Genomic DNA, 115,343 nt, shown 5'->3' with positions numbered 1-115,343 from the left:
AATATGAACATAATAGACGACATAAAAAACGAAACATCTTCCTATCCGGCTAATTTGCCCGCGATAGCGATAAGAGACGTGGTAATGTTTCCCGGAATGTCGCTGCCGATATCGGTGGACAGACAAAAATCCGTAATGGCCATAGAATTGGCCTTGGGTACCAGCGGGAAATATATCATAGCCGTATCACAAAAAGCGGCAGAAATAGACGAGCCGACCGCCGACGATATTTACAAATTCGGCGTATTGGCGGAGATTACGCAATCGCTTAAAATGCCCGACGGCAGCATGAAAGTGTTTCTGCAAGGCATAGCGCGCGCAAAAATTAACGACTTGCAGTTTAATCCCGTCGCAAAATGCTGGTACGCCAATGTAGAGTATCCCGTCGACAACACCCAGCCCGACGCCGAGCTTAAAGCCCTTATGCGCCAAACGCTCGACCAATTTGAAGAATACGCAATGGTTACAAGACGCATCGCAATTGAGGGCGTATCCTTTTTAAGACAAATTGAGGAACCCTCTAAATTGGCCGATACCATCGCCTCCAACATTATAGTCAAAACTCAGGACAGGCAAGACATCTTGGAAACCGTCGCCGTAAAGCCCAGATTGGAAAAACTTTTGAAACTGCTCGCCAGCGAGGTGGAAATCATCACTTTGGAAGAGAAAATACATTCCAAAGTAAGAAGCCAAATAGAAAAATCGCAAAAGGAATATTATCTTAACGAGCAGATGAAAGCCATTCAAAAGGAATTGCGCCAGAAAGACGACTTCCAAAAGGATATTGATGACCTTAAAGCCAAAATAAAGAAGAATAATCTGCCCAAATACGCGGCAGATGTGGCGGAAAAAGAAATTGAGCGCCTTTCCAAAATGGCGCCGTTCTCGCCTGAATCGACCGTATCGAGAACTTTTTTGGACTGGCTGGTAAATATGCCCTGGGCTATATCGACCGAGGATATTTTAGACATAAACAAGGCCAAAGAACTTTTGGATAAAGACCATTACGGGCTTGAGAAAGTAAAAGAGAGAATTTTGGAATATTTGGCCGTAAGACAGCTTACCAAAAGCCTTAAAGGCCCCGTTCTCTGCTTTGTAGGGCCTCCGGGAACGGGCAAGACTTCTATCGCCAAATCCATAGCGCAGGCGATAGGGCGCAAATTCGTAAGAATGTCCTTGGGCGGAGTGCGCGACGAAAGCGAAATCCGCGGACACAGACGCACCTATATCGGCTCCATGCCGGGCAGAATAATACAGGGCATAAGCAAAGTAAAAAGCAATAACCCCGTATTTTTGCTCGACGAAATAGACAAAATGGGTTCCGATTGGCGCGGCGATCCCGCGGCGGCTTTGCTGGAGCTTTTAGACCCGGAACAAAACAAAGACTTTGTGGACCATTACCTTGACGTCCCGTTCGACGTATCCAAAGTAATGTTCATAACGACGGCAAATTCCTTAAGTTCCATACCGGTAACCTTAAGAGACCGCTTGGAAATTATAGAATTCTCCGGATATACCCACTACGAAAAACGGGAAATAGCGCAAAGGTATCTCCTGCCCAGGCAGATGAAAGAACACGGCCTGCCGGAAGGGAGCCTCAAAGTAGAAGTGCCCGCACTGGACCTTATTATGAGGGAATATGTCCGCGAAGGCGGCGTACGCAATTTTGAGCGTGAAATCGGCACGATATGCCGCAAAGCCGCAAAGCAATATCTGGAAAATAAAAAGCCGATAAAAGTTACCCCAAAGAATTTGCATAAGTTTTTGGGCATACCCAGATACGCCAATACCTTCGCGGAGGAAAACGGCGTCGGCATAGCCACGGGCTTGGCTTGGACTTCCGTCGGGGGCGAAACTTTGGCCATAGAGGCCACTTCCTTTCACGGCAAAGGCCAGCTGATACTTACGGGCAAACTCGGCGACGTGATGAAAGAAAGCGTCCGCGCGGCTTTAAGCTTCATAAGAAGCAAAGGCTACGGCAAGAAGTTCAACTTCGACAAGACGGACTTTCACCTGCACTTCCCCGAAGGCGCCGTACCCAAGGACGGCCCCTCGGCCGGCACCGCGATATGTACGGCCCTGCTAAGCGTTATCACCAATAAACCCGTAAAGAAAGGCGTAGCGATGACGGGCGAAATCACGATAACGGGGCGCGTACTGCCAGTAGGCGGAATAAAGGAAAAATTCCTCGCCGCTTACAGGGAGAACATAAAAACCATTCTCTATCCCAAGGAAAACGAGAAAGACGTTTCCGAAATACCGGAACAGATAAGAAAAGAACTTAAACTTATCCCCGTTACCAGAATGGAAGAAGTGATAAAAGTGGTATTCGGCAAGTTATAATTGCTAAAATATACTCAACAAAAAACACCCCTTTTCAAAGGGGTGTTTTGATTAAAGGAGAATAAATATGACGGCTTATATAAAAGGTCTTTTTAAGGATTTTAAAAACTTCGCCGTAAAAGGCAATATGGTAGATATGGCGGTAGGTATTATTTTGGGCGCCGCGTTTAACGGGGTAATAAACTCTTTGGTTAAAGATTTGATAATGCCCCCGATAAATATACTTTCTTCAAAGATAAATTTCAGCGGATTGTTTTTTACGCTTAAAAACGGCGCCGAAGCAACAGGGCCGTACCCCTCGGCCGAAGCGGCCCAGAGTGCGGGCGCCGTAATTTTGAATTTGGGATCATTTCTTAATACAGCAGTCAGCTTTCTTATAACGGCATGGGCCGTTTTTATGATGGTAAAAGTAATAAGTAAAATCAGGAGAGAACAGCCCGCCGCCGCTACAAAAGAATGTCCATTCTGCAAATCGGCCATAAACATAAAAGCCGTAAGATGCCCAAACTGTACTTCCCAACTGCAGTAAGTTTTTGAATAAAGCGGATAAAACGGATTTAGATAACTCAAAAGGCGACAAAAAATCGCAAAAGAGCGTTTTATCCGCTTCGCTTTTAAAGTTGTACAATATAAGTATGATAAACGAGAACGAAATTTTTGACAATCTATCTAAAACCCAAAAAGCTGACAAGCAACAGATTTTAGACATTCTTACACAGGCGCGCGAGCTTAAAGGCATTTCCTTCGAGCAAACCGCCGCCCTGCTTAACCTTACCGACAAAGATTTGCTGGAAGAATTATACAAAACCGCAAAATACATAAAGACGGAAATATACGGAAATCGTTTGGTTCTTTTCGCGCCTTTATATATTTCAAACGTATGTTTTAACGAATGCCTCTACTGCGCGTTTAGAGCATCAAACAAAGACTTGCACAGAAAAGCTTTAAACCAAGACGAGGTTAAAAACGAAACTTCAGCCCTTCTTAAACAAGGCCATAAAAGAATACTTATGGTAGCCGGCGAATCTTATACCGGCGCGGGCCTGAAATACGTCTTTGATTCAATAGATTCCATCTATTCCGTAAGAGAAGGCAAAAATAATATAAGACGCGTAAACGTCAATATCGCGCCTTTAACCTTGGAAGAATTTAAAGAACTTAAAAAACACAATATCGGCACCTTCCAACTGTTCCAGGAAACCTACCATAAAGACACCTATCACAAAATGCACGTGGCAGGGAAAAAAGCCGACTATGAGTTCCGCCTTATGGGCATGCACAGAGCTTTAGAGGCGGGCTTGAATGATGTTGGAATTGGCGCACTGCTTGGCCTTTACGACTATAAATTTGAGGTACTGGCAATGCTTCAGCACATCAAAGATTTGGAAGATAAGTTCGGCATTGGCCCGCACACCATTTCCGTGCCCAGAATAGAGCCCGCCTGCGGCTCTCCGTTAAGCGAGCACCCCCCCTACGCCGTAAACGACGAGGACTTTAAAAAGATTATAGCCGTCTTGAGAATCGCCGTTCCTTATACCGGCATAATACTAAGCACGCGGGAAAACGCTCAGATGCGCCGCGACGCCTTCGAACTAGGCATATCCCAAATATCTGGCGGCAGCAAAACCAATCCCGGCGGATACGAGGACGATAACGCCGATGAGCAATTTACCCGCGGCGACCATAGATCTTTGGAAGCCGTAATATCCGATATAGTAGACCACGGCTATATCCCCTCTTTCTGCACGGGCTGTTATAGACTGGGGCGCGTCGGCAAAGACTTTATGGACCTAGCCAAACCGGGTTTGATAAAGGCACATTGTCTGCCTAACGCTATGTTTACTTTTGCGGAATATCTCTATGATTTCGCCTCGCCGGAACTTAAAGCGAAAGGACTTGCTCTCATAGATAAAATGATGAAGGATCTTCCCCCTTCAAGAGCGGCCCAAACCAAAGCCAATCTTGAGAAAGTGGCCCAAGGCGAAAGAGATATCTACTTTTAAGCCGAAGGCATAGCAAACATAACCCCGCCGAATAAACGGCGGGTTTTTAACGTTTCAATATATTAATAAAAAAGGCCTCGGCGCAAAATGCCGAGGTCTTTTCCGTCATCAAATTATATATTTTATGCCGCGAAGTAAGGCTAAACTCCGCCGCATACTCTGTAATATACGGTTGCGTCGTCTTCTCCGTCTTGGCAAATGTAACCGCCCACGTTAACAGTGGCATTTCTACAAGCAGCGTAGGAGGAGCTGGTAATACTATAAGATTGCGCGCAAGCCAAAGAAGCCGTATAAGAAGCGGCATTGCCGTAAATCAAGCAGCCTCTCTTGGAAGGATTTTCCCTGCACCAGAATGTGGCTTCATAATCAGTGGAGAAAGAGCAATATTCCGCGGCTGTGTAATATCCGTTTAGCGTCATATTTTTAGGTCCGTCGTGCTGGCGGCAAACAAAACTAACGTTTGCGTCCGTGCACTTTGTACTGCCGCTATAACAATACTGGCTTAAACTTTTCCCCATACCGCAATTAAACCTTGTGGGTATTTGGGAATATACGGCCTCCCTTAATTTTACGCACGGCCTGTCGGAGGCGCCGCAGGCAGAAGTTTGTATGCAGCCCTGTCTTCGGGAACTGCCGCAAGTATCTATCATATCCGTAGTAGCCATAATCCACGGGCCAAACTCACATTCGGGCAAATCTGGCGCTTTTTCGCAACCGGTATCGCCGCTGCCGCTGCATGTCAAATAGTATTTACATTCTTCGCTTCCTTTAAGGCGCAAGGCTTTCCAAGAAGGTACGCTGTCCCCGCAATTAGGCAGGTCGGAAAGGCTCTTGCCGTCAAATATAGAAGAATAATTAACATTCGCGGTATCGGCCACATAGGCGTTCGTTATCACATTATCAAGATTTTCTAAGGAAGTATCAGGCCCCGTAATATACGCATCGCCGTAAATAGTACCGGTATCGACGTCACCCGATCTAATGCCGGAACCTACAAAAACTTGTGTACCGCTTGGTACATCCAACAAAACCGTACCTTCAAATGTCGGCGAGGTCGGCACCGCAAGTTTCCCCGCTATAACACTCTCCCCCTGATCTCGCCCGCTTATTATGGCATTATCGGTTACATTTAGTCTTTGATGGCTGCCGTAGGGCACCGGGTAAAATGTTACATATTTTACCATTCGCTGCGCGTTTAACGGTACAAAAAATAATACAAATAAAAACAATACGAGAAGTCTATACATAAAAATATTCGCTTTCCCTTTTACGAGTTATATTTTCCCCTATTATCTAATATAACAATAATTTATATTTTGAACAACACCGTTTTAAGATTTTACATCTGGGATTCTGATATTATAAATTATATCAATTAAAACACGTCTTACGAAATTACATCGACACCGAAAAAAGGCGGCATACATCCCTTAAACTTTTACAAAGGAAATTATGCCGCCAAGCTGCTTACCTAAAAAAGGAAGATTCTTGCAAATTGAGCCAAGGCCAAACCTCAAGAGAATTACGGACATTTCCTTTAAAGGGAAGATCTCTCGGCCTACGCCCAATTTTTACAGTATCGCTTTCGCAAATTTATTTATTCTCTTCCTCCATATGCGTTATCGCTATGCCAAGTTCGTCCAACTGCTTCTGGTCGACTATATTAGGCGATTCCGTAAGCGGGCAGGACGCCGCGGTCGTCTTGGGGAACGCTATAACTTCCTTAATGGAATCTTCCCCGCAGATTAAAGCCGTTAGCCTGTCAAAACCGAGCCCCATTCCGCCGTGCGGAGGAGTGCCGCGTTCCAAAGCGTTCAAAAGCATACCAAATCTTCTGGCCGCTTCCTCTTTGGAATGCTTCATCAAAGCCAAAATCTTCTCTTGAATGTCGCGCCTGTGGTTCCTTATAGAACCGGACGCCAATTCCATTCCGTTTAGCACCATATCAAACTGATAGGACCTTACTTTCAAAGGATCGCTGTCCAAAAGCGGTATATCTTCCGTCACGGGCGCGGTAAACGGATTATGCGCCGCGTCATAGCGGTCTTCTTCGGGAATATATTCCAACAGCGGGAAGTTCACCACCCATAAAGGCGCCCATTTTACTTTGGGTTTAAGTTCCAAAATCTTGATAAGCTCCTTCCTTAAAGCACCCATAAACAAAGCGCAGGTATCGGCTTTTGCGTCGCTGCCGATAAAGACCGTATCGCCTTGCTCGGGCTTAAAATGATCGGACAAAGCCTTAAGTTCTTCTTCTTTAAAGAATTTGGCCGAAGGCCCTTCAAATTTGCCGTCCTTAAATTTGAGCCATACAAGGCCTTTCCCGCCGTTCTTTTTGACCAATTCGGTAAGTTTGTCAATGACGCCGCGGCTGAGTTTATCCGCGCTCAAATCGGCTTTTAAAGCCCTTATCGCGCCGCCGTCTTTTATTACGGCTTCAAAAACTTTGAATGCGGTCGCTTTGAATATTTCAGTTATATCCGATATTTCCATATCAAAGCGCATATCGGGTTTATCGCTGCCAAAACGCAAAAGAGCCTCTTTGTAAGGCAGTCGGATAAACGGGGCTTTTATTTCCTCGCCGACCGCTTTAAACGCCGTTTGCATCATACCTTCCGCTATTTCAAAAATATCGTCAAGTTCCACGAAGGACATTTCTATATCCACTTGGGTGTGTTCGGGTTGTCTGTCTGCGCGCAGATCCTCGTCGCGGAACGCTCTGGCGAGCTGGAAGTATCTGTCTATGCCGCTGGCCATCAAAGTCTGCTTGAACATTTGCGGGCTTTGCGGCAAAGCGTAAAACTTGCCGTTATGAACCCTGGAAGGCACCAAATAATCGCGTGCGCCTTCTGGCGTGGAGCGAGTTAGGATTGGCGTTTCCACTTCCAAAAAGCCGTGCTCGTCAAAATAACGCCTTATTACCTGCGCCAAGCGGTGGCGTGTTGTCAAATTGCGCACCATTCTGGCGTTCCTCAAATCCAAGTAGCGGTATTTAAGGCGAATGTCTTCCGATATATTCTTGTCGGTATCGATATCAAAAGGCAAAGGCACGCAGGTGTTTAAAGTTTCTATTTTATCTACTATTATCTCTACTTCGCCGGTGGTAATATTTTTGTTTACGTAGCCCTCTTTGCGCCGCGCTACCACGCCCTGCGCGCGGACGACGTATTCGTTCCTTAAAGAAGAAGCTTCTTCAAAAGCCTCTTTGTTCTCGGGCCCTACCACCAACTGTACAAAACCCGTCCTGTCCCTTAAATCTATAAACAAAACGCCGCCGTGGTTGCGGTAGCCGTGCACCCAGCCGCAGAGCGTTTGCTTTGTCCCTTCAAGCGCGGCGGTTATCTCGCCGCAGTAATTTGTTCTTTTCATAATCCACCAAGTCTATTTTATGTTTTTAATCGCGGCGGCGAGCTCGCTTATCAAATATTCCTTCTGCTCGCCGCTTGTCAAATCCTTAAGTTCGGCCGTGCCGCGTTCCTTTTCCGTACCGCCGACTATCACCGCCAAGGAAGCTTTTGTCCTGTCGGCCTGCTTCATCTGGCCTTTGATATTCTTATCAAAAAGGCCGCCTTCCGTTATGATGCCCGCATCTCTCAAAGTCTGCATTATATTAAAAGCGTATTCGTTGCAGTCCTTTTCTAAACTGACTACATATACCTTCTTTTCCCCGTAATCGGGCAGAGCGCCCAAAGCCGCGCAAGTGCGTTCCGCGCCCATAGCCCAGCCTACCGCCGGTATATCCGCCCCGCCCATTGATTTTATAAGCGTGTCATACCTGCCGCCCGCCGCTATCGCGTTTTGGGAGCTTTCCCCCGCTTGAAATTCAAACACCGTTCTCGTGTAGTAATCCAAACCCCGCACAAGACAAGGATCTACTATGTAGTCTATCTTGCCGTCCAAAAGCTTCTTTACCTGAGAGAAATGTTCCTCACATTCCGGGCACAGAGCCATTTTAGGTGCGCTTTCCTTAAATTTGGGGCCGTCGATTTTGCAGTCCAATACTCTAAGGGGATTGCGTTCCAAACGGTCCTTGCACAAGTCGCAAAGATCGTCTTTTGAAGAGGATAAATATTCTATAAGAGCCTGACGGTATAAAGGACGGCACTTTTCGCAGCCTAAGGAATTTATCTTTACGCTGTAATGCTTTACGCCGAAGTCCTTCATAATATCTTTTAACAGCAATATTGCCTGAGCATCGGCCGCAGGGGCCGGATTGCCCAAAAATTCCGCGCCGATTTGCTCAAACTCGCGGTAACGCCCCGCCTGAGGACGCTCCGCCCTGAACATATTGCCTATATAAAAAAACTGCTGGACGGGCGAGCCCTGCGCGAAGTTATTCTCTATATACGCGCGCGCCACGCCGGGTGTTCCCTCCGGCCTAAGCGCCAAGAGGCGGTGCCCCGCGTCCTCAAAACTGTACATTTCCTTTTGAACTATGTCGGTAGTGGTACCCGTCGCTTTTACGAATAGCTCCTTCTGCTCTACGGTCGGTATGCGAAGTTCGCTGACGCCGTAAAGTTTAAATACCTTGCGCGCCGAAGCTTCCAGCGCGGTCAATGCGGCCGCTTCCGGGCCGAAAATATCTCTAAATCCTCTTACCAATTTTGCCATATATTATATTCTATCATTTTAAATTATAAATATTTATCGCTTGCGGGCCTATTCTTATCAAAGGCCTTGACGATAAAAAACCCGGCGCGAGGCCGGGTTCAAATTTGCGACTATAACCTTGATTACGGTTTAAGCCTGTCCATAAGCCTCGGGAACGGTATCGTTTCCCTAACGTGCGGAAGGCCGCATATCCACGCTACCGCCCTCTCTATGCCCATACCGAAGCCGCTATGCGGTACGCTGCCGTATTTGCGCAAATCAAGGTACCAGTCAAACGCGCTTTCGTCAAGGCCTTGTTCGTGTATGCGCTTGACCAATACGTCGTAATCTTCCTCCCTTTGGCTGCCGCCGATAATCTCGCCGTAGCCTTCTGGCCCGATTACGTCAACGGCAAGGGCGAGTTTTTCGTCCTTAGGGTCGCGCTTCATATAGAAAGCTTTTATCGCCGCGGGATAGCGGTGTATCATTACGGGCCTGTCGAAACTTTTGGATATTATAGTTTCCTCGTCGCCGCCGATATCGCCGCCCCATTGCGTCGGATTGCCGTTCTTGTTTAATATCTCTATCGCTTCGGTATAGGATATGCGCGGGAACGGCTTTTTGATATTCTCAAGTTTGCTGATGTCGCGGCCCAATACTTCAAGCTCGGCGCGGCAATTCTTTAAAACTTTCTCGACAATGTAGCAGATAAAATCTTCCGCCAAGTCCATATTGTCGTCCAAATCGTTAAAGGCGACTTCCGGCTCAACCATCCAAAATTCGGTAAGGTGGCGGCGCGTCTTGGATTTTTCCGCCCTGAATGTCGGCCCAAAGCAATATATTTTGCCCAAAGCCATAGCCGAAGCTTCGCCGTAAAGCTGCCCGCTTTGCGAAAGCAATGCCTTTTGGCCGAAGTAATCCGTTTCAAACAAAGTGCTGGTGCCCTCGCACGCCGCGGGCGTCAATATCGGGGAATCCACCAAAACAAACCCGTTGTTTTTGAAATATTCCCTTATCGAGAATATTATCTCGTCCCTAATTTTAAGTATCGCCACCTGCCTGCTGGACCTAAGCCATAAATGGCGGTTGTCCATCAAAAAGGCCGTGCCGTGCTCCTTGGGCGAAATCGGATAATCCTTTGCCATCTGCAGAACTTTTATATCTTTTACGCCAAGTTCAAAGCCCAAAGGCGAACGCTTATCCTCACGCACAGTGCCAGTAACCTCTATGGAAGATTCCTGCGTTATTTTATCGGCAAGTTCAAAAACCTCCGGCGTTACGTCGCCCTTGAAAACTACGCATTGGATTATCCCGCTGCCGTCCCTTAATTGCAAAAAATGTAATTTCCCGCTTGAACGCTTATTGTAGAGCCACCCCTTTAAAGTAATCTCTTGTCCTACGTGGCCGCCCACGTCCTTAACGCGAATTTTGTTTAACATAATGTTTACCTCTGTCAACCGCCTGTTTTTATATATTCTATCAAAATATCCTTTGGCGGGTTTGACTTATATCCTATATAACAAAAAAACCGATTAGCTGGTAACCGGTTTATCAAATCGTATGGTGGACGTGATGGGAGTCGAACCCACGACCTCCTCGTTGCGAACGAGGCGCTCTCCCAACTGAGCTACACGCCCTTGAACTTTTATTTATTATATCATTTTCGCAAAACTATTTAAAGAGTATTTGTACTTTGCCCGATTTTTTTTTGCGCTCTAAAAGTTTTATACCGTAAAATCGGGCTATTTCTTAAAAATCAGCATAGCCGCCATTATCAGCAGCAGGAACCCCGCATAATGGTTCCACCGTAAATTCTCCTTAAGATACACTATGCTGAACACCGCAAATACGGCTAGGGTTATTACCTCCTGCATTCCCTTTAGCTGAGCGGCGGAAAAAAATTCGTGCCCAATCCTGTTTGCCGGGACCTGAAAACAATACTCCACAAAAGCTATCAGCCAGCTTACCAATATTACCAGCCACAAGGCTTTGTCCTTAAAGCGAAGATGCCCGTACCACGCGAAAGTCATAAATATGTTCGATATCACAAGCAGTATTATAGGTTTATACATATATTATATTTTACCTCTTTTAAAAAATATTCGGCAATTTCGTTTACAAAAAGTTACCATAAAAAGGTTACTTTGTTTAAAAACTTTACATTAAATGATATAATTACATTAACCGCGGCAGCATAAAATAAATTTCGCAATCGTCAACTTAGTGAAAGGAGGTTTGAAATGTCGATAATTTTATCAAAGGCCGGCGCGGCCGAGTTTGACGTTATTTATGAAGATATGAAAAAGCAATTTCCTTATGTGGAAATAAAAGCAAAAAATACCTTCCTGGAAATAGCAAAAACTTCTTCTTACGACATATGGCTGGCGCAAAGCCATATTAAAGGCAAAACCAATGATATAGGATATATGCTTGTATGGCAGGATAAAGAAATGAACTTTATCTGGCTGGAATACATTGCCGTATCGCAAAAATATCACGGGAAAGGATACGGAAGCAAAATGTTAAAAGCGCTTAAGGCAAAATATCTTGGCGCAAGGGGTTGCTTTTTAGAAGTTGAAAAGACCTCCACCCTAAACAAAAACAGCGAAAGACGAATAAGATTCTATACGGAAAAAGGTGCTTATAAGTTGGATTTCCGTTACTACTTCCCGATGGCAACAAAAGATTTGGAGTTGGATTTGTACTTCTTGCCGTTCAAACGGGATATAAAACAAATTCCGAATGCCGACATCTTAAAATCAATAATAAATATCTATGCGGTTATACACCGGGATTTGCCTTCGGCCCTAAAGACTTTAAGCAAAATAAGGCCACTGAACTTTAACAGATATTGAAAGGCCCCCCGTTTTTAACGGGGGTTTTTTATATCCGCTTGCAAAATCCGCCAATAACCTTATAATAAAATCAGGGGTAAAACCCGCTTGTCTAAGCGGAGGTAAATTATGAAATATACTGCCGCGGCGGCTTTGGGGGCCTTGATTGCCGCCTTATTGATTTTTGGCTTCAAAATACACGATAGAAAAGAGAGTTCACGTTATATGCAGAAAAATGAAACAAAAATAAACAAAAATTTAAAAACAATATACCTTGCAGGCGGCTGTTTTTGGGGTATGCAAAAACTTATGGACAGCCTAAACGGTGTAGTCAACACGACGGTAGGATATGCAAACGGCAATAAAGACATTATCCCAGATTACAAATTGGTATGCGCCGGAAATACCGGTTATAAAGAAACGGTAAAAGTGGAGTATGATCCGCAGGTAATCTCCTTGGAAAATATATTAAAAGCCTACTTCTACGTTATAGACCCTTCCGTAGAGAATAAACAAGGCAACGACAGCGGCACCCAATATCAGACGGGCGTATTTTACACAGATGAAGCCGAGCTGCCCGCAATTAACGCCGCGGCGGACGAGGTTAAACTATCCCAGCCCGTTTTTAAAGTGCTGATAGAACCCCTTACCGTCTTTTACCCCGCGGAAGAATACCATCAAAAATACTTACAGAAAAACCCCGGCGGATACTGCCATATCTCCGGCGGAGAAATATCGATATGCGCCGCCAAATTCGGCGGCGACGGCAAAAGCGACGCACAATATTCAAAACCCTCGCAGGAACATCTTAAAAAGAAACTTACAAAACAACAATACGAGGTTACCCAAAACGCCGCTACGGAGCCGCCTTTCAAAAATGAATATTGGAATTTAGACAAAAAAGGAATTTACGTAGATATTGTTACGGGAGAACCTTTGTTTTCGTCGGAACAGAAATATAAAAGTTCTTCGGGCTGGCCCAGCTTCGGCGCGCCGATAAGCAACTCTTCTTTGGTATTTAAGGCTGATAACTCGCACGGTATGCAAAGAACAGAAGTGCGCAGCAAAGCGGGCGATTCCCATCTGGGCCACATATTCGAGGGAGATGCCTCCTCCCCCACGGGCACAAGATACTGCATAAACAGCGCCGCCTTGCGCTTTATACCCTATGAGGATTTGGAAAAAGAAGGTTACGGCGAACTGAAAAAAGAATTTAAAAATTAAGTTTATACCGTAATATTATCACCGTAAAAGCTAAATAACAAAACAGCATTTAGGCTTTAATGCCCCTAAGCACCTTTACGCGCTCCGCTATCGGAGGATGAGTGGAAAACAAACCCGCCAAAGACATCTCGGAAGATACGTCCGCCTTTTCTATGCATGAGGCCGACACCAAAGAATTGTTCTTTAGGCTTTCCACCACGCTGTTGCCGCTTATCTTCTCCAAGGCGCGGGCAAGCGCTTCGGGGTTTCTGGTAAGATACGCCGACGTCGCGTCCGCCTGGAACTCCCTGCGCCTTGAAAGCGCAAACATTATTACAGGCGCCAAAAAGCTGCCGTATATCAATAAAATTATACCGACGATATTTAAAACCAAGGCGCCCTGCCCGTTCTTGCCGCGCCCGCGCACCCTGATAAGAATTTGCCCCAAAAGCGTCAACACCCCTATACCCGTACTAACCAACATCATAAGGCGGATATCACGATTGATAATATGCCCCATTTCGTGCGCGATTACACCCTCAAGCTCGGGCCTGTCTAGTTTTTCTATTATCCCTATCGTCAAGGCTATCGCCGCGTGTTCGGGATCGCGACCAGTCGCAAAAGCGTTTAAAGCCTTAGTGTTCATTATAAACACCCTCGGTACCGGCAAGCCCGCCGTTGCCGCGACATTCTGCACAAGGCTGTAAATCTCAGGTGCGGATTCGCGGTTTATTTCCCTAGCGCCGGCTGCGCGCATCATCATATCGCCGCCGGTATAATAACTTATTACCATCCACAATATCGATAATACGCTTATTATGGGCAATATCATACCCGCCCAATAATGGACCTCAACATATAAAGGCCTGGGCGATTGCGGTGTATGGCCAAAAGACAAAACAAGCCATAAAGAAGCGTAAATCAAAGCGCCAAGAACAAGCGGGAACAATAGTATTATCAAAACGCTTTTTATTTTATTGGCTTTTATCTCTTCGTGGATATTCATTTAAAGTCTACCTCGGCAGGATTTTGCGCCGCGGCGGATTCTTCGTGCGGAAGCTCAAAAAAGCCTGCCTGCTTAAACTTGAAATACTTGGCTATAAAATTGCAGGGGAATTGCTCTATCCTAGTATTAAACGCCATTACATTGGTATTGTAAAAACGGCGGGAGGCTTTTATTCTGTCTTCTATATCGGTAAGTTCAAACTGCAGTTTTAAAAAATTCTCGCTGGCTTTCAAATCGGGATAATTTTCCGATACGGCTATAAGCGTTCTTAAAGATTTCGTCAAATTCTTCTCCGCGGAGGAATGTACCTCCGCCCCGCCTTTGGCTTCCATCGCCGCGCTGCGCGCTTTCATCACGTTCTCCAGAACCGAAGACTCATGCGAAGCGTACCCCTTTACCGTATGTACCAAATTGGGCACCAAATCATAACGCCTCTTTATCTGAGTTTCTACATCACTCCACGCCGCGTTTACCATATTTTTTGAATTTATCAGCATATTATAAGATACCGCTACGTAAACCGATATGATTATTATCGCTATGCCTAAAACCAATAAAATGCTCATACTACCTCCAATCAACTGTTGTATATTTCGTACTTTTCCATGCCGGCTTTGCCGCAATAGTCCTGCAAGTCCTCTTCTTTCGAACCTATAATAAGCAGCTTGTCGCCGACTTCCAATCCGGTATTGCCGTTGGGTATGAAAAATTTTCCCCCGCGCTTTATCATCATTATCATCACGCCTTCGCCGACGCCCATATCACCTACGGTATTATAGGTTTCTTTAAATTTTTCGTCGACTTTAAACTCCGCGGTTACGGCTATGTCTTCCGGCATCTCTACGGAAAAATCTTTGGTAAATTCCGGTTCGCTCAGCAAACCCAGCAGCTTCGCGCTATACGGCACCGTAGTGCCTTGCACCACTAAAGATATTATAGTTATAAAAAACACTATGTTAAATATCTCCCGAGCATGAGGCACCCCCTGGACAAAAGGATAAGTCGCAAATATTATCGGAACAGCACCCCTAAGTCCTACCCACGATACGAACCATTTAGCGTTGCGCGTCATCTTTTTGAACGGCCACAGACATATAAAAACGCTTATGGGCCTGGCCGCTATTATCATAAATATGCCTATCGCCACCGCCGGCGCCCATACAAAAAATAGCTCGCTCGGGTTTACCAATAAACCTAATATCAGGAACATTGTTATTTGAAACAGCCACGTAAGCCCGTCAAAAAACGTTATCACGCTCTTCTTGTATATCATCTTATTGTTGCCAACCACCAAACCTGCTATATATACCGCCAAATATCCGTTGCCTCCCAACAAATCCGTAAAGGAAAATATAAAAAATACAAACGAGAGCAACAATATCGCATATAACGCCGAATAGTTCAGATTTATTATATTCATCACAAATACCGCCAAACGCCCAAGCAAGTATCCGAACACTATCCCCAGCACAAATTGTATTACCAAAGTCCACAGCATAACGTCTATGCTCGCACTGCTTGAAAGTACAACCTGTATAAATACTATCGTAAGCATATACGCCATAGGATCGTTAGAACCGCTTTCAAGCTCCAGCAGAGGACGCATATTTTGCGCCAAATGTAGATTTTTGGATCTTAAAATAGAGAAAACCGAAGCCGAATCCGTTGACGACATTACCGACGCCAATAACATACAGCCGCCGAAACTAAGTGATAAATACTTAGGGAACAATCCTACCATCGCGTATATAAACAGGCCGGTTATAACCGCTGTGAGAAGTACTCCTACCGTAGACAGAATTATACCTTCCGCCACGACGGGTTTGATATCTGAGGCTTTCGTTTCCATACCGCCCGAAAACAATATGACGCTCAATGCCGCCATACCCACAAACTGAGCCTGTTTGAAACTGGAAAACTGAAGGCCTAAACCCTCGCTGCCGAATATCATTCCCACTACCAAAAACAAAAGCAGCGCCGGCACGCCGAAACGATAGCCCGTCTTCCCCGCTATTATGCTTACAAACAGCAGGATTGACGCTATCAACAAAAAATTTTCGGCGCTTATTATCATCGCTCCCCCATAAAAACAAATAAAAATCCGTCCGCAGCTGTATATTACTTATTGTGATAGGTTATGTATTTGGCGGCTTCATACAATCCTTGCGCCAAAGTCTTCATTCTCTCGCACTTTTGCGGATACTGCCCGCAATAGTCCTTTTCCCCGTCGTCTGATCGATATTTGAACATTCCCTGCTTGGAAGGCCATATCGTATAGTAGAAATCGTCCTCCACAAAACCTATCCGCAAAGGCGCGCCCGAAGAGGCTAAAATGAAAGCCCCGCGTTTAATGTTGTCGTCAAACAAGTTGCGGCCCAAAGCAGTTTCCCTGTATGGCTTGCCCAGCAGGCCAGACATCGTCGCCGTTATATCCACTTGGCTTGCCGGCTTTTCGTCTATTGAAGGTTCTATGCCGGGGCCCACCACTATCAACGGAGTATTGTTCGTGGTAAGTTCCAAATCTATTATGCCTTTAGGAGTATTGCGCGACTGCCACGTGGTAAGGCTGTGATCACCGTATATCAAAAAGTATGTGTCTTTATAGAAAGGTTCGTTCTCTATCAATCTAAAGAACTCACCCATCGCATAATCCTGAAAACGCATTGAATTGTATTCTTCATTACCGCTGAAACCGTATTCTTTAAGCAAATCTTCGTCTTGGTGTATTTCCTCAAAGTCGCCCCTATCTTCTGGGATCGTATACGGACGGTGAAAACCCGAGGTCTGTATCATAGCGAAAAACGGTTCCTTGGTTTCCGAAAGAGTTTTCGCCGCATAGCGGAACATATCCAAATCGGATAGGCCCCAAACGTCATTACGTTCCACATTCTCGTAAGTACCTTCTTCGTAAATTTTAAGGCCTTCAATATTGTACTGCAATAGCCCGCGGATATTGCCCCAGCTGGTGCTGCCGCCTATAAAATAAAACTTATTGTAGCCCTTAAGATCGTTTATCAAAGTGTGCTGGCTGACTATCATAGGATTGCGAGAAGAAGTCTTAACGGTGGAGGTATCCGGCAAACCCGTTATCGAAGTAAATACGCCCTTAGCCGTCCCAGCAGTAGGCGTAAAGAACCGCGTAAACAAACGGCCTTTGCGCGCCAAAGCCTCCATTTGGGGCGTAGTCTGAAGTTCGGGATTGTTAAACGAGGATTTGTCAAAAGAAAAAGACTCCGTAAGTATCAACACCACATTGTAGTCCTTATCCTTGGGAGCGGGCGTTACGATACGTTCAAAATTTAGCTTTTCCGCATCCTTTTCTTTAACGCCAAGATAGTCGGCGACGACGTCATAATATTCCCTTGTTTTATTCTCGTCGAAGCTCACCCCGCCTTTTGCGAATTTATAAGTATCAAATAAATTCTGCAAAGGATTTAGCGCCAAAGCAGATATAAAAGCGTTCTTGCTGAAATAGGCATTGCTCCACCTTAACGGATACTGCGAAAACCGCCCGTGCACAAAAGCCGCCGCTATCAAAAGACCGATAAGCGCAAACCAATAATCTCTCTTGCGAGCAGCAGTTCCGCCGTAGGCGAAATTAAGCAAAACCCTGAACAAAAACCAAAAAGCCGCCATTAAGACAAAAAACCCCAACGCCAAAGTTACTACAGGGTAACTCTGCCAGACCATCTCGGCCGAAGTTACCGTATTTGCCGCCAATTCAAAGATATAGGCGTTCAGCCTTTCCGTCAAATAGGCAAAATATCCGAAATCGACAAAATACACCAACATTATCGCGCCAAAGGCACAAGTGTAAAGAGTCAGAAGCGTATTTTTCAACCATTTTCTATACGGAAAAAGAAAAGCTATACCCAAAGGCAGGGCAAAAAGAAACGCTATTCTCAAATCAAATCTGGAGCCTATAAAAAAAGCGCGTTCAAGCAAGGAGGACGACAAATCCTCCTGCGGTTTATTGGCAAAATAAAATATGGCTCTAAGCAAACCGAAAAAAACGGCATTACAAAAAGCGAATATCAAAAAAGCGACGAATCGACGCGGTATTCTAAGATTTCTCATATTTTATATTTTACATTATCCTATAACTATTTACCATAATGGTTATATTCGAGCGCGTAATGTAGAAAGCACTTTTACTTAACCTTGAATTATCCGCCTGCAATCGCTTGCGAGGTGATTATCTCAGGATAATTTTATAGAATTGTTATATTGTAATTTTAACGGGATAGATTATGACTGCCGCAAAAAAACTTCTTCTGATTATATCTTTGGTTCTGCTTTGTGCGTGCACGCAACGCAATATAGCGGGGCAATACTTTGGCATTATTCCTTTGCCCGACGGCTCCAAAATGGAAATAGAACTTACCTTAAATCCCGATTATACCTTTTCCATCCAGACAATATATCAGGAGAATTTGGCCGCTTCCTTCAAAGACAGCGGCACTTACGGAATAGCCGACAAAAAATATATCACCCTAAGATACCCCGGCGACAGTATAAAATTCCTTAAAAAAGACGAAGACGGCTCCCTAAATATTCTTACCGTAGAGGGAAAGGAAATAAAAGGCCCTCTAAAAAATTCTTTTAAATTACGCAAGAAGACCAACCTCCTCTTTTGACCCTCGCCGATATTTAAGCCTCTATAAGCAGGGCTTAGAAATCCGCCGATATATTTATCGCGCAAACAAAAAAAGTAAAATTTTAGGCAATAAAAAAGCGGATTTCGTTTAATCGGCAAAACCGATGTTTGACAATCGCCTCGAACGAAATCCGCTTGGTATTTTACTTTATCAAATTGACGAAACTTATCGCCTCTATGGCGGCCTTTGCGCCGCTGCCCGCAGCTACTATGGCCTGCTTGTAGAATTCGTCGGCGCAGTCGCCCGCCGCGAAAATCCCTTTGACGGAGGTAGACATCTTCTCGTCCGTTTTTACGTATCCGCCGTCGCTAAGGTTTACCCCGCTGTCTTTCAAAAATCCCGTCTGCGGGATAGAGCCCACCGCAATAAACACGCCGTTTACTTTTATCTCTTTTAACGATCCGTCCTTAACATTCTTAAACACGGCGCAGGTTACCATGCCGTTCTCGCCTTTTATTTCCTCGGCAACATAAGGGATAAGGATTTCTATTTTAGGGTTGCTTTTCGCTTTCTCTACGGTAAGTTTATCTGCTCTAAATCCGTCGCGCCTGTGCACCAAATACACTTTTGAGCAGAAATTTGTCAAGAATAATGCGTCTTCAAAAGCCGTATTGCCCCCGCCGATCACGGCCACTTCCTTGCCTTTAAAGAAAAATCCGTCGCAAGTCGCGCAAGCCGATACGCCCTTGCCTTTATACTCGCCTTCGCCTTTGACGCCCAACCAACGCGCAGCCGCGCCCGTGGCTATTATCACGCTTAAGGCCTCGTACTGCTCCCCACTTTCCGCCGATATCCTAAAAGGGCTTTCCGCCCCTTCTATTTTTATTACCGTTTCCCCCAATATCTCAGCGCCCAAGCGTTTGCACTGTTTGTGCATTTTGTCCATTATCTCAAAGCCGGATATCGGGTCTATAAAGCCGGGATAATTTTCTATATCGTTGGTCTGCAAAAGCTGCCCGCCCAAATTGGCACCGCCGAGCATTATCGTCTTTAAACCCGCCCTTAAAGTATATACCGCCGCCGCGCATGCAGCCGGGCCGGCGCCTATAATCAAAATATCGGTCTTAATCATTTTCAAACTCCTTTATCATCTCCAGAAAAAGCTCGGAAGGAAAGCCCACCACATTGTCCGCAGAACCTTCAAATCTCTCTATAAACATATCGTCTTTGTCCTGCATGGCGTAAGCGCCCGCCTTATCCAAATGCTTGCCCGCAAGGCCTTTTAGGACGTCCTCGCCAAGTTTGCGAGCTTTGCATCTGGTAACGTCGTAGCCTCTAAATATCTTATTCTTTTCCTTACAGATTATCGCCAAGCCGCTGTATACACTCTGCCAGCTGCCGTTTTCTTTATGCAATAATCTCAGCGCGTCTTTTTCGTCCTTCGGCTTGCCCAATACCTCGCCTTTGCAATAGACTATCGTATCCCCGCCTATCACCACGGCGGTAGGATACAAAGCCGCTACGCTGAAGGCTTTTTTTAAAGCTATGTCCATAACGCGGGCATGGGGCATCTTTTTGTCCGTACTTTCCTCTATGTTTGAGGACATTACGTCAAATTTATACCCCAGTCTTTTAAGTATTTCCCTGCGCCTGGGCGAGGAGGACGCTAATATAAGACGCATTTTATTTCTTCATCAAATAGCTTACTATCAGATAAGACAATATCAAACCTATTATCCCGCATACGTTAAAATTGAACGACAATGCATGCACCCCGATGTCAAACACCCTTACCAGGCTGCCGACAGCGTCGGAAGGCAGTATCGCCACCACAACTTTTTCCAGGCCGTAGCCTATAAGGCCCGCTAAAATAAAAAATATTACAACAAATATTACGCTTCTAATGCCTCTCATATTTACCTCAGTTGTACCTCAGTTAATTTATCTCTATAAAATTATGCGTATTTAATCCTACGCGCTCCGCTCTTAGCCGTTATGTATATTCAACATCTCTTTAGCGGTATCAAAGACTTCGTCTACCGTTATGTCTTTCATACATTTAAAATGGCCAAGCGGACATTTCTTCCCGCCGTGCAAAGCGCACGGGCGGCAGGGCAAGCCTTTAACTTCCACCACTCTGTTGCCCTCGCCGTACGGGAAAAAGCCGAGCTCCTTCGTCGTCGGCCCGAAAATCGCCAAAGTCGGTACGCCAAAGGCCGTAGCTATGTGCATAGGCCCCGAATCGTTCGTAACAAACAATCTGAAATGCTTCATAAGCGCCATAAGCTCCGTCAAAGTGGTCTTGGTGGCGAAATTTACGGGGTGCGCGTCCGATAAACGGCAGACTTGTTCGCTCAAGTCCAAATCCGCCTTACCGCCTACTATTACCGAAGTTACGCCAAGTTCCTTTTCCATTCTGGTTATAAGTTTGGCGTAATTCTCAAGCGGCCAGCATTTCGTAGGCCAGACGGAACCCGGGTGCACGCCTACCAAAGTTTTGCCTTCCAAGCCCGCCTCTTTTATCATTTCTCTGACGCTGTCCTCGGCGTTGGCGCCCGCGCCCTGCATATTCAAATTGGCCGATTTGAAATTCTCGTTCACTATACCCTGCAAAAGATACAAATTGCGTTCCGCGTCGTGTATCATCCAAGTAAACGGGACCGTTTTCGTAAACAAAAAGCGGCCTTCGCTGTTAGTAAAACCGATGCGTACTTTAACACCGCTCAGCTTAGCTATCAAGGCACTCCTGAAACTTCTGTGCGGAACTAAAATAACGTCGATATTGCACTTCTTGATATTTTTTGCGGTTTTAAATACGCCAAATATCTTGCCCAAGCCTCTTTTATCATCGATAATAACTTGATGGACTTCTTTTAAATTCTGGAAAATTTCCACGTTCGCCGGACGCGTTACCACAAAAATCTTGGCCTGAGGGAACATCTTTGCCGTCTTTTGGATAAGCGGCGTCGTTAATACAGAATCGCCCAAAAACGAAGTTTGGAAAATACAAATATTCTGAACTTCCTTCTTTGACAAATCTACCGCCTGAAATTTCCAATCGTTCAAATCGGGCGTTTTGTATTTTATCGGTATATCCCAAGGCTTGAGCGCTTCAAGATACTTTTCAAGAGTATGTTTTTCCAAGGCGGGGCTGGGCATTTTAAATTTGACGTATAATCTCCTCGCCAAAGAATTTTTGTTGTAGCGCTGTTTGTTGGGGATACCGGAAAACAAAGAAAGCAACATCGTCCTAAGAGTAGAGTGTAAGTCAAGCAGGTGGGTAAAATGCGCGGCTCTTATTTCTCTCAAAGTAGGTATAAAGCCTTTAAACACCATTATTTCGTCTATATCCGGGTGCCCCGCCAAAGCCTGCGCGAACTGCTCTTTTACCAATAAGGTAATTTTGCTGTCGGGCCATTTCGCCTTTATATTCTTAAACACCGGCGAGAGCAACACTATATCGCCCAAAGAAGATAATCTCAAAACCAACACTTTATTGTTTTTATTTTCCATATTTTTCAACTACCTTTAAAGTCCTGTCGGTAGCTCCTTTAAAAGATAAAGAACATTCTCCGGCCGCGGCGCCGCTGGCGGCGAGCAAAGCCTTGTCATCAAACAAATTCTTCAGTTTCGCGGCGAAATCCTTCTCCCCCGCCAATATCCCGCCTCCGCTCTTAAGCAGAGCTTCCGCCACGTCAGGCGTATTATAATAATATTGCCCGAATATTACAGGCTTGGCAAATACTGCCGCTTCCAAAAAATTGTGCCCCCCGCATCTGCTTATGCTGCCACCTACAAAACATACTGTGCCTTTTTTATAAAAAGCGCCAAGCCAGCCCATGGCGTCGGCCAGTAATATTTGGCAGTCTTTTAAATCGCCTTCGCGCTTGTAAGAACTAAGAGAGGCATATCTCAGTCCGCTGTCTTTTAAAGCACGCAATATCTGTTTCTTGCGCTCAAGATGGCGCGGCGCTATAACAAATTTTATCTCCTTTAATTCCTTGGCGGCCGATATTATTATTTGCTCCTCTTCCTCGTGGGTGCTGCCGCAGACCGTTATAAAAGCATTCTCCCAGCCCAGCGCGCGGAATACTTCTTCCACTTCTTCAATTTTTGAAGGGCTGTCATTAAGCAAATCGTACTTTATATTGCCGCAAGAGTAGACCTTATCGGCCGCCGCACCGGAAGATATGTACCTTTGCGCTATTTCCTCCGTCTGCGCACAGATAAACGTCATCTTTTTAAACAGCATTTTTGTCAAAGGCGAGATAAGTTTATATCTTCTAGCGCTCCGTTCCGAAAGACGACCGTTCACAATAGATACTTTTACCCCATTATTGGCGCAGGCCGATATCATATTGGGCCACAAATCCGATTCCACTATAAACAAATATTTGGGATTATAGAATTTTATAAATCTCTTTATTAAAGGATAACAATCCACCGGCATAAGCAAGGCTTTGTCGAACAAGGGTTCCTTCAATGCCGTATTCTGCCCCGCCGCGGTAGATGTCGTTATTATAAGCTCGCAGCCGTAATATTCCTTTAAAAGTTTCGCCAACTTTATAACGGAACGCACTTCCCCCACACTGGCGGCGTGTATCCATAAACTTTTTTTGATTTTTTGGCCTTGCCGTCTGAGAACAAAACGCTGGCTTAGTTCATAGCGCAAATTCCTTAAAAGTTTGCGGCGCGGCGAAATAAGGAAAAATATTACTACGCCCAAAGCGGCAAATGGCGTGCATAAATTGAGAATTAACAAAATTACGTATCCCATTAAGATACCGCCTTTACCGCTTCTGCGGTAGCTTCGTTGAGATATTCCGTAAGTTTTATACGGCATTCTTCTATGCTGTCGTCCTCTCCGACCCAAAGCGGACGGCCGTAAATTATCGCGCATTTTCCAAAGGGTAACGGTATCTGGAACTTATCCCAAGAGTTTACCGAAAATTTATGGCTGCTCGCCACGCCCGCCGGTATTATCGGCAGCTGCGTCTTTTGCGCCAAATATATAATGCCCGAATGAGCTTTGTATATCGGCCCTCTGGGCCCATCGGGCGTTATTGCGGGATTATAGCCCGCCTGCGATATATCCATAAGCCCCCTAAGCGCGGAATATCCGCCGCGCGTGGTGGAGCCGCGCATGGCCTTCATCTTAAATTTGGGCAAAGCTCTGGCTATATATTCCCCGTCTTTGCTCATGCTTACAAGTACGCATATTTTGCCTTGTTTTCTATAAGGGTATAAAAGAAAAGTCTGCTGATTGTGCCAAAAGGCGTATATCACCCGTTGGCGTTTATCTATTTCTATGGCGTTTTTGTCGCCGCCGCGTATGTATTTTGTAAAAAAACCGCACAGACGAACGTAAAATGAAATAAAATTCGCCACAATAGCATATTTAAGTTGACTGGTCTTGCTTCTGATAATCTTAGGCATCTATTTTTTACCTTTCTTCTTATACCACGGCATTATAAAAACTATCGTCGCCTTGGGTTTTATTTGTCCGTCTTCAATCGTTACGTTTATTTTGGAGGCGTTTAATCTTTCAAAAACCGCCGGCAAGGCCGCTTTCGCCTTCTCCGGCTCCACTTTGGAGGCTTCCCTCAAAAATTTAGGCAAGGGCCCGTAGGAAAAGGCCGGCGCGTACAACAACTCATACCCCTGCGTTACGCAATCCTCCTTTTCGGCGTCTTCTTTAATCAAATCCGCTATAAAACTGACTGCCGTGCGCAGGAAATCGTATATAACTATATTTGCCGTCGCCGCAGCCTGCATATTATCAATGGCGGCCGCTTTTTCTATCTCGCCGCCCAAAGTTATTACACACAAAGAAAACCGCTCTTCCTGCTTTATCCCCGCGGAAGATAGTTCCAAACACTGTCCTTCTACAAATTCATAAACGACACCCGGCCGCAAAGCCTCGTGCAAAGAGGCTATAAATACCGCCAGATCGCTTTCAAGGGGAAACCCCGCCGCGGCCATATCTATATTGGCTAATTTTACGCGGCGGAGTATCTCCTTTAAATGTATAGCTACTTTAAACTTCTTAATTTTCCTCATCGGCTTTTATTTACCGGCTTTGGATTTCCTTTTATAAGAAGATTTCTTTTTTACTTCGTTTTTCTTAGGTTCTACGGCTGGCGCTTTCACGTCTGAAGGCGCTCCTACGCTGTAATTCCCGCCTTTCGTCCACTGATACACCAACCCCGGCACCAATACCATCGTGGAGTAAGTACCGGAGATCAGCCCGATAAGTATCGCGAAAGAGAAGTTGTTAAGCACTTCGCCGCCCATAAAATATAGTATGGCCGCGGCCGCTATTACCGTAAGAGAAGTGATTACCGTTCTGGAAAGCGTGTCATTTACGCTGACGTTAAGCAATTCTTTTATGCTCCATTTGGGGTGAAGACCGATATTTTCCCTCACTCTGTCAAAGATGACTATGGTATCATTGACGGAGAAACCCGCAATGGTCAGCAAAGCTGCCACAATTACCAAGTCAACCTCCAACTGAAGTATGGAAAATACGCCCACTGTTAAAAGCACATCGTGGAACAAGGCCACAACCGCCATGGCGCCCCATATGATATTCTGGAAGCGGAAACCTATGTATATCACCATAGCCGCCATCGCCAGAATTAAAGCCATTATCGCTTTCTTGGCCAAGTGATTGCCCACTGTCGGCCCGACGAAATCCTTCTGTTCAACCACGAAAGGCGTATTAAGCATGTTCAAAGCCGCCTCTATGTTGTTTGATACGGCGTTGACGTCTTCCTGACTGCCTTTTACTTTAATGGAGAAGGCGTTCCTGTCGACGAACGTTTGTATGTCGGCTTTGATGCCTTTTTCGGTTAAGGCCGCGCGCAGATCTTTAATGTCCACGCTCTTTTCAAATCCCACCTGCATAACCGTTCCGCCGGTGAAATCTATACCGTAGTTAAGGCCTTTAAATATTACCGAAAGCAGACACGCCGCCATCAGCAAACCCGAAATTACGAAGAATATCTTCCTTATTCCGACGAAGTCTATATTTGTTTTTGGAAGCATTTTAAAATATTTCATATACTAATCTCCTTCGGGTTGGCCGTAAGCAGCAACTCGTAGATGGCTCTCGTCACGAATACCGAGGTAAACACACCGACGAATAAACCCAAGGTCAGCGTCAAAGCGAAACCTTTTACCGGGCCGGTGCCGAATTGGAACAACAATATAGACGCGATCCAGGTGGTAAGGTTGGAGTCGAAAATAGCGCTCCAAGCCTTTTCGTAACCTTCCTTAATGATAATCGGCAAAGGTTCGCCTTTGTCTTTTTCCTCTCTCATACGTTCAAGAATAAGAACGTTCGCGTCTACGGCCATAGCCAGCGAGAGTATGATACCCGCTATGCCGGGCAAGGTCAAAGTGGCGGAGAAATACGCCATCAACGCCAACAAGAATAGCAAGTTCAAGAACAATGCTATGCTTGAAATGATACCCGAGAACCTGTAATAAATGCTCATGAACAACACGATAAATATAAAACCCACCAAAGACGCTTTTATACCGCTCTTAATGGAGTCTTCGCCCAAGCTGGGGCCGATGGTGCGTTTTTCTATGATGTTCACCGGTGCGGGAAGCGCGCCAGCCCTAAGCACGATGGCAAGCTGTCTGGCTTCTTCCATAGTGAATTGGCCCGTTATTTGCCCGTCTCTAGTGATTCTAGCCTTTATCGACGGCGCAGACTGTACCGTATTATCCAAGATTATGGCCAAATTTTTGTTTAAGTTCGCGCCCGTAAGATTGCCGAACTTCTTCGCGCCTTCGCCGTTAAACTGGAAGCTTACCGCAGGATAACCGTATTCACCGGTGGTTACTCTGGCGTCTTCAAGGTCGGCGCCGGTAACTGCGGCGGTATCGGTCAAAGCTACCAAGAAGCCCTGCTTGTCGCGCATTACCGAAATACCGGCGGGAACGAGCTTCGCGGCTTCTTCCGTCAAAGTACCGTCGGGATTGAAAGGCTCGTCAAGCTCGTTTAACTTGTTTATCGCCTCCTGCGCGGCGGCGTCGTCTTTGACTATCCTAAACTCCAACATCGCCGTCTTGCCTATTAAAGCCTCGGCCTGTTCGGGGTTGGCTATACCGGGCAGCTGGACGGAAATCCATTTCTCGCCTTGGCGGGTTATTGGTATTTCCCCTACGCCGTACTGGTCAATCCTGTTGCGTACGATTTCTATGGCGCGCTGCATCGCTTCGTTGAGGCTTTCTTTACCGCTTAACTTTGATACGTCAAGCTCCAACAGAAGCGAGGATCCGCCCCTCAAATCAAGACCAAGATTAAGTATTCTTTTTGGCCTGTCGCCGCTGGCTTCGAGCTTTTCCCTTTCCTGAGGGGTTTTGGAATACCACTCATAGCTGGGCCAAAGCAAAGCCACGGCGCCAAATAATGCTGCTAATATTATTGTCCATTTAATGGCAAGCTTGTTCATTTAGATTTGGCTCCGTTGTCAAGAGGTTGGTTCTTAAAAATAGAAACTATACCGCTTGGTAAGACGGAAAATTTAACGTTTTCCGCCACTTTTACTTCTATAATTTGGTCGTTAAAGCCGGCCACCGTGCCGACTATACCGCCCATTAAAATCACTTTATCGCCCTTTTCCAGGCTGCTGATAGCCTTTTTCTGTTCTTCTTCACGTTTCTTTTGGCTTCTGCTCGTCAAGAACATGAATACGACGAAAAACACTATTATTATCAAGAACATGCCGTTAAAGCCCATGCCCTGCCCCGCTGCTGCGGTTGTGGCTGCGGCCGCTGTTGTAGGTTCCATTGCTCCTCCATAAATGTTATATATATACTGATTTTAGCATATTATAAAGGCATTTTATATACACATTTCGCCCCTCCACAGCCTAAGAAATGGCAATGAGTATTAAAACTTTTTTCTGATCCGCACAGAAAAACCGTACGAAAACTAATCGTACGGTTAAAACTGTTTTATAAAAGCAAAGAGATAAAGCTCAAACAAGTTTTAAATTGACTTCCTTGAAGTACTTTTCCCTTAAAATCTTTACGATACCCTCAAGTACGGAACGCCTCAAAACAAACTGATTGGGGAAGTTCGGATCCTGATAAGCGTCGTTTATTCTGGTACCGGCCACAATATCGATATAGTCGTTCTCAAGCAAGGTATAATACAATTTATAGGCCCCGCTCTCGCTTTGCGGCGCTTTGTGGCTTTGCAAAGCCAAAAGCACTTGGCTTAAAGTCAAAACGCCTTCCGTCACCAAGTCTATGCCTTCGAGCAGGCTTGTCGGCGGGCCGAAACGGGAAGAAGAATTCAAATCGGGCCTTACTTCCAGCCCCAATTCCCTGGCCACTATCTTTGCCGTAGTGCCGCCGCAAATTACCTTCTGCCCGTCAAAAGCGGCAAGTTCCTTGGCGTATTTGCCGTCCAAACTCTTATTAAACGGCGGCCCCGAAAATACCATCACGCGCCTTGGCGTTCTTAGATAGACCGCCGCGCAGGTAACGTCGTCTTTTGGGTTTATCGGGCCGTCTTTTATGCGCGCTTCGCGGATAATCGTTTCGCAAATTTTCAGGCTTGATACCTGCGGGTTCCTGCCTATAACTTTTAAGGCCAAATCCGCCGCGCCCGAACGCCCCCACCCGTTGGGATAATCGGGCGTACCGGTGCCCGCTTGGCTGATTCCGTCCGAGAAAAATATTATTCTATCCTCTCTCATCAGGTCAAGCGTGGTTGTGCTTATAGGCAGATTATGGTATTCTTCCGATACTCTTCTCGCGTCAGGTTCTATCAGGCGGCCGTTTCTTATAAAGAGAAAAGAAGGATTGCCCTGTTCAAAAATACGAACCTGCCCTTCGGGCGACAAATCCAAAATGGTGAAGGTGGAATAATTAAGCCCGCGCTCCTTGCATATCGGCAATACGCTGGAAATTACCTCGCAGTATTTTTTTACGTCCCAATTGGCGTCAACGAATTTTAAGGCCATTTTCGCCGTCATCGTAGAAAGAATATTGGCCTTTACCCCGCTGCCAAGCCCGTCGGAAAGAACCGCTATTATCCTGCCGTCGGCGCCGCGCGCGGTCATAAAAGTATCGCCGCAGACGTGCTGCCCGTTCTTAAACACTTGATAGTAATCTATATCAAAAGCGAATGGCGGCATAATTATTTCTTCTCCGGGCCAAAGCCTTCGGTAATATAATTCAAGATTATTTCGGTCTCGGCTATGTTCTCGCCCAGCCTGCCCGCAACTTCTTGAACGGCCAAAATATTCTTGCGCAGAACTTCCTGCGCCTTTTGAGCGATAATTTCCCTATGCAGCTCACTCTTGGTTACGTCCTGCACTATAAGCCCCGCAGTTTGCCCTTCCTCTATCGGAAATATCGTCATATCCAACAGCTTTTTGCCAAACGGGATACGTTCTTTATGTATCTCTTTGCCGTCTTTAAAGATGCGTTTGAATATCATCTCAAAAGGCAGTATTTTGCCCAAAGCCGCACCTTTAAGGCCGGGGATTTGCTCAAAAAGTTCTTCAATGTCGGCGCCCGCTATTTTGGCAAAGGGCTGATTGGATTCTATAATTTCCAAATTATTATCGAATATAACCACGCCCGAAGGTATGCACCTTAAAATGGCATTGGCTTTGCGGCTGGCTCGCTTGCGCATATAAGATACGCACATCGCCGGTTCGGCCTTGCCCTCCAATAGAGCGTGCGCGAAATTGCGGCAGGTATTGTAACCGCAACCGTCGCAGTTTATCTCGTCGTCGGCCGTAAACTTGCCGACTTTGGCCAAAGCAGATAAAATTTCCTCTTCCGTAAATTTCTTTTCCGGCGCAACTGCCCCGCCGAAAACAAGCGGCACTTTATACTTGGCCTGCTTGACGGGCGGGATACTTTCGTCAAATTGCTTTTCCACACCCAAGAAAGCGTTAAGCGTTGATACCTCCCCGCCCGGGCAAGGCCCTTTTATGCAGCCACCCTCGCAGGCCAGACATTCCACAAAACAGACTCTGTCTATATTCTGCTCTTTGAGAGCTTGCAAAGTCTTGCAGAAATTCTTTAAGCCCGTTACCGTAATTAGCTTTACGCCCTCTTTAAGGCCGTTGCGCCTTATGGAGCGGAGCATGCCACCTTCAAGAGGATAGACCGCGCCGTCAGACGATTTTTCAGGCACAAAGCCCTCACTGCTTTGCGGCGAATTAAGCAAATCAATGCCTTCCTCAAAAAGCCATTTTTTAAGTTCCTCGAAAGTTATCGCCGCGGCTATCAAATCTTCTTGCGTGTCCGATTCGTTCTTCTTGGCTATGCAAGGGCCTATAAATACGACTTTTATATCTTCGCCAAAAGTCTTTTTCAAGAGTTCGGCATGCGTCAATGCGGGCGAAGAATAAGGCACTATGTATTTTTTAAGCTCCGGCGTATAGCGGCTGATATAGTCCACGCAGACTGGGCAGGCCGAAGAAAAATATACCCCCGGCTCGGCTTGATTTAAAAACTCGGCCGTCACCGCAGATACTTGCTGTGCGCCCAAAGCCGTTTCGCTCACCCCGGCAAAGCCCAGCTTCTTTAACATTCCCACCAATCTGCTGACGCTGCAATCCAATATTCCCGCCCAGCTCGGCGCCACCGAGGCATATACCTTAGCGCCAGAGCCTATCAAACTCTTGGCTTTCTCTATATCGCTCCTTACGTGTTTGGCGTGCGTCGGACAGACGGTATAGCACATGCCGCAGGCGACGCAATTTTCCGCTATTACCGCCGCGTGACCTTCTTCCACCCGTATAGCCTTAACGGGGCAGGCCCGTACGCATTTATAACAATCCTGACATTCCTGTTTTATCGTATAAATCGGATAATTCTTTTTCATTTCCAAACCCGCCGTAAATAAATTTTTAAAGCATTTGCAGGCTTATGGCCATTATCATCATTCCGCCGACTACGCCCCAAATAACCTTATGCGGCTCGCCATACTCGTGTGCCGTGGGCAGAAGCTCGTCTAAGGAAATATATACCATTATACCCGCTATCAGCGCAAACAGCACGCCGAAGGCCGCCTCATGAAGCAAAGCCCTCAAAAATATAAATCCCACCATCGCGCCCAAAGGCTCCGCCATACCGGAAAGAGTAGAATACCAAAACGCCCTCTTTCTGCTGCCCGTGGCGTGGTATACCGGCAAAGCCACCGCTATGCCTTCGGGAATATTGTGTACCGCCACCGCTATCGCTATCGATATGCCCAAAGCGGGGCCTTCCATCGCCGCCATAAACGTGGCCAGACCCTCGGGGAAATTATGCAAAGCCAAGGCCAAAGCCGTAAAAATGCCCAAATGCTTAAGTTTGTTTTCCTTCGACAGGGAATTGTTGTCCAAATGATGATCCGGCAGGCAGGTGTCTATCAAAGAGGCTATCACTATCCCGCAAAAAAACGCGCCTATCGCCGCCCAGCCCGCAGCCTTGTATCCCACAACGCCCGTAAGAGAAATCTGTGCTTGGGGGAGTATCTCCATAAAGGAAACGTAAATCATTACGCCCGCGGAAAAACCCAAGCCCAGCGCCAAAAACTTGAAATTGTCTTTCTTGACAAAAAAAGCCAAAAGCGCGCCGATACTCGTCGCCGCGCCCGCAAAAAAACTTAATCCCAAAGCCGATAATATATTGCCGTTCATACTAATATAATAGCAAATTGATATAATTTTATATGCCCGTATCAAACGAAAATCATATCATTGACGATACCTTTATAAAAACCTTTAACGCCTTAAACGACCCTAAGGAAAGCTGTATTTTCCTCACCGGGCGCGCGGGTACGGGCAAAACTACGCTCTTAAAATACTTTGCGGAACATACCGCCGCGCGCTGCGTGCTTTGCGCGCCTACGGGCATAGCCGCGCTTAACCTCGGCGGGCAGACTATACACTCCTTCTTCAGAATAAAACCGAATGATCTTCTTGACCCGCAACTGCTGAAAAAACTGCCCGCAAAAACGGCCAATGCTTTCGATATCCTTATTATCGACGAAGCATCAATGCTCAGGGCTGACCTATTGGACGCAATAGATTTAATCCTTAAAAAATCTACGGACAATCCCCGCCCTTTCGGCGGTAAAAAAATAATACTCTGCGGCGACCTCTGCCAACTGCCGCCCGTACTTGAAGAGCAGGACCCTAATTTCTTAAATTATTTCAATATGCTGTACAAAAGCCCCTATTTTTTCGACGCGCTTTGCTTTGGGCAAACCGCTCTGAAAGTTCTGGAACTAAAACATAATTTCCGCCAAAGCCAAGATGAAGACTTCGCCGAGCTGCTCAACAAAATACGCGCCGGAACTATAACGCAAAGCGAACTGGACGAAAAACTAAATACCACGCATGCGCTTCGCGCTCCGCAAAGCCAAGCCGCCATCACTCTCACCGCCACCAATTATACCGCCCAACACAGAAACGCACTAATGCTGGCGCAATTATCTGGAGAAAGTTTTTCGTATCAAGCGGAAATAAGCGAAAATTTCAATAAAAAAACTATCCCCGCCGAACCGCTCCTTACCTTAAAAAAAGGCGCCAAAATTATGATGCTCGCCAACGATAAATATTGGGTAAACGGCGATATCGGCACAGTGGAAGATTTGGGGCCCTCTTATATCCGCGTCAACATAAGAGGCGCGCTATACTCCGTAGAGCCCCATACCTGGCAGGAAATAAAATACGAACCTCTCCCCGCAGGCAATAAACTGATACCCGTAGTAAAAGGAACTTTCACTCAATATCCCTTAAAATTGGCTTGGGCCATTACCATACACAAAAGCCAAGGCCTTACCTTCGATTCAATTTGCCTGGATATCGGAAGAGGCGCTTTCGCCGCGGGGCAGACTTATGTCGCCCTTAGCAGAGCCAGAACCCTTGGCGGCGTATATCTAAAAAAACCGCTGAGCATAAGCGATATTAAAACCGATAAACGGGTGTTATCCTTTTTTAATCAAAATTATAGCGCCTTATAACGCTTCAAAAATCTTTGTTTTTCCCCTTATCTCGTCAAAATAAAATACCCCGCTTTAAAACGGGGCATTTTGGCATATCGATTTCTCATTTATCCTTAATTTACGGAGATTGCGACTCATAATAAAAACAGCAAATTATGATCGCGAACTGTCGGTTTTACTATATAACAATAAATCTGAAATACGACTTTTATCATAAAAGCAAAATATCTATCCATATGGCAATATACCAAAAAATGGATATGATGTTTAGTCTATTTCTTATTTTCTTCGGAACCGAATCTCAAAAAGTATTCTTCTCCAGCTTCGTACAGGAAAGCGTCGTATGCGTCATCATCGGGACACTGATCCGCACTGCCGTACTCCTCTCTCATGCGCGCATCGGCATACTCTCTACACCAAGTCATAAAGTCTTTTTCCATAACAGTTTCTCCTCGGAGATTTACGGCGGAAACCATTACTGTCAATAAGCCTTCCGCCGGTAAATTCCATTTTTGTTTACAAGTTTACAAAAAGCCGCGCTTTTTTCCAACGCGGCTTTTTAAATCATAACGATACGATTTTTTATTTGCTCAATTGTTTAATCGGCAAATTACATCATACCGCCCATTCCGCCCATTCCCATAGGGGGCATAGCGCCGCCCTTTTCCTTCTCGGGCAGGTCTGCAACCAAGGCTTCGGTCAACAGAACCGTAGCCGCGATGGACGCCGCATTCTCCAAAGCCGTTCTTACAACTTTGGCCGGGTCTACTACACCAGCTTTAAGCAGGTCTTCGTAAGTATCCGTCTCGGCGTTAAAGCCTTCGGTACCGCTCATTCCTCTTACTTTTTCGACAACTACCGAGCCGTCCAATCCAGAGTTTTCGGCGATTTGTCTTAAAGGAGCGGTAAGCGCCTTCTTAACGATATTGATACCGGTCTGTTCGTCCTCATTATCGGCTTTTAAGCCTTCAAGTGCTTTTTCGCATCTTACCAAAGCTACGCCGCCGCCAGGCACCAAACCTTCTTCAACGCCCGCCCTGGTAGCGTTTTTGGCGTCTTCAACTTTGGCTTTCTTGGCTTTAAGTTCCGTTTCCGTCGCCGCACCGACATTGATTACAGCTACGCCGCCGCTTAATTTGGCTAAGCGTTCCTGCAGTTTTTCCTTGTCGTATTCGGAGGTGGAAAGCTCTATCTGCTTTCTGATTTGCGCGGCTCTGTCGGCTACGGCTTTTTTGTCGCCGGATCCGTTGACGATAGTCGTGCTTTCTTTGTCTATGATTATCCTCTTGGCCGAACCGAGCATATCGGGCGTCGCGTTTTCCAATTTGAAACCGCGCTCTTCGCTGATTACTATGCCGCCGGTAAGCACCGCGATGTCTTCCAACATTTCTTTGCGTCTGTCGCCAAAGCCCGGCGCTTTTACCGCGCAGCCCTTAAGCGTACCGCGCAAGCGGTTTACCACTAAGGTCGCCAAAGCTTCGCCGTCTACGTCTTCCGCTATGATAAGGAAGTTCCTTCCGCCTTGTACGATCTTCTCGAGCAACGGCAAAAGCTCGTTCATCGTTGATACTTTCTTGTCCGTAATAATTACGGCACAGTTCTCCAAAACGCATTCCATTCTCTCGGAATCCGTGATAAAGTACGGAGAAATATAACCCCTGTCAAACTGCATACCTTCCACTACGTCCAACGTAGTATCGGCGGTCTTGCCTTCCTCTACCGTGATTACGCCTTCAAAACCTACTTTATCCATAGCTTCAGCTATTAAATCGCCGATAACTTTATCATTGGCGGAAATAGTAGCTATCTGCGCTTTTTCCTGCTTCGTTTTTACAGGTTTCTGCATCTTTTTAAGTTCGGCTTTTACCGCGTCAACAGCTTTCTCTATACCCTTCTTTACCAAGGTGGGGTTCGCGCCAGCGGTTATATTCTTAATACCCTCGCCCAAAAGCGCGTTGGCCAATACAGTAGCGGTCGTAGTACCGTCACCGGCTATATCATTGGTCTTGGACGCAACCTCCCTTATCAACTGAGCGCCCATATTCTCGAATTTGTCTTCAAGCTCGATATCCTTAGCTATCGTTACGCCGTCATCAATTATCAAAGGCGAACCGAATTTCTTTTCCAAAACTACGCTTCTGCCCTTGGGGCCTAAAGTCACTTTTACCGCATCAGCTACTTTGCTAATGCCCGCTTTCATTTTACTTCTAGCGTCTTCCGAAAATATTATCTGTTTTGCCATATTAAACTCTTTCCCCCAATATTACTCTATAACGCCAAGAATTTCTTCTTGATGCATAATTATGTATTTTTCGTCTTCCAGTTTGATTTCCGTACCGGAATACTTGCCGTATAATACCGTGTCGCCTTCTTTTACGTCCATCGGTAATCTTTCACCCTTCTTGTTTACCGCGCCGGGGCCCGCGGCTACCACTTTGCCCTGCATCGGTTTTTCTTTCGCGCTGTCAGGGATTATTATCCCCCCTTTTACAACCTCTTTGGGCTCTATGGGGCTGATTATTACTCTGTCCCCGAGCGGTTTTATTTTTATTGACATTCTCTGCCTCCTAAAAAATTTTTAAATTCTTCGCGTCTGAACTTGCGGCCTTTTTTGGCAGCCGCAACCCTACACTGCTAAATTTAGCATTATTTTTTATTTTTGTCAATCCCCCTTTGGGATTGCTAATTATTTTTAAGAAAACCCGTCAGCTTTTTAAATATGGATTTTTCCTTTTTGGGAAGCATTTTGAATACAACGCACGATACATTGTCTTTACCGTCGTTGTGTGCGGAAAACTTGACAATTTCTTGGCATAAACGGCCCGCGCTGAGAGGCTTTTTTAATATCGCTTCTATCTCGCTGTCTTTTATGCCCTTGTTTACCCCGTCGGAGCAAAGCATATATACGTCGCCCGGCTGAGGGTTAAGTTTGATGACGTCGCAGCGCATATCTTTCTTAAGGCCCAAGGCTTTTGTCAGAATGTTCTGTATTCTGGATTTCTCCGCCTGTTCCTTGCTGATAAGCCCTCGCGCCACTTGTTCCTGTACGTAAGAGTGGTCTTTAGAAATCTGTTTTAATACGCCGTCCCTAAGACGGTATATCCTACTGTCGCCTATGTGTACGGCCGCGCTGGCGTTCGGCTCTATATATACAGCGCTTAAAGTCGTACCCATGCCGCGGCGGCGGTAATTTTCGGAAGACAAAGTGTATATCCTTAAATTGGCCAAGCCCGAAGCGTATAATAACTTCCTGGCTATGGGGTCGAGCTTTGGTTCGAAATCCTGCGGTATGCTTATCTTTTTGGACTTTAAATCGGATAAGGTCTGCCTCAATATCGATACTGCTAAATTGCTCGCCACTTCGCCCGCATTGTGCCCGCCCATACCGTCGGCCACCGCGCCAAGGCACAATTCCGGCGCTATCAATACGCTGTCTTCGTTCTTTTCCCTTATCTTGCCTATGTCGGTGTATGAGGCCAACTCTATATCAAATTCCATCTGTCTTCCCCCGCAGCAAACACGTCAACTATAAAACCCGCTATCGCATAGACTGCCAATACATACAGTATTAACAGCGGAATATTGTCTTCACTCCAAGTATATTTTACTTTTTCATACGGTCCTTTCAGAGCAAATATCCATATATACTGCTCCACCGCTTCTTGGTTTGCCGCCGTATTTAATTTAACTATCGAATTTATAAACGTTTCCCTGATCTGAGCTGGAGAAACCCTCTCTTCAGCCCTTGCCGCTTTATCACCTTTCGGCAAAGCCTTTTCCGCTGACGCTTGCGCCGCGGGGGTATTCCTCTCCGCAGAGATGTCGTTCAAATCCGAAGCGTAATATTCAGGCTCGCTCTCCAAATCCGCATAGCTGTGCATTAGCTCCACTATCTTGTGCGGCACGGCCGCATAATCGGCAGGCTGTTCCGCCGTTTTCGCCTGAGTCTTGGCTCTAACTTCATCATATAGAGCATAAGCTTCTCCGCCAGATTGATACAGCCATATCCCGCCAAATGACGCGACAAAAAGCAACAGCGTCAACATTCTGTATATAAACCCGTACCTAAATAAAGTCATAATACACGTAACCGCAGAGGCCCCAAAAGCCGTATATCGCAAAGTTTTCATCAATTCGCCTTCAGCAGAAATGTCCGGCCGCACAAATTGATAGAACAGATAGAATGAAAAGACAAACAATACTATTGATACTACCCTATAATAAAAAGGCAAATCCTCAATATTGTCTATCTTCAGGGCCAATCCACCGACTATTACCGAATATATCAGTAAATAGCTGTTTGTCGAAAGCGGCTGCAATATCGAATCGGGTTGGACAAATCCATAAAACGCGAATATGTACGAAAGCACCGCTATTACCAATATACATGGCACCGCCTTCTTTATCAAATCAAAGAAGAACAACGCAAATATTACGAGCAGGAATACAAAACATACCGCCCCCAATATCATCTGGCCTTCCGCGTAAGAACCGGAAATCCAAGGCTTGATCAATGCCGAAATTACGGAGGTAGCGCCGGTATTGTAAGCCGAACACAAAAAGCCCAGCTTCAAAAATAAAGACATCGCCATAAACGCGGCGGCCGCTGTTATCAGAGTCCAGCCGAATCCTTTCAGCATAAATTTCTTCTTGGCCGCGGAGAACGTTGAATAAGGATTCTTGCTTGCCGCCAAACGCTTTTTGCGTTCTTCCATTATTTTTTGAGTCTTGGCGACTTCTTTCGTAACGGAATCCAAGGTATCCATCTGGAATTTTTTATCCGGCACCGCCTGCTGTTTTGCAGGTTCTCCATCGTCACCTAATGCTATTACAGGGATATCCGCCGCCCTAAAAGAATTATTAGACGCAGCCGGCATGCTCTGCCTTATTTGGCTGCCGCTTGCCGTAACATGGCGCTCCGTATCTTTGCCTACGACAGGCGAAGCATTCATATCCGAACTTCTAACCCTTAATCCCACTTCGTCGGTTATGTTCAAACCTTGATTTAATTTCAGTTGATCGTCCGCGCGCTGCTTTTGGAAGAACATTAAAGTATCCGTCGCGCTTTGGAACCTGTCGTCCGGGCGCTTGCTCATCAACTTGCTTACCGCCAAAGACAGCCACGGCGGAACGCCCTTCCTATATTTAGAAACATCCGGCACAGGCTCGTTTATGTGCTTTTGAATTATGTCCATCGAGTTCTTGCCGGTAAACGGGTACTTGCCAGTTAATACGTAAAACAAACTGGCGCCAACAGAATACAAATCAGCCCTTATGTCTATCGGTCTGCCCAAAGCCTGTTCCGGCGATAAAAAGTACGCAGTGCCAGCCAATTCCGTCGTCTTTGTGCAACCTTTTTCCTTATCCACCTTCTTGGCGATACCAAAGTCCACTATTTTCGCTTCAAGTTTCTTATTGATAAGTATGTTCGACGGCTTTATATCGCGGTGTATTATACCCTTTTGATGGGCCGCTTCAAGGCCTTTAAGTATGCCGATAAAAGTGTCTATCACAAAAGAAATCGGCAAATTGGGGCGCTTTCTTACTATGGAAGATAAACTCTCGCCCTCTATAAACGTCATGACGATAAAATAAAATCCCTTTTCCTTGCCTACATTGTATACCGATACAATGTTGGGGTGGTCTATCTCCGCGATGGCGCGCGCTTCCGTCAAGAACAGTCCCACTGCCTTTTTGTCGTTTGCCAATGCGGGGCTCAATATCTTTACGCAGACTATCCTGTCCAGAGCCTTGTGCTTGGCTCTGAACACCGTACCCATACCGCCTTCGCTGACCTTTTCAAGTATCACGCAGCCGGATATCTCCTGCCCTATAAGTTCCATCTCCGGTCTTTGATGAGGCTGATTCTTCGCTTGCACGGAAGATGGCACCTGCGACGCCTTAGCAGCCGCCGTAGGAGGTATCTCTTCCTGCTTTAAAGGATTTTTTTTGTTATCTTCTGACATAAATACACCGGCCTTCCCTTTTTATTTATTCTCTTCAAAATACTTTGCCGTCTTGGCAAACAGATCCTTTACCTCTTTTAACTTCTCTATCGGAAGCCTTATTCCCTTCTTGGTCCAGCCCGTATAACTTTCGTCTTCCTGCCACTGCCTTAAATCTATACCCTTGCTCCCCATATAAGAACTTATCCTAAGGACTATAGACAAACCTTGCTTCTTGGCGTATTTGCCAAGTTCTCCGTCCTCTATTGTTTTATAATCTTCAGGCAAAGCGGCCAAAGCGTCGCTTATCTTGCCCACTATCTCGGGCGAAAGCGTTATCCCCGCCTTGGTGGGGCCGCTGTATGTTTCCGATTTAAGATATTTTCTTATTGATACGTATTTGTACCCTTTATAAGAGTCTATCGAGAATTTTATCTCGCTGCCGTCTTCCGAGGTCAAAGCCCCGATTAAACTAATTACCGAAAAGGTTGATTCCGCCATATAAATCCTCCGATTTTACTTCTTTTTAAATAAATTTTTTATACCGCTAGTCACGTCTTTTACGGTGTTCTTAACATTGTCCACCGCTTGTTTTGCCGTCTCTTTCTGATCCGAGTTTAAAAGGGAACTTACGGTCGAGGCAACGTCCAACTTGAAAGACGGATCCTCTATGCTGCCCCCAACTTTGATATTGGCCGAACCGCTCGCGTTCTTGCCCAAGCCGACCTTTACCGTCATATCAAGCTGCTGCGTTACAAAATTGATGCTCCCGCTGGTATTTACCGTAGCTAAATCCGAATTTAAATCCGATTTGTTTATCGTCGCCTTTCCGCCGCCCAGTCTGTAATCGCCGATTATGCTTTTATAACTTACGCTGTCGGTATTGATTTCCGCGCCGGATATTATCTGCGTCGCTTTTAAAGCTTTCTGCGCTATTTTTACAGTCGTCAGCGCCACTTTCAAAAATACGGAGCTGTTTATCAGCTTATCCAAATCCCGTATTTCGCCCGCGGAAGACGAAAAATATACCGTCCCGCTTGCCTTTTTCATCGTCAAATCCAGATCCTTTACATCGGCTTTAAAAGTTAAATCGTCCGTAGAAAAGACATTATTTTCAACCCTTTTTATTATTATATCAGCTTTAACATCCATAGGGGCCATCTGCAAATTGGAAGCCCCGCCGGAAGTCGCAGACTCTGGCGATGCCTCCACATCTTCAGATCCGCTCTTGGCAGATGCAAGAAGTTCATCAAAGTCTATGTCTTCTAAAGTAAATTTGTCCATATTGAACATAAAATCGACCGACATTTTTCTATTATTCTTATACGCCAAAGACGTCTTAAAGTCAGATCCGTCAAACACGCCTTTTATCGTGTTGGTTTTAATATCGTCAAGCGAATTTATCTTTATCTCACCGTTAAGAGCGGACAATATCTTCCCCATCACCGCCGCACCTATATCCTTCAAAACCACCGAACCCGTTACCAAAGGTTTATCGGATCCCGCCGATACCGCTTTTATGTCACCCGTAATACTCCCTTTCAGCTTAAACGCCGCCAAAAGTTCTTTTGATATGTCGGAAACTTCAGAAAGGTTTACGTTCAGGGAGGTGCTTTCCGCATAAGATATTTCCGGCTTGGAAAAATCGACCGCAGCCGTATTCTTAATGTAAGATTTACCCAAACTGACGTCAAATTTGCTTACCTCGGCTTTGGAATTTTCCAAATCGGCCGAAGCCTTGGCTTCCAAGTTTATTACGGGAAGAGCAAAAGCCGGAATATCGCCGGAAACAAACTCTGAAGCCAATTTGTCGTCTATCCCGCTTATCTCCCCTTTAAGGGACAAATCCGGTATTTGCAAATTGGATATTCCGCCAGTCATATTAACTTTGAAGCCTTTGTATTCTACGGCAAAATCCGTTATTTCCGCAGAGGCCTTTTCTAATTCCAGCCCGGCGATGTTTACAACGCCTTTGGCCAAAATCTTGACCGGGCTTATCTTTATATCGCCCGTATCAATCGATGTGTTGAATGAAAGTTCAAAAGAAAACGGATTATTGTAATCGAAATCCTTTATCTCAAAATTGACGTCTTCTACCGCGAAATCCATTCCGCTCTGCAAGTCTTTATACGTTATGTCCGAATTTCTGATATATATGTCTTTGGCCGTCAAATCCATCGCCAACGGCGTGGAAGAAAGTTGTTCCTCTTCCGGCTGAGGCGAGACCTCATCTGCGGAAGCAGGTATCAAATTATCAAAATTAAACTTGCCGTCGGTATTCTTTATAACATTTAGCTCAACGCCGTCAAAACCTATCGTTCTTATTTTTATCTGCTTCTTGAAAAGCGGCATCAATTCCACTTTGACTACCGCGCTGTCGGCCGATATAAAATTACCCGCCTCAAAACCGCCTTCGTCGGATAATTTAAACGACTCTATCGTCACCCCGATAAGGTTTAGCGATACATCGCTGAAATCTATATCCCTGTTATAGTTCTGCGCCACATATTCCTGCGCCATAGATTTTAATTTCGCCAAGGGAAACATCAGCTTCAGCGCTACTGCCGCGCCGCCAAGCAAGACTATCGCTATGACGATTAAAATCACAAGTACCTTAATAAGTTTCTTCATTATTTATCTTCCCCCTCTTACCATCTCTAAAAGCGCGGTATCTGTCTATATCAGGCCGCATTTTATTTATTACAAAAACCAAAAACAATAAATCATCGCTAAAGCCCAACATTAAAAACAATGCTTCGGGTATCATATCCAGCGGCAAAGCCAAATAAAGCAAAAACAATCCGCCCCATATTACGCTTCGCCACGGCATAGGGTAACGTCTTCTTATAACCGCCCAAAACATTCCGCCCGCATCTTTTATATCCCTAAACAAAACCGCGGGATTAACGGTAAAATCTGGCTTTTGTTCGGCCATTGTTGCTCCTTCTCTCTTACTTCTTGCCCCCGACGGAAGCATTCCTGCCTTCTTTGAGCATCTTATCTCTTACGCCGGTAGTCGTTTCCACTATATTAAGGGCATAATCACCTATCTTTTCAAAGCTGGTAAGTATATCCGTATACAAAGTTATCGCCACAGGCGAAAGCTGCTGCTGAGTAAAATCGCGCGACGTTTTATCGTCTCTGAAAGAATGGCGCATTTCGTTAAGTTCGCGTTCTCTTTCCAAAGCCAACTGCATTACGCGTTCTTTATCCATATCGTAGTTAAGTATGGTAGCGCGAGTATCCTTTAAAATCTTCTTCACTCGCAATCCTATGGTTTCCAGCTTATCATAGTCCTGCTGCTCAAAAGCGTTTATCGAGCGAGCCTTGTTCAATAATATCGCTATTTTATCGCCGTGATCCGCCATCTTTTCCAAATAGTTTGTCAAATCGAACATCGCCATAACGTCGGTTATCATATCGCGTGAAAGCTGGTCGTGCGTCAAGTTCTTTAAGAAATCGTTTATCTTATATTCCAAAACGTCGCTGGCTTTCTCCTTGGCGTGCACGTCTTCCACGGAGCGTTCAAATAACTTGGGCGAATCCGTCTTTATCGCGTGCAAATCCTTGCTTATTATTGATTCCACCAGCCCCGCCATTCTGTCGACTTCCCTTCTAGCCGCCTCAATAAACAATTCCGGCGTAGCAGTAACGCCCGCTTTTAAATAGACCAAATCAGTTTGTTCTTCTTCGCTGCGTTTTAAGGGCATAATCATCATTATAAGCTTCTCGAACTGTTTGATGAATACCAGCATCACGCAAGTGTTGATTATATTAAACGTGGTGTGGAAAGCCGAAAGGTGATAGGGTATACTTACCAACAGTACTTCAGAGCCGGTGCCCTCCGTAGTGCCCGGCACAATCCAATCCACCAAAGAGAGCAGCGGGTGAAATAATGCGATGGCCCATATCACGCCCAAAATATTGAACATCATATGCCCCAAAGCCGCGCGTTTGGCTGCCCTGGGCGCGCCGATCGCCGCGATATTGGCGGTAATCGTGGTGCCGATATTTTCGCCCAATACCAAAGCACACGCCGTAGGATAATCTATCAAACCTTTTGCCGCACAGGTAAGGGTAACCGCCATAACCGCACTGGAAGATTGAAATATAACCGTCAACCCCGTGCCTACCCCAACTACGGCCAAAAGCGACCAAAGCGTATCGGGGCGGAATTTGGTAATCCACTCTATCGTTGCGGAAGAAGACTGCACATCAGGTATAGCGGATTTTATTAAGGATAAGCCCAAAAACAACAAACCAAAACCCAACATAGCCTCGCCTATACGGCGCACTATCGGCCATTTGCTTACAAATTGCGAAAAGAAGCCTAAGCCTATCATCGGCATAGCAAACAAGGCGATGTCCACCTTAAAGCCGAGTAAGCTGATAATCCAAGCGGTAGTAGTAGTACCGATGTTCGCGCCGAATATTACACCCAAAGACTGCGTCAAAGTCAAAAGGCCCGCGCTCACGAAACCGACTACCATTACCGTCGTAGCGGAAGAAGACTGTATTATGGAAGTTACCAATATTCCCGAAAATGTGGCGGTAAACCTGTTGCCGGTAGCACCAGATATTATTTTTCTCAGACGATTACCCGCGGCTTTCTGCAAACCGTCGCTCATCATCTTAATACCAAGAAGAAATACTCCCAATCCGCCAAGCAAGTTAAAGAAAAGCAATATACCTTCCATCAATCCTCCGCACTATCGTTATAAATATTGTTAATATCATTATATAATATAATCATATATTTGGATAACAATGTTTTTGGAGAAACCACAATGGAATTCATAAATGATATTCTAAAATGCGCAGCGCAAAACGGTAAAAAAGCATTAAATGAAGCCGATTGCTATAAAATCCTCGATTATTTAGGGATAAATACCCCTAAAACGGCAATTTTAAGAAAAACAGACGACATATCTTCAGTTCTGACACAATTCCCGGGCGAAAAAGCCGTGCTAAAAATCCTTTCGGAAGAAACTCTCCATAAAACCGATAAAGGCGGGGTAAGAATTTTCAAAAAAAGCGAAGGCGGAGATGTATTCGGACAAATGATTAAAGATTTCCCCGAAGTCGAAAATTTTATGTTGGTTCAGTTTGTAGACTGCCCACCTTTTACCCTAGGACGGGAAATACTGCTCGGCGCGCGCTTTGACAGCGCCTTCGGCCCGATAATAACCATGGGCTTTGGCGGCACTGACGCGGAATACTTCGCCCAAAACATAAAAGAGGAAAACAGAACTGCTTTAACAACAGCTTTAAACGCGGATTTCGACGCCTTTGTCGAAAATTCACTCATCTGGCGCTATTGCGGCGGTAAAGCAAGAGGATCAAAAGCGCAAGTTTCAAAAGAACTTCTGGTATCCGCAGCAAAGAAGCTCGCCGAGTTAATGATAGAGTTCAGCCCACTAAACGAAAAAACGGAATTCTTTATTGAGGAATTTGAAATAAACCCGCTCTGTGCAGGCGGCGGAGCGATTACCGCGCTGGACGGCGTACTCCGTTTTAAAAGAGCCGCTTTTAAACCCGCACGGCCCAATGTTTCCAAAGAAGGCCTGGAAAGCCTGTTAAACCCCAAAAGCGCGGCTGTTATAGGCGTAAGTGCAAAAAAGATAAATATGGGGCGCATAATCCTAAACAACATAATACAGGCCGGTTTTGACAGAAGCAATTTATTTGTAATCAAAGAGGGCGAGGACGAAATAGACGGTGTAAAATGCGTAGCTGATTTTGAAAGTCTGCCACGTAAAATAGATGCTTTGGTTCTATCGGTGCCGGCCGATTCCGCGGCTCAAACCTTGTCAAAATGCGCCAAAAGCGGAAAGGTGAACGGAGTAGTCTTAATAACCGGCGGCATTGGCGAAAAGGAAGGCTCGGCCGATTTAAGCTGCCAAGTGGAAAACGTAATAAAAGAAGGCAAAAGCCTTAATCCGGGCTTTACTCTTAACGGAAGCAACTCCCTTGGGTTAGTATCCAATCCGTCAAATTTCAACAGCCTTTTTATACCGAAAGAAAAATTTACGCCCCCCTTGGGTTTAAACCCCAATCTCGCGCCTTCGGCATTCATAAGCCAAAGCGGCGCTTTTATGCTTGCTTCTTTGGGCAAAATGGAACATTTAAAACCGCTATACTGCGTTATGACGGGTAATCAGCAGGATGCGACCGTAACGGATTACGCCAGATATTTGATTGAGGAAGACAAAGTAAAGCTCTTAATGCTCTATATAGAAGGACTGAAGGAATACGAAGGCCAAATCCTGCGCCAAAGCCTGATTAAAGCCAAGCAAAAAGGAATAAAAACCGTCATTTATATGGCGGGGCGTACGCCAAGCGGCCAAAAAGCGGTAATGGGGCATACGGCTTCGATAGCTGGGAATTATCTTACGGCGAAAAAGATTTTGCAAGACGCTGGCGCATTTATGGCCGACAGCTTTGAAGAGTTTGAAGACCTATGCCAAACTTTAAGTTCCTGCGCCTGCAAACGGATAAAAAACAATAAGGTATTTATGCTAAGCAACGGCGGATTTGAAACCAGCGGTATGGCGGATAATATCAAGCCAGGCTCCCCTATTGATGCAGAAGTGCCTCAGGGCGTTCTAAAAAAAGAGCTTTGTTCAATACTCGACAAGTACGGTTTAAGCGGCATAGTTGACGTTCGCAATCCCTTTGACGTTACGCCTATGTGCCCCGACGCCGCCGCCTATGAGATTATAGAAAGCGTACTTAAAAGCGGGCTTTACGGCAGTGTATTATTTTCCACTATACCGGTAAGCCCCGCGATAAAAACTTTGAAAGAGGAAAAAGCGGACTTCTTGATAAAATTGGCCGAACTATCTACTAAATACGACACACCGATATTCGCAAGCGTATCGGCAGGCGGCAGGTTTGACTATTACCGCACAAGCGGGCAAGAAAATGGCCTGGCTGTTTTTGACCATGCCGATAAAGCTGTCAGAATAATAGAAAAAATACTGCAAAACAAATAAGAACATCTTCAACTCTACAAAACGAGGATAAAATTTATCCTCGTTTTTTTTGATGAGAACTATCCCAATTTCCAATAATCATGCTGATAAAGATAAAACCTGTTATATAAAACTCAAAGCTAAACTACCCGCAATATCTTCTAGATTTTACCCAATAAAAAACCCCGCCGTTTTAGCGGCGGGGCGGTTAGTTTAGAGACTAATGCCTTAACGGCACCATCTATATTGCATATTTTCCATAATGCAAAATCTATTAATCCCCCCCACTCCTTCAGAATATCGCATATATAATATCGGTGTGGCGCCGCCAGTCTGCACACCGTATTTAGTATTTGAAGATGTGCAATTATACGGAGTACCGCTTGTAACATAGCTGTGTACCCTCAAATAACAATTTACGTCATTATCGGAAGTACACTGTCTATAACTGGAAGAGTTTGTTATAGACAAAGCCTTATTCCAACATTCCATACAATTTCTGACCGTAAAAGTCGGTGATTCGCCCCGAATGCAGTTCTCACATGAACCGTTTACGTAGCTATAACCGCTGTTGCACTTGCACGTGCTGTCCTTATAAGTCCACCCGGTCCCGGTGTTACAAGTATAAGTACGAGTACATGTCCCGTTAGAACAACTGCACTGCTGGGTAGGCTTGCTTACACACGACGAACCGTTCCAACATTGGTTTGAAGAACAATTGGTTGAGGGATCGCACTCTTTGCCCCATTCCGAAAAAAAACCGTTTTTGCAACAAGTTCTTTTCAAAGTATCACACTCGCCAGAAGCTTTATATTGGTTAGTACCGACCTCGCACTCTTGGTCGCCGCAGTTATCTCCGCCGCCGCCAAGCCAATATGGGTCATTATAATCCTTACAATAGTACGCCATACATCTTCCGTCATGAACAGCGTAATGTACGCTATTGTCCTTTCCGCTTTCACAGTATGAAAATAATGGCAGACTTGCCGTAGAAACAAAAAAGACAAAAAGAAAACTCCTTAAAACCGCTTTAATTTTAAATTTCTTCATTTTTTGCCTCACAAAATACAAATTTAGTTATTTATCGGAAATACGCGAATTTTGAAGAAGCAAACACGAATAAAAATATTCCCTCCAATAACATACAGAAATTTATCAAAAAAAAAAAAACAGTCAAGCGTTTTTTGATTTTTAGGATAACCTCTACGTACGACCTAATTGTTACCCAAAACAATAAAAAACCCCGCCGTTTTAGCGGCGGGGCGGTTAGTTTAGAGAGGTTTAAATGCCCTCTTAGAAAGTATTCAATTTTAGATTTTTCAACATGGCCGAGGTCCGGGACAAGTAACTTTATACCAATTGCTCTCACCATAAGCAGCTTGGCCAAATTGAACACAAGAAGAAAACGTAGAAGGCAATTTATATATATACCCGGCAGAGCCTCTCCTGCAACATGTACTAAACAGAGGATCGGAGGAATCCACTCCCGTAGAAAAATCCATACAATTACACGCCCCGGTTACGAACTGACATACGCCGTTATGATACAAACTGCAGGACGCAAAACAACATTCGCATTGATCGCTGTTATATTTCTGTCTTCTGTATGAACCGGAAGAACAACTCTCCAAACAGCTTGCATGCACGCATTGCCCCGTATAAGGGCTTTTCTTATATCCTGTTTTACACGTGCAAACCTCTTTTTTCTGCCACCCTGTACCTATCTTGCAGGTATAGCTAACTTGGAAGGCATTACTCATCTTCCAACTCTGTTTTAAAGCGACTTTTAACTATAAAAACACTCAATTTATGTCCTTGCGCAGAAATGGCGACCAATATTTGTTGGACTTAAGGAAAGCCCCACTGCACTTGCGAACGCTGAACAACTACTGTAAGCCGTAGGCAGTCTATATTCATCACCATTAGTCATAGTACAACATTCGTTCATCATAGGCAAAGTTGATGTTGCACAATTACAATAGGGGCGATTGGTTCCACCGGAAAACCAATAACATCCGTATGAGCAACATTGACAGGAACTCTCCTCAAAAACTTGTCCGCCGGAGCAAGTCTTATTGCACTTACAAGTACCCCAAGCACCAACGTCCCACTCCCAAGTACTTGTATTACAAGTTACGGTTCTAGTTTGAGTTCCTTCGACGCCATTTTTCAATTTACAAGTTTGGCTCGTACTTGGTTTAGGCAAAGGACATGAGGTTGGCGTATACTCTTCACATTCTTCTCCCCATTCGCTCCAAAAGCCCAACAGGCCACTTCCGCCACAGCATTTTCTGCTAGTCGTATCGCAACTCCCCTCAGGCTTATACTCCACAGTTCCAGGCGTACATGTCTGAATTGGTTTTAATTCTAAAGCAGAAATATTTACGCTTACGAGAAAGAATAAAAATGATACAAAAAGCATTTGTACATTTTTCATCGCTTACCTCCTTTTTTTTGCTAACCTTAAAATAAAAGCAAATAAAGCAATCCTTAAAGAAACTATGCCTCTTTGCGAATTTGCTGCCAACTTACAGGGAAAATTTATCAAAAAAAAAAAAACAGTCAAGCGCTTTTTAATTTTTGGGTTAACTTATACGTACGACAAAACTCTCAAGAGGCATTTACAAGCAAAAAAATAAAAAGCAACGAACAAAAATGTCTTTAAAGTAATGGCGCAAGAATAGCCGGGAAAAAATCTGCGCTATAAAATAAGCGTACTTTTTATCCGATTTTTAAAAATAATTAATGGCAGAGTTTAGTAAATGTAAACATTCTATTCTTTAAGACAAAAAAAACCCGCCGTTTTAGCGGCGGGGAAAGTAAAAAAAACATCAACAAAATTATTTACATTGAACAGTATCGACAGTGCATTCAAGTTCACGTACTTGGCACTTATATAAACTAGTGCGGCAATAGGCATTGCCGTCACCCAAAACCGAACCGTCGTAGTTCATACACCAGCAATTCCCAACTACTTTACAATTTGCCGGTTCTACCGTTGTACCTTCAGGGGTTCCTGTCATCGAGGCCACTTGAATTGAACAGGCTTTTAAAGCGTCGCTTCCGCCTCCATAGACATAATCCTTGACTTTAGTACTGCACGTGGTTTTAGGTTTCGAATGGGAAGACTGAACATCACCCCAAACTAGCCATTTACCGCCTTGTTTGCGTTTTTTTTCATATCTTCTGTCAGATTCATTGCAGAACCAGCCTCTATTTGCTTTACACTGCCAGTTTGAACAAGTATAGTAGCATGTACCGTTATAGCCCTTCGTACTTTTATTTTGGCAGAAAGATCCCGTCCAACATTGATCGGAAGTGCAACATTCCGCGCCCTCACACGGTTTTGGACAATCTTTATTTGCCTCACTCCAAGAGCCGTCGGCGCAGCAGGTGAAAGTATCATAAGAGCATTCCCCGGAAACATTATATTTAATGGACCCCTCCTTACATTGCTCTATCCCGCAATAAGTCGACCTCACCGACCCCAATTGACGAATGATTCCATCGTCACAGTAGTAAGCATAGCAAGTACCATTTATTGTACCGTAATGTGTTTGACTGTCTGTAACGCCATTACAGGAGGCAACAGCAGCAAAAACATATGTAGATGAAGAAATCAACAGCACACATAAAAAAAGTGTTTTATTAAACATTTTTCTTAATAATGCCCAACACATAAAAGCCCTCCCTATCAATAAAAATATAAAGGTATTACTATAAGTATAGCTTAACTTTAAACAAATTTAAACCTTTGAAAAACACTAAAGGCATTACTCATCTTCCAACTCTGTTTTAAAGCGACTTTTAACTATAAAAACACTCAATTTATATCCTTGCGCAGGCATGGCGAGCAATATTTGTTGGACTTAAGGAAAGCCCCATAGCGCTGGCAAAAGAGGAACACGAACTATAAGCGGAAGGCAACCGATATTCATCTCCATTGGACATAGTACAACACTCTGACCAAGAGGCAAATGAAAGTTCATTAGCAACACAGTTGCAATATGGGACATTGGAACCACCGGAAAACCAATAACATCCGTATGAGCAACATTGACAGGAACTCTCCTCAAAAACTTGTCCGCCGGAGCAAGTCTTATTGCACTTACAAGTACCCCAAGCACCAACGTCCCACTCCCAAGTACTTGTATTACAAGTTACGGTTCTAGTTTGAGTTCCTTCGACGCCATTTTTCAATTTACAAGTTTGGCTCGTACTTGGTTTAGGCAAAGGACATGAGGTTGGCGTATACTCTTCACATTCTTCTCCCCATTCGCTCCAAATTTTTATACCGCCTTGGTCACAACATGTTCTAGCTATGGTATCGCAAGAACCGTCCGTTTTATACTGTTCGGCCCCAACATTCTCACACGTATCAAATTTTACAGGGATAAAACCGCTGCTTCTTTCAGTACATACATAGCATTCTCTGCCGTCAAAAAAGTTGCCTTTCATACAAGTTTTACAGTTTGACTCAAGACACATACTCGGCAAGACCTCCGTATCGGCATTCATACACTTCACCTGTTCGACACTGCCGTCAAAATCTCCCACAATAGCATAGGAAAGTCCAACACCTATAAATGTGGAAAACAGAAAACATGCAATAATCGTCTTGATATATTTCATTGTTTCTCTCCTCTCTTACTAACCTTAATTCTTAAAAAACTAATATATCCCGACTTATTTATCTATGGGATATAGTATATTCACAGATAAATTATATATGGAATTTACAAAAAAAACAAATATAGGTCAACTGGTATTTTACTCTTTCATCATATACATTAGATATAAAGACATTCTATTTGAGAATAAAGAAATATCTATGAACACTTTTTTAGATATAAAGTATCATAATTACACTATATAAAACAACAGAACCCCAACGCTAAAACGCGACGGAGTTCTGTTCAAAATATTTTTAATTTTTCTAAAGTCCCGTAAGCGCACACATGTGTTTGTTTACCGCATTATTTAAAGAAAGACCTACATCGCTTGCAAACTCAGAACAACTACTGTAAACAGCCGGTAATCTATATTCCTCACCGTTACGCATCGTGCAACATTCATTCATTATAGGAAAAATACCTGAAAAACAATTACAATAGGGGCGATTGGTTCCACCGGAAAACCAATAACATCCATAACTGCAACAAGTACACGCGCCCTCTTCAAGAACCTCTCCACCTGAACAGGTTTTATTGCATTTGCAAGTAGTCCAAGGCCCTGTCGTCCATGTACCTGTACTGGTATTACAGGTTACCGTTCTTGTTTGGGTACCAGATCCACCGTTGGAGAGTCTACACGACTGGCTCGTTGCCGGTTTTGTCGAAGAGGAACAGGAAATTGACCCGCCGCCACCGCTTGTACACGCTTTTCCCCAATCACTCCATGAGTTGCGCAAAGTTCCCTCGCAACATGTCCTGGTTATTGATTTACAGTCATCATCTGGGTCTTGTTTATACTCTTTCACACCAGCTGGACTGCATGATTCTATTGGAACAAAGGTGTATGATGTACATTTATAACAAACGGAACCTGTAGAAGTCGTTCCCTTTTTACACGTAGCACACCCTGTTCCACATAAGCTGGCGGGAAGAACCGTATTGTTAGCGTTTAAACACGCTAAACTTGTACCCGAATTAGCAATAGGCCCTAAGGCAATAAACAAAAGTGTTATTGCTAGCCAAACCGTAATTCTCCTTTTAATATTCATAGAACATCTCTCCTCTGCAAAACTAACCTTTTTATAATTTTAGCAATATAACTATAATAAAGAGATAAACGCCTTCAAAAACAGCATATATCCCTTTACTTTTATATTAGCAAACAAATTGCCTTCTATACAATAATGATTAAGATTTAATATCTAACACTTTGCTTTGACAAGGAACCCTCATACAACGTCATACAAATATATATATTAATAGCAACGGATTTTAAGATATAGTTTTATTTGTAATACTATATTTTTTCCGCGGGTTTAAAGTTTTTTCTTTGATAAACTTCCCCATAATACAAGCGCCCCGTAAGAGATAATTTGATTTTTACCCGATATACACTTATAAATAAAAAAGCCTCCCGCTTTTAAACGGGAGGCTTTAATAAAACAAACTGCCTTTATTTACTTTTTAAGTTCCTTCGCGCTGGCTTGGGCAGCAGCCAATCTTGCTATTGGCACGCGGAAAGGAGAGCAGGAAACATAGTCAAAACCTTCCCTGTGGCAGAATTCCACGCTGGAAGGTTCGCCGCCGTGCTCACCGCAGATACCAATTTTCAAGTTGGGCTTTACTCCGCGGCCCGCTTTTACCGCATGGCGAATCAAGAAGCCGACTCCGTGCTGATCCAATATTTGGAACGGATCGTTCTTCAAGATACCCTTGCCGATATAATCGGGCACGAAAGCGCCGATGTCGTCGCGGGAAAACCCGAAAGTCATCTGCGTAAGGTCGTTGGTGCCAAACGAATAGAAATCCGCTACCTGCGCAATGTCGGCTGAGGTTATCGCCGCCCTGGGGATTTCTATCATCGTACCAACTGTGTAGGCAAGTTTCTTGCCGAACTTAGCGCAAACTTCTTTGTGCACTTTCTCTATGATAGGTTTCTGATTGACGATTTCTTTCTCGTCGCACACTACCGGTATCATAATCTCGGGAGTAATCTTCATGCCTTCTTTGACCAGCTCGGAAGCGGCCTCAAATATCGCTCTGGCCTGCATTTCCGTTATCTCGGGATAGGTTACGCCCAAGCGGATACCGCGGTGGCCCATCATCGGGTTGCTTTCCTTAAGAGCGTCCGCGCGCTTCTCAAACTGCTCGGCGGTAATATTTAAAGCTTTGCAAATAGCTTCCACCGCGTCCTTGCTGTGCGGAATAAACTCATGCAACGGCGGATCCATAAGACGGATCGTAACGGGGAAACCGGCCATCGCTTTTAAAGTAGCTTTAATATCTTTCTTCATATACGGGAAGATTTCATCTAAAGCCTTTACGCGTTCTTCGGTCGTGCCCGAAAGTATCATCTTTCTTAAAGCGAACAAAGGTTTTTCGGAGTTGGCACCGTAGAACATATGCTCTATGCGGAACAATCCGATGCCCTGCGCGCCGAAAGCTCTCGCTTTTTCCGCGTCGGCGGCGGTATCGGCGTTGGCACGTACTTTAAGGCGTTTCACCGCGTCACAGACCTTTAAGAAGTTGATTAAATTGGCGTTCTTTTCGCCGGCGTCCAACATCGCCAGTTTGCCTTCATAGACAATGCCGCGCGTACCGTTAAGCGTAAGGAAATCGCCCTCTTTAAACTTCTTGCCGTTTACCGTCATTACCTTATTGGCCGTATCTACCGTAATTTCGCTGCAGCCAACTATACAGCATTTGCCCCAGCCGCGGGCTACCAAAGCGGCGTGGGAAGTCATACCGCCGCGAGCGGTCAAAATGGCCTGAGCAGCACGCATACCTTCCACGTCTTCGGGGTTGGTTTCTTCGCGAACTATTATACATTCTTTACCGGCTTTTCTCGCTTCTATCGCCGCGGCGGAATCAAATACTATAAAACCGCACGCGCCGCCCGGCCCCGCGGGAAGACCTTTAGCCAAAGGTTTAGCCGCGGCTTCCGCTTTAGGATCTACTATCGGGTGCAAAAGTTCGTCAAGCTGGGAAGGCGAAACGCGGAGCACCGCTTCGACTTTGTTGATAAGTTTTTCTTTCAACATATCCAAAGCTATCTGTACCGCCGCTATGCCGTTGCGTTTTCCTACGCGGCACTGCAAAAGCCAAAGCCTGCCGTTTTCTATCGTAAACTCGATATCCAACATATCTTTGTAATGCTTTTCCAGGCGTTTCTGTATGCTGTCCAATTCCTTATAGGCTTTGGGCATTACTTTCTTTAAAGATTCGCTGTCGTTGCCGTGGCCGGAAGTAGACCATTCGTTTATCGGGCACGGAGTTCTGATACCCGCGACGACGTCTTCTCCCTGCGCATTTACCAAATACTCGCCGTAAAAATGGCTGTCACCGTTGCCGGGGTTCCTAGTGAAGGCTACACCCGTCGCGCTGGTATTGCCCATATTGCCAAATACCATCGACTGTACGTTTACCGCTGTACCCCAATCGTGCGGGATCTTTTCGATATTTCTGTAAGCTACCGCTCTCTTGCCGTTCCAAGAAGCAAACACCGCGCCTATCGCGCCCCAAAGCTGCTGCATGGGGTCATCGGGGAAATCGCTGCCCAAAACTTTTTTTACGGTCTTTTTAAAATCTTCACACAAGGCTTTTAATTCCTCGGCAGTAAGTTCCGTGTCGGATTTATAGCCTCTTTGCTCTTTCACGTCGCAAAGTTTCTCGTCCAAAATTTTGCGTATACCTTTATCGTCCTTAGGCTCTATGCCGGCCGCTTTTTCCATAACGACGTCGGAATACATCATAATAAGCCTGCGGTAAGCGTCATAAACAAATCTTTCGTCACCGGTCATCTTTATCATACCGGGAATGGTCTTTAAAGTAAGACCGACGTTCAATATCGTTTCCATCATACCGGGCATGGAGCTCCTGGCGCCAGATCTTACCGACACCAACAAAGGATTCTCTACCGAGCCGAATACTTTGCCCGTTTCTTTTTCCACTTTTTTAAGATTTGTTTCAACTTCCGCTTTCAAAGTTTTGGGATAGGTTCTTTTATTGTTCCAGTAGTAGGTGCATACTTCCGTGGTGATTGTAAAGCCGGGAGGTACGGGCAATTTGAGTTTTGGATGTCCCGCCATTTCCGCCAAGTTGGCGCCCTTTCCGCCAAGAAGCTCTTTCATCGCTCCGTTCCCATCGGCTTTGCCGGCGCCGAAATGGTATACAAATCCTTTTTTGTTTGTTTTTGTAGTCTTCTTGCAAGCCGCTTTGGCACAAACCTTCTTAGCGGCTTTTACAATCTTTTTAGCTGCCATAGAATTCTCCATAAACGAAATAACGCGCGGAAATATTTTAATTCCCGCGTCGCGCGAATCTTTATATTACATTGATATTCTATTAAATTGCCCCAAATAAAGCAACAAAACGCAGGCAATCGCTATTTTGCCTTTCATCTGGGCCTTTTTTCAAAAGATAATAGGCCTTTTGTACCTTGCGGAGCAGTAAGCAATATATCATAATTTATATATGAAGAAAGCGATGATACTGCTGTTTTTAATTTTTACCCCGTTTTACGCATTCTGCTCAACTTGGGGGCTGGCACAAACGGCGGTGCATTCTTCTTACGCAAAAAAATTCCTGATGGAAAAGTTCTTATTCTCAGAGGAAATTTCCTACTGCACCTACGGCGTGGAGCCGATGACGGAAGATAATTATCTGTCGCTTTTCTTTGAGGCATCTTTCCGTTATTGGACTTTGGGCTCCGCCCAATGGCTGGAACAATCCTCCCGCAAAGAGGAGTTTGAAGATATAATCCAAACCTTGAAAAAGCCGTTTAAACTCAATTATCTAGGCCGCTGCGGCAAAAAAGGAGCAGGCAAAGCGGACATTGAAATAATATCCGACGAAGATTTTTGCGATTCTTACGACGGGCATTCCTATTTTTCGCACGATAAAACGGCTTTTAAAAGCGGGCTGTCCATCTGCCTGAGCAAGAAGCAAAAAGATATGCGAACCAATATATCGGCGGATTTGCTCGGTTTTGAAATACCGCTCTCAAAGATAAGCAAAAGGCGTTTTGCCAAAGGATTAAAATATTTGGAGAATTTAAAACAAGAAAATATTTCCCCTCTATCCCCAAATATCGACAATGTCCCTTTCCCCTTTTGCATCGTTCTGCACGAAACGGGCCACGCTTTGGGGCTCGCAGACGAATATTCCGCAGAGAATAATCACAGCCGCGAATATTCCTCTCCATACAGAGGCGACGGCATAATGAACAACTGGTGCGATATACTGCCCGATGATATTACCGGCCTTATAGTTCTAATGGACAAAGCCAAAGGCAAGCAGCGAACTTTCCGTCCTTTGGATAATTTGCCAGGTATCATAAAAAACGGACGTTTTATTCCGCCGCAAGGTACTTCAAAAATGTCTGAAGAGGATTTTGCCAAACTGAAAAAAGACTTTAGAATAGGAAAAACGGAGTATATTCGCCTAATGGAAAAATATGGCTTAGATTTAAATTTCTAAGCAAGAAACCAAACGACGGGCAGCAAACAATGCGGAACAAACGGGTACCAAAGGCCTAAAAAGATCTAGGCCCAAAAAACGATAGCAATTAGGACCTTTGACCCTTTCCCAAAGCCAAGACAAAAAGATAAAGTATAAATAGAAAAAGACGAAAAAACATAATTTACCCTCCAAGGCAGCCTTTACCCCTAGGCTGCCTTTCCCTTTATAAAAACAACAAATCATAAAATTTAGTATCATAAACCTTTAGCACATAATAGACATATATGGAGGACAGATGACCCAAAACGACAGTGAAACAAAAAAAGGCCATCCGGCGGGATTATACCTGCTTTTCGCCACGGAGATGTGGGAACGTTTCAGTTTCTATTCTTTAAAAGCATTATTCGTTTTATATTTGACGGGCGTGCTGATGTTGGACAAACAACAAGCCAGCGCGCATTTCGGCACTTTAATGAGCTTGATTTTCTTGTCGCCTTTAATCGGCGGATACATAGCCGACCGATGGATAGGCCAGAGAGCCGCTATAATATTAGGCGGCATACTTATGGCCGCGGGACAGTTTGCCATGGGCGGCGGCAGTATGACCTATGTTTTTATCGCCATGGGGCTTATAGTGGCGGGCAACGGTTTTTTCAAGCCAAACATATCCAGCATAGTCGGCGAACTATACGAGAAAAATGACCCTCGCCGCGACGGCGGTTTTACGATATTTTACATGGGTATCAATTTAGGTTCTTTAATGGCGGGCTTTATAGCTGGCACTCTGGCCGAAAAGGTAGGCTGGGGCTGGGGCTTCGCTTCCGCGGGCATAGGTATGATAATAGGCCTGCTGATATTTATTTGGGGGCAAAACAAATATCTGCAAGGCAAAGGCCTCGCGCCTAAAAGATACGCCGCCGATAAAGGGGCCGAGAAACAAAAAAACGACGAGCCTCTAACCAAAGACGAAAAACAGCGCATAGCCGTAATATTTATTATGGCGTTTTTCTCGATATTCTTTTGGACGGTATTTGAACAAAAGGGCGCGGCGCTCAACCTAATCGCGAAAGAAAACTTGGACAGAGTCATAACGATTTTCGGGCATAACTTCGAAATACCGGCTACTTGGTTCCAATCCGTAAACCCGTTTTTCATAATACTTTTGGCGCCGTTGTTTTCCAAGATATGGGTAATGCTTGGCAGAATAGGCAAAGACCCAAGCATACCGGCCAAATTTATGATAGCGTTTTGGTTTATAGCTTTGGGCTACGGACTTATGCTTATAGCCTCGATAGGATTAAGCGGGGCCGATAAAATAGGCATGTTATGGCTGATAGGGGCTTACCTGCTGTTTACGATGGGCGAATTATGTCTTTCGCCGGTAGGGCTTTCAATGGTGACAAAACTATCTCCGCCGAAATTTATATCATTGTTGATGGGCGCCTGGTTCTTGGCAAACGCGGCGGCGGGCAAATTGGCGGGTTTCTACTCCGGCCTTTTGGAGAAAATGACTTTAAGCCAATTCTTCACTTGGCCGACGCTTATGCCGATTGCGGCCTCTTTGCTTTTGCTGCTACTCATCAAACCGATAAACAGGTGGATGCACGGCGTAAAATAAATTTTTCGGACAAAGGGTTTAAAAAAGCGGCACTCAGTTAAGAGCGCCGCTTTTTAATTATCGGATTATGCGGGAAAGCGTTTTCATCTAGCGCGTCTTTACAGAATAAAAACAAAACAGGAAAACAAAGGCAGCCAAATATATTCCCAATCGTGCTGGGAGAAGAACTTCTGCCAAGGCAAATCGACGCGGCGGCTTTTAAAGCTCGGCTCTATATGATATAATATATGCGTATCTGTAAAGATATAATAAAAAAAAGGAGAAGATTAGACTCTGGCTTGGTACGGGCTTAAAGCAAGACAACAGGCAAAGCAACGCGGGCCCGCACTCGGTATGAAGTCGTTAATCTAAGTGTACAAAATAATGGCATTAACAGTAAAAGACAGAAAAGATATCATTTCCAAATTCCAGCAGAGCGCGAACGATACCGGCAGCGCGTCGGTACAAATAGCGTTGATAACCGAAAGGATACAGTATCTTACCAACCACCTCAAAGCCAATCCGAAGGATTTCGCCGGTGAAAGAGGCTTGGTAAAACTCGTAGGCCAAAGGAAAAGACTTTTAGCCTATCTCAAGAAGAAAGATTTCGCCAAATATCAACAGTTGACCAAAGAATTGAAAATAAGGAAATAATAGATGACCAATACAACAAAAACCAGCCTGAGCGTTGAAATAGGCGGCAAGACCATTACGTTCGAAACCGGTCTTATCGCGAAACAATCCGACGGCTCCGTAGTGGCGAGGCTTGGCGACACGATGGTGCTCGCCGCCGCGGTTTCCGACAAGAATCAGAAACCCGGTCTTCAGGATTTCGTACCGCTTACGGTAAACTATAAAGAAAGAACTTACGCGGCCGGCAAAATACCGGGCGGGTTCTTCAAGAGGGAATCAAGGCCGAGCAAGAAAGAGACTTTGTCCTCCCGCTTGATAGACCGCTCCATGAGGCCGCTTTTCCCCGAAGGCTTCGCCTGCGAGGTAAACATAACGGCGATGGTAATTTCGGCCGACGGGATAAACGACAGCGACGTACTCAGCATAGCCGCTTCCAGCGCGGCGACGGTAATATCTTCCATACCGTTCACAACCCCGGTAGCGGGCGTCAGGGTAGACAGGATTAACGGGCAATACGTAATCAACCCGACGATAGAAGAGCGCAAAACCGCCGATATGGACCTTGTAATAGCCGGCACTTTAGACGGCATTATGATGGTAGAAGGCGGCGCGCACGAAGTTGAAGAAGAAGCGCTTGTAAAGGCGATAGAAATCGCCCAGCCCGAAATCAAGAAACTCTGCCAAGCGCAGCTTGATTTGAGAGAAAAAGTGGGCAAACCCAAGTTTGAGTTCGCGGCCGAAACCTTACCGCAGGACGTTCTTGATACGGCCAACAATAAATACAGAGCCGAAGTAAAGAACATCTTGCACGGTTTCTACGACAAGCAGACCAGAGATACGAAAATCGCCCAGCTCAAAGAAGCCTTTAAAAACGAACTTTTGGAAGCCTATCCGGAACAGGGGCAGGCTTATGCCGACTTCGCTATGGAAATGCTCGCTTACGAGGAATCCAGAGCGATGGTGCTTAACGAAGGCGTCCGCGTAGACGGCAGAAAGACCGAAGAAATCAGGCCTTTAAGCTCCATGGTGGGCTTGCTTCCCTGCGCGCACGGCTCTGCTTTGTTTACCAGAGGACAGACGCAATCCTTGGCGGTAGCCACTTTAGGTACTGCCGATGATGCCCAAATGATAGAAGGCCTGGAAGAAACCTATGACGAGAAGTTTATGCTTCACTATAACTTCCCTGGGTTTGCCACGGGCGAATGCAAACCCGACAGATCGCCCGGCCGCAGAGAAATCGGCCACGGCGAACTTGCCAGAAGGGCTTTAATGCCGCTTTTACCCAGCGAGGAAGAATTCCCTTACACGATAAGGGTGGTATCCGATATTATGGAATCAAACGGATCCTCCTCCATGGCGAGCGTATGCGGCGGCTCCTTGGCGTTGTTCGATGCGGGCGTCCCGATGAAAGGCACCTGCTCGGGCATAGCGATGGGTTTGATCACGCAAGGCGACAAATACGCCGTCCTTTCCGATATTATGGGCCTTGAAGACCACCTCGGCGATATGGACTTTAAACTTACCGGTTCCAGAAAAGGTATCACCGCTTTCCAGATGGACCTCAAATTGGCCAGCGGCATATCCTTGGACATATTGAGAAAGGCTATCGCGCAGGCGACTCGCGGCAGGCTTTTCATTATGGACCATATGGAATCTACGCTTAAAGAACCCAGACCGAATATATCCAAGAACGCGCCGGTAATCTATACGATGACGATACCGCAGGATAAAATCGGCGCTTTAATCGGCCCGGGCGGCAAGAACATCAAGAGAATCACCGAAGCTACCGACACCAAAATCGACATCGACGACGACGGCAAAGTAATGATAGCCGCCGCCAATGACGCCAAATTGCAGCAGGCTAAGGCTGAAATAGAACTCTTGACAAAAGACGTGGAAGTCAATCAGATCTATAAAGGCAAAGTAGTATCGATACAGCCCTTCGGCGCTTTCGTCGAGCTCTTGCCCGGTAAAGACGGATTGCTGCACATTTCCGAAATTGACAAGAAGAGAATCAACAAAGTGGAAGATGTGCTCGCTTTAGGCGATATTGTCGAAGTAAAAGTAGTAGAAATCGACAATAACGGCAAAGTAAGACTTTCAAGAAAGGCCTTGCTTAAATAACCTAAACAAATGCTTTAAAGCCCGCTCCAAAAGAGCGGGCTTTTTTATTATCCTTTAGCATAAACAAAAACAAAGAGTTTCCCCCATTCTGGCAATTACTGCCATAAGGCCCCAAGAATATATCCCCACTGAAATGTCTAGCCAACAATTTATTTGCAAGAGTGGTATATAGTTAAAATAAAAAAGAGGCGGAGGGCTTACTCTCCGCCTCAACTGAGGAACTTACAAGGAGAAATTTTTATCTACCTTATAATATATCTGTTTATATAATCGCCAACCTTCTTCGCGGAAGAATAGCCGCCGTCATTTATGTGCTTAATCATACGCCTAAGGGATATATAAAATTTAATCTTTAAATCTTTATTTAAAGAGGAAAAACGTTTCTCGTATCCGTAAAAATCTTTCTTTAGTCCATTTAATATTGCTCGTTTGGCTTTAATTTCGGATTCGGCTTTGCGTGAAGTCTCAAACCAGCGCCTTACTTTTATGCCGGCCAATTTGCCGCCCCCTATCGTCTTGGGCAAAGGCGCTACTTCCGTATCGGCTTTAACAGTTTTAATAGCTTCTTCAAAATCCACCGACTTTAATTCCTTGATTATTCTTCCGTTCAGTTCCTCAGCTCTCAAAGATGCCAATTCTGAATATTCCGAAGAATTAACATAATCGGAAGCATAATATAGATTATTAAGTTTATCCATAAAGTTAGCTGAGGCTAACTCACTGCCAAAAAAATTTTCTTCGCCCTTCAAAGAGGCTGAAGCCTTTTTATATAATGCCGCCATATCCGCGCAATAAGCCGCACCCGCCGCAGCTAAACAGCATAGCGCTACAAAAAACGTCTTTACTTTCATTGAAACCTCCAAACAGTTTATAATCTGATTTAAAAGTTAGCTAAAGCTAACATAATTTATTATAGCATAAAAAGGCAAAAGCAACAAATTTTTAATATATCGACGATATTTTTTGTTCTACGAAAATTTTTATCTATTAAAAAAGCTAAAACTTGGTTAAAAAATAGTTTGTCAATCCTAAAAAAACAGCGATATAGCAATAGTTATTTTTAAAAAGCACCGGGCTTTAAAAGAGCTTTTAGGGTTTTAGCGGCAAACAAGCAGGAGAAAGGCAAATTTACTATAATTGTATATATGAATTTCCAAGATATAATACATGAACTTCAGACCTATTGGAAGAAGCAAGGCTGTATAGTCGTACAACCTTATGATGTTGAAAAGGGCGCCGGCACTTTTAACCCCGCGACCTTTTTCGGCTCGCTTACGAGCAAGCCGACTAAAGCTTGTTACGTGGAACCGTGCAGAAGGCCGGCCGACGGCAGATACGGCGAAAATCCGAACAGGCTGGGCAAATATTATCAATTTCAGGTAATTTTAAAACCCGCGCCGGAAAATGTACAGGAATTATATTTAAATTCCCTTAAAGTCCTCGGCCTTGACCCAAAACTGCACGACGTACGCTGGATAGAGGACGATTGGCAGTCCCCCACTTTGGGTGCCAGCGGCGTCGGCTGGGAGATATGGCTTGACGGTATGGAAATTACTCAATTTACCTATTTCCAAATTATGGCGGGCTACACTTTAAAACCCATCACAGCGGAAATAACCTATGGTCTTGAGCGTATCGCAATGTACTGCCAGAAAAAGAATACCATATTCGACATTATGTGGAACGACGACACCACCTACGGCGAATTGGTAAAAGAGAGCGAAAGGCAGTTCTCCCACTACAATTTTGAGGAAGCGGACGTAGAAAATTTAAGGCGTTATGTCTTGGAAAACGAAGAAGAATGTAAAAAACTCTGCAAAAAGGGATTATACCTGCCCGCATATGACTGCGCGATGAAGGTATCGCATTATTTTAATACTTTGGAAGCGCGCGGAGCGATTTCTGTTTCGGACAGGACTAACATTATCGCCAAAATCAGAGGTTTGGCCAAACTCTGCGCGGCGCAATACATAAAAGCCGCAGAAGGGAAGGAAGAAAATTTATGAACAATGCACTTTTAGAAATAGGAACGGAACATCTGCCGGCGCGCTTTCTGTTGCCGACTTTGGAACAGTTAAAGAACAATGCCGCGGCCATTTTACGGGAACATCGCCTCAAATATGTATCCTTGAGGACTTTCGGAACCTATCGTAAACTTGTATTGGAAATTACCGATTTGGCTTCCGTTGCCGAAGATATACAAAAAGAAGTCAAAGGGCCGCCCGCGAAGTTGCTTAAAGACGAAAGCGGCAATTATACCCCCCAAGCGGCGGGATTCGCGGCCAAGAACGGCTTAAAGCCCTCCCAACTCGTAACAGTAGAGACGGATAAGGGGCCTTTCATTTTCGCAAAGGTGAAAATAAAAGGCGAGAAAACCCAAAAACTTTTGCCTGCGGTATTCACGGAAATAATAAAGAGCCTAAACTTCCCCAAGAATATGGTTTGGGAGGAGAGCGGATTTCATTTCGCAAGACCGATAAGGAGCCTCTTGGCTTTATACGGCGATAAAGTGGTAAAGTTCGAGCTGGCGGGCGTCAAATCCGGAAGAAACACCTATCCTTTAATATCTTTCGGCAGAAAACCCATTCGCATAAACACCCCGCAAGACTATACGGAAACTTTGAAAAATCAGCCCCAGCCGATATTGGCCGATATAGAAGAACGCAGACACGCTTTGATAAAAACCGTCGAGGCCTGCGCGGCGGCTTTGGGCTATAAGGCGGATTTGGACGAGTCTTTAATTACCGAAACGCTTTCTTTTACGGAACACCCCGTAGCTTTAAGCGGCGATATGGATATACGCTTTTTAACCTTGCCGCGCGAATTGATTACCACCGTATTAAAGACGCAGTTAAGAATGTTCCCCGTGGTAAACGAGGACGGTGAACTGCAACCGCATTTTATCGCGGTGCGCGACGGAGTAAGCGACAATCAGAACGAGGTCAGAACTGGTTTTAAGAACGTAATGACTGCCAGATTTACCGATGCAGTATTCTTTTACGAGAATGACCTCAAAACCGGGCTTGACGCCATGCGCAATAAACTTGCCGGCGTCAACTTTATAGACGGTATGGGCAATATGCTCGAAAAGAGCGAACGGGTGGAAAAACTGGCCTGCAAAATAGCCGATAAGTTAAACCTCAAGCAGGAAGAGAAAGCCGCCATAAAGGAAGCGGCCCATTACGCCTATGCCGATTTGACCGGCGGCGTCGTTTACGAATTTAGCGAACTGCAAGGATATATGGGCGGCGTATACGCCGAAAAAACGGGTAAGAACAAGCACTCTGCCAAAGCGATGGGAGAGTTCTACTATCCGCTGACGGCTTCCTCTGCCTTGCCCTTTACGATAGAAGGCTCCGTGGTATCTTTGGCGGGTAAGATGGATTCTTTGGCGGCTAATTTCGCCATGGGACAAATACCGAGCGGAAGCGAGGATCCTTACGCCTTAAGAAGACAAGCCATGGGTGCGGTAAGGATAATAGCGGAAAATAATTTTGATATTTCCATTAAGGAAATAGTGGCTATGGCCGACGAACTTCTCCCCCGCGCCAACGAACACGCGGCGGAGTTGGAAGATTTCCTATGGCAGCGTTTGGCCAATATACTTGAGGCGCAAGGCTCCACACAAGACGAAATAGCGGCATTGCGCAATACGGACAAATCGCCCACAAGCCTTTTGGCGGCCGCGGAAGCGTTAAAGCAATACCGCAACAGTGAAAGTCTGGCAAGCGTCGGACAATCGGCCAAAAGAGTTGGAAATATCCTAAAGAAAGGGCAGTTGGCGCAAACGGGCGAAATAGACGCATCCATTTTTGAATGCGAGGAGGAAAAAAATCTATTTAAGGCCTTAACTGAAATAGAAGCGCAAATAGCCCCCAAATTGGGCTTGGATACCACTGAAGGCTATTGCGCCATATTAAAGGCTTTGGCCGCGTTCGAGTTGCCTTTAAACAGCTTCTTTGATAAAGTTATGGTAAACGCGGAAGATGAAAAAATCAGACATAACAGAATAAATATGCTTGGCAGGATAAACGGGATATTGACTGGAACCGTAGCCGATATAAGCAAATTGCAAAAGAGAGGGTAATATGAAAAAATTGAACAAAAAAGGAATGTCGCTTTTGGAAGTGATGGTCGTAGTTCTATTGATAGCGGGTTTAGCGGCGATGGCGTATCCGTCGTATTTAACCTCCGTGGAAAAGGGAAAAGCGCTGGAAGCGATAAGGATAATATCCAATACGGTAGCCGCACAGCAACAGTATTATGAAAATAATGGTTCTTATGCTACTTCGTTTACAGATTTGGACTTTGATATTTCCGGCAGAAACGTAAACGTAAGCGGCGCGGCGGCAACTACGGATAACTTCTCTTATGCTTTAGGAGAGTCCTCCGTATCCGCGACGCATACTTCGGGTTCATCCTACACATATACAATATCCGGCAATTATACCGAAGACCACATTCTATGCACCATAGGCACAGACGCCAAAAACGACAAGAAGATATGTTCCACCTTGGGCAAACAAAATACCGACAGCATATATATCGTGGAATAAACTTCTTGAAGAATTTAAGAAAAAACAAAAAAACCCGTCTTAAACAGACGGGTTTTTATTTTATCGATATCGTTTTATCTACATTCCTCATACAAAGATGCCGCTCTGAAAGAACTCCTTACCAACGGGCCAGCCATAACACCCTTGAATCCTATTGAAAGGCAATAATCTTTCATAGCGTCGTACCAAGATTGCTCCGGATAGGTTTGTACGGGATAATGCTCCGCGCTTGGGGCAAGATACTGCCCCAAAGTCAACAAATCTACACCGACGCCGCGCAAGTCTTTAAAAACTCTTTTCAGTTCTTCGTCGCTTTCGCCGAGGCCGACCATAAGGCCGCTTTTCGTTATCAAGGAGGGTTTAATCTCTTTCGCTTTTTTAAGCAAAGCCAAAGACCTTTCGTAAGAAGCCCCCGGCCGAACCTCTTTAAATAGAGATGGAACTGTTTCAATATTATGCCCCAAAACGTCCAAACCGCTTTCTATTATCACGGGCAGGAACTCAAACTTCCCCCCCAAATCCGAGATAAGCGGCTCCACCAGGCAAAGTGGATTTTGTTTTTTTATTTCTCCGACTACGGAGGCTATATGCTGCGCCCCGCCATCGGGCAAATCGTCGCGGGTAGGCATAGTGAGAACCAAATATTTAATTTTCTGCATTTTTACAAGTTCCGCCGCACGCAAAGGCTCTTCTTTCGAAGGCGGCAGCGGCTTTGCTTTGCTTACAGCGCAATATTTACATGCACGAGTGCATAAACTGCCCAGTATCATTATGGTAGCCTCGCCATGGCAGAAACATTCCCCCCTGTTCGGGCAACGCGCTTCTTGGCAGACGGTTGGCAGTAAATTCAAGTTTAAACTTTTCTCTATTATTCTAGCGGCTGAAGTATGATAAGCGGCTTTATTTTTAGCCACCATATCTTTTAGCCATTTAGGTATCTCTCTCATAATAGTATAATTATAATAAATGCAAAGATTTATTACACTACTGTTAATTTTGTTTCTGACGATACCGCTCAAAGCCAATCAGCAAGACATAAAAGAAGCGGCGGATTTGTATTTTAACTTCAAGCAGGAAGAAGCCCTGGAAAAGTTCATAAAAATATCCAAAGAAACCGGGGATAGGGATTCTTTCCTTAACGCCGTATATATAGCCTTGGAACTGGGCGAAACCAGATTGGCCGTAGACACCGTAAGCATAGCGCTGAAAAAATTCCCGCTCGACAGCGAAGTTTTAGAGTTCGCCGGCGAAGCCTATTTGGCCGCGGGCTATTATCTTAACGCGGAAAATGTATTTGCGCGCCTTAATGAAAATAATAATAAAACGGCATTTTATTACATCAGTTTGGCGCGTGCGCAGATGGGTATGGGGCAATATGATTTGGCCGAAATCAATTTAAAACAAGCCGCCGCAGGCGATCAGCATACGGCCTTGGCGAATTTTATGTTGGGCGAATTATATTCCCAAAAGAAGCAATACCGCAAAGCGGCGGATCATTACAAAAAAGTAATAAAATACGATTCGCAATTTATAGAAGCCAAAGAACGCTACGGCGATATGATGGTAAAGCTTAAACGTTATAAAGAGGCTTACAGCAATTATTCAAGTGTACAGGCGGCGGACTCTTCCGACGATAAAGTAAAAGAATCTCTGGAGAAACTTAAGGATTTCGCCCCAAAAGAACATATCAATATTTTAAGCATTCCCGAAACGCCAAAAGCACACACGATAGTAAAAAAACCAGCTTCATTCCACGGGAACATTCCAGAAATACGGGTAGGATTGGGCGCTAAGATAAATGGCGCACCCGCACCAGTAAAGCGGGTGCAATTTTCCACTTCGCACAGATTCCGGGCCGAAAATAAAAACGGAAAAGTGATAAAAAGAGGCACTAACAATAAATTTTGGACGGTAGAGATAATAAACGGCAAGGCCTATTTAATATCGCCAAGTGGACAAAAGACTGCTTTTCAAGGCGACAGAATAAAAATCATGCAGGATTCCACCAACGAAGCCGGCCATACCACCATACTCAAGAATATGCTTGTAGGGCACGGCACCACATGGGCCGGGCGGGAAACAAAGGAATACCGCGGCTATATAGAGTTTGTATATAATAAATCGATAAACGGCTTTATAATAATTAACCATGTCAATATAGAAGAATACGTATTTGGGGTAATAGCCTCGGAAATGCCCAGCACCTTCCCCATAGAAGCCCTAAAAGTCCAAGCCGTAATAGCCAGAACTTACGCGATAAAAGCCTTAGGCAAGCACAAACGCTGGGGCTATGACGTATGCGATACTCAGAACTGCCAAGTATACGGCGGCGTAAAAGCGGAAAGAGAGCGCACAAACGCCGCGGTAGAAGCGACTATGGGCAAAGTAATTACGTACAAAGGCAAACCCATAGAAGCGGTATTTTCTTCAAATTGCGGAGGATATACTCAAAGCAGCAAGGAGGCGGGCTGGTTCCCGCACGATTATCTCCAGCCGGTATCGGACTATAAAGACTTCAATGAAGATAACCTGCAGCCCTATCACTTTAAGGAGCTATTGCAGCAGCCGCATCAAGCATACAGCCGATATTTCAACAATGTAAGCCCTGCGGCCTTCCGCTGGACAAGATATATAGACGAATCACGCCTTAGAATCATAATCAACCGAAAAAAGAAAATTGGTTCTATAAAAGCTATTGTACCTTTAAACAGGGGGCGTTCCGGCTATGTCAACGGAGTAAAAATTATCGGTACCAAAGGCACTCTTACCCTTACCAAAGAACACGAAATAAAGAAATATTTGGCTTTAGGATTATTAAGAAGCACCTATTTTATGGTGCAGCCCAATTATGAAAAGGGCAAAGTAAAATCCTTTATCTTTTATGGCGGAGGCTGGGGACACGGCGTCGGGCTCTGCCAAACTGGCAGCGGCGGACGGGCCGAAGCAGGGCAAGATTACGAGCAAATACTCAAACACTATTACACCGGTACGGAATTAAAAGACATACGTCAGAAATAAATTATCGGATTTCTTTTACTCATTGCCTCAAAAATAAATTCCCAACTATACACCGCCGCCCCGCGATTTTGATGGGTTTCTATTGCAATAAGATTGTCAACTTAATTTGATTTGACTGCTTTAATATCTTTCTTCCATAATCCTTTTCCCCTTCTTCTTTTCTCTATATTGCCTTATTTTGAAGGATTTAAAGAAATATATATATTTTTTATTGGGCTGGAGTGAAGAAACGCATCTATCCTTATTTACAGGGATTTTAGATTATTCAGGCAACTAACAATCTACGCCAAATATAAACAAGTTTAGGGATATTACATTATGTTATGGCTAAAGTAATTCTTAATAATATTGAATAAGATTTTAATAAATTAAAGGAAATGAGATTCCAATCAAACCTAAGAGAAATACCTAAAGGCAATATTTTTAATTATGTGAGAGGAATATTTTTAACAGAGAAATAAATAGTTTTTGTCTTATTATCTTTTCAAACATAAAAAAATGGGCGGGATTAAATCCCGCCCATTTTTGAATTTTATAATGTTCCTACTATGGCCAATTTGGGGCAAATCGGAGCACTGGGAGAACTGGAACAAGAACTCCAACTTGTCCAAGAACCGTCCCAACAGAAGCGTTTTGCCTTATATTTAGGTGCCGTACAAGCGGTTCCCTGTGTATTGGTGTCATAAACAACCGTTCCTATCGAACATAAACAAGCAGAACAACCGCTGTAAGAACTAGCGCCATATTTCTTTGTAGCCGTACCGCAATAGCCGGAACCGACCTTAGTATTGCAGGTCCCTTTATCAAAACAGCTGGAGTAATCATATGTCACATTCTTTTGCGTCGTACTTCCACAGCTGCCGTAAGTTGACGTCGCCGTATTGCCGCAATAGAGCCTATAATTCTTCACGGCCAAGTTGCCGCCTGCCGTATAACCGCTCGGGCACGCTTGGCTACTAGCCGAGGCAGTCTTATAGCAGCTGGAGTAATTATAAGTTACATTACTCGTTCTTGTCGTTCCGCAGCTGCCGTAAGTTGAAGTCGCCGTATTGCCACAATAAACTTTGTACGTCTTTTTACCTACGCTTCCGCCGCTGGTATAACCGCTCGGACATGCTTGACCACTTGCCGAAGCCGTCTTATAGCAATTGTAATAATTATAAGTAACATTCTTTGTAGTCGTATTTCCGCAACTGCCATAAGTTGACGTAGCCGTATTGCTGCAATAGAGTCTGTAATTCTTTACGCCTACGCTTCCGCCGCTGGTATAACCGCTCGGGCACGCTTGGCTACTAGCCGAGGCAGTCTTATAGCAGCTGGAATAATTATAAGTAATATTCTTATCCGTAGTGGTTCCACAGCTGCCGTAAGTTGACGTCGCCGTATTACCGCAATATACTCTATAACTCTTTACGCCTACACTGCCGCCGCTGGTATAACCGCTCGGGCACGCTTGGCTGCTAGCCGTTGCCGTTTTGTAACAGCTTGAGTAGTTATACTTAGTTGATACAGTTGACGTTGTCCTATCCGCCGTACCTGCGGTGTTGGCATAATGTCTCGTCGTAGTCGTCTTTGTCGCCACACTGCCGCCGCTGGTATAACCGCTCGGGCATGCCTGACTGCCGCTTGTCGACGAAGAATCATAGTAGCACTTCTGATAATTCGCCGTAGACGCTATCGTGCTCGTAGAGGTAGAACAACTTCTATAGTTTGATGTCCAACTATCGGTACAAGTGTATTTCTTACCGGCTAAATTACCGCTGGCAGTACCGGACTTGTAACGGCTCGTATTGGAGCAAGATGCAGCCGCGCCGGTTACATTCTTGTAACAACCTCTTAAGTCATAGTATACCGAGCCGCTATAATACGTATACTTCTTGGAACTGCCGCTGTATCCGCTCGGGCAGGAAGATCCAGTAGTGTACGCATAGCAGCTGTTATAGTTATACGTCGTAGATACAGTTGACGTTGTCCTGTCCGCCGTACCTGCGGTGTTGGCATAATGCCTCGTCGTAGTCGTCTTTGTCGCCACACTGCCACCGCTGGTATAACCGCTCGGGCATGCCTGATTGCTTGCCGTCGACGAGGTATCATAGTAACAATTCTGATAATTCGCCGTAGACGCTATCGTGCTCGTAGAGGTAGAACAACTTCTATAGTTTGATGTCCAACTATCGGTACAAGTGTATTTCTTACCGGCTAAATTACCGCTGGCAGTACCGGACTTGTAACGGCTCGTATTGGAGCAAGATGCAGCCGCGCCGGTTACATTCTTGTAACAACCTCTTAAGTCATAGTATACCGAGCCGCTATAATACGTATACTTCTTGGAACTGCCGCTGTATCCGCTCGGGCAGGAAGATCCAGTAGTGTACGCATAGCAGCTGTTATAGTTATACGTCGTAGATACAGTTGACGTTGTCCTGTCCGCCGTACCTGCGGTGTTGGCATAATGCCTCGTCGTAGTCGTCTTTGTCGCCACACTGCCACCGCTGGTATAACCGCTCGGGCATGCCTGATTGCTTGCCGTTGACGAAGTATCATAGTAGCACTTCTGATAATTCGCCGTAGACGCTATTGAACTCGTGCTCGCGCTGCAGCTAGAGGTCGATGTGGCAGCCGTATTGGTACACGTATACTTAGTACCAGTCAAATTACCGCTGGCAGTGCCTGACTTATAGCTGGCAGTCTGCGAACACGCCGCCGCCGTACCGGCTACATTTTTATAACAACCCGTCAAGTTATACCTCGTGGACACAGTGGAGGTTGTTCTATCCGCCGTTCCAGACGTATTGGCATAATGTCTCGTCGTAACCGTCTTTTTCGAACTGCCGCTATATCCGCTCGGGCACCCATATCCGCTTGTCGTAGACGAAGTATCATAATAACAATTCCGATAGTTCGCACTTGAAGCGATTGTGCTCGTGGTCGTACTGCAGCTGGAAGTCGACGAGGCAGCCGTATTGGTACACGTATACTTCGTACCAGCCAAGTTGCCGCTGGCAGTACCTGACTTATAGCTGGCAGTCTGCGAACACGCCGCCGCTGTACCAAGTACATTCTTATAACAGCCCGTCAAATTATAGGAGCTGCTCGTAGTAGTCTTAGATCCGCTGGCAAATACTTTTACCGTATCCTTTCTGATCGAGCTGCCGCTGTATCCGCTCGGGCACGCCTGGCCGCTCGTCGTCGGATAGGATAAGTAGTAACAGCTTGAAGTCGCATTCGTCCAAGAATTCGTTCCGCCCGCATAGTATCTCCTGTTAGCGGTACCCAAGTCATAGGTGCTGCTGTATTCGGAACAATTCTTAGTGGTGTCATAGTAGCATTGCGTTGCTACCGAAGGCCACTGCGTAAGTCTTACGCCATTGCCTTTCGTGTTCGACCATTCTCTCTTGGTGGTCGTACCTTTATTAAATGTGCTGCTGTAAGTCGAGCAAGCCGTTCCGCCCGTATCCTTGTAGCAGTTGGAGTAATTATAGTTCGTCTTCCAGGCTACGTCTTTTCTCTCGGCAGAACAGGTGCCAGCCTTCGTCTGGGCCGTATCGGTGCAGTAATATCTGTAATAGAGGCTCTTCGTAGCACTGCCGCTGGGATATCCGCTCGGGCAGGAAACAGAACTTGTTTCCGCCGTGGAATCGTTGCGATAGCACTTGCTGTAATCGTAAGTGATTTTCGTCGTATCGCCGCTGAGGCTGCTGGTTATAACCGTTCTCTTGGTAGCGGAACCGGAATAACCGCTCGGGCAGGTAGCCGCTACTGACGTATCGGATACACAAGAATCACCTGAACGCGTATAACCTTTGATACACGTATACGCACAGCTGTTTGAAGCACCGCCGTGACCGCTGAAATAAGACTTGGAAGGTTTCCTCGTACAAGCCGCTTCCGCACAGCCCGTGGCAGAAGTGCCGCCGTGGCCCGTCCAATATTTGCCGACCGTCTTATTCGTGCAGGAAGCAGACGGACAGCTGGACGATGTATTACCAAAACCAGTCCAGTATTGACCGGCTGTCGTATTGGTACATTTCGCCGTAGGGCAGGAATCCGCATCGCCGGGATTGCCTTTACCCGTCCAGTAGTAACCCGTAGGTTTATTGGTACAAGACGATACCGCACAACCATTGGCGGAAGTGCCACCGTGGCCGCTGTAATATTTACCCGTAGCTACCGTATTGGTACAATCGGCGTTTGTACAGCCCCTAGCCGAAGTGCCGCCGTGGCTCGTCCAGTATTTGCCCGCCGTAGTATTGGTACAAGCTTTTTCCGCACAGCCCTTGGCGGAAGTGCCGCCGTGGCCCGTCCAATATTTGCCGATCGTTCTGTTCGTGCAGGAAGCAGACGGACAAGTCGATGAAGTATTACCAAAGCCAGTCCAATACTGTCCGACCGTAGTATTAGTACATTTCGCCGTAGGGCAGGAATCCGCGTCACCGGGATTGCCTTTACCCGTCCAGTAGTAACCCGTAGGTTTATTGGTACAAGACGATACCGCACAGCCCGTAGCGGAAGTGCCGCCGTGGCCGCTGTAGTATTTACCCGTAGCTACCGTATTGGTACAATCGGCGTTCGTACAGCCCGTAGCGGAAGTGCCGCCGTGGCTCGTCCAATATTTGCCCGCCGTCGTATTTGTACATTTTGCCGTAGGGCAGGAATCCGCATCGCCGGGGTTACCTTTGCCCGTCCAGTAATAACCCGTAGGTTTATTGGTACAAGACGATATAGCACAGCCCGTAGCCGAATTACCGCCGTGGCCGCTGTAGTATTTACCCGCGGCTACCGTATTGGTACAGTTGGCCTCGCTACATCCGGTCGATACCGTACCGCCATGGCCGTTCCAGTATTTGCCGACCGTCTTGTTCGTGCAGGAAGCAGACGGACAAGTCGATGAAGTATTACCAAAACCAGTCCAATATTGACCGGCTGTCGTATTGGTACATTGCGCCGTAGGGCAGGAATCCGCATCGCCGGGGTTGCCTTTGCCCGTCCAGTAATAACCCGTAGGTTTATTGGTACAATCCGATACCGCACAGCCCGTGGCGGAAGTACCGCCGTGGCCGCTGTAGTATTTACCCGTGGCTACCGTATTGGTACAATCGGCATTTGCACAACCTGTTGAGGAAGTACCACCGCTGGTCGTCCAATATTTACCAGGCACCGTATTGGTACACGTACCGACAGAACAACCTACCGGTGAGGTCCCTTTTGCCGAAGATGAATCTTTAGCGCTTTGGCTGAAAGAAGTATAGTATTCGCCAATATCGGCATTGGTACAATCCGCCGTAGGACACGTAGCCGAAGTGCCGCCGTGGCCGCTCCAGTATTTGCCTACGGGTTTGTTTGTACACGCGCTATTGGCACAGCTGGTAGCGGTTACGCCACCGCCGCTGGTCCAATAATAACCGTAAGGTTTATTGGTACATGCCGCGACAGAACAACCGGTCGGGGAAGTTCCTTCTATCCAACCTGTCGTTTTCGCGGTTTTGCTGAAACTCGTATAGTATTGACCTATCACCGCATTGGTACATTTCAATACGGAGCAAGTCGACCCGGTACCGCCGTGGCCCGTCCAGTAGTAACCTATAGGTTTATTGGTACAGGTGGCGTCGGGGCATATCGCGGACGTGATACCGTTGCCGGTCCAATACTTGCCGACCGTCTTATTAGTACACGTTTCGCAGTTGCCGGTATTCCAATACATACCCGGCAAAGAACACTCCGTCCCGCAAGTAGGACCATAGAAATAGGTATAACAGTCACAAGTACCGGTGTTCTCAAAATCTACACTGTAAGAAGGAGTCGGTTTTCCATCGCAGACCTCAGGGCTGTTCTTCGTTCCGTGATAAGAACAGTATTGAGAATTAGGCTGGCTTGTAGGCGGTACTGGAACTTCCGTACACGCAAGCCAATTCTCGCATTGACCAAGCCCGTCACAAGTCTTCTGACAGGTTCTCGTTTGGCTGCCGCAAGTTCCGCAGAATTGGACCGTCTCGGGAACTTTATTATATTTAGGAGCCGTACAAGTACCGGTCCACTCGCCGGTTACATACTCCCCTTTTGATAAATCGCAATCTACACTGCGCACTTGCATACCGCAAGTTCTTATATTATCCGCATCGGCGCATTCTCTCTGTGATTCAGGCTCTTTGCCGGTACAGAGTTTATAATTACATTCGCCCCATTGTCCGTTGGCCTGACATGTTTTCGTAACACCCCACAAGCAACCAACCGTTGAGGTTTCACCCGGACAGCAGGAATAGTTGCTGGCACATTCGCCCGTGGAAGAAACATACCACTCGCCAGTAGACTGGTTACAAGTCACCGTCCTGGTTTGAATGCCCATATATTGGCCGTTGCTGCATTTTGTACCGCAGCCTACCGTTACGCTCGGCTTGGACGCCTGGGAACATTCGCACGAATTTGTTTCGCTGCAGTCCGCTTCCGCGCAAGTATTCTCATCTACGCAAGAAGACCACGAACCCGTTGTCCATTGGCCCGTGGAGGTATTACACGTTACGCTTCTGGTTCTTACCCCTTTGTAGGTAGTGCCGTTTGCACAATATCCGCACCCTGCTCTGTCTACGGAAGCGGGACGCTCTGACTCCCTACAAGTCTGGTTTATACAATCGCTCCATTCGCTCCAATAGTTCGGGCAGCCTTCCAAACATTTCTTCATTTGGACGCCGCCATTACCGCAGGACTGCGTTATTATGCGGCCTTGTATACAAGTACTGTTTGTGCTTATACAAGTCCCGGCATCGCTCAAACATTTGTCGAAAGAACAGCTTATCACAGAAGGCGGTGTTATCGCGGAAGCCTCTTCCTCTTCCGAGGCATACTCGCTACACCCTATTGGCACATTCGAAACTATTCCGTCCAGCAGCTTACACCCCTCGCCGCTGCAGCCGGTTTCATCCGTATTGAAGTTCCTGTATATAGTTACATCATCTTCAGGACGAGACGCCACTACGCAGGTGTTCTGCAATGTATACGTAAAGTTACCCGCTTTTACACCTTGCATACTGCTCTCTATATTGCCGGTCAAGCCTTGTACGGGTAGATCCAAATCATTGAAGCTAGACGCATATCCCTCTCCCGCTACATAGTTTGCCTGCTGCTTAGACGCCGCTATGTCCAGCACGTTAAGAGCATCGCTCATCCTGCTCTTTTGGACGGAACGGTTGTAGACGGGCAATGCTATCGCTGCCAATATGCCGATAACAAGCACCACTACAAGCAGTTCAACCAACGTGAATCCGCGCCCAAAAGCGCGTACGGGCGTTGCAGCCCATACGGATTTCTCTTTATCGGTCTGACTACACAGCCCGACCGCAAAGGACTTCCAGATACTGCTTAAGAAGTTATATAATTCCTTTGAATATTTATTCATAAAACTCTCTTTTAATTAAAAATAAACAAAAGCATAAAGGGCCTTGCACGACGTAGATCAGCCGTAAAAAAGACATACGAATACAAGAACCCTACTATTAGTATACAAGAAATACCCCCTTTTTTCAACATTATTTTACGTCTTATTTCCCGTTTATTTTATCCGCTGCCATTTAGGCTGATTTGTCTCGTAAAATCTAAAATATTTTAAGTCCATTTGATTCCAAAAAATTTCAGTTCAATGCTTAAGATTATAAACAAAAAAAATCGGGCCTTGTCTTTTCCAAAAGCAGGCCCGATTTTGACTAAATGTTTTATCCTATCTTTCGCAGTTTATACTATCTTTTATAGTGAATGGGTTTCCAGTTTATTTATTTTTGTTTTAATAACCCTTTTTTGGTTTATCCTCTTTGGCTTAAATTTTGACCGGGTGGAACTATCCCCGCTTTGTGAAGCCTGCTCCGATACTCCCGCAGAAGCATTCTGAGCCTGCTGCATCGCTTGAACCGCCGCCGGATTTACGCCCTGCTGCTGCATCATTTTTGTAATGCTGTCCATATCAAAACCTTGCGGTAAAGCGCCGGCCGCGGCTGAAATGGCGGTAGATTGTTGGCTCGTCTGAGGATTGGCAACGGATTTCGTATTTCCGCTCGGCATACCCGCCTTGGCGGCTTGCGCCGCAGCTCCAGCCTGCTTCTTGGCCATATCTTCGTCCATTTTCTTTCTAAGGTCCTGAGTTATCGCGTTTTTGTCTATTATCACTTTGCCGGATTTGTCGCGAGGCATATTCTTATACTTGATAAAATCTTCTATTACCTTCACTACTTCCGTTCTGTTGTTCAAACGCGCTATATCTAATGCCGTTTGATTGTTTGTCGTTTTCTTATTGTAGTCCGCACCCAATGTCAAAAGCGCGTTTACTACGATATCGTCCCCCATATACGCAGCCCAATATAAAGGACATTGCCCCAATACATTGCAAATGTTTACATCGGTATTTTCTATGCTTACTATTTCTTTAACCATATCTCGGTTATTCGCCCTTAAAGCGTACAAAAGAGGTGTCATTCCCTGCTTATTTTGGGCATTGATATCCGAACCGTAAGCCACCAAATCTTTAAAACTTTGCATATCTCCCCGCGAAGTGGCTACCATTAAAGCAGTATTGCCGTTGGCGTCCTTTTGTTTTGGATCTACGCCTATTCTCAGCATCGCGCTTACGCCGACATTGTTTTTTTCGTAGGCATAACGCATTAAATTATCGAAAGTAGCGCCAGTCCTTGCACCGTTAGCCGTAAGAAATTCCATTATATCCTTATTCTTGTTATTTATGCTTTCGCTCAAAGCGCTTACACCTCTGCGGCTTTGCGCGTTTATATCGGCACCGGCAGAAAGAAGCATCCTTATCATATTGGCATTATTGTTACGCGCCGCTTTGATTATCGCTGTCTCATTCGTGCGCTCATCACGCATATTAACATCGGCGCCTAAACTTGCTATCAAGGCGGCTATCTCGTAATTGTCCTTTTCCGTAGCCATAACTATCAAAGGAACGCCCTTTGAAGTCGGTATGTCCGGATCTCTTAAATCCTCCTCTATCCTGATAAGAGCCGTCTCATAATCCCCCTCTTCCAAATAGGACGCTATTTCGTCAGGGAGATCCTGCGGAGAGGATAATTTTAAACTCGAAATTTTTATTTTTCCTTTCTTGTCGGAAGCCCCCGACCTAAAGGTATATATGGTAAGCAGTAATAACGGTAAGATGAGTAATCCGCTAAGTACTAATTTAAAATCAGGCTTCTTCATTTTTTTCCCCTTTTGTCGCTCGGCCTTACTGTTGCTTTTTACCCAAAGCATTATAATATGCCAAAGCCTCTTTCGCCGCCGCCTGCTGCGCCGCTTTCTTGTTATGGCCTTTGCCTCTGCCCAGTTCCCGGCCCAGTAAAGTTACCATAACGGTAAAAGTTTTATCGTGTTCCGGCCCGACGGTCGACACAACCTCGTATTCGGGCGCGCCTTTGCCTCGCTTTTGCAGATACTCCTGCAAAATACTCTTATAATCTCCGCCGTCGGCTTCTATCTTTTGGGTCTTAAGCCACTTTAGTATCAATCCCTTAGCGGCTTCAAATCCCCCGTCGAGATAAACGGCCCCTACAACCGCTTCCATCGCGTTTGATAATATACTCTGCCGTTCCCTGCCTCCGCTGGCGATTTCGCCTTGGCCCAAAAACATATATTCGCCCAGCTTAAGCTCTAAACCCCAAAAGTATAAGTTACGCCTGGAAACCAAATTGGCCTTTATCTTGGAAAGCACTCCCTCTTCTTTTGCGTCCAGCAATTTGTATAAATAGGCCGCTACTACCAAGCCTAGTACGCTGTCGCCCAAGAATTCAAGCCGTTCGTTATCTTTATTGTGCCTATATTCGGCCGCGTACGACTTGTGAGTGAGCGCTTCCCTTAAAATATTCTTGTCCGTGAAAGTATATCCTAATACTTTCTCTAAATCGACAAACACTTATTTCGCGGCTTTGGCTTTGATGTGTTCCAAGGCTTCGCCTACGGTCTTTATCTTCTCGGCCTGCTCGTCGGGAATTTCAATGTCAAACTCCTCTTCAAGCGCCATGATAAGTTCTACCGTATCCAAAGAATCCGCACCCAAGTCATTGACGAACTGAGCTTCCGGTTTTACCTGATCCGGCTCAACCCTAAGCTGCTCTACAATGATATTTTTTACTCTTTCTTCTATGTTCTTTGCGTCCATTTTTTCCTCCGTTTTAAACAGAAAACTTTTATTATATGTATAATCCGCCGTTAACCGCCAATACTTGTCCGGTTATGTAGCCTGCATTTTCTGAGGCTAGAAATACCGCCGCATCGGCGATATCTTTTACTTCTGCAAATCTCTTTAGAGGTATACTCTGCAATATGGCGTCCCGCAGTTCCTCTTTTAATACTTCAGTCATTTCCGTCTTGACAAAGCCCGGCGCTATCGCGTTTACCCTTATATTTCTAGATGCCAATTCCTTCGCCAGAGATTTCGTCAAGCCTATCAGGCCCGCCTTCGACGCGCTGTAATTGGCCTGCGCCGCATTGCCGCTTTGCCCAACTACCGACGACATATTTATTATACTGCCGCTGCGCTGCTTTATCATCTGCTTAACAGCAGCTTTGCTCATTAAAAATGCGCCCTTCAAATTTACAGAAAGCACCGCGTCCCAATCGCTCTCGCTCATTCTCATAAGCAAAGTGTCGCGCGTTATGCCGGCATTATTTACCAATATGTCTATTCTACCAAAATGTTTGATAACCTCTGCTATAAAATTATCGCAATCGCCGCTCTTTGATACATCCGCCGCAAGCGCCAATATCTCGCCGTTAGGATACTTCCCCTGGAGATGTTCTTTGGCCTTGCTTACCCCGCCCTCGCTGGTGCCGCATATCGCAACTTTAGCGCCTTGCGCCAAAAAAGCCTCGGCAATGCCTAAGCCTATGCCCCTGCTCGCACCCGTTATTACGGCTGTCTTTCCATCCAATAACATTATTCTTCTTCCTTTATCTTATCAAACACGGGGCCCAGCGATTTTACCGCCTCGCTTATCACTTTTACCGCGTTGGAGTGAACTAGGCGGCCCGCCACCCTTATCGAATTGTATATCGCCACTTCATTTGATTTGCCGTGGCATATTATCACCGGCCCGTTGACGCCAAGCAAAGGCGCTCCGCCGTAAGTGTCGGGGTTGGTTTCGTTCTTTATCGCCCTAAAAGCCGGTTTCGCCATCAAGGCGCCCAACATCGTCAAAGGCCGTTTCTTTATCTCTTTCTTTATCATCTCGAAAAGAGATTTGGACAATCCTTCCGACAGCTTTAATACTATATTGCCGACAAATCCGTCGCATACAACTACGTCTATCATTCCCGTATGGACGTCCCGGCCTTCTATGTTGCCGTAATAGTTTATACCCAAATTCTTTATGTGCTTGGTTACTTCTTTCACCAACAGGTTTCCTTTACCTTCTTCTTCACCTATCGAAAGAAGCCCAACCAGCGGGCTGGCGACGCCGTATGCTATATTGCTGTATATGCTGCCCATTACCGCAAATTGAAGCAAATTTATCGCTTTGCAATCCGCGTTTGCGCCCGCATCGACCACCAACGAAACACCCCTCTGCGTAGGCATCGGAGAAGCTATCGCAGGCCTGTCTATACCTTTTATACGCCCTAAACCAAACAAGCCGGCCACCATAGTCGCGCCGGAATTTCCGGCCGAGATCATGGCGTCGGCTTTGCCCGTCTTGACTAAATCGGCGCATACCACTATACTGGCATTCTTCTTGCTGCGGCACTCCCGTGCGGGCGAGGCCGCCATATCTATAAATTCCGGCGCGTGTATTATCGATATTTTACTCTCGTCATATTCGCCCGCGGCGTCAAGCTCCCGCTTGATTAAATTGCTGTCGCCGACTAATATCACGTCGAAACCAAAATCCTCAACGGCTTTTAAAGCGCCAAGGACATTTGGTTTCGCGCCGAAATCTCCGCCTAAAGCATCAAGTGCTATACGCATATTCTTTTATTTTGCCGCTTCGGCTTTTTCTTTCTTAGCTTTTACTTCTACCACCGGTTTGCCGTCATAAAATCCGCATTTCGGGCAGATATTGTGGGGCAGTCTCATCTCTCCGCAATTGGTGCACGGTATTACGTTTATCGCTTCCAATTTCGAATTGGCTGATCTCCTCAAATCTCTTCTGGATCTGGTGTGCTTTCTCTTTGGATTTGGCATTTCTTCTTCCTCACTTAAATCGGCGCTTTTTACGCCTTTTACTTTTTTGAAATTTTTTCCTTTAAACAGGCAAACTGCGAAAAACTCGGCTCCTTGCAGTCGCACTGGACCTCGTTCCTGTCGCACCCGCAATACGGACACAAACCCTTGCACTCCTTCGAACACAAATTCTGTATCCCGCCAAGCAGTGCCAGCGTTTGCCTGATTAAATACATTATATCAATTATTTCCGATTTAGTGGAATATAATTGACTAAACTTCTCGTTAAAACTCTTCTCAAATTCCTTCAGACAGCGGGAACATTCCACCTCGCTTTTCCCGCAGACTTCGCCGTTTACCATAATGTCTTTAGACAATACGGAAAAACTAAGCTTCGTTTCTATCCGTTTGATTTTCCCCGCAAATTCCTCGCAGTCCGCAAAGTCAGAAGGATTTAACAAAGCGGAACATTTCAGCCCGCCCATATCGATTATGTCTTTAGTCTTAAATACTAAATCGGAAGGTATTTCGTATTCGCTGTACTTCATATGATTATATTACCTTATCTATCTTTGAAGCGTTAGGCAATCCCAACCCCTGCCATTGCGGCAGCAAATTGGGCTGCGGTTCGCTTATCTTGCCCATTATCTCGCGCACTTTGGCGGGCGAAGGCAAAGAACCGTATTTCTTTTTATACGCTTCCATTATCAAAACAGCCATTCCGCTTATATACGGCGCGGCAAAAGACGTGCCCTGCACCCAACCGTAACTGTTGCCCAAGGCCGGCGCATATATAGCAGAGGCAGGCGCCACAAATGCCACGCCTGCGCCGTAATTGGATCGTTCAAATATCTGCCTCGTCGGTCTGAGCCCGCCCACCGCTATCACAAAATCGTAAGCCGCGGGATAGGCCAATTTTTTGGCGTGGTCGTTGCCAGATGGCGCTACTATCACGATACCGGAATCATACGCCGCCTTTAAAGCCTTATAAACAACTTCATCGTCGCTATCCAAACCGTAGCTTATGTTTATAACGCTTATCGGGTTGCTCTGATGCGTTCTGTTATAGTCCAGTATACGCTGTACGGCCTTACCTATATTTATATTATTAGTATTGCCTTGATTGTCCGTTATCTTATAGACCTTCATCTTTACGCGCGGCGCCACGCCGGAAAATCCGCTCCCTTCCGGCCCGCAGCCGCCCAGTATCCCAGCTATCGCCGTACCGTGGCCATAGGCGTCATAGTCGTAATCAACGCCGGATATGTTTAAAATATCTACCGCTCCTTCGCAAAATTGCTCGTGCTGGACTACACCTGAATCCAATACCGCGGCAACTATACCCGCCCCGGTATACGGAGTATTATCCAAACCCATCGCGCTTATCGCCCAATTCTTAAACTGAGGGTTTGCCTGATCGGCGAAAGAAGGATTATAGCCCCCTCCGCTTACCGTAACTTGATTGTATACGGGGATATTGGAAGACGTCGGTCTGTCATATATATAAATGGTATTGCCGTTTATGGTCGTTTGTCTTACGCCTGGCGCGTTTATTATATTTACGGGGCGCCTGTTCTTTTGGAGTTCTTCCTCCAAATCAGGCTGTTTCTGCTTGGGGAAAGTACCGCGGTTCATATCTTTAAGGCTCCTCTGGGCAAAACAAAAATTAGCGCTTAACGCCAAGAGGGCTAAAACGGCGGCTGTTTTTTTTGATATATCCGTCATAAAATTCAATTTCCCCCTTTAAAGGAAAACAGAAATCAAAACTCGCTTTGACTTTTTGAGTCATAACTTATAATATAATTATAGATTATTCAAGGAGGTAACACAAACTTATGAGAAAGCTGTTAGCGTCTTTTCTCTTACTGGCATCATTGGGATTGGCGGCCTCGGCTCAAAGCCCTGTTAAACTATCCCTTTATGATACCATTGCTTGGCCCAATACAAGCACTACCAATGTATCGCTTGGGTTAATAGACAATAATACGCCAACCGTACACGGATTGGATTGGAACTTCATTTCCGCAAGAGCGGAAGAAATGCATGGTCTGCAAGCGGCATTTGCTTATGCAAGAAGTTATGAAATGCGCGGTTTGCAAACTGCCATTTACACCACGTCAAAAGATGCAATCGGCGTACAATTGGGGCTTTTGAACGTTTCAGATAATTTAACCGGCGTACAATGGGGCTTCGTAAACGTAAACGATATGGAAGCCTTGGGCGCCCAAATCGGCGCGGTGAACTTCGCGCAGAATATGACGGGGTTACAGTTCGGCTTTTATAACCAAAGCCAATACTTTAAAGGATTGCAGTTCGGTTTCGTAAACAATATCACCGTGATAGACAGAGGCCTGCAAATAGGTTTCGTCAACATCATAAAGAACAGCGGTTGGTTCCCCGGAATGATATTCGTAAACGGAAGATTTTAACCCAAAACAAAGAGCCGGCGGAATTTAAAAAGCCGGCTCTTCTTTTTTATAAGTACCTCCCACAGACGCATAATCCGCCTCTACCGCAAAAATAAAAATAAGCCAAGCCTATTTATGGTATAATATCTATAAGCCGGATAAACGAAGCGAAAAAAATCCGTAAATCAAATGCCTCGTTTACGACGCTTTGGCAGCGTGCCGCTATGGATATCCCCTATCCAAATTTTGGCCCGCGCCGACATAAGGAGATAATTAAATGAGCAATATATCAATGAAGGCTATGTTGGAAGCCGGTGTGCACTTTGGCCACCAAACCTCAAGATGGAACCCTAAAATGAGCCGCTATATCTTCGGCGAAAGAAACGGCGTGCATATCTTAGACTTGCAGAAAACCGCGAAAGAATTGAAAAAAGCTTGCGCTTATATTAAAGAGGAAGCCAAGAAAGGTTCTAAATTCTTATTCGTAGGAACAAAAAAACAAGCCCAAGAAGCCATCAAAACCGAAGCGCTGAGAGCGGGCTGCCCTTGCATACACGAAAAATGGCTGGGCGGTACTTTAACCAATTTCCAGACGGTAAGAAAATCAGTGGAAAGAATGGCCGAACTCGAAAAATGGGAAGAAGAAGGCGTACTTAAAGCCATTTCCAAGAAAGAAGCCTCTAGACTGACGAAAGAAATGAACCGCTTAAGAAAACTCCTCAGCGGTATAAGAGATATGAAAACCTTGCCGGACATACTTTTCATCATAGATCCCGTTGATACGCAAGGCGCGGTAAAAGAAGCTAAAATATTGGGCATACCAGTAGTGGCCGTATGCGATACCAATGCCGATCCCGACGATATCACCGTACCGGTACCCGGTAATGATGACGCCGCCAGATCAATAAAGCTCTTCTGCATGGCCGTAGCCGATTCCATAATCGAAGGCAGAAACGAAGCCAACGGCGCAAATGCCGAGCAGAAAGCCGAAGCTGAAGCCGCACAAGAACCCGCCGCAGAAGAAAAACCGGTCGAAAATCCCGTAATGGCAGAAGCCTTGAGCGCCGCCGTTGAAGAAACGAAGAAGGAAGTAGTAGCGGAAGCTGAAGCCATAGTCGCGGAAAAAGCGGAAGAAGCCGAAACTAAAGAAGAAGAAAAAGAAGAAGTAAAAGCGGCGAAGAAGCCCGCAGCCAAGAAAACGACCGCTGCAAAGAAACCGGCCGCCAAAAAGACGACCGTAAAGAAAACCGCCAAAGCCAAAGAAGAAACCAAGGAAGAGGCGGAAAAAACTTCAGAGGAAGCCGCAGCTTAAGTTTTAATTTCTCCGCCCGTCATAGGCGGGCGGAAAGATTTTTAACAGGAGAATTTATGTCAAGTTTGGAAAATATTAAACTTTTAAGAGAAAAAACCGGTGCTGGGCTCGGCGCTTGCAAACAGGCTCTGGCCGAATGCAATAACGACGTTGAAGCCGCAGTAACTTTCCTGCGCAAAAAAGGTTTGGCCGATATGGCTAAACGCGCCGGCCGCGAAACTAAAGAAGGAAGAGTCTCGATTAAAGTATCCGAAGACGGCAATACCGTAGCCATGGCTTATTTGGGCTGCGAAACGGACTTCGTCGCCAAAACGGCAGACTTTATCGGGCTCGTAGACAAAATATCGGAGTATATGCTCCAGAACCCCGACGTTGCCGATTACACCAAAGACGAGAAAATTACGGCTATGATCCACGAACTCGCCCCCAAATTCGGTGAGAATGTTTCCTTCAATAAAGCCGTATGCTGGAAGAAAGGCGAAGGCTGCGGAGTAATCAACTATTACCTGCACTCCGATAACAAAAAAGCCGCTCTGGTTGAACTCGTTTGCGATAAAACCGACGGTTGCTGCGGCAAAAAAGAAGAAGTTAAAGAACTTGCCCGCGCCATCGCTATGCAGGCGGTAGGCATGGTCGCCCAGTACTTGAACGAAAGCGAAGTCCCCGCCGAAGTTATCGAAAAGGAAAAGGATATCGCTATCACTCAAGCCAAAAACGAAGGCAAACCTGAGGCCGCAATCGAAAAGATGCTCCCCGGCAGAATTAAAAAATTCTTTAAAGACGTTTGCTTGCTTGACCAGCCGTCAATAAAGGACAATAAAAAATCTGTACAGGAGATTATCGACGAAGAGAGCAAGAAACTCGGCGTAAACTTGAAAGTTACGAGATTCGTAAGATTCTAATAACCTAACAGACCGAAAAACCCCTTCAAAAAAAGAAGGGGTTTTTTGTTTCTTGCCAGCCCATGGAATTGAGCGAAAAACAATCACGGCTTATTGCGAGAACTTTTCTTGCAAAAAAATCTCAACAATATTAAAATGTGGATATGGGACTGTTTCGCGGAACTTCAAAATAGAACCTTAAATTCAGCCTCTCCGTTTACAACTATAAAAAGTTAAACGATACTCGCTAAGAAGGATAATGTTATGCTTAAAAGGATACTCTCTTTGGCCGTAGCCGTTAATTTTATATGTTCCGCGCCGATTTGCGCGCAAAGCTCTCAACAGGCTGATTATACCCCGCAAGATATAAGATTAAAACTGCAAGAACCTAAAAATATTTTTAAAAGAAACGGATTGTCGGCGGGGCTTTCCGACATATCGCTGGCGATGGCCGCGGGATACTCCTTGAATGCAAACGCCGATATACTTTCCAAAATAAAAACTTTTATAAACGATAAAACTTTGGCCCGCACCAATCCCCCCGCCGCTCTGGCCCAAAAATCAGAACAACTGACAAGAAGTTTTAACAAAGCGGTGAAAGGACAAAGCAATTACGCCGCTTTAAGCAAGGACATCAATCTTCTAAACAAGCAACTGCAGGAATTTGCCGATTATGCCGCGTCCTTCCCTCAAAAAAGAGGATTTTCCTATATCCCGCCGGATTTACACCCAAAGATAAAGCAAACTTTAAATTCCATCCCGGCGAATCTATTAAAAGCCAATCCGGAAATGAAATCTGCCGTAAAATCAATAAACGCGATACTAAAGAAAAGCGCGGAGAAACTTTCTGAAAAGGGCATAGCTTTAGGGCTAATTGCCGTAACAGCTTTGGCTTTGATGCCAAATCAAGTTTCAAATGCCAAAATATCATCTTCAAGAACGCAAATAAAAAGAGCGCTTATCCAAGCTAAAGAAAATGGACCGGAAGCACTAACTTTGACGGCTTTGGCTTTATCGGAATATAACGGGCCTGCGCTATCCGACATCCTTTTTGAAGACGGACAAAAAGGCAATAACCTCTACTTGATAATATCGGCGGAAATAGATTTAATAACTTCGCCAAACACCATAGCGGAAATCAAAAATATTATCAAAGAGGATAAAGCTCAAACTCTTAAAAAAGATTTTATCGATATGCTTGCCAACGCCGAACCGCTGAATATCGAACTTAATTTTGGCGAGGCGGCTACCTCCAGATAATTTTACTATGCCGGAGCTTTATGCCGTTATCATATCGGTTTAAATATTTTAGACATAAACGTTTAGGAGGAGAAATTATGCATAAAAAAATTACGGCTTTATTACTTTCCATTCAGTTCTTGCCATTTAGCGCGTTCTCGCAAAACTTAAGCAGAGCGCAGCAAGCACAAATGCTTTTGGAGAAGCCTTCCATTACATATCAGAGCTTATCGCAAGAGAGCGGGGCCGCACCCTTCACTTTATACGCTATGGCCGCCTCGGCCGGAATGATAAGCCAAATGCCAAAAAGCACTTTGGAACAGGCGACGAACAAAATCCTTGAAATAATGCAGTATCTGCAAAGGCATAATGCCGTTTATGACGCAAATCCCGCACTGAAAAGGAAATTGTCCGAGGCATTCTTTGAACTTAGATCAATGTACACTTATGAATATATGCGAAATCCGCTTAAACACGACGCTCTTCCTTCAATGGTTACAAACGATTTCGTTTTTGTTCTAAAAAAACTTAAATATCCACAAGGCAACGAGGAACTTAAAACTTTAGTAAAGGAATTTGACAATATAGTAAGGCGCAAAAAACCCTCCTCTTCAAAAGCCGGCATAGCCTTAATGCTGGCTGGCGGGATAATAGGCTTAAGCCTCCTGCCGGAGGAAAGCGTTGCGGCAAAAAGCGTCTCAAACGACAGAGCCGTTTTTAAACGCGCCTTACAAGAGGCAAAACAGTCCTCATCAAAACTCTTTGCTCTTACCGCTTTGGAGCTTAGCGGGAGCAATAAAAGGCTCACTGCGGATATTATAGGAGAAAACAACGATTACTTCACTACTCTTAAACGGGAAATAAATTTAATGACTTCGCAAGAAACGGCAAACTCCGTTAAAGAGGCCCTTGCACTTTCAAAGGAAGAGCATCTAAAAAAACAAGAGATAAAAGAGCTGGTAAAAAAGACGGATTGGGACGATTTTAAAAACAAATACTCTTTTAACCCTTACTGAAAAACATACAAAAAAATCCGGCTGAAAAGCCGGATTTTTTCTTGTGGTGCGAGCAGTTTTTATCTTATAATTTAAGCTATGAAAAAATTATTCTTTTCAGTCGTTTTATCGCTTATTGCGGGTTTGTCCTTTTCTCAGGAAAGGATAACTAATTTTGACGTCACCCTCACGCTTAACGAAAAAGCGGAGCTTACCGTTACGGAAAAAATCACCGTCAACGCCGAACACAAAAAAATACGCCGCGGCATATATAGAACAATACCGCTGGAAGCCGACCGCGACATAATCCCCCTCTCTCTATATATGGACGGCGAACCGCACCCTTACTTTACAGAAAGATACAACGGCGATTTGACGATAAACTTCGGCAATGACGATTATATCGCCCGCGGCCCCCACGAGTACACCCTTACTTATATAATGAAAAACGGCGTTATATTCAACGGGAAATACGACGAGATTTATTGGAACGTTACCGGTAATTATTGGCAATTCCCGATAGAGCGCGCCTCTTTTAAATTTATCGCGCCCAAAGGGCTTAAAGTTATTGACAAAGGCATATCCTTATATACAGGCAGATACGGCGAAAAGCAATCCTTGGCGCGAACCGATGGCAATTTATTCTTTTACACCACTTCTATTCTGGGGCCAGGCGAAGGTTTTACCGTAGCCGTTCCTTTTGAAAAGGGCTTCGTCAAAGAGAGCCTGCAAAACAAACTGAAACGATTTGCGCGCAAACATCTGCCTTGGCTGCTTTTTGCCGTATTGCTTATTTATTTTTTGTTTACTTGGTACAAATACGGACGCGATCCGAAATACGACGGCAGAGTCCTTTACGCGCCACCAGAGGGCATTTCTCCAGCCTTTGCGGGTTATTTGCTGGAACGGAAATTTAAGCTGTCATTTTTTGCCGCCGCCTTGGTAAGCCTATGCGGCAAAGAAAAGATAAAAATAACCGGAAGCGGCAAACTAATCGAACTCAAACGCCAAGACAAATACGGCCCCAATCTGCCTAAAGAGGAACTTTTTATTTTAGACACTTTCTTTTCAAGCGACGTCGTCTATATCGGCAAATCATATCAGCCGGAGATAGCCAAATCCGTAAACGCCTTCCGCAATATATTGAAAAGCGACGGACGGCACTTTATAAACAAAAACAATAAATTCGGCATTTTCCCCATTTTGATAATGCTTGCCATGCAGACGGCTTTTGAACCGCAGATAATTTTAATCAATGTCATCTTGACAATGACCGCGTTTTCGATAGGCGTTAAAAATACGCTTCACAGCAATTGGCCGACATTGATAATACTGATTTTCTTCCTGCCGACTATGAATATTCTCTTCAACAGCAAAGAGCTTATCTTTTTATCCTCTATCGCTGGCTATTTGGTATATATGTCCACAATAGACAATACCACAAAAGCGGGGCGGGACTTATATTTAGACTTGCTTGGCTTTAAAAAATATATGGAAACTGCAGAAACACACCGTGCGGAACTTTCCAACCCGGAAGACAAACTAAAAGTATTCGCCGATTATTTGCCTTATGCCTACGCTTTCGGGGTACAGGGCGAGTGGATAAAAAGTTTCACCAAAATGCTCTCTAAAGATATTGTGGAAGAGAAACTTATGCATTACGGCGGCCGCCCGGTTATAACAGGCTCGATTTTGTCTAGGGGATTGGCGCGCACGTCGATAAAACCGTCATCAAAATCATCAGGCAGAGGAGGAAGCTTCGGCGGAGGATTTTCCGGCGGCGGCTTTGGCGGAGGTGGCGGCGGCGGACGATAACAATCCGTTTCCCCCAAAATATCGGCGATATTATTATGTCCGCCCCAATAAAATTTTGTATTATAGAAAAAACTATTCAATAATGTTCGGAGAGGTACGCTTATGCCCAAAAGGATATTGCTCAAACTATCTGGGGAGGCGCTCGCGCAGCAAGGCGAACGCGGCATCGACCCCAAAGCGCTAAAAGACATCGCGCAGGAAATCAAATCCGCTTTAAAGACAAAATGCCAGCTCGCCATAGTAATAGGCGGCGGCAATATTTGGCGCGGAGTGCGCGACGGCGGCGGGATAATAAACAGAGTAAATTCCGACAATATGGGCATGATGGCTACTATAATAAACTCTTTGGCGCTGCAATCTGCTCTTGAGGACGCCGGCGTTCCCACGCGCGTGCTGACCTCTATAAACGTCTATCAGTTGGCCGAACCTTTCATAAGACGCAAAGCCATAAGGCATTTGGAAAAGGGCAGAGTTGTTATTTTTGCCGGCGGGACGGGCAATCCGTTCTTTACCACGGATTCTGCCGCCGCTCTGAGAGCTTCGGAAATTAAGGCGGATTTGGTGCTTAAAGCGACGCAAGTTGACGGCGTTTACGACAGCGACCCCAAAAAGAACCCCAAAGCCAAGCTGATTAAAGAAATAACCTACGAAGACGCCATAAAGAAAGGCCTAAAATTTATGGATACGGCAGCTTTGGCGCTTTGTTTAGAAAACAAATTCCCGCTTTGCGTATTTAATCTCCATAAGAAAGGCAATATCAAGCTGGCGGTATCGGGCAAGAAAATAGGAACGACGATTTACTAATTAAATTTCCGGAAGGAGTTTATATGCAAGAATTATTTTCCCCCCATCATTTCATTTGGATAATACCGCTGGGCTGCTTTGCTCTGTTCATAATAGCGGCCACCTGTTATTTCCTAAGAAGGGAAATAGCCTCTTTTTTCAGGAAGATGTTTTTCCCCGATACAAATCGTTACATTCTTCCCGCGAGCATAATATCAAACGTAAACACCGATAAAGTGCAAGGGCCGCTCACCCCCGAGAAAATAGAAGCCATAATAGCCGCCGAAGAGCAAAAAGACTTAGCAAAACTCCCCACTTGCCCAACGCCGAAGCCTTCGGAAAAACCGGCCAAGAAGAAAAACACTTTCCTAAGGAGGTTTGAAACCAATTTCCGCTGGCATTTTAGACATATAAAACACGCTTTCGGCAAATGGTTCGCCGAATTTGCCGGTACGGAAGATTCACCTTCAAAGGCTTCGAAAGTCGAAGACTCTACGGTAAAAGTCATGGCTGAGCGGGCGGAAAATATTCCCTCCCTGCTGCCCCCGCAAAAAGAGGGGCCATCATCCTTACCCAAACAAGAGGAACCGAAGGAAGATAAAAACAGAGAGCAGATATCCGCCCAGGAAGAAGTAAAAGAAGAAACAAAACCCGAAGTCAAAACCGAATCCGTACAAGAAACCCCGTCCGAAAAGCAGGATACCCACTCGCCTAAACCGGAAGAACCAGCAGTCATCGCCGAGGTTTCACAAAAGCCGCAAGAAAACACGCCAGCCACTCCGCAAGAGGAGCGTCAATCCAAAGCAATAGAAGAAATACCCGTCGCGGCGGCAGGTTTTAAAGAGCGCGGAACATCTTTTGAAAAATCGCCGCGCAAGAACTTCTGGAACGATTTTATGAGCGACAGGACCGCCATTATCATTGCTCTGCTGATATTGGCCGGATTTGCGATATTTTTGGGCGCCCGCGTTAAGCTGCTGGGCAGTATAATAATGCGTCAGCGCGTTGAAATGCGCAATATGCAAAAGCAGATAGAAATGCTGCGCTATGAACAAAGCGGCTTTAAAATAGTAATACACGAAAGGGCAATATTACCCCAAAAAAGATATAATAGATAAAAATAAACTCATGAGGTAGAATTTATGGAAGGTATCAGCGAACTTTTAACGAAAACCAAAAACAATATGACGGCGGTAGCCGAGAAATTCAAACAGGATTTGGGAACTTTAAGGACGGGCCGTGCCAACCCGCAGATGATAGAAAACGTACGCGTGGAATATTACGGCGTTCCGACTCCGCTCAAGCAAATGGCGATGTTAAACGTTTCCGACGCCAGAACTTTGGAGATACAGCCTTGGGACGTAAGCGCGATAAAAGAGATAGAGAAAGCACTTCAGCAGGCTGATTTGGGCGTAACGCCGATGAACGACGGCAAACTTATCAGGATAACCTTCCCCCCCATGACGGAAGACCGCCGCAAGATGTTAAGCAAAACCATATCCAAAATGAGCGAGGACTATAAAGTCAGCGTACGCAACGAACGCCGCGACGCGATAGAAAAAGTAAAGAAAGCGCAGAAAGCGGGCGAGGTTACGGAAGACGATCTTAAAAGATACGAAGCCGACATACAGAAAGCGACCGACGCCTCCGTCGCTTTGATAGAAAAGATTACGGCGGAAAAAGAAAAAGAGATAATGACAATCTAAAGCAATAGCATTACCAAAGCCCTCGCATAAAGCGAGGGCTTTTTTATTTGCCTTAAATTGCACTTATCCTTTTTTTCGACAAGAAAATACTGCCCCAGAAAATACACTAAAGCCTGCCCATACAGAAAATTCCGCCTAGCCAACAGCATTAAACCCAAACATAATTGGAAGTTAAGAGAATCTCCAGAAGCAAAAATTTGGAAAAGAATTGTTTTTCTTTAGGGAAATAAAAGGTAAAATAATTTTATGGCGGAAAAGAAAAATATACCCACGCACATCGCATTCATAATGGACGGCAACGGCCGCTGGGCGCAAAATAAAAACCTGCCCAAAGCCAAAGGGCACGAGGAAGGTGCTCGCTCCGTGCAAGCCGTGGTAAACGCCGCCCTAAAAACGGGCGTAAAATACATAACGCTTTACGCCTTCTCTACGGAGAACTGGAAACGTTCCAAAACGGAAATATCCGCCTTGATGAAGTTGCTGTCAAAAACGCTGGACAAGTTTATTAAAGAAGACGACCCGAAAGTAAAAATCATTTTCAGCGGCAGGCGCGAACCTCTGCCGCAAGACATTCTTGCAAAAATGGATAAAGCGGCGCAAATAAAGAAGGATAATCCAGCTTTGGTGCTCAATCTTGCAATAAATTACGGTGCCCGGCAAGAGATAACCGACGCCGTAAATAAACTTATCGACTCCGGCAAAAAAGAGATCACGCAGCAAGAAATTTCCGACGCTTTATACAACAATCTGCCGGAGCCCGATCTTATAGTAAGAACTTCGGGCGAACAGCGCCTTTCCAATTTTCTTTTGTGGCAGGCCGCATACAGCGAGTTCTATTTTACCCCCGTTTTATGGCCCGACTTTAAGGAAGAACATTTCATACAAGCCGTAGAGGAATACGGCCGCCGCCAACGCAGATTCGGCGGTCGCTGAATATTACCCGCCGTATTTAATCTTAAGCATTTAATTTGCTAAAATGTTGCTATGCTATTACCTAGAATTTTAACCGCGCTCGTGGGTATACCCCTCGTGCTTGCCGCCATCTATTTTGGCGGTATATTCTATATGGCTTTCGTAGCGGCCATAATATTGCTCTGTTTATATGAGTATGGTTTGATTTTGCTTACCGCAAAGAAACCCGTCAACCGCGTATCGCTGATAATCTTCGGCATACTTATGATAATAGGCGCGATAGCGGGGCGGGGCGAGAATCAAATCGGCACGCCGAGCAATATAGCCTCGTTTTTTATGGCGATTTCTTTAGCGGGCGTATTCTTCGTGGAGATAATTTCCCCGGCGCGCTCGCTTGAACGCGCGGCCAATACCTTACTGGGCATAATATTGATACCCTGGTCTCTGGCACACCTGATAAATATCCGCCTTATGGAGCCTTACGGCGAATATTTCGTTTATATACTATTCATCACCATTTGGGCAACGGACACGGGCGCTTATTTTACGGGCAGATTTTTGGGCAAACACAAACTTAACAAAGAAGTCAGCCCGAAAAAGACGTGGGAAGGCGCTATCGGCGGCACGATTCTGGGCGTGGCTGCGGCATTGTTCTGCTGGGATTTATTCTTCCCGTGGTACATAACCGCGGCTCAGGCGGCTTTAATCGGGCTTTTAGTATCGGTTTTGGGGCAGGTATCGGATTTGGCGCAATCGGTACTGAAAAGAAGCGCGGGCGTAAAAGATTCTTCCGGTCTGTTGCCGGGCCACGGCGGCTTCTTCGACAGGTTTGACGCCTTCCTGCTCAGCGCCCCCGTATTGTACTACGTACTGCTCTATATGTTATGAAAAGGATAGTAATTTTAGGATCTACCGGCTCTATCGGGGTGTCTTCGCTCAGCGTCATATCGGCTTTGGGCGAGGATTACCGCGTCTTGGCGATAACTGGCAACAACAATACGGAACTGTTTTTAAAACAGATACACGAATTTAAGCCCAAATACGCCGCTTTGTACAGCGAGGAATCCTACAACAAAATAAAAGACCAAGTGCCCGCACACACCAAATTATTGGCGCCGGGCATAGAATCTTTGGTATATCTCTCGATTACGCCCGAGGCCGATTTGATAATAAACGGCTTGGTGGGCGCAGTCGGCTTTATACCGCTGATAGCGGCGATAAAGGCAGGCAAAACGATAGCTTTGGCCAATAAAGAACCGATAGTAATGGCGGGGCGCGCGATTATGGACGAATGCAGACGCTGGAACGCCACGATAATACCGGTAGATTCGGAACCTTCGGCTGTTTTTCAGTCTTTGGAGAATGTCGACTCCCACTCCTACTACAAGGCCGAGCCGCAAATAGCGAGCATATTGCTAACCGCTTCGGGCGGGCCGTTCTTTAAGTACGACGGCGATTTAAGCAAAGTAACGGCGGAGCAGGCTTTGGCGCATCCCAGATGGAAAATGGGCAAGAAGATAACGATAGATTCCGCGACTTTAATGAATAAAGGTTTTGAAACTATCGAGATAATGCACCTTTTCGCCCTCCCGCTGGAGAAAGTAAAAATAGTAATCCACCCGCAGTCGATAGTACACTCCGCGGTGGAATACGTCGACGGCAGCATAATAGCGGAGTTATCCAACCCCGATATGCGCCTGCCGATACAATACGCAATTACTTATCCAAAGCGTATGCCCAACCCGGCAAAGAGGCTTTCGATAATGGAAATGTCCAAGCTGGAATTTTCCGAGCCGGACTTAAACAAGTTTCCGTGTCTGTGCCTGGCTTTGGACGCCGCCAAAAAGGGCGGGAGTTTCCCCGCCGTATTAAATGCGGCCGACGAAGTGGCGGTATCGGCGTTTTTGGAAGGGAAAATATTGTTTACAGACATACCAAAAATAGTCGCGGGCGTACTGGCCAAACATACCAGCCAGCACAAGCCGCTTACCTTGAGCGCGGCGGCTTTGGTAGACGAATGGGCAAGGGAAGAAGCTGTCGACTTGTTAAACAGCAAAAGGTACAAAAAAGTTAAGATATAGCTTCTAAAAACAGCTCTTAAAAAACGGCTTTTAAAAAGCCGTTTTTTATTTTGCCAATGCCGCGCGGGAACGAAGTGAAAGCGGTTTTAAAGGGCTCCTCTAAAGTGATATAATATTATTATCTTACATTAGGAGCTGTAAATGATAATGAATTTCCTCAATGCGCTGTGGGCAAAGATACTTTGGCTGATCAGCCCCGATACTTTACTTTCCGCTTTAGGCATAGCCTTCGCCTTGGCGCTCGTTATTTTTATACACGAACTGGGCCACTTTTTGGCTTGCAAACTTTTAAATATCCGGGTAGAAGAATTTTCAATAGGATTCGGAAAACTTTTGAAGAAATGGGGCAAAGGCGAAACGCAATACTCCCTTCGCGCAATACCGCTGGGCGGATACGTCAAACCGGCGGGCGAATTTTACGCCAGAGAGGCGGAAATAACCGATGAGCGCGACTTCGCCGCTAAACCCTGGTATTCAAGGGCTTTTATGGTGTTTGCCGGCGCGGGAATGAACTATGTTTTGGCTTTCGTAATATTCTTTTTTGTTGTATTATCCGTCGGGCTGCCCGTAAACAACCCAAAGCAAATCCCCCCCGTAGTAGGCGAGATATTGGAAAGCTATCCCGCATACGACTCAGGCCTACAAAAAGGAGATTTGATTACCAAGGTGGATAATACCCCCATACAAAACTGGGAGGAAATGGTAAAAAATATCGCCGCGGCGCAGGAAAACGTAACTTTGACATACCAACGCGGGGAGGAAACTTCCAGCGTCACACTCCCTTTAAATGAGGATAAGAAAGTCGGAATAGCTTTGGAACCAGTCTACCAAAAAGCGGGTATATTCGAAGCCTTAAGAATAGCGGGCCATCAATGCTATTATTGGACAGCCCTTTCCATTACCACGATAGCCGATAGACTTTGGCACAAACAGGCACCCGACGTGGCCGGCCCGATAGGAATTTTTGAAATCGTGGGCAAAGGCGTACACAGCGGGGCGGAAGATTACTTCTTTTTGATAGGTCTGATATCGGTGGCGATAGGTATGTTCAACCTGTTCCCGATACCGATACTAGACGGCGGACATATTCTGTTTTTCATCATAGAGGCGATAAGAGGCAAAAGAGTTAAGGAAAAAACCCTCTACAACGCCAGTTCCGCGGGCGCGATATTTTTGCTTGCCTTGGTACTTTATGCCACTTACAGCGACATTAAACGCTTAAGAACCCGCAGCGCCAAACCTGCGGCGGTAGAGCAGACGCTAAAAGCCCAGCCCTCAGAGCAAACGGCGATACCGCCTGTAGAAGAACAAACTCAAAAACCTGCACAGGAGGCCGCTAAATGAAGAAAACCCGCGAAGTAAAAGTAGGCTCTTTTGTACTCGGCGGCAAAAACCCCGTAAGAGTGCAGGCGATGTGCAATACCGACACCAGGGACGTAAAAGCGACGGTAAAGCAAATAAAAGCATTGGAAAACGCCGGCTGCGAGATTAACCGCGTGGCTGTGCCTGATATGGACGCGGCCAAGGCTTTGGGCAAAATTAAGAAAGCGATGACAACACCGCTGGTAGCAGATATACACTTTGATTACAAACTCGCGCTTGAAGCGATAAAACAGGGCGTGGACAAGGTAAGGATAAACCCTGGCAATATCGGCGATATGGCAAAGGTAAAAGAAGTCGTCTTGGCCTGCAAAGACAAAGGCGTGGCGATAAGAATAGGCGTCAATGCGGGCTCCATAAAAGAGCTAAAGAAGTTTTCCGGCCAGCCGAAATGGAACGACAAAAAATGGGCGCAAGTAATGGTGGGCGAGGCTTTGGAACAAGCCAACCTGCTGGAGAAACTGAATTTCAAACAATATTTGGTATCTTTAAAATCAGACAATATATCCCGCACGATAGCGGCTTGCGAACTTTTGGCGCAGCAGACCAATATCCCCCAGCATATCGGCCTGACGGAAGCGGGCAGTTTCCTGGCGGGTACGGTAAAGAGTTCTATCGCGATGAGCCGCCTTTTAAGCCAAGGCATAGGCGCGACGATAAGGATATCCTTGACGGAAGATCCCAAGATGCAAGTCCGCGCGGCATACGAGATTTTAAAAGCGCTCGGCCTTAGGGAATACGGCCCCAATATAATATCCTGCCCTACCTGCGGGCGCACGCAGGTGGATATAGCTGGTACGGTAAAAGCGTTGGAGGAGAAGATTTACTCCGACAAAGAACTTATCCGCCTTTCTACGGGCAAAAAGATAGCCGTTATGGGCTGTGCGGTAAACGGCCCGGGCGAAGCGCGCGACGCCGATTTCGGCATAGCTGGCGGACGCGGAGAAGGGCTCTGGTTTGAGAAGGGTGAAATAAAATACAAACTCCCGCAGAAGATTTGGATTAAAAGAATATTAGAGGAAATAAAAAAATGAAATTATCGCAATACTATATCCCCACTTTAAAAGAAGCTCCCAAAGACGCCGACATAATCTCGGCCAAATTGATGTTAAGGGCCGGGCTTATCCGCAAAACGGCCAGCGGCATTTACGAATGGCTGCCGCTTGGCATAAGAATTTTAAAAAAGGTAGAAAATATCATTAGAGAAGAGCTTGACGCGGCTGGCTGCTGCGAAGTATGGCTGCCGATAGTCCAGCCCCAAGAACTTTGGGAAAAATCAACCCGCTGGACCTATTACGGCAAAGAGCTGCTCCGCTTTAAGGACCGCAAAGGCGCCGGTTTCTGCTTGGCCCCTACCGCCGAAGAAGTAATGACCAATTTGGTGATGAAAGACGTAAATTCCTATAAGCAGCTGCCTTTGTGCCTTTATCAGTTCGGTACGAAGTTCCGCGACGAGATCCGCCCGCGCTTTGGCGTAATGCGCGCAAGAGAGTTTTATATGAAAGACGCCTATTCCTTCTGCGCCGACGAGAAATCCGCCGCAGAGTGGTATCAGCGCCTTTACGACGCTTATATGCGTATTTTTACCAGATTCGGTTTTAAATTCAAACCAGTGGAAGCAGATACGGGCAATATCGGCGGAAATTTCTCCCACGAATTTATGGTGCTTGCCCAAACGGGCGAGAATGAAATTTCGGTCTGCCCCAAATGCGGATATACCGCCAATACGGAAAAGACGGAAATTGAAGCGCCCGCACCCGCAAACCCAAAGCCCGAAGACTTGCTTGCCTCGGAGGAAGTTTCCACTCCGGAAGCCAGAACCATTGACGAGGTGGCCGCTTTCTTAAAACAGCCGGCGGAAAAATTCATAAAAATGTTGGTCTATAAAGCCGACGGCAAAGCCGTAGTTGTTTTAATGCGCGGGAACGACGAACTTAACGAAATTAAACTTAAAAAACTCCTTAACGCGTCCGAACTTGAAAAAGCCGAACCCGACTTTTACGAACAGACGACCGGCTCACCCTTGGGGTTCGCCGGACCTTGCGGCCTAAAACAAAAGAACGCCGATATAAAGATCTATGCCGACAACCACATAAAAACAATAGTTAACGGCATAGCGGGCGCAAATAAACAAGATACCCATTTAAAGAATGTAAATTTGGGCAGGGATTTCCAGCCCGACGTCTTTGCGGATTTAAAACTCGCCTCAAAAGGCGACCGCTGCCCCAGATGCTCGGCCGAATTTGAATTTATGCGCGGTATAGAAGTCGGCCATACTTTTAAACTAGGCACCAAATATTCCTTATCGATGGGCGCGAACTTCTTAGACGAAAATCAGCAGTCCAAGCCTATGATTATGGGTTGCTACGGCATAGGCGTAAGCCGCGTAATAGCAGCCGCCATCGAGCAATCGCACGACGAAAACGGCATAATATGGCCCGCGCCGCTTTCCCCGTTTGACGTGGAACTTATCGCTTTGGATACGCAGGGCGAAGTCAAACAGAAAGCCGACGAGATTTACAATGCCCTTCGCGCCGAAGGCATAACCGTACTCTACGATGAACGCGATGAAAGGCCGGGCGTAAAATTCAAAGACGCAGACCTTATCGGCATACCCCATAGAATAGTGATAGGCAAAAAACTTCTGCCCGAGGGAAAACTGGAATATAAAGCCAGAACGGCGCAGAAGGCGGAATTCTGGCCGATAGAAGGCATAGAAGCCAGAATAAAAACGCTGATCGGCAAATAGAAATGCTATCCAAGAAGACCTTGGCCAGTTATCTGTTTTGGGGATTGTTGACGGGGCTGTATTTGGCTTTTATTTGGTTCTTTACTTACCTGTATCCGATAAGCGAAGACGAACTTCTATGCCCCGTCCATAATTTAGAATGCTATTTTTGGGCTTTTATCACCGTTTGCGCCAGAATAGGCGGCCTGATAAACATTATACTGATACAAGGCTATAAATGGCTGTTCCTAATTCTTAATCCTTTGGCGCAGCTGGCTTTGGTATACTCCATATTTTACCTGGTATACCTAAGAATGCCCAACTTCAAGAAACTTGAAGATTTGCCCGCCTTTCTCTTTATAGCTTTGGCGAGCGTATTTCTGGTAACCCAGCCCGACCAAACTATTTTTTGGTTTGCGGGTTCCGTAAATTATCTGATGCTGGGCGTTATGTTTATGGCTTTTTGCGCCGTACTCAGAAAAACTTGGCACGAACCCGATTTTATACCGTCCAATTCCTTTACGAGGATAGCGGCTTTTTTCGCGGGGATAATACTCGGTATGAATAACGAAAACTCCGCCCCTATGATATTTTGCCTCTGCGGTTTATATACTTTGGCGGCGTTTATCCTCAAGAAGAAAATCCCCAATTGGTTCCCCCACCTTTTTGCGGGCGTCGCCGCGGGATTGGCGCTGATGTTCAGTTCGCCCGCCTATCATTACAGAAATAATTTGAATTTTATCACGAAAGCGTTAAACCAAAGGCCGCTCTTTGATAGAGCTATGCACCATTTGGCTAATATGGATTTGTTTATGGCAAGTTCTCTTTACGCTTTGCCCGTTTTATGCTTGGCCGCGGTTTTATGCGCCATGGACAAATTTAAACGGGCGATAAAAAACGAAGCCTTCCTAATGCTGGTTTTAAGCTGTTTCGTCAGCTTCGTATTGGCTATGGTGTTTTTCCTTCTGCCGATACGCCCGCACAGGGCTTGTTACAGCGCTTCTTTGTTTACGATTGCGGCGGTGCTCTTTTTCGCCAATTACATAAAAGACGAATATAAATTCAATTTGACGCCTTATTTTGCCGCAGCGCTGGCACTTTACGTCGCCTTCATAATAGTGCCTTTCAGCAAACCCTATTTCTCGCTTTACAGGCAAAGTCTGCAAAGAAAAGCCGTTATAGAGAAAATGCTTACAACGCCCGACAATACCTGCATATACGCGCCCGTATACGATATCCCCAAAGGCCCGACAACAAACCTTACCATAGACTTTATGGACGAAATGGGACGCCGCCATTATTATATCGAACAATATTACAATCGCAAGTTCGCCAGCGGCAGAGAGCCGGGCAGAAACGAAGAACGTATGTAGTTTGCCTAAAGATTAAAAGTTTATTCTTTCTTTCTCGATTACCATGGGACGTTTTAAAAGTTGTGTCAAAACCGCGCCCAAATATTCGCCTATAATACCCATAAAGAAAAGCTGTACTGAAAAGAAGAAAAACACCGCTATAAGCAAAGGCGCTTGCCCCATAGGGAAGCTATTCCAAAACAACAATTTAAGCACAAAGTAGACAAAAGCCGTCAGAATAGACAGTATAGACAATATAAATCCGCCTATCGCCGCTATTCTAAGAGGCAAACGGCTGTGATTGGTAAAACCGAGCATCGCATTATCGTAAAGAGTATACCAATTATTTTTCGTAATTCCGCCAAAACGGCGCGGCTGCTTGAAAGGTATCAGCGCGGCAGGATAGCCAAGTTCCCCCACTATCCCGCGCAGGTAAGGATAAGGATCATCTATCTTGGCAAGTCTTTCTATCACTTCCCTGTCGAAAAGCCCAAAACCCGTGCACTGCTCAAGCAAATTGGCGCCGCTGTCGTTGAATTTTCTTAACAGTTTATAATACAGGCCCCTCAAAAAATAAATAAATTTATTTTCGCGGCTTGAAGTCTTTTGCCCGAATACGACTTTATACCCCTCTTCCCATTTTTTTATAAATTCGGGAATAAGTTCCGGCGGGTCCTGCAAGTCTGAAGCCAAATAAATAACCGCCGCCGCACGCGTCTGCAAGGAAAGCATTATTCCATAATAAGGCGAACGAATATGTCCAAAGTTCCTCATATTGGCAACAACGCCGAGCTGTTTTTCTTCCGCGGCCAGCTTTTTAAGTTCCGCCAAAGTATTGTCAGTGGAGGCATTATCAAGTATCAAATATTGGAAATCGTATTTATCGCTCAATCGATCAAACTGTTCCTTAACCCTATAATAAAGCGGTTTGACGTTTTCCTGCTCGTTAAAAGCGCTGGACACTACGAAAATGAGAGGTTTCATATCATTTCTCCGTTTTAAAAACGAAATTCTTGTTCAAAAAGAAACTTATCAAAGCCATCGGCGCGAGTATCAAAGCGCCGGAAACATATCTGTTTTCCAAGCCCGCGAACGCGAATATTTTAAGCAAGGCTACCGCAAGCGCGTACGTAAACAAATAGACCCCAAAAAACTTAAATATCAGCCTGTTTGACGAATTGCCGAAAACCAACTCCCCTATCGTCTTAAAGTTAAAAAGCACTCCGCATACGGTAGCAAACAGCGGGGCGGTAAAATCGCCGCAGCCGATAAAAACAAAAAAAGCGTAGGCCGAATAGCCAAATATCGTATTAAAAATACCGACAAACACAAATTTTACGAACAATAAATCAAAGCCCAGGCGCGCGGCGCGGTTTTTAATAAAATCTTTTGCGTTCACGTTTAAATTATATCAAAAGGCAAAGCTCTTTACCCCAACGCCTATTTATGTTATAATAAATTATCTTAAAGATTACTTAAGCGACTTGTCTTAGCAAGTCGCTTTTGTTTTAGAGGAAGCACTTTATGAAAAATAAAAACTATATTGAAGAATCCGTCGCCAAAGCGCTGGAAACCCAAGGCTATGAACTTATAGACCTTATAATCCAAGCGCACGGCAGCAAGAAACTTTTACAGTTCTTCGTCGATAAAGAAGGCGGCGTGAACCTTAACGATTGCGAAATTTTGTCAAACAAAATCGACGCCGTTCTGACTATGGAAAACCTTATCGAGGGCGCCTATATACTGGAGGTTTCCTCCCCAGGCATAAAAAGAGTGCTTAAAAAGCCCGCACATTTTAAAAGATTTATCGGCGAGAGAGCCAAAATATACACCAAAGAGCCCATAGAAAAAAGGGCCTGCTTTACCGGCTTGATAGACTCGGCCGACGACGAACAGTTCGTATTGGACGACGGAACTACCAAGTTCACCTTCAAATACGACGCTTTGAAAAAAGCCAATCTTGACCCGGTAACGGAATTTTAACTTATCAACAGGAGAAACAAAAAAATGCAGAGCAAAGATTTACTTTTAGCCTTGGAGAGTTTGGAGAGAGAAAAGAACATCAAAAGGGAAGACACCTTAAAAACCATAGAAGACGCCCTTATCTCCGCTTTAAGGAAACATTTGGGTAAAACCGCCGTTTTATCCGCCAAGATAGATACCGAAGAAGGCACCATAACCGCCTATCGGACTTTAATCGTATCCGAAGAGGTAACCAACCCGGAGACGGAAATATCCCTCCAGGACGCCAAAGCGATAAAACCCTCGGCCCAAATCGGGGAAGAGATTGTAAATACTCTTAACGTTGAGGATTTCTCCCGCATAGCCGCACAGATAGCCAAGCAGGTGCTTATCCAAAAAGTAAGAGGTATTGAGAGAGATAATCTCTACAAAGAATTTAAACCCAGGGAAGGCGAAGTCGTAACGGGTTTGGTAAGGAGATTTTCCGACCGCGATATCATAGTAGACTTAGGCAAAGCGGAAGCCATTTTGCCTTATTGCGAACAAATCAGGAAAGAGCGCTTCGTACACGGCGGCAGAGTCAAAGCCATAATAACAAGAGTGCTCAACCAGACAGATTTCGCCGACGTCAAAGACGACCCTGTATTAAGCAGATACAAATCCGCGGCCTACAAAATGGATAAAGGACAGAGAGGGCCATACATTATACTTTCCAGAACTTCGCCCGAATTTTTAAAGGAATTGATGAAAGTGGAAATACCGGAGCTTTCCGACGGCATAATTGAAACTAAAGCCATCGTGAGAGACCCCGGCTTCAGGGCCAAAGTGGTAGTAAAAAGCAATGACAACAAAATAGACCCCATCGGCACCTGCGTCGGTATGAGAGGCATAAGAATAAGAGCCGTAACCAATGAACTTTCCGGCGAGAAAATAGACCTTATCAATTACAGCGACGATTCCGTAACCAATATTGTCAATTCGCTTTCACCCGCGAAAGTCCTCTCCGTAAGAATAAACAGCATGGAGAAGAAACAGGCTTTGGTAATAGTACCCGACGATCAACTGGCAATAGCGATAGGCAAAGACTGGCAGAATATAAAGTTGGCTTCCAAAGTATGCGGCTGGGAACTTGAAGTAAAGAGCGAATCCCAGAAGAACCAAGAAGGTTTGGAAGCAGCCCAAATGCTGCAGGAAACTTTGGCAGACGTAGAAGGCATAGGGCCGAAAATAGCGGAAGTATTGGTAAAAGCGGGCTTTAACTCCATAGAGAAAATAGCCTCTTTGACACCGGAACACCTGGCGACATTGCAAGGCGTAGGCGAGAAAACGGCCGAAAAGATTATAGAAGGCGCCAAAAAATATTTGGCCGAACACGAGGAGGCGGAAGATGACACCAACGAAGAAACCCACTAATACCGACGAGGAACAGGATAAAAAGAAAACAGTAAAGAAAACCGCCGCCAAAAAAACGGCCGCTAAAAAAACCTCCGCGGAAAAGAAACCCGCGGCCAAGAAAACGACGGGCGCAAAGAAAACCGCCGCTCCAAAAAAGCCTGCGGCAAAAAAGACGACGGGTTCAAAAAAATCTGTTAAAAAAGAAGTTCAAGATACTAAAGCCGCAACTGCGGAAGAAACTGTTCAGCTTCAGGCGCAAGCACAAATCGCTGCGCCTCAGCCGGAACTTAAAGAGCAGGAAATCCAACAAGAGCAAAAGAAGCGCGAGGAACCGAAAGTCCCAGAAACGCCAAAACAACCCGTAGAGGCGCAAAGCGAAACTTCTTTTAGCCAGACCGCGCCAAAAACGCAGGAGACTCCAAGACCTGCCGAACAAACTCCGAAAAAAGAGTTTAAGCAGGAAAACAAACCTGCTCCGCAGCCGCAGGCGGATAATCGTCCGCATGGCGATCATTCCAACCGCCATGACCATAAAAGGCACGAGGATAAACCCGCCCAGCCTCAAAAAACTGACGAGAAAGTAATAAAAATCTTGGGCCAGCCGACAATAAAGGAATTGGCCGAAAAGATGGACATCAAGATAAACGACTTTATCAAAAAGCTGATGGGCATGGGGATATTCGCCACCATAAACCAAAGGCTTGAGCAGGATATGATAGAGCTTGTGGTGGCCGAATGCGGTTTTAAGGCGGAAATAATCCAGGAATTTGCGGAAGATAAAATCGCCGCGGAAGACAGCGAACAGGAAGATCCCGCGCACTTAAAACCCAGAGCTCCGGTAGTAACCATTATGGGGCACGTCGACCACGGCAAGACCAGTTTGCTCGACGCGATCAGACATTCAAACGTAGTGGCGGGCGAATTCGGCGCCATAACGCAGCATATCGGCGCGTATAGGGTAAAAACCCCGCGCGGATACATATCCTTCCTTGATACCCCCGGCCACGAGGCTTTTACCGCCATGAGGGCCAGAGGAGCGCAAGCGACGGATATCGTCGTACTGGTGGTATCCGCTACCGACGGCATAATGCCGCAAACAATAGAGGCTATCAACCACGCACAATCGGCGGGTGCGCCTATCATAGTGGCGATAAACAAAATAGATTTGCCCGGCGCCAATCCAGATAAAATAAAGCAGGAATTGGCAAACCGCGGGCTTATCCCGGAAGAATGGCAGGGCAATACCATTTACGTAGAAATTTCCGCCAAAAAGAGAATTAACATCGATAAACTCTTGGAGATGATAAGCCTCCAGGCGGAAATGATGGAACTTAAAGCCAATCCCGACAGACGCGGCGTAGGCGTAATACTCGAAAGTAAGCGCGACAATAAACGCGGCGTCGTCGCTACCGTATTGGTACAAAAAGGCACCATGAGGGTGGGCGATCCTTTTATAGTAGGCACAAACTACGGTAAAATAAGGGCGCTTATAGACGAACACGGCAAGAGGCTGCCCTGCGCTGGCCCCTCGGTACCGGCGGAAGTACTAGGCATCAACGGCGAGCCGCCCGCAGTAGGCGATACTTTATTTGTCACCGAAAGTGAGAAAGAGGCTAAACATATCGCCGAAAAAAGAAAGCTCGCCCATAAGGAGGAGAAATTGGCACATCAAAAGCATGTTTCTCTGACGAGTTTAAAGAGCGATATAGACGGCAAAAAGGTGAAGGAACTCTCCATAATATTGAAGGCCGACGTACACGGCTCGATAGAAGCGATCAAAGACGCCATACTAAGAACGCCGACCGAAGAAGTCCAGGTGAAGATTATCCACTCAGGCGCGGGCAATGTAAACGAATCGGACATCTTGCTTGCCAAAGCAAGTAATGCGGTAATTATCGCCTTTAACGTCGACAGCGACACAAAAGCCGCCGAAGAGGCCGAAAAAGAAGGCATAGAAATCAGGAAGTACAATATCATATTTGAGCTTCTTGAAGACTTGCGCGCCGCCATGGAAGGCTTGCTTGAGCCTGAAATAGTGGAAGAACGAGTCGGCCTGGCGACGGTACGCCAAACCTTTGACTTAAGTTCCGGCTTTGTCGCAGGCTCTTATATAGAGGAAGGCAAAGTGGTACGCGGATACGAAGTAAAAGTAATGCGCGGCTCGGAACAGATATTTAAAGGCAAAATATCGGGCTTAAAGCGCTTCAAGGACGACGTCAAAGAGGTGGAAAAGGGCTATGAATGCGGCATATCGATAGACGGCTGCCGCCAAATAAAACCCGGTGATACCATCGAATGTATACAAAAGAAAACAATAACGAGAAGAATAAGCAAAATATAGCTTACAAAATCTCTTAACACAAATCCCCCGCCAAAGCGGGGGATTTTCTTTGTCCATTAATAATTTGCGGAAGGAAAAACCCCGCCGTTTTCACGGCGGGGCGGTTAGTTGGGAGCCGAAGAGTTCCCTCTTCGGTAAAACTTTCTATCTACAATAGAAAACTTCGAAATTACGACAACATCGAGATCCCTGAGGACTGCACTCTGCACCAGCTACCACGTTGCTACAACCCAAAATAGTCCCGCCTGGACCACCCATATTGTAACAGAAATAACTTGGGTCCCGCCCCCAACTTTCCCATCTGTTACCTATTATTTCTTGATCAGTGGCACACCTTAAGCCTGTGCCGTCTTTTCGCTGGCAACAGGTACCGCCGCCACGCAAAGTAACTTTCTCATATGCGGGATCGCTGCAATCACAATCTCCCCAAGAGCCGGTTTGCCATTCTCCCGTAGAAGTATTGCAAGTTACCGTTCTGTACTTATAGCCGCCATTACAAGTCGTTTTTGTTGATGGTTTGGTAGAACTGGAACAAGTCTTAGATACGGGGCAGGAAGAATCCCAGCCGCTCCACGTTCCGTCCGAACAACAAGTTTGTATTGACGTTCCGCAACTCCCTTTAGGCTTATACTGTTTTGTCCCTTCCGTACAGGAACAGCTGGTAGTATCATAGATAGTCCCATTATCCGGACAGCAACTCCTTGTGCCGTTTACGCAACATTTGGTTTGACCTTTAATGCAAAGCCAAACAGGTTTTACGTTGTCACCAATTCCAAAAGCTGCATAAGCATTATAAGAAAATAACAATAACAAGCTAAACGTCAGTATAAATTTTAAATGAGAAACACTATTTAAACTAACCATTATTTTTACCTCCTTTTTAAGTTTAAGCTGCTAAACCCGGCATACGATGCAATATAGTCTCAAAAAGGCCTACTTCCAGATAAGCAGCCCAATAGATAGGAAAAATTTATCAAAAAAAAAAAAACCAGTCAAGCGTTTTGGGGCTTCAAGAGACCTCAAATCGAATTTAAATACTCGGTAGAGAATTTAACGGATTTATCAGGCAATCAAAATATTGATTAAATTTCTATCTTTACCTATCGGAGGGCAGATATTAACAACTTTTATATTAACAGCTTAAGAAAAGAAATACAAAAATTTCTCCTGCCATAGCAGGAAATACAAAAAATAAAAATCCCCCGCCAAAGCGGGGGATTTCATATTTTATAGATATATCGTCAATAGCCTAAACTTAACCGCCTTGTCTGCACAGATACTGCTGACAAAAACCCGCTCCGTTAATATGACCATATTGAGAACCGCATCCGGTCGATACCATACCGCCGCTAGTTTCCCATTTGCTCCAATATGTGCCGCTTAAAGATTCGTTGCACTCAGGAAGAGGCGATGTCCCACAGTCGATCTTATTCCAGCAAGGCGTCCCCATCTTTACCCAACCATAGGGAATTTCCCCATCGTTGAAACACCTTAAGCCTGTGCCGTCTTTTCGCTGGCAACAGGTACCGCCGCCACGCAAAGTAACTTTCTCATATGCGGGATCGCTGCAATCACAATCTCCCCAAGAGCCGGTTTGCCATTCTCCCGTAGAAGTATTGCAAGTTACCGTTCTGTACTTATAGCCGCCATTACAAGTCGTTCTTGTTGATGGTTTGTTTGAGGTACTGCATGTAGTAGGGCAGCCCTTCCCCCATTCACTCCATGTAGGTAAAGCGCGATCTCCTGCACAGCAAACTCTGGATATGGTATCACACTCGCCGGAAGGCAAATACTCAATATCACCTACTTTACACTGCGTCAATACGGGAGTAATAAGACCGCCGCTCCATTCTCCACATTGTGCACTTATATCTACTACCGCGGAAAAAGTACCGCATCCCCTTACTTCACTAGGCATAGTACACGTTCTGGTTTGACCCAAGGTATTGCTTTCCGTATATGTAGCTGACGGCAAGGTGCATCCCCCCTGCCAATCCCACATTCCTCCCAAATTACGGCATACACAAGCTCCGCGCGCTCTTTGAACTTCACCGTTAGGCAATGTCCTCTCACAAGAAAGGAACTGCTCTTGACCTAACGTAGTGCAATTCTTTATTATCGGCATTACCGTTTGGGAATATGTTTCTGCTAAAGCAAACAAAAACAAGCACATAAAAACAAGCATAGCTTTTATCCTAAACATAACCTTCCCTCCCTAACTAAACTCTTTATACCATATAATAAACCTGCAAGGGAAATTTATTATTGTTTCCCTTTTATAATTTTCTATTACTTTACCAGGAATTTATTTTATAACAAAAAGGCCCCAAACCTTATCAAAAGTACGGGGCCTTTTTTATTTATAAAATCAAAACCTATTCACATTTGCAGGCGGCAGTATTAAACTCACAGCTCCAGCCACCTTTAATGTGGAATGTTCTGGAAAGTACCGTTACGCCGTCATCGCAAGTTTGTTTCTGAACGGTTCCATCGGCGCAAGTTTTGTCAAAGGCCAAACATGTATTTTTGTCCGAGCAGTAATGGCTATCCGTATCTCCGGTGCATTCATATCCGCTTCCGTCAGACTTGCAGGTACCTTTACAGCTTTGGAACGAACCGGACGAACCAGGCGTACAGGTATAAACATTATTGCATACGCAGCTGCCCCATGTAGTTCCGGAACAGGTTTGATGACAATCTGTCCCCTCATCGCTGGTACAGGTCCTTGTCTGCCCGTCGCACCACCCATCTATCGGGGAACAAGATCCTTCCCACTGGCAGGTGGTCATATTGCAAGTATAGCTACCCGTTTGACCGACAGGGCATGTAGGCTGCGCGCCAGGGCAACCTGTGCATGGCGGAACTTCCGGTTCAGGCTCCGGCAATGCTACGTCGCAAACGGATTCCGCACTGCCTATAATATCGCCAAAGCTGCTGCAAACATTACCCGTGCAGCCAAGGCCGGGAGTCTCATAACCGGCGGAAAAAGTGAAAATCTCATTCTCGCCTTTTTTGTACGATACAGAGGCGCAAGCCTTTTCCTGATTTAGACTGACATAATAATTCTCGTTTACCACGCCTTCAGCCAAATTTTCTTTTCCGGTAGTCAGTTTTTTAAAGTCAGAAACGTTAGTCGCATATTCGCCTGTCGTGGCAAAATTCTGTATTTGTTTATTCTTGACTATTTCAAGCAAATTGACAGCCTCGGTCGCTCTCGCCTTGGCTATTGACTTGCTGAATACTGGATACGCTATCGCCGCCAATACTCCGACGATTATAACCGTAACCAACACTTCCATTAAAGTAAAGCCTTTTCTTCCTTTCAAAGCTTTTTTGTTTCTAAGCATATGCTTTTCCTCCACCCGGGTCTTTCTATAAGTATACCTGAGATGTTACCTCTTTACAATATTTCCCTATCAGTATAGAAAAAAAGAATTTATATTTGCAAGCGGATTTTATTGTTTATATTTTTTCTTTTTCCCTTGTTTAACTAAATATAATTTAATAGAATATCTAATGTATATGGAGTGCTTTCCCTTAATTATTTCAGCGCCGTCAGGCGGAGGTAAAACCTCAATAGTCGCGCGTCTTCTTGAAGACGACGGGCTCTCGCGCGTGATAACTGCTACCACCAGGGCGCCTCGGAAGGGCGAAATCGACGGGAAAGATTATCATTTTTGGTCGGTTAAACGGTTCGAAAACGCAATAAACAAAGGTGCTATGGCGGAATGGGCCAAAGTGCATGTGAACTATTACGGGATACCGAAAAGTTCTTTGGACAAACTTATAAAAGCGGGCAAAACGCCAGTATTGGTAATAGATGTACAGGGCGCGAAAACAGTCAAAAAAGTCTATAAGCAGGCGGTATCTATTTTCATTACCCCTTCCAGCTTTGACGAACTTAAAAGACGAATCGCATCCCGCAATGACGGAACAACAGATATAAAAGTTCGCCTAGCCAGCGCGAAAAAAGAACTTAAATGCATAAAGAATTATGACTATCTGGTAATAAACGACGATTTTGAACAGGCTGTAGCCGACTGCAAAGCGATAATACGAGCCGAACGGTTAAAAGTAAAAAGATCGACGAAAAAATTTAAATAATAAAAGCGCAGGAGAAGAAAATGGCAATACAGGATAATGATATCGAAAATAAGCTGGTTGATTTTGACGGCGATAAATACAGTATGGTAGTGTTGGCCTCAATGTGGGCAAAAGTATTAAAGAAAAAGGCCGAATATAAAAATCAGCCTGACGCCACCGTAATCAAGGTAGCCTTAGACGATATTTTAACCGGCAAAGTGACCAAAGAAATGGTCCTGCAGGGTTCAACCGACGCTTTGGCCCAACAGAAACGTGAAGAGGAAGAAGCCAGAAAAGAAGCCGAAAGAAAGGCCAAAGAGCCTCTTAAATTATAATCTTCGCACGAAATGAGCAAAGAAATTAAGGAAATAGCGGCCGGTCTTAAAGCTTTCCTGCAAAACGCACAGGAAGAAGACCTGATTTTAAAAGCAGCCTTAGCACAAGATAAGGCTGCTTTTACTTCCGACGTAAAAAATAGCGGGATAACAGAAAACCATTCTCCTTTAAAAATGCAGAACAGAGATATACACCCCCTACCAAAAGAGAATTCCCCGCTCGACGGGAAGACCTCCGACGCTAAAACCAAAGAAATTGCTTATATAGCCCAAATGATAAACGGCTGCCAAAAATGCGAACTGGGCAAAACACGCATAAAGGCCGTGCCGGGCGAAGGCAACGTAAACGCAAAAATAATGTTCGTCGGGGAAGGCCCCGGCTATGAGGAAGACCGTCAGGGCCGCCCGTTCGTGGGGCGCGCGGGGCAGCTGCTTGATAAAATAATAGCGGCCATGGGCTTTACCCGCGAGGAAGTGTTCATCGCAAATATCGTAAAATGCCACCCTATGGTGGATCCTTCCAACCCCGATAAACGCTCCAACGACAGAGCGCCTTACCCGGACGAAATCGCCGTATGCAGAAGATATTTAGAACAACAAATAAAGACCATATCTCCCGATTATGTGGTAGCTTTAGGCGGTGTCGCGGCGAAAACGCTTATAAGCCAAAACCAAACCTTTGGCGCGGTACGGGGCAAAATATTCGATCTTAATCTTACTTGCGTGGAACTGGATAAACCCGTTAAAATACTTGCAACCTTCCACCCCGCCGCTCTTCTCAGAAATCCCAGCTGGAAGAAAGAGGCTTGGGAAAACCTAAAAGTACTCTTGGCCGATATGGGCAAAATACCCCAAGCCAAATAAACGCTATGAATATATCCGTCTCCCTGCCGATAGCGCTTAATAAAAGTTTTGATTATGCGCTGCCAAAAGAACTGGAAAATAAAGCCGCTTTGGGTTTGAGGGTAAAAGTTCCCTTCGGCAGGGCTGTACAAACGGGATACATTACCGCTTTGGATACTAAACCAGAACTGCCAAGCGGAGTAGAGTTAAAATCCGTATTATCGATAGAAGATGAAAGAGTTCTATTTGGAAAAGAACTTTTCCCGCTTGCCCATTTTATAGAGCAAAATTACGCCAATACTTTGGGTGAAACGCTGAACGTATTGCTGCCCGCAATATTCAATCAAAAACTTTTGGATTCCTATAAACCTTCTCCGGAAAAGGATCTGCCTCTTTTCTACCCCGCGGGCACATACAGCCAAGAACAAAAAGAAGCCATAAAAAACGCAAGACAAAACCAAATAAATTTATTTTACGGCGCAAATCTTTCAGGTAAAACCGAGGCCGCTCTAAGCCTGGCCTACAACGTGTTAAACCAAGGCGGGCAAGTGTTGGTATTAGTACCCGATATTATCAGTTCCGCCAATTTAATTGAGGTAATAAACAAAAAATTCGGCGCGCATCATATTTTAATGTGGCACAGTAAAGTATCTTTAAGCAAAAGGAAAACGGCCGCGGCGGAAATTATTTTGGGAAAACCCTGCATTGTCGTCGGCACAAGATCTGCCTGCCTGCTGCCGTTTAAAAATCTGTGCCTTACTTTAATCTTCCACGAGGAAAGCAAAGATTTTAAACAGGAAGATTCAAAACCCTACTACCATACCAGGGAAGTGGCCATAGAAAGAGCAAACCTCACGGGCGGTAAAGTTATACTTATAAGCGCCACACCCTCGCTCGAAGCTCTTAAATTAAAGGAAGAAAATAAATTAAAAGCCAGCTTTTTCCCCCATCCTCTGCCGCAGTTTAATAATGAAACCCAAATCATAACAGTGCCGAAGACGGGTAAAAAATCAAAGTTAATATCCGACGAACTTATAAAACTCCTGCACGATAATATGCTGCACGGCGGACAAAGCCTGCTGATTTTGAACAGACTTGGATACAGCGGTGTCTACGCCTGCCTTAATTGCCGCGCTTACGCCAAATGCAAAAAATGCGGAGCGGTGCTAAGCAGAATAAAAAACCATAAAGAAGATTACTTAATATGCCGCAAATGCGGCGCTAAAGAAAGCATAAAGCAAATCTGCCCGCTGTGCAAGAACGAAATATTCAGATCTCTCGGCGGGGGCACACAAGCCGCAACGGAAGAAATTTACAAAATATTCCCCCAGGCGCGCGTTTATAGATTGGATTCCCAAACCCTTAAAACAAAAAAAGACGAGGGACACTTCGTCGAAGAAGCCCTAAAGGACAATCAGGCCGATATTATAATAGGCACCAATTTGGCCTTAAACGCCGGCCTTTGCGGCGGCAAAATAAATTTAGCCGCACTGCTCGACGCCGATCTGGAATTAAATTCGGCCGATTTTCGCGCGGCCGAACGCTTTGCCCAAACCCTGTTCAATCTTAAAGGGCGGCTTAACAGATACAGAAACGCGAAACTGATAGTCCAAACCTCAAAAGACGATTTATTTGATTATAATATTCTTAAAGAAAACAAATATCTGGAATTTGCCTCCAACGAGGCTATGTTCAGAAAAGATTTTCACTTTCCCCCCTACACCAAACTGGTAAAATTGCTTTTTACCTCAAAAAGTGAAAAGGACTTAAACACCTTCGGCGAAATGGCCGCAAAAGCAGTGCGCGAATCCTACGGCGCGTTTATGAGAATAGAGGGGCCGGTAAAATGCGGGATCCATTCAAATGAACTTTACCAGCAATATTACCTGATAAAAAGCACCGACGGAGAAATGCTCAAAGGCTTTTTGAGAACCCTGGCAAATACCAAAGCGCCAAAGAAACTGCAAGTTAAAATATTGGCGGAGCCTTATAATTTCATTTAGTAAAATGATAAAATATATTATATTTTTCGGTATGGACAAAATATTTTAGCGGGAGTATAGTTATGGAAGTAAAAGAGGTTTTAAAACTCTTAAAAAGAGGAACTGTCGACTTGGTGAGCGAAGCCGAATTGGAGAAAAAACTCTCCAGCGGCAAACAACTTATGATTAAATTGGGCTGCGATCCCACAAGTTCGGATCTGCATTTCGGGCACAGCGTAGTACTTAACAAGTTAAGGACATTCCAGGATTTGGGACATATGGTAACCTTGGTAATAGGTGATTTTACCGCCGCGATAGGCGATCCTTCCGGCAGAGATACCACCCGCCCTATCCTTAAAAGGGAAGATATCTTAAAAAACGCCAAAACCTATACCGACCAAGCCTTTAAAGTACTTGACCCCGCAAAAACGATAGTGCGCTTCAACAGCGAATGGCTGGACCCTTTTATTACCTCCAAGGAAATATTGGGCACATTGTCCAAGGTAACCATGGCACAGGTATTGGAAAGAGACGATTTTAAAAAGAGAATGAAAGCCGGCAACCCCATAAGCGTGCTGGAAGTGATGTACAGCTTGTTCCAGGGGCAGGATTCCGTCGCGCTTAAAGCGGACGTGGAGCTTGGCGGAACGGACCAAATCTTCAATTTACTGGTAGGCAGGCAGCTTCAGAAAAATAACGGACAGGAACCGCAAGTGGTAATGACTATGCCGCTTCTTGTGGGAACGGACGGGGTAAAGAAGATGTCAAAATCCTACGGGAACTATATCGGCCTTAACGATTCGCCGGAAGATATGTTTGGCAAAATAATGTCCATATCCGACGAATTGATGCTGCAATATTACGAACTTCTTACCGTGGAAGACTTGGAAGAAGTAAAGAAAAAGCACCCCATGCAGGCTAAAAAAGATTTGGCGGCCATATTGGTAAAACGTTTCCATGGGGAAGACGGCGCAAAAGCGGGGTTGGCACATTTCGAGAAAGTATTTTCCAAAAAGGAAAACCCCGACGATATGCCCGAGCTTAAAAACGCGCAAGGCAAATTGATTTCCGCCATACTTATAGAGGCGGGAATAGCCAAAAGCAAAAACGAGGCCAGACGCCTGATAGACCAAAACGCGGTAAAACTCGATGGCGAGAAAATAAACCGCGACGAACCTTTAAACCTTACGCAAGACGCTGTTCTGCAAGCGGGGAAAAGGCATTTCGTCAAACTGATAAAATAGGTATCAATGAAGAAGAAAATACTATTAGCCGTAACTTGTCTGTTGCTTATCGCCTTTATTACGTTAGGCGTAGGGGCGTACAAATATTTTAACGCCTATGGGCCCGAGACGGAAATAACCATTCCGCCAGGCGTAAACGCGGGGCAAATAGCGCAAATACTTAAAGATAATGAAATCATCAAAAGTACGCTGTGGTTTAAGATATGCCTTAAATTCAGCGGAGCGGCGCCTATGCTCAGGAGCGGAGTCTTTACTCTAAACAAGAATATGCCGGCAAGCAAAGTAATTTGGCGTTTGATAAACGATTCCGGCACCAAAGATTTTAAAGTAAAGATACTTGAAGGCTGGCGAATAGAGGAAATTGCCGAAGCTTTGGAAAATGCCGAAATCATCAAAGACAAATACGCCTTTATAAAAGCGGCTAAAGAGGCCGATGCCGAAGGATATTTGTTCCCTTCCACATATATGTTTCCCAAAGATATGCAGCCGCAGGAAGTCATAGCCGTTATGCTTGCCGAATACGACAAAAACATCAAACCACTCATCAAACAATACAAAGGCAAATTAACGGAAAAAGAGCTTTTGACGATAGCTTCCATAGTGGAACGCGAGGCGATTTTGGATTCTGAAAGGCCTAAAATAGCCGCGGTATATTTAAACCGCGTAAAAATCGGCAAGAAACTCGAGGCCGACCCGACCGTACAATACGCCTTGGGCTATAACGCCAAGGAGGGCCGCCATTGGAAAAAGGGCCTCACTCTTAAAGACTTGAGAGTAGATTCCCCTTATAACACCTACCGATACAATGGCTTGCCGCCGGGGCCTATTTCCAGCCCGAGTGTAAATTCGGTCAAAGCGGTAATCAATCCCGAACCAAATTTTGACGCTTTGTACTTTGTAGCCGATAATGAAACGGGCGGACACATATTCAGCAAGAATTATCATCAGCATCTGCAAAGCATAAGAGCGGTGCGAAACAAAAAATAATACGAGATTTTATATAAGAACCCCTCGTCTTTTGACGAGGGGGTTCTTTAGAGAAAAGGAAATCCTGTTTTTACTCAGACAATTAAATTACTCCAAATCCCCGAAATTAAAATATTTAAAAGCGACGCACTCAAGCACAAAAGGCACCTTGCAACTTCTTTATTCTTCACCGGCAAAGTCCTCTTATAAGGGCATAGTTCTTAGAATAAATATACAAATTAGCAGAAAAAAAGAGAGGAGGCTTACGCCTCCCCCCTTAGGAGGGTACTATATGATTATAGTACCAAAGCTGTTTTGATTAAATTACTATTAGCTACCAGTAGCAGCAGCAGCAGTAATGCCCAAAGAGTCGCAAAAGCCCTCACCGCCGGTCCCATCGGTGCAGCCTACCACACCGTTATAATAGTACCTGGTAATTACATATTTATTAGTCGTCCCGTTTCTTTCAGCTTTTACAAAGCCATTCGCCGTAGTTGTACCATTAACGGAAAAGGTAAAGTTTTTGCTATGCCAAGTAGTGCCACTGGCATTCCCAGTTCCCGTACCGGCTTCTCCCACATCGGGGAACTCGATATCCAAATTGCCGACATCACTAGTGTATTGATTATCAGAACTGGCCAATCTGGTTCTTTCCATAGCTGCGGCTACCGAACCCATAATGGATAAAGCTTCCGACGCTCTGGATTTTTCTACCGCTTTAAAATATTGCGGCAATGCCACGGCGGCCAAAATACCGATTATCAAGACCACCACAAGCAATTCTATGAGGGTAAAACCCTTCCTGTTTAAGTTTTTCATAAACTTCCTCCTTTTTTGCCCTTGCTGGGCACAGAGAAAATTTATCAAAAAAAAAAAAACAGTCAAGCGTTTTTTGACTTTTCGGTAAACCTCGACGTACG

The 115,343-nt window shown here is 45.3% G+C and carries 92 protein-coding genes and 1 tRNA gene; 41 read left to right on the top strand and 52 right to left on the bottom strand.

Features of this window, described 5'->3' with window-relative positions:
• Positions 1–3: 3 nt before the first annotated feature.
• The 3 genes from lon (at position 4) to hydG (ending at position 4,346) form a co-directional block, all read left to right on the top strand.
• The gene (gene lon, locus ACQY3M_RS03995; protein WP_428066181.1) at positions 4–2,343 is read left to right on the top strand and encodes an endopeptidase La; all 2,340 of its coding nucleotides are present in this window, start codon (positions 4–6) and stop codon (positions 2,341–2,343) included.
• A 67-nt stretch (positions 2,344–2,410) separates the two neighbouring features.
• Entirely contained in the window at positions 2,411–2,872 is a 462-nt protein-coding gene (mscL, locus tag ACQY3M_RS03990; RefSeq protein ID WP_428066179.1) for a large conductance mechanosensitive channel protein MscL, read from the top strand.
• 106 nt (positions 2,873–2,978) lie between these two features.
• Positions 2,979–4,346, top strand: a complete 1,368-nt coding sequence (gene hydG, locus ACQY3M_RS03985) for a [FeFe] hydrogenase H-cluster radical SAM maturase HydG (protein ID WP_428066178.1) — start codon at positions 2,979–2,981, stop codon at positions 4,344–4,346.
• Between the two features lie 140 nt (positions 4,347–4,486).
• On the opposite strand, the gene ACQY3M_RS03980 is transcribed toward hydG, so the two are convergent.
• The 6 genes from ACQY3M_RS03980 to ACQY3M_RS03955 form a co-directional block, all read right to left on the bottom strand.
• Positions 4,487–5,593, bottom strand: coding sequence for a hypothetical protein (locus ACQY3M_RS03980; protein ID WP_428066176.1), 1,107 nt, complete (start codon positions 5,591–5,593; stop codon positions 4,487–4,489).
• A 346-nt stretch (positions 5,594–5,939) separates the two neighbouring features.
• Complete coding sequence (gene aspS, locus ACQY3M_RS03975) at positions 5,940–7,715, bottom strand: aspartate--tRNA ligase (RefSeq protein ID WP_428066174.1); 1,776 nt, start codon at positions 7,713–7,715, stop codon at positions 5,940–5,942.
• Between the two features lie 12 nt (positions 7,716–7,727).
• The gene (gene hisS / locus ACQY3M_RS03970; RefSeq protein WP_428066173.1) at positions 7,728–8,957 is read right to left on the bottom strand and encodes a histidine--tRNA ligase; all 1,230 of its coding nucleotides are present in this window, start codon (positions 8,955–8,957) and stop codon (positions 7,728–7,730) included.
• Positions 8,958–9,079: 122 nt separating this feature from the next.
• Positions 9,080–10,375, bottom strand: a complete 1,296-nt coding sequence (gene asnS / locus ACQY3M_RS03965; protein WP_428066172.1) for an asparagine--tRNA ligase — start codon at positions 10,373–10,375, stop codon at positions 9,080–9,082.
• 122 nt (positions 10,376–10,497) lie between these two features.
• Positions 10,498–10,573: transfer RNA gene (locus tag ACQY3M_RS03960), tRNA-Ala, on the bottom strand.
• 105 nt (positions 10,574–10,678) lie between these two features.
• On the bottom strand, positions 10,679–11,008 hold the full coding sequence (locus ACQY3M_RS03955) for a DMT family protein (RefSeq protein ID WP_428066170.1): 330 nt from the start codon (positions 11,006–11,008) through the stop codon (positions 10,679–10,681).
• A gap of 168 nt (positions 11,009–11,176) precedes the next feature.
• On the opposite strand from ACQY3M_RS03955, the gene ACQY3M_RS03950 reads away from it, so the two are divergent.
• Together ACQY3M_RS03950 and msrB are read left to right on the top strand one after the other, a co-directional pair.
• Complete coding sequence (locus tag ACQY3M_RS03950) at positions 11,177–11,791, top strand: GNAT family N-acetyltransferase (protein WP_428066169.1); 615 nt, start codon at positions 11,177–11,179, stop codon at positions 11,789–11,791.
• Between the two features lie 108 nt (positions 11,792–11,899).
• On the top strand, positions 11,900–12,994 hold the full coding sequence (msrB, locus tag ACQY3M_RS03945; RefSeq protein WP_428066168.1) for a peptide-methionine (R)-S-oxide reductase MsrB: 1,095 nt from the start codon (positions 11,900–11,902) through the stop codon (positions 12,992–12,994).
• A 49-nt stretch (positions 12,995–13,043) separates the two neighbouring features.
• Here msrB and ACQY3M_RS03940 read toward each other — a convergent pair whose 3' ends face one another.
• Genes ACQY3M_RS03940 through ACQY3M_RS03925 form a run of 4 tightly spaced genes read right to left on the bottom strand, consistent with a single transcriptional unit; the run spans position 13,044 to position 18,056 of the window.
• Entirely contained in the window at positions 13,044–13,979 is a 936-nt protein-coding gene (locus tag ACQY3M_RS03940; protein WP_428066167.1) for a M48 family metallopeptidase, read from the bottom strand.
• A complete protein-coding gene (locus tag ACQY3M_RS03935; RefSeq protein WP_428066166.1) occupies positions 13,976–14,545 on the bottom strand; it encodes a LemA family protein in 570 nt (189 codons plus the stop codon). Before ACQY3M_RS03935 ends, ACQY3M_RS03940 begins: the two co-directional genes overlap by 4 nt.
• Before the next feature lie 11 nt (positions 14,546–14,556).
• Positions 14,557–16,053, bottom strand: coding sequence for a potassium/proton antiporter (locus ACQY3M_RS03930; RefSeq protein ID WP_428066165.1), 1,497 nt, complete (start codon positions 16,051–16,053; stop codon positions 14,557–14,559).
• A gap of 44 nt (positions 16,054–16,097) precedes the next feature.
• On the bottom strand, positions 16,098–18,056 hold the full coding sequence (locus ACQY3M_RS03925; RefSeq protein ID WP_428066164.1) for an LTA synthase family protein: 1,959 nt from the start codon (positions 18,054–18,056) through the stop codon (positions 16,098–16,100).
• Between the two features lie 173 nt (positions 18,057–18,229).
• Here ACQY3M_RS03925 and ACQY3M_RS03920 point away from each other — a divergent pair, with 173 nt between their 5' ends.
• Positions 18,230–18,616 (top strand): copper resistance protein NlpE N-terminal domain-containing protein, encoded by a 387-nt coding sequence (locus tag ACQY3M_RS03920; protein ID WP_428066163.1) that lies wholly within the window; start codon positions 18,230–18,232, stop codon positions 18,614–18,616.
• Between the two features lie 163 nt (positions 18,617–18,779).
• Here ACQY3M_RS03920 and trxB read toward each other — a convergent pair whose 3' ends face one another.
• The 13 genes from trxB to zupT all read right to left on the bottom strand — a co-directional run bounded on the left by trxB (position 18,780) and on the right by zupT (position 31,242).
• Positions 18,780–19,709 carry a thioredoxin-disulfide reductase gene (gene trxB, locus ACQY3M_RS03915; RefSeq protein ID WP_428066162.1) on the bottom strand — a complete coding sequence of 310 codons (930 nt, stop codon included), beginning with the start codon at positions 19,707–19,709 and terminating at the stop codon, positions 18,780–18,782.
• Positions 19,702–20,259 carry a Maf family protein gene (locus tag ACQY3M_RS03910; protein WP_428066161.1) on the bottom strand — a complete coding sequence of 186 codons (558 nt, stop codon included), beginning with the start codon at positions 20,257–20,259 and terminating at the stop codon, positions 19,702–19,704. The genes trxB and ACQY3M_RS03910 overlap by 8 nt, the downstream gene beginning before the upstream one ends.
• Position 20,260: 1 nt before the next feature.
• Entirely contained in the window at positions 20,261–20,491 is a 231-nt protein-coding gene (locus tag ACQY3M_RS03905; RefSeq protein WP_428066160.1) for a hypothetical protein, read from the bottom strand.
• Between the two features lie 72 nt (positions 20,492–20,563).
• Positions 20,564–22,090, bottom strand: a complete 1,527-nt coding sequence (locus tag ACQY3M_RS03900; RefSeq protein ID WP_428066159.1) for a glycosyltransferase family 9 protein — start codon at positions 22,088–22,090, stop codon at positions 20,564–20,566.
• Positions 22,080–23,354, bottom strand: coding sequence for a 3-deoxy-D-manno-octulosonic acid transferase (locus tag ACQY3M_RS03895; protein WP_428066158.1), 1,275 nt, complete (start codon positions 23,352–23,354; stop codon positions 22,080–22,082). The genes ACQY3M_RS03900 and ACQY3M_RS03895 overlap by 11 nt, the downstream gene beginning before the upstream one ends.
• Positions 23,354–24,013, bottom strand: a complete 660-nt coding sequence (locus tag ACQY3M_RS03890) for a lysophospholipid acyltransferase family protein (RefSeq protein ID WP_428066157.1) — start codon at positions 24,011–24,013, stop codon at positions 23,354–23,356. The genes ACQY3M_RS03895 and ACQY3M_RS03890 overlap by 1 nt, the downstream gene beginning before the upstream one ends.
• Positions 24,014–24,637, bottom strand: coding sequence for a hypothetical protein (locus ACQY3M_RS03885; RefSeq protein WP_428066156.1), 624 nt, complete (start codon positions 24,635–24,637; stop codon positions 24,014–24,016).
• A gap of 6 nt (positions 24,638–24,643) precedes the next feature.
• On the bottom strand, positions 24,644–25,639 hold the full coding sequence (secF, locus tag ACQY3M_RS03880) for a protein translocase subunit SecF (RefSeq protein WP_428066155.1): 996 nt from the start codon (positions 25,637–25,639) through the stop codon (positions 24,644–24,646).
• Positions 25,636–27,042, bottom strand: coding sequence for a protein translocase subunit SecD (gene secD, locus ACQY3M_RS03875; protein ID WP_428066154.1), 1,407 nt, complete (start codon positions 27,040–27,042; stop codon positions 25,636–25,638). Before secD ends, secF begins: the two co-directional genes overlap by 4 nt.
• On the bottom strand, positions 27,039–27,380 hold the full coding sequence (yajC, locus tag ACQY3M_RS03870) for a preprotein translocase subunit YajC (protein WP_428066153.1): 342 nt from the start codon (positions 27,378–27,380) through the stop codon (positions 27,039–27,041). The genes secD and yajC overlap by 4 nt, the downstream gene beginning before the upstream one ends.
• A 190-nt stretch (positions 27,381–27,570) precedes the next feature.
• Positions 27,571–28,737, bottom strand: coding sequence for a SpoIIE family protein phosphatase (locus ACQY3M_RS03865; RefSeq protein WP_428066152.1), 1,167 nt, complete (start codon positions 28,735–28,737; stop codon positions 27,571–27,573).
• A 2-nt stretch (positions 28,738–28,739) separates the two neighbouring features.
• Positions 28,740–30,443: a [Fe-Fe] hydrogenase large subunit C-terminal domain-containing protein gene (locus ACQY3M_RS03860; protein ID WP_428066151.1), complete on the bottom strand. Its 1,704-nt coding sequence runs from the start codon at positions 30,441–30,443 to the stop codon at positions 28,740–28,742.
• Between the two features lie 25 nt (positions 30,444–30,468).
• Positions 30,469–31,242 carry a zinc transporter ZupT gene (gene zupT, locus ACQY3M_RS03855; RefSeq protein WP_428066150.1) on the bottom strand — a complete coding sequence of 258 codons (774 nt, stop codon included), beginning with the start codon at positions 31,240–31,242 and terminating at the stop codon, positions 30,469–30,471.
• A 32-nt stretch (positions 31,243–31,274) separates the two neighbouring features.
• Between zupT and ACQY3M_RS03850 the strand changes: the two genes are divergently transcribed.
• Positions 31,275–32,570: an ATP-dependent DNA helicase gene (locus ACQY3M_RS03850; RefSeq protein WP_428066149.1), complete on the top strand. Its 1,296-nt coding sequence runs from the start codon at positions 31,275–31,277 to the stop codon at positions 32,568–32,570.
• A 254-nt stretch (positions 32,571–32,824) separates the two neighbouring features.
• Here the strand turns inward: ACQY3M_RS03850 and ACQY3M_RS03845 are convergent, their stop codons facing one another.
• The 9 genes from ACQY3M_RS03845 to ACQY3M_RS03805 all read right to left on the bottom strand — a co-directional run bounded on the left by ACQY3M_RS03845 (position 32,825) and on the right by ACQY3M_RS03805 (position 43,194).
• Positions 32,825–32,992: a hypothetical protein gene (locus ACQY3M_RS03845; protein WP_428066148.1), complete on the bottom strand. Its 168-nt coding sequence runs from the start codon at positions 32,990–32,992 to the stop codon at positions 32,825–32,827.
• Between the two features lie 170 nt (positions 32,993–33,162).
• On the bottom strand, positions 33,163–34,794 hold the full coding sequence (gene groL / locus ACQY3M_RS03840) for a chaperonin GroEL (protein ID WP_428066147.1): 1,632 nt from the start codon (positions 34,792–34,794) through the stop codon (positions 33,163–33,165).
• A gap of 21 nt (positions 34,795–34,815) precedes the next feature.
• Positions 34,816–35,109, bottom strand: a complete 294-nt coding sequence (locus ACQY3M_RS03835) for a co-chaperone GroES (protein WP_428066146.1) — start codon at positions 35,107–35,109, stop codon at positions 34,816–34,818.
• Positions 35,110–35,234: 125 nt separating this feature from the next.
• The gene (locus ACQY3M_RS03830; protein ID WP_428066145.1) at positions 35,235–36,050 is read right to left on the bottom strand and encodes a PP2C family protein-serine/threonine phosphatase; all 816 of its coding nucleotides are present in this window, start codon (positions 36,048–36,050) and stop codon (positions 35,235–35,237) included.
• Positions 36,035–38,518 carry a serine/threonine protein kinase gene (locus tag ACQY3M_RS03825; protein ID WP_428066144.1) on the bottom strand — a complete coding sequence of 828 codons (2,484 nt, stop codon included), beginning with the start codon at positions 38,516–38,518 and terminating at the stop codon, positions 36,035–36,037. The genes ACQY3M_RS03830 and ACQY3M_RS03825 overlap by 16 nt, the downstream gene beginning before the upstream one ends.
• A gap of 21 nt (positions 38,519–38,539) precedes the next feature.
• Positions 38,540–38,998: a PC4/YdbC family ssDNA-binding protein gene (locus ACQY3M_RS03820; protein WP_428066143.1), complete on the bottom strand. Its 459-nt coding sequence runs from the start codon at positions 38,996–38,998 to the stop codon at positions 38,540–38,542.
• Positions 38,999–39,013: 15 nt separating this feature from the next.
• Positions 39,014–41,128 carry an AsmA family protein gene (locus ACQY3M_RS03815; RefSeq protein WP_428066142.1) on the bottom strand — a complete coding sequence of 705 codons (2,115 nt, stop codon included), beginning with the start codon at positions 41,126–41,128 and terminating at the stop codon, positions 39,014–39,016.
• Positions 41,112–41,432, bottom strand: coding sequence for a DUF1232 domain-containing protein (locus ACQY3M_RS03810; protein ID WP_428066141.1), 321 nt, complete (start codon positions 41,430–41,432; stop codon positions 41,112–41,114). The genes ACQY3M_RS03815 and ACQY3M_RS03810 overlap by 17 nt, the downstream gene beginning before the upstream one ends.
• 16 nt (positions 41,433–41,448) lie before the next feature.
• The gene (locus tag ACQY3M_RS03805; RefSeq protein WP_428066140.1) at positions 41,449–43,194 is read right to left on the bottom strand and encodes a Na/Pi cotransporter family protein; all 1,746 of its coding nucleotides are present in this window, start codon (positions 43,192–43,194) and stop codon (positions 41,449–41,451) included.
• A gap of 90 nt (positions 43,195–43,284) precedes the next feature.
• Between ACQY3M_RS03805 and ACQY3M_RS03800 the strand changes: the two genes are divergently transcribed.
• Positions 43,285–45,492, top strand: a complete 2,208-nt coding sequence (locus tag ACQY3M_RS03800; RefSeq protein ID WP_428066139.1) for an acetate--CoA ligase family protein — start codon at positions 43,285–43,287, stop codon at positions 45,490–45,492.
• A gap of 207 nt (positions 45,493–45,699) precedes the next feature.
• Here the strand turns inward: ACQY3M_RS03800 and ACQY3M_RS03795 are convergent, their stop codons facing one another.
• From ACQY3M_RS03795 to ppdK, 4 genes are all read right to left on the bottom strand, one after another.
• On the bottom strand, positions 45,700–46,380 hold the full coding sequence (locus ACQY3M_RS03795; RefSeq protein ID WP_428066138.1) for a hypothetical protein: 681 nt from the start codon (positions 46,378–46,380) through the stop codon (positions 45,700–45,702).
• A gap of 1,931 nt (positions 46,381–48,311) precedes the next feature.
• Positions 48,312–48,953 carry a hypothetical protein gene (locus ACQY3M_RS03790; protein ID WP_428066137.1) on the bottom strand — a complete coding sequence of 214 codons (642 nt, stop codon included), beginning with the start codon at positions 48,951–48,953 and terminating at the stop codon, positions 48,312–48,314.
• Between the two features lie 346 nt (positions 48,954–49,299).
• Positions 49,300–50,103 (bottom strand): hypothetical protein, encoded by an 804-nt coding sequence (locus tag ACQY3M_RS03785; RefSeq protein WP_428066136.1) that lies wholly within the window; start codon positions 50,101–50,103, stop codon positions 49,300–49,302.
• A gap of 1,498 nt (positions 50,104–51,601) precedes the next feature.
• Positions 51,602–54,406 (bottom strand): pyruvate, phosphate dikinase, encoded by a 2,805-nt coding sequence (ppdK, locus tag ACQY3M_RS03780; protein WP_428066135.1) that lies wholly within the window; start codon positions 54,404–54,406, stop codon positions 51,602–51,604.
• A gap of 211 nt (positions 54,407–54,617) precedes the next feature.
• Between ppdK and ACQY3M_RS03775 the strand changes: the two genes are divergently transcribed.
• The 4 genes from ACQY3M_RS03775 (at position 54,618) to pnp (ending at position 59,958) form a co-directional block, all read left to right on the top strand.
• Positions 54,618–55,622 carry a hypothetical protein gene (locus ACQY3M_RS03775; protein WP_428066134.1) on the top strand — a complete coding sequence of 335 codons (1,005 nt, stop codon included), beginning with the start codon at positions 54,618–54,620 and terminating at the stop codon, positions 55,620–55,622.
• Positions 55,623–55,899: 277 nt separating this feature from the next.
• Entirely contained in the window at positions 55,900–57,222 is a 1,323-nt protein-coding gene (locus ACQY3M_RS03770; RefSeq protein WP_428066133.1) for a peptide MFS transporter, read from the top strand.
• 363 nt (positions 57,223–57,585) lie between these two features.
• Positions 57,586–57,855: a 30S ribosomal protein S15 gene (gene rpsO, locus ACQY3M_RS03765; RefSeq protein WP_428066132.1), complete on the top strand. Its 270-nt coding sequence runs from the start codon at positions 57,586–57,588 to the stop codon at positions 57,853–57,855.
• A gap of 3 nt (positions 57,856–57,858) precedes the next feature.
• Positions 57,859–59,958: a polyribonucleotide nucleotidyltransferase gene (gene pnp / locus ACQY3M_RS03760; RefSeq protein WP_428066131.1), complete on the top strand. Its 2,100-nt coding sequence runs from the start codon at positions 57,859–57,861 to the stop codon at positions 59,956–59,958.
• Between the two features lie 242 nt (positions 59,959–60,200).
• On the opposite strand, the gene ACQY3M_RS03755 is transcribed toward pnp, so the two are convergent.
• The gene (locus tag ACQY3M_RS03755; RefSeq protein WP_428066130.1) at positions 60,201–60,809 is read right to left on the bottom strand and encodes a hypothetical protein; all 609 of its coding nucleotides are present in this window, start codon (positions 60,807–60,809) and stop codon (positions 60,201–60,203) included.
• Positions 60,810–61,103: 294 nt separating this feature from the next.
• Here ACQY3M_RS03755 and ACQY3M_RS03750 point away from each other — a divergent pair, with 294 nt between their 5' ends.
• The 3 genes from ACQY3M_RS03750 to ACQY3M_RS03740 are packed head-to-tail and all read left to right on the top strand — an operon-like array spanning position 61,104 to position 64,514.
• Positions 61,104–61,964, top strand: coding sequence for a glycine--tRNA ligase subunit alpha (locus ACQY3M_RS03750; protein ID WP_428066129.1), 861 nt, complete (start codon positions 61,104–61,106; stop codon positions 61,962–61,964).
• Entirely contained in the window at positions 61,961–64,045 is a 2,085-nt protein-coding gene (gene glyS / locus ACQY3M_RS03745) for a glycine--tRNA ligase subunit beta (protein WP_428066128.1), read from the top strand. Before ACQY3M_RS03750 ends, glyS begins: the two co-directional genes overlap by 4 nt.
• A gap of 1 nt (position 64,046) precedes the next feature.
• Positions 64,047–64,514, top strand: coding sequence for a type IV pilin protein (locus ACQY3M_RS03740; protein ID WP_428066127.1), 468 nt, complete (start codon positions 64,047–64,049; stop codon positions 64,512–64,514).
• A 74-nt stretch (positions 64,515–64,588) separates the two neighbouring features.
• Here the strand turns inward: ACQY3M_RS03740 and lipA are convergent, their stop codons facing one another.
• Positions 64,589–65,461, bottom strand: a complete 873-nt coding sequence (lipA, locus tag ACQY3M_RS03735; protein WP_428066126.1) for a lipoyl synthase — start codon at positions 65,459–65,461, stop codon at positions 64,589–64,591.
• A 19-nt stretch (positions 65,462–65,480) separates the two neighbouring features.
• Here lipA and ACQY3M_RS03730 point away from each other — a divergent pair, with 19 nt between their 5' ends.
• A complete protein-coding gene (locus ACQY3M_RS03730) occupies positions 65,481–67,532 on the top strand; it encodes a SpoIID/LytB domain-containing protein (protein ID WP_428066125.1) in 2,052 nt (683 codons plus the stop codon).
• A gap of 532 nt (positions 67,533–68,064) precedes the next feature.
• Here ACQY3M_RS03730 and ACQY3M_RS03725 read toward each other — a convergent pair.
• The 9 genes from ACQY3M_RS03725 to ACQY3M_RS03685 form a co-directional block, all read right to left on the bottom strand.
• Positions 68,065–74,922: a prepilin-type N-terminal cleavage/methylation domain-containing protein gene (locus tag ACQY3M_RS03725; RefSeq protein WP_428066124.1), complete on the bottom strand. Its 6,858-nt coding sequence runs from the start codon at positions 74,920–74,922 to the stop codon at positions 68,065–68,067.
• Positions 74,923–75,266: 344 nt separating this feature from the next.
• Entirely contained in the window at positions 75,267–76,727 is a 1,461-nt protein-coding gene (locus ACQY3M_RS03720) for an ankyrin repeat domain-containing protein (protein ID WP_428066123.1), read from the bottom strand.
• Positions 76,728–76,752: 25 nt separating this feature from the next.
• The gene (rnc, locus tag ACQY3M_RS03715; RefSeq protein ID WP_428066122.1) at positions 76,753–77,436 is read right to left on the bottom strand and encodes a ribonuclease III; all 684 of its coding nucleotides are present in this window, start codon (positions 77,434–77,436) and stop codon (positions 76,753–76,755) included.
• Entirely contained in the window at positions 77,437–77,682 is a 246-nt protein-coding gene (gene acpP / locus ACQY3M_RS03710; RefSeq protein WP_428047650.1) for an acyl carrier protein, read from the bottom strand.
• Between the two features lie 31 nt (positions 77,683–77,713).
• Positions 77,714–78,460, bottom strand: a complete 747-nt coding sequence (fabG, locus tag ACQY3M_RS03705) for a 3-oxoacyl-[acyl-carrier-protein] reductase (protein WP_428066121.1) — start codon at positions 78,458–78,460, stop codon at positions 77,714–77,716.
• The gene (gene plsX, locus ACQY3M_RS03700; RefSeq protein WP_428066120.1) at positions 78,460–79,485 is read right to left on the bottom strand and encodes a phosphate acyltransferase PlsX; all 1,026 of its coding nucleotides are present in this window, start codon (positions 79,483–79,485) and stop codon (positions 78,460–78,462) included. The genes fabG and plsX overlap by 1 nt, the downstream gene beginning before the upstream one ends.
• A 6-nt stretch (positions 79,486–79,491) precedes the next feature.
• Positions 79,492–79,701, bottom strand: coding sequence for a 50S ribosomal protein L32 (gene rpmF / locus ACQY3M_RS03695; RefSeq protein WP_428066119.1), 210 nt, complete (start codon positions 79,699–79,701; stop codon positions 79,492–79,494).
• A 38-nt stretch (positions 79,702–79,739) separates the two neighbouring features.
• Positions 79,740–80,228, bottom strand: a complete 489-nt coding sequence (locus ACQY3M_RS03690; protein WP_428066118.1) for a YceD family protein — start codon at positions 80,226–80,228, stop codon at positions 79,740–79,742.
• Between the two features lie 4 nt (positions 80,229–80,232).
• Complete coding sequence (locus ACQY3M_RS03685) at positions 80,233–81,405, bottom strand: S8 family peptidase (RefSeq protein WP_428066117.1); 1,173 nt, start codon at positions 81,403–81,405, stop codon at positions 80,233–80,235.
• A 110-nt stretch (positions 81,406–81,515) separates the two neighbouring features.
• Here ACQY3M_RS03685 and ACQY3M_RS03680 point away from each other — a divergent pair, with 110 nt between their 5' ends.
• From ACQY3M_RS03680 to ACQY3M_RS03605, 16 genes are all read left to right on the top strand, one after another.
• Positions 81,516–82,109, top strand: a complete 594-nt coding sequence (locus ACQY3M_RS03680) for an LA_2272 family surface repeat-containing protein (protein WP_428066116.1) — start codon at positions 81,516–81,518, stop codon at positions 82,107–82,109.
• Between the two features lie 256 nt (positions 82,110–82,365).
• Positions 82,366–83,400 (top strand): 30S ribosomal protein S2, encoded by a 1,035-nt coding sequence (rpsB, locus tag ACQY3M_RS03675; RefSeq protein ID WP_428066115.1) that lies wholly within the window; start codon positions 82,366–82,368, stop codon positions 83,398–83,400.
• A 56-nt stretch (positions 83,401–83,456) separates the two neighbouring features.
• A complete protein-coding gene (gene tsf, locus ACQY3M_RS03670) occupies positions 83,457–84,302 on the top strand; it encodes a translation elongation factor Ts (RefSeq protein WP_428066114.1) in 846 nt (281 codons plus the stop codon).
• Between the two features lie 243 nt (positions 84,303–84,545).
• Complete coding sequence (locus ACQY3M_RS03665) at positions 84,546–85,541, top strand: hypothetical protein (protein ID WP_428066113.1); 996 nt, start codon at positions 84,546–84,548, stop codon at positions 85,539–85,541.
• 77 nt (positions 85,542–85,618) lie between these two features.
• Positions 85,619–86,536, top strand: coding sequence for a hypothetical protein (locus tag ACQY3M_RS03660; RefSeq protein WP_428066112.1), 918 nt, complete (start codon positions 85,619–85,621; stop codon positions 86,534–86,536).
• Between the two features lie 78 nt (positions 86,537–86,614).
• Entirely contained in the window at positions 86,615–88,330 is a 1,716-nt protein-coding gene (locus tag ACQY3M_RS03655; protein WP_428066111.1) for a DUF2207 domain-containing protein, read from the top strand.
• Between the two features lie 102 nt (positions 88,331–88,432).
• The gene (gene pyrH / locus ACQY3M_RS03650; protein ID WP_428066110.1) at positions 88,433–89,134 is read left to right on the top strand and encodes a UMP kinase; all 702 of its coding nucleotides are present in this window, start codon (positions 88,433–88,435) and stop codon (positions 89,132–89,134) included.
• Positions 89,135–89,157: 23 nt separating this feature from the next.
• A complete protein-coding gene (locus ACQY3M_RS03645) occupies positions 89,158–90,231 on the top strand; it encodes a hypothetical protein (protein ID WP_428066109.1) in 1,074 nt (357 codons plus the stop codon).
• A 24-nt stretch (positions 90,232–90,255) separates the two neighbouring features.
• Entirely contained in the window at positions 90,256–90,819 is a 564-nt protein-coding gene (gene frr / locus ACQY3M_RS03640; protein ID WP_428066108.1) for a ribosome recycling factor, read from the top strand.
• A 246-nt stretch (positions 90,820–91,065) separates the two neighbouring features.
• Positions 91,066–91,752 carry a polyprenyl diphosphate synthase gene (uppS, locus tag ACQY3M_RS03635; protein ID WP_428066107.1) on the top strand — a complete coding sequence of 229 codons (687 nt, stop codon included), beginning with the start codon at positions 91,066–91,068 and terminating at the stop codon, positions 91,750–91,752.
• A gap of 51 nt (positions 91,753–91,803) precedes the next feature.
• Positions 91,804–92,619 (top strand): phosphatidate cytidylyltransferase, encoded by an 816-nt coding sequence (locus tag ACQY3M_RS03630; protein WP_428066106.1) that lies wholly within the window; start codon positions 91,804–91,806, stop codon positions 92,617–92,619.
• Positions 92,616–93,812 carry a 1-deoxy-D-xylulose-5-phosphate reductoisomerase gene (gene dxr / locus ACQY3M_RS03625; protein WP_428066105.1) on the top strand — a complete coding sequence of 399 codons (1,197 nt, stop codon included), beginning with the start codon at positions 92,616–92,618 and terminating at the stop codon, positions 93,810–93,812. Before ACQY3M_RS03630 ends, dxr begins: the two co-directional genes overlap by 4 nt.
• Before the next feature lie 141 nt (positions 93,813–93,953).
• Positions 93,954–95,156: an RIP metalloprotease RseP gene (gene rseP / locus ACQY3M_RS03620; RefSeq protein WP_428066104.1), complete on the top strand. Its 1,203-nt coding sequence runs from the start codon at positions 93,954–93,956 to the stop codon at positions 95,154–95,156.
• Positions 95,153–96,226, top strand: a complete 1,074-nt coding sequence (ispG, locus tag ACQY3M_RS03615) for a flavodoxin-dependent (E)-4-hydroxy-3-methylbut-2-enyl-diphosphate synthase (protein ID WP_428066103.1) — start codon at positions 95,153–95,155, stop codon at positions 96,224–96,226. Before rseP ends, ispG begins: the two co-directional genes overlap by 4 nt.
• Complete coding sequence (locus tag ACQY3M_RS03610; protein WP_428066102.1) at positions 96,223–97,941, top strand: proline--tRNA ligase; 1,719 nt, start codon at positions 96,223–96,225, stop codon at positions 97,939–97,941. Before ispG ends, ACQY3M_RS03610 begins: the two co-directional genes overlap by 4 nt.
• Positions 97,942–97,943: 2 nt before the next feature.
• Positions 97,944–99,293, top strand: coding sequence for a DUF6056 family protein (locus ACQY3M_RS03605; protein WP_428066101.1), 1,350 nt, complete (start codon positions 97,944–97,946; stop codon positions 99,291–99,293).
• 12 nt (positions 99,294–99,305) lie between these two features.
• On the opposite strand, the gene ACQY3M_RS03600 is transcribed toward ACQY3M_RS03605, so the two are convergent.
• Positions 99,306–100,256, bottom strand: coding sequence for a glycosyltransferase family 2 protein (locus ACQY3M_RS03600; RefSeq protein ID WP_428066100.1), 951 nt, complete (start codon positions 100,254–100,256; stop codon positions 99,306–99,308).
• Between the two features lies 1 nt (position 100,257).
• Positions 100,258–100,671: a GtrA family protein gene (locus ACQY3M_RS03595; RefSeq protein ID WP_428066099.1), complete on the bottom strand. Its 414-nt coding sequence runs from the start codon at positions 100,669–100,671 to the stop codon at positions 100,258–100,260.
• Positions 100,672–100,796: 125 nt separating this feature from the next.
• On the opposite strand from ACQY3M_RS03595, the gene rimP reads away from it, so the two are divergent.
• The 3 genes from rimP to infB are packed head-to-tail and all read left to right on the top strand — an operon-like array spanning position 100,797 to position 104,970.
• The gene (gene rimP / locus ACQY3M_RS03590) at positions 100,797–101,255 is read left to right on the top strand and encodes a ribosome maturation factor RimP (RefSeq protein WP_428066098.1); all 459 of its coding nucleotides are present in this window, start codon (positions 100,797–100,799) and stop codon (positions 101,253–101,255) included.
• Positions 101,256–101,279: 24 nt separating this feature from the next.
• Positions 101,280–102,647 (top strand): transcription termination/antitermination protein NusA, encoded by a 1,368-nt coding sequence (gene nusA / locus ACQY3M_RS03585; RefSeq protein WP_428066097.1) that lies wholly within the window; start codon positions 101,280–101,282, stop codon positions 102,645–102,647.
• Positions 102,622–104,970 carry a translation initiation factor IF-2 gene (gene infB / locus ACQY3M_RS03580; protein ID WP_428066096.1) on the top strand — a complete coding sequence of 783 codons (2,349 nt, stop codon included), beginning with the start codon at positions 102,622–102,624 and terminating at the stop codon, positions 104,968–104,970. Before nusA ends, infB begins: the two co-directional genes overlap by 26 nt.
• Before the next feature lie 1,255 nt (positions 104,971–106,225).
• Here infB and ACQY3M_RS03575 read toward each other — a convergent pair.
• Positions 106,226–107,173, bottom strand: coding sequence for a hypothetical protein (locus ACQY3M_RS03575; protein ID WP_428066095.1), 948 nt, complete (start codon positions 107,171–107,173; stop codon positions 106,226–106,228).
• Positions 107,174–107,345: 172 nt separating this feature from the next.
• Complete coding sequence (locus tag ACQY3M_RS03570) at positions 107,346–108,317, bottom strand: type IV pilin protein (RefSeq protein ID WP_428066094.1); 972 nt, start codon at positions 108,315–108,317, stop codon at positions 107,346–107,348.
• Between the two features lie 175 nt (positions 108,318–108,492).
• Between ACQY3M_RS03570 and gmk the strand changes: the two genes are divergently transcribed.
• From gmk to mltG, 6 genes are all read left to right on the top strand, one after another.
• A complete protein-coding gene (gene gmk, locus ACQY3M_RS03565; RefSeq protein ID WP_428066093.1) occupies positions 108,493–109,074 on the top strand; it encodes a guanylate kinase in 582 nt (193 codons plus the stop codon).
• Between the two features lie 20 nt (positions 109,075–109,094).
• Positions 109,095–109,388: a hypothetical protein gene (locus tag ACQY3M_RS03560; protein WP_428066092.1), complete on the top strand. Its 294-nt coding sequence runs from the start codon at positions 109,095–109,097 to the stop codon at positions 109,386–109,388.
• Positions 109,389–109,400: 12 nt separating this feature from the next.
• Positions 109,401–110,252, top strand: a complete 852-nt coding sequence (locus ACQY3M_RS03555) for a uracil-DNA glycosylase (protein WP_428066091.1) — start codon at positions 109,401–109,403, stop codon at positions 110,250–110,252.
• 5 nt (positions 110,253–110,257) lie between these two features.
• On the top strand, positions 110,258–112,234 hold the full coding sequence (priA, locus tag ACQY3M_RS03550) for a replication restart helicase PriA (protein ID WP_428066090.1): 1,977 nt from the start codon (positions 110,258–110,260) through the stop codon (positions 112,232–112,234).
• A gap of 62 nt (positions 112,235–112,296) precedes the next feature.
• A complete protein-coding gene (tyrS, locus tag ACQY3M_RS03545) occupies positions 112,297–113,457 on the top strand; it encodes a tyrosine--tRNA ligase (protein WP_428066089.1) in 1,161 nt (386 codons plus the stop codon).
• 6 nt (positions 113,458–113,463) lie between these two features.
• Positions 113,464–114,444 carry an endolytic transglycosylase MltG gene (mltG, locus tag ACQY3M_RS03540; protein WP_428066088.1) on the top strand — a complete coding sequence of 327 codons (981 nt, stop codon included), beginning with the start codon at positions 113,464–113,466 and terminating at the stop codon, positions 114,442–114,444.
• A gap of 309 nt (positions 114,445–114,753) precedes the next feature.
• On the opposite strand, the gene ACQY3M_RS03535 is transcribed toward mltG, so the two are convergent.
• The gene (locus ACQY3M_RS03535; protein ID WP_428066087.1) at positions 114,754–115,242 is read right to left on the bottom strand and encodes a type IV pilin protein; all 489 of its coding nucleotides are present in this window, start codon (positions 115,240–115,242) and stop codon (positions 114,754–114,756) included.
• Between the last annotated feature and the right edge of the window lie 101 nt (positions 115,243–115,343).

It is taken from the genome of Candidatus Proelusimicrobium volucris (assembly GCF_959605025.1).
In the GTDB taxonomy this organism is placed as follows: Bacteria; Elusimicrobiota; Elusimicrobia; order Elusimicrobiales; family Elusimicrobiaceae; genus Proelusimicrobium; species Proelusimicrobium volucris.
The sequence above is the reverse complement of the archived record's forward strand: the minus strand, read 5'-3'. Positions and strand labels throughout refer to the sequence as shown.

Bases quoted from the DNA above. Each gene is read 5' to 3' on its own strand.
- ACQY3M_RS03610 (WP_428066102.1), top strand. From the start codon at position 96,223: ATGAAATTATCGCAATACTATATCCCCACTTTAAAAGAAGCTCCCAAA.
- tsf (WP_428066114.1), top strand. From the start codon at position 83,457: ATGTCAAGTTTGGAAAATATTAAACTTTTAAGAGAAAAAACCGGTGCT.
- ACQY3M_RS03630 (WP_428066106.1), top strand. From the start codon at position 91,804: ATGCTATTACCTAGAATTTTAACCGCGCTCGTGGGTATACCCCTCGTG.
- acpP (WP_428047650.1), bottom strand. From the start codon at position 77,682: ATGGACGCAAAGAACATAGAAGAAAGAGTAAAAAATATCATTGTAGAG.
- ACQY3M_RS03775 (WP_428066134.1), top strand. From the start codon at position 54,618: ATGAAGAAAGCGATGATACTGCTGTTTTTAATTTTTACCCCGTTTTAC.
- ACQY3M_RS03575 (WP_428066095.1), bottom strand. From the start codon at position 107,173: ATGTTTAGGATAAAAGCTATGCTTGTTTTTATGTGCTTGTTTTTGTTT.
- ACQY3M_RS03865 (WP_428066152.1), bottom strand. From the start codon at position 28,737: ATGCCGCCATTCGCTTTTGATATAGATTACTATCAAGTGTTTAAGAAC.
- ACQY3M_RS03950 (WP_428066169.1), top strand. From the start codon at position 11,177: ATGTCGATAATTTTATCAAAGGCCGGCGCGGCCGAGTTTGACGTTATT.
- ACQY3M_RS03850 (WP_428066149.1), top strand. From the start codon at position 31,275: ATGCCCGTATCAAACGAAAATCATATCATTGACGATACCTTTATAAAA.
- fabG (WP_428066121.1), bottom strand. From the start codon at position 78,460: ATGTTATTGGATGGAAAGACAGCCGTAATAACGGGTGCGAGCAGGGGC.
- secD (WP_428066154.1), bottom strand. From the start codon at position 27,042: ATGAACAAGCTTGCCATTAAATGGACAATAATATTAGCAGCATTATTT.
- zupT (WP_428066150.1), bottom strand. From the start codon at position 31,242: ATGAACGGCAATATATTATCGGCTTTGGGATTAAGTTTTTTTGCGGGC.
- msrB (WP_428066168.1), top strand. From the start codon at position 11,900: ATGAAATATACTGCCGCGGCGGCTTTGGGGGCCTTGATTGCCGCCTTA.
- ACQY3M_RS03920 (WP_428066163.1), top strand. From the start codon at position 18,230: ATGACTGCCGCAAAAAAACTTCTTCTGATTATATCTTTGGTTCTGCTT.
- ACQY3M_RS03930 (WP_428066165.1), bottom strand. From the start codon at position 16,053: ATGATAATAAGCGCCGAAAATTTTTTGTTGATAGCGTCAATCCTGCTG.
- pyrH (WP_428066110.1), top strand. From the start codon at position 88,433: ATGCCCAAAAGGATATTGCTCAAACTATCTGGGGAGGCGCTCGCGCAG.
- ACQY3M_RS03810 (WP_428066141.1), bottom strand. From the start codon at position 41,432: ATGGCCGAACAAAAGCCAGATTTTACCGTTAATCCCGCGGTTTTGTTT.
- ACQY3M_RS03815 (WP_428066142.1), bottom strand. From the start codon at position 41,128: ATGAAGAAACTTATTAAGGTACTTGTGATTTTAATCGTCATAGCGATA.
- ACQY3M_RS03885 (WP_428066156.1), bottom strand. From the start codon at position 24,637: ATGAGGAAAATTAAGAAGTTTAAAGTAGCTATACATTTAAAGGAGATA.
- hydG (WP_428066178.1), top strand. From the start codon at position 2,979: ATGATAAACGAGAACGAAATTTTTGACAATCTATCTAAAACCCAAAAA.
- priA (WP_428066090.1), top strand. From the start codon at position 110,258: ATGAATATATCCGTCTCCCTGCCGATAGCGCTTAATAAAAGTTTTGAT.
- mltG (WP_428066088.1), top strand. From the start codon at position 113,464: ATGAAGAAGAAAATACTATTAGCCGTAACTTGTCTGTTGCTTATCGCC.
- ispG (WP_428066103.1), top strand. From the start codon at position 95,153: ATGAAGAAAACCCGCGAAGTAAAAGTAGGCTCTTTTGTACTCGGCGGC.
- ACQY3M_RS03655 (WP_428066111.1), top strand. From the start codon at position 86,615: ATGAAAAAATTATTCTTTTCAGTCGTTTTATCGCTTATTGCGGGTTTG.
- yajC (WP_428066153.1), bottom strand. From the start codon at position 27,380: ATGGAACCTACAACAGCGGCCGCAGCCACAACCGCAGCAGCGGGGCAG.
- ACQY3M_RS03835 (WP_428066146.1), bottom strand. From the start codon at position 35,109: ATGTCAATAAAAATAAAACCGCTCGGGGACAGAGTAATAATCAGCCCC.
- ACQY3M_RS03660 (WP_428066112.1), top strand. From the start codon at position 85,619: ATGCATAAAAAAATTACGGCTTTATTACTTTCCATTCAGTTCTTGCCA.
- ACQY3M_RS03820 (WP_428066143.1), bottom strand. From the start codon at position 38,998: ATGGCGGAATCAACCTTTTCGGTAATTAGTTTAATCGGGGCTTTGACC.
- ACQY3M_RS03805 (WP_428066140.1), bottom strand. From the start codon at position 43,194: ATGGAAGGTATATTGCTTTTCTTTAACTTGCTTGGCGGATTGGGAGTA.
- ACQY3M_RS03830 (WP_428066145.1), bottom strand. From the start codon at position 36,050: ATGGAATTTGATATAGAGTTGGCCTCATACACCGACATAGGCAAGATA.
- ACQY3M_RS03905 (WP_428066160.1), bottom strand. From the start codon at position 20,491: ATGAGAGGCATTAGAAGCGTAATATTTGTTGTAATATTTTTTATTTTA.
- lipA (WP_428066126.1), bottom strand. From the start codon at position 65,461: ATGAGAGAGATACCTAAATGGCTAAAAGATATGGTGGCTAAAAATAAA.
- infB (WP_428066096.1), top strand. From the start codon at position 102,622: ATGACACCAACGAAGAAACCCACTAATACCGACGAGGAACAGGATAAA.
- ACQY3M_RS03570 (WP_428066094.1), bottom strand. From the start codon at position 108,317: ATGCTTAGAAACAAAAAAGCTTTGAAAGGAAGAAAAGGCTTTACTTTA.
- secF (WP_428066155.1), bottom strand. From the start codon at position 25,639: ATGAAATATTTTAAAATGCTTCCAAAAACAAATATAGACTTCGTCGGA.
- tyrS (WP_428066089.1), top strand. From the start codon at position 112,297: ATGGAAGTAAAAGAGGTTTTAAAACTCTTAAAAAGAGGAACTGTCGAC.
- ACQY3M_RS03825 (WP_428066144.1), bottom strand. From the start codon at position 38,518: ATGTCAGAAGATAACAAAAAAAATCCTTTAAAGCAGGAAGAGATACCT.
- ACQY3M_RS03680 (WP_428066116.1), top strand. From the start codon at position 81,516: ATGAGAAAGCTGTTAGCGTCTTTTCTCTTACTGGCATCATTGGGATTG.
- ACQY3M_RS03720 (WP_428066123.1), bottom strand. From the start codon at position 76,727: ATGAAGAAGCCTGATTTTAAATTAGTACTTAGCGGATTACTCATCTTA.
- hisS (WP_428066173.1), bottom strand. From the start codon at position 8,957: ATGGCAAAATTGGTAAGAGGATTTAGAGATATTTTCGGCCCGGAAGCG.
- ACQY3M_RS03800 (WP_428066139.1), top strand. From the start codon at position 43,285: ATGGAATTCATAAATGATATTCTAAAATGCGCAGCGCAAAACGGTAAA.
- ACQY3M_RS03755 (WP_428066130.1), bottom strand. From the start codon at position 60,809: ATGAAAGTAAAGACGTTTTTTGTAGCGCTATGCTGTTTAGCTGCGGCG.
- ACQY3M_RS03730 (WP_428066125.1), top strand. From the start codon at position 65,481: ATGCAAAGATTTATTACACTACTGTTAATTTTGTTTCTGACGATACCG.
- ACQY3M_RS03955 (WP_428066170.1), bottom strand. From the start codon at position 11,008: ATGTATAAACCTATAATACTGCTTGTGATATCGAACATATTTATGACT.
- ACQY3M_RS03740 (WP_428066127.1), top strand. From the start codon at position 64,047: ATGAAAAAATTGAACAAAAAAGGAATGTCGCTTTTGGAAGTGATGGTC.
- lon (WP_428066181.1), top strand. From the start codon at position 4: ATGAACATAATAGACGACATAAAAAACGAAACATCTTCCTATCCGGCT.
- ACQY3M_RS03845 (WP_428066148.1), bottom strand. From the start codon at position 32,992: ATGGAAAAAGACTTTATGACTTGGTGTAGAGAGTATGCCGATGCGCGC.
- ACQY3M_RS03560 (WP_428066092.1), top strand. From the start codon at position 109,095: ATGGCAATACAGGATAATGATATCGAAAATAAGCTGGTTGATTTTGAC.
- nusA (WP_428066097.1), top strand. From the start codon at position 101,280: ATGCAGAGCAAAGATTTACTTTTAGCCTTGGAGAGTTTGGAGAGAGAA.
- ACQY3M_RS03690 (WP_428066118.1), bottom strand. From the start codon at position 80,228: ATGAAGTACAGCGAATACGAAATACCTTCCGATTTAGTATTTAAGACT.
- rimP (WP_428066098.1), top strand. From the start codon at position 100,797: ATGAAAAATAAAAACTATATTGAAGAATCCGTCGCCAAAGCGCTGGAA.
- ACQY3M_RS03895 (WP_428066158.1), bottom strand. From the start codon at position 23,354: ATGGGATACGTAATTTTGTTAATTCTCAATTTATGCACGCCATTTGCC.
- ACQY3M_RS03935 (WP_428066166.1), bottom strand. From the start codon at position 14,545: ATGAGCATTTTATTGGTTTTAGGCATAGCGATAATAATCATATCGGTT.
- ACQY3M_RS03750 (WP_428066129.1), top strand. From the start codon at position 61,104: ATGAATTTCCAAGATATAATACATGAACTTCAGACCTATTGGAAGAAG.
- ACQY3M_RS03725 (WP_428066124.1), bottom strand. From the start codon at position 74,922: ATGAATAAATATTCAAAGGAATTATATAACTTCTTAAGCAGTATCTGG.
- plsX (WP_428066120.1), bottom strand. From the start codon at position 79,485: ATGCGTATAGCACTTGATGCTTTAGGCGGAGATTTCGGCGCGAAACCA.
- glyS (WP_428066128.1), top strand. From the start codon at position 61,961: ATGAACAATGCACTTTTAGAAATAGGAACGGAACATCTGCCGGCGCGC.
- ACQY3M_RS03785 (WP_428066136.1), bottom strand. From the start codon at position 50,103: ATGAAATATATCAAGACGATTATTGCATGTTTTCTGTTTTCCACATTT.
- dxr (WP_428066105.1), top strand. From the start codon at position 92,616: ATGAAAAGGATAGTAATTTTAGGATCTACCGGCTCTATCGGGGTGTCT.
- ACQY3M_RS03910 (WP_428066161.1), bottom strand. From the start codon at position 20,259: ATGCGTCTTATATTAGCGTCCTCCTCGCCCAGGCGCAGGGAAATACTT.
- rpmF (WP_428066119.1), bottom strand. From the start codon at position 79,701: ATGCCAAATCCAAAGAGAAAGCACACCAGATCCAGAAGAGATTTGAGG.
- groL (WP_428066147.1), bottom strand. From the start codon at position 34,794: ATGGCAAAACAGATAATATTTTCGGAAGACGCTAGAAGTAAAATGAAA.
- pnp (WP_428066131.1), top strand. From the start codon at position 57,859: ATGACCAATACAACAAAAACCAGCCTGAGCGTTGAAATAGGCGGCAAG.
- gmk (WP_428066093.1), top strand. From the start codon at position 108,493: ATGGAGTGCTTTCCCTTAATTATTTCAGCGCCGTCAGGCGGAGGTAAA.
- ACQY3M_RS03770 (WP_428066133.1), top strand. From the start codon at position 55,900: ATGACCCAAAACGACAGTGAAACAAAAAAAGGCCATCCGGCGGGATTA.
- aspS (WP_428066174.1), bottom strand. From the start codon at position 7,715: ATGAAAAGAACAAATTACTGCGGCGAGATAACCGCCGCGCTTGAAGGG.
- ACQY3M_RS03940 (WP_428066167.1), bottom strand. From the start codon at position 13,979: ATGAATATCCACGAAGAGATAAAAGCCAATAAAATAAAAAGCGTTTTG.
- ACQY3M_RS03605 (WP_428066101.1), top strand. From the start codon at position 97,944: ATGCTATCCAAGAAGACCTTGGCCAGTTATCTGTTTTGGGGATTGTTG.
- ACQY3M_RS03665 (WP_428066113.1), top strand. From the start codon at position 84,546: ATGCTTAAAAGGATACTCTCTTTGGCCGTAGCCGTTAATTTTATATGT.
- ACQY3M_RS03890 (WP_428066157.1), bottom strand. From the start codon at position 24,013: ATGCCTAAGATTATCAGAAGCAAGACCAGTCAACTTAAATATGCTATT.
- trxB (WP_428066162.1), bottom strand. From the start codon at position 19,709: ATGATTAAGACCGATATTTTGATTATAGGCGCCGGCCCGGCTGCATGC.
- ACQY3M_RS03980 (WP_428066176.1), bottom strand. From the start codon at position 5,593: ATGTATAGACTTCTCGTATTGTTTTTATTTGTATTATTTTTTGTACCG.
- rpsB (WP_428066115.1), top strand. From the start codon at position 82,366: ATGAGCAATATATCAATGAAGGCTATGTTGGAAGCCGGTGTGCACTTT.
- ACQY3M_RS03645 (WP_428066109.1), top strand. From the start codon at position 89,158: ATGCAAGAATTATTTTCCCCCCATCATTTCATTTGGATAATACCGCTG.
- mscL (WP_428066179.1), top strand. From the start codon at position 2,411: ATGACGGCTTATATAAAAGGTCTTTTTAAGGATTTTAAAAACTTCGCC.
- ppdK (WP_428066135.1), bottom strand. From the start codon at position 54,406: ATGGCAGCTAAAAAGATTGTAAAAGCCGCTAAGAAGGTTTGTGCCAAA.
- frr (WP_428066108.1), top strand. From the start codon at position 90,256: ATGGAAGGTATCAGCGAACTTTTAACGAAAACCAAAAACAATATGACG.
- ACQY3M_RS03535 (WP_428066087.1), bottom strand. From the start codon at position 115,242: ATGAAAAACTTAAACAGGAAGGGTTTTACCCTCATAGAATTGCTTGTG.
- ACQY3M_RS03900 (WP_428066159.1), bottom strand. From the start codon at position 22,090: ATGGAAAATAAAAACAATAAAGTGTTGGTTTTGAGATTATCTTCTTTG.
- ACQY3M_RS03685 (WP_428066117.1), bottom strand. From the start codon at position 81,405: ATGACGGATATATCAAAAAAAACAGCCGCCGTTTTAGCCCTCTTGGCG.
- ACQY3M_RS03555 (WP_428066091.1), top strand. From the start codon at position 109,401: ATGAGCAAAGAAATTAAGGAAATAGCGGCCGGTCTTAAAGCTTTCCTG.
- rpsO (WP_428066132.1), top strand. From the start codon at position 57,586: ATGGCATTAACAGTAAAAGACAGAAAAGATATCATTTCCAAATTCCAG.
- asnS (WP_428066172.1), bottom strand. From the start codon at position 10,375: ATGTTAAACAAAATTCGCGTTAAGGACGTGGGCGGCCACGTAGGACAA.
- ACQY3M_RS03600 (WP_428066100.1), bottom strand. From the start codon at position 100,256: ATGAAACCTCTCATTTTCGTAGTGTCCAGCGCTTTTAACGAGCAGGAA.
- ACQY3M_RS03925 (WP_428066164.1), bottom strand. From the start codon at position 18,056: ATGAGAAATCTTAGAATACCGCGTCGATTCGTCGCTTTTTTGATATTC.
- rseP (WP_428066104.1), top strand. From the start codon at position 93,954: ATGATAATGAATTTCCTCAATGCGCTGTGGGCAAAGATACTTTGGCTG.
- ACQY3M_RS03860 (WP_428066151.1), bottom strand. From the start codon at position 30,443: ATGAAAAAGAATTATCCGATTTATACGATAAAACAGGAATGTCAGGAT.
- ACQY3M_RS03795 (WP_428066138.1), bottom strand. From the start codon at position 46,380: ATGGCGTACTATTGTAAGGATTATAATGACCCATATTGGCTTGGCGGC.
- uppS (WP_428066107.1), top strand. From the start codon at position 91,066: ATGGCGGAAAAGAAAAATATACCCACGCACATCGCATTCATAATGGAC.